We start from the raw sequence: 115,343 nt of genomic DNA, 5'->3' as shown, positions 1-115,343 counted from the left end.
CAGGAAGTGAAGGACGAGCACAAGCAGAACGACGGCGATCCCAAGATCAAGGCCAAGATCCGCCAGATCCAGATGCAGCGCTCGCGCAAGCGGATGATGTCGGCAGTGCCGACCGCCAGCGTAATCGTGACCAACCCGACGCACTACGCGGTCGCGCTCAAGTACGAGCATGGCGTGACCGCCGCGCCGACCGTGGTGGCGAAAGGCGTGGACGCGGTGGCGCTGCGCATCCGCGAGGTCGCGGCCGAGGCCGGGGTGCCGATCCTGGAGAACCCGCCGCTGGCCCGCGCTCTCTTCGCGGCGGTGGAGATCGATCACCCCATCCCGATCGAGCACTATCAGGCGGTGGCGGAGATCATCGGCTATGTGCTGAAGCTGGCGAAGAAGGCGGGGAAATGATCCTCCCCCTCCCCCGTCGGGGGAGGAATTGCGCGCCTGCGGCCCGCCCCTCCCAACTTCATCCTATAATGCACACGATGCCCCGGCTGCCCGTCCTCCTCGCGCTTCTCGCTCTGTTGTCGCCCTCGGTGGCACAGGCAGGACCGCAGCCGCGCATCAAGGACATCGTCGACGTCGAGAACGTGCGCACCAACCAGCTGGTCGGCTACGGTCTGGTCGTCGGCCTGCAGGGCACCGGCGACCGCATCCGCAACGTCCCCTTCACCGAGGAGACCTTGCAGGCGATGCTGGAGCGCATGGGCGTCAACATCCGGGGCACCCAGATGCTCACCCAGAACGTCGCCGCCGTGACCGTCACCGCGACGATGCCGCCGTTCGCGCGCTCGGGATCGACCGTGGACGTGCAAGTCTCGGCCCTTGGCGACGCCAGCAGCCTGCAGGGCGGCATCCTCCTCGTCTCCTCGCTGCGGGCGCTGGACGGGGAGATCTACGCCGTGGCGCAAGGCCCCGTAGCGGTCTCCGGCTTCAAGGCGCAAGGCGCGGGCGCGAAGCTCAGCCGGGGTGTGATGACCACTGCGCGCATCGCCGGCGGCGCCATCATCGAGCGCGAGGTGCCTTATGACCTGCGCAATGCCCACTCGCTGAAACTGGCGCTGAAGAACCCCGATTTCACCACCGCGCGCCAGATCGCCCAGACCATCAACCGGCAGGCTCCCGGCTCGGCCGAAGTGCTCGACCCCGGCACGGTGGAGCTGCGCCCCTACGGCAGCGGGTCGCTGATCGACCTTGTCACACAGGTCGAGAACCTGACCGTCGCGGTCGACCAGCCCGCGCGGATCGTCATCAACGAGGCGGCGGGCACCGTGGTCATGGGCGCGGACGTGCGCGTCAGTCCGGTGGCCATCGCGCAAGGGGGGCTGACGATCAGCGTCACCGAGACCCCGGTGGCCTCGCAGCCCGCGCCGTTCTCGGGCGGGCAGACGGCGGTATTGCCGCGCACCACCATCCAGGCGAACGACGGCAACGGTGCGGCGCTGGCGATGCTGACCAGCGGCACTTCGCTGCAGACGCTGGTGGGCGGCCTCAATGCGCTGGGCGTCAGCCCGCGCGATCTCATCACCATCCTGCAGGCGCTCAAGACGGCGGGCGCGCTGCAGGCCGAAATAGCGGTGCAGTAGGATGAGCGATCCGATCAATACCTATCCGACGCAGGCGCGCGTCATCTCGCAGGATCGCAGCCCGGCGGCGGTGGCGCGCCAGTTCGAGGGCGTCTTCGCAGGGCAAATCACCAAGATCATGATGGAAACCGTGGAGCAGGACGAGCAGTTCTCCGGCGGCCACGGCGAGGAGATGTTTCGCGGCATCCTGGCCGAGCAGATCGGCAACTCCATCGCGTCCGGCAAGGGCCTCGGCATCGCCTCTGCGGTCGAGGCGCAGATCATCCGCCTGCAGGGCGCGACCAATGCCGAGTGACAACGAGACCGCCGCCGCCATCATCGAAGTCATGACCTCGCTTTCGTCAGTGATGCGCGAGGAGACGCGCGCGCTGGAGAGCGGCATCCGCGCGCTCGACCTGGCCGAGCTGGCCTCGGCCAAGGCGCGGCTCGTGGGCACGCTGGAGGAACGCCTCGCCCGCGTGACGCGGCAGGAGCCGGGCTGGACCGCGCAGCTGGACGCCCCCTTGCGCGAGAGCTTCACCGAAGCGCTGGGCGAGCTGCGCGCCGCCTCGATGGTCAACGCCGCGCTGCTGGAACGCCACATCGAGCTGTCGGCCGACCTGATGGGCGCGATTGCGTCCGAGGCCAAGCGCCTGACCGGCAATCGCGCCTACGCCTACGGGGCGAGCGGCACCCTTGCCCGCGCGGACCTGACGACGCCGATTTCGCTCAATGGGGAGTTTTGAGCGGGTAAATTTCGGGAGCCCCGCCGCCCTCCGGCGTGCTAAGGCCGCAGTCTGTTTCGGGAAGGAGCGGCCTGATGGGCGGTATCTGCGGGAAACCGGTTCTGCTGCTGGCGGCGGCCATGGCATTCACCGCTTCGACGGCGCGGGCGCAGCCTGCGGGCACGCTGATCGCGGCCGATCCGGTCGCCACCGCGCCTGCCGGCATGAAGGCCTGGCGCATCCGCTACTGGACCCGTGACGACAAAGACCGGCCCCTCGCGGTGACCGGCATGGTCGTCGCCCCCGCTGCCCCCGCTCCCGCTGCTCCCGCCCGGCCGGTCATCGCCTGGACGCACGGGCTGGTCGGCATCGCGCGCCGCTGCGCGCCGTCGCTGGGGGACGACAACTTCACCGTGATCCCCGGCCTGAAGGACGCCCTCGCCCGCGGTTATACCGTGGTCGCGCCCGACTATCCGGGGCTGGGGTCGGAAGGCGTGCATCCGGTGCTGATCGGCGTGAGCGAGGGCCGTTCCACCCTCGATGCGGTGCGCGCGGCGCGTCGCATCCCGGCGGCGGCGAGCGGCACCCGCTTCGCGCTCTGGGGGGAATCGCAAGGCGGCCACGCAGCCTTGTGGTCCGGCCAGATCCAGGCACGCTACGCGCCCGAGCTGCAGCTGGCGGGGATCGTCGCGGTGGTGCCGCCGACCGACCTTGCCCGCAACTTGACGGAAGGCAGCGACCCGCGCGTGCGCGCCCTGTTGATCGCCTATACGGCGACCAGCTGGTCGCGGCTCTACGGCGCGCCCATGGCGACGTTCGGGTCGGCCTCGGTCCAGCGCGTGATGATGCGGCTCGCCGACAACAACTGCGTGCGCTTCGACGCCCGGCCCAAGCTGGGCACCATCGTCGGCATCGCCATTGCCCAGCGGGCGATCGCCAGGCTCGATTTATCCCGGCAGCAGCCGTGGGGCCGCATGATGCGCGCAAACAGTCCCTCGGCAGCGGCGATCCCGGTCCCCGCCCTGATCGCGACCGGAACGGCGGACACGATCGTCGCCCCGGCCGTGGTGCGCGACTTCGCCCGCCTCGCCTGCAGGCGGGGCAGGACCGTGCGCTTCATGTCGATACAGGGGGGCCGGCACGAGACCGTCGCGCGCAGCGATGCGGCGGCGATGCTGGACTGGATCGACGCCCGCTTCGCCGGCCGCAAGGCACCGGGCAACTGCGGCACGTTCTGAAAGACGATCCCCGGTCAGCCCTTCCCGGCCTGAATTCCGAGCCATTGCTCGGTGTGTTTGCGCAAGTCGATCCCCGCGTTGTGGTCATATGCGATCCACGCGCTCGTCACCAGCATCGTCCACAAGATGCTGAACAGCGATCCGACCAGGAAGTATTCGGCGAAATTGCGCTCGTCCATGTCCTTGAAGCGCGCGACGGTCTTGAGCGCGATCACGGCGGCAAGGATCTCCCAGCTATGGACGATGATCCCCGTGGCCAGGATCAGCCGTTCGAATACGCCGATCCAGCGGCCCGCGTTGTGCGCCGGGGTAGAAAGATGCGCGATGGAATCCTTCAGGCCGCTGAGGTGGAAGATCCCCCGGCAGATCAGGTTGCCCACCCAAGTCAGCAGTATCAGGGCTACTGCGGTGTAAAGGAATGCGCACCCCATTTGTCGGCCCCCGGCAATCGGTATCGATGGTCAAGTTCGGCGAGCGCCTTGTGAATGGCGGCCCACTGGATAACATACAGCTCGAAGTCGCCTGCGCTTCGCACTTTGTAGACGTTGTGTACGCTGACATTGCGGGCGTGCGCCACTTCGGCGACCGAGGCCCCGGCCAGCAGCTTGACGATATCGCCGCGCTGGGCCTGCGACCACCTGCGTTCGATGGCGGTCAGGCTTGCGCCGCTTGCTTCCAGCAGGGTTTCGAGAAGCTCGTACTGCGGGAAGGAGAAGCGATAACGGCTCGCAGAGCGCTTTTCCCCCAGACGTTCCCGCGCGTCGGCGAAGCCCGGCCCCATCATGTTCCAGGCGCGCCGGGAATTGACCGGTGTTCTAAGATCGATGCTGCCGATCACGAAACGGCAGTCGATGTCCTTGCCCAGCAACTCGAAGCGGATCTCGCGCGCGGCTTGCGCGGCAGCTACCAGCGAGGTGAACAGGCCCTGGAATTCGTCGCCGAGCGTTATCGTCAATGGCGAGGCCATGTCGGCGGCAAGGGCCTTGTTCTGGCGGTCGATCGCGGCATTGAACCGGGCATGCAGGTCCCGGGGGTCCGCATGCCGCTCGCTCCCCACGAGATCGCCCATGAGGACGGCATGGAAGGAGGGGGAGGAAGCCATGAACGCGGTGATGGCATTAACCCAAAAAAGGGTCAATTAAGTTTTTAACCCAAACTCGGTATAATTGAGGAATTACCCCAAAAACGGGTTACGAATCGCGAGCGCCGTGAATGCGTCGCCCTTACTCGAACACCGCCGAGAGCACCGCCGCGACGTCGGCCGGGGCGAGGGTGTCGAGGATCACTTCCAGATCGGGGCTTTGCGAATAGCCGAGCATGCGGCCGTTCCGGTCGGCGGCGACGGAGAGGACGCGCAGCGCCTCACCCTCGCGCACGACGGCGAGGCCGCCGGTGGCGGGGTAGCGGTCGGGGTCCACCACCAAGGTAGCGCGGCCGGGTAGTCCCGCGCCCAGCGTCGGGCGGCCGAGGCGCAGGCCATAGGCGCGCGGACCCGCGCTGCGCGGCGCCTCGACCTCGGCGCCGGTCGGGGTTGGCGCGATCAGGCCGCCGGGCAGGGGGGTGCCGAGGACGGGAAGCAGGCGCAGGGTCGCGGCGTGGTCGGGAGCCATAGGCTCGATCTTCGGCGCCGGAGTTGGAATCGTTGCCCGTGCTGCTACAGGAGCAGCAACCTCAGGCGCGCCGCCGCTCAGTTCGTCCTTCAGCGCTGCGATGCGCGTGCGCGACTTGGTGAGGCGGATCTCGGGGTTGGCGACCATCGGCAGCACCGCGTCGAGGTCCCCGGCGGCGTGGAGCGCCTCGACCTCGGCCATTAGCGCCTTGTCGTCGGGCGCGCCGAACAGGCGGCGCAGGGCGGCCCGCACGTCCTCGTTCCAGCGTTCCAGCGGCTTGAGCGCATTCTCGATCCGCGACAGTACCACCGGGGCAATGCCATATTCGCTTTCGAGCACCGCGATCGTCAGCGCCGGATCGCCGCCGCGCCGCGCGCGCAGGGCGGCGGCGAGCAGCACCGCGCGCAGTTCGCCCTCAGGGTCGGCAGGGGCGGGGCCGTGGAGAGGTTCCGCCCATGCGGCGACGTCGAAACCTGGGGCATCGACGTCGATCAGCAGTTCCACCGGGTCCACGCCAAGCGCGCGGCCGAGATCACGCAGTTCGTCGGCCCGGGCGAAAATCTCTCCCCGCTCGATTTTGGAGAGGCGGATATAGGTTATTCCCGAAAGCCGCTCCGACAATTCCAGAAGGCTGCCGATATTGAGTTGCTTGCGGAACTTGCGGATGCGGTTCGGGAACACGAGCGTGCGATGGTAATCGATTGTCGTCATCGCCGCCTCCGTTACTTGCCGTGGACCGGCCCGATCGCTTAATTCGGGCAACTTGTCGTTCATCGCAGATCTTGTTCCATTCTGGGGATGGCCGGGACTTTTCATGTCCGACCTTCCCGGTCAATGCGCCCATTCGGAGGGTTCTGCCGAATCGGGTCTTTTTCGCGACCGCCGCTTGATTGGCGGAACTTGGGAATTGGCGCTTACTGCCTTGCGATATCCTTAAAATTTCGCATTTCTTGCGCAATCCGGGCACTTGCCCTCCGCAAAACCGGGGTGTGGATGCTCAAAACGGCGGAATCTGTGGGTTTGCAGGGTAACGCTGCAAGGTCCGAAATGGATGCGAAATTGGGGATGAGAGGGCGAATTTTCTGCTCGCCAAGGCACATCCTTTAAGTGTCGGCTCATTCCTCCCTGTCGCGAAGCGATGCGGAGGCGGCAGTCGCGCAGCGACTCACGGAGGGGGCTTCGAGCGCGCTGCCCCTCCACCACCGACTGCGTCGGCGGTCCCCCTCCCCATTGCTGCGCAACGGGGAGGATGCAGGTCATCCCTTGCCCACCGCCGTCGTCATCAGCGCCATCTGCTTGCGATAGAGGTTGGTCATCGCCGCATAGTCCTGCTGGACCTGCCCCAGCGACAGGAGCTGGTCTTCCAGCGTCACGTTGTTGCCGTCCGGCTTGGTCTCGCTGGTATTGCCGTCGAGGACGATCCGCCCGCCCGCCTGCGGGGCCCTGGCGCCCAGCGCGGTCATGCTGCCCGAGAGTTCAACATGCGGGCGCACCACATGCGGCGTGCCGCTCGAGCCCAGTTGGCCGTCCACCAGCGATGAGAAGTCCGGCGCCTCGACCGTGCGGGCCTTGTAGCCGGGCGTCTCGGAGTTGGCGACGTTCTCGGCGATGACACGCTGGCGTTCGGCCATGGACTTCATGGCGCGGCCCATGCCGTCGAACAGGGGGGGGAGGGTGGACATCGGGTGCCTCCTTAGGAACCGGTGAGGCGCGAGAGCGCCGCCTGATAGCTGGCGAGCTTGGCCTGCTGGTAGGCACTGCCGCCGCTGCCGGAAATGGTGCCGTCGACGATCGCCGCCTTGCCCGAATCCCAGTAGAGCGAGCGATAGGCCGACTGGATCATCGACAGCGCGCTCTTGACCCGGGAAAGCGCGGTGCCTGCTGTGGTGGCGTCGGTCAGCGTCAGCGCGCTGGACAAGTTCAGGTTGAAGCGCCCCCCCGGCGTCACCTTGGCGGCTTTCGGATCGAGCACCTTGGAGGGCACGAGGCGGATCGGATCGAGGCCCAGCTTGCCCAGCGCGTCCTTGCCGTCCGCGCCCGCGATCAGTTCCAGCGTGTGGCCGGATTTCACGTCGATCTTGAGGCTGGAGGCGCCGTCGGTGAAGGGCGTGGTGATAGTCGCGTCGGTGCCGGTGATCTTGCGGATCTTGGCGGCGAGGCTGGTCATCGTCTCGCCCTTCTCGATGGTGACGGTGCGCGCGGTCTCGCCGTCGACGCTGATCTTGAAGCTGTCGCCCACCCGCAGCGAGGTCTCGGCCACGAGGTCGCCGGTGCTCTGCTGGTTGAGCACGCCGCGGTGCAGGCCAAGCGCGCCGAGGCCGCTGGTCGCCCCGCCCGCGACGGCGGTGATGCGCACCGGCTCCACGGCGCTGCTGCGCTGGCCCCATTGCGAGACCGTCTGCACCGAGCCGTCGGCGGGATCGATCCGCGCGACGAAGCCGTCCACGCTGCCCGACCTGGTCCCGCCCAGCGTCCCCGCCGTGCGCCCGCCGACATAGAGCGCGCCGTTCAGATAGGCGACGCTGTCCGCCTGATCGGCGCTGTCGGTGCCGATGTAGCTGGTGAGGGTGGTGGAGAAATCCGGCTCGATCAGGGTGACGAAGGCGTCGGTTCCGCCGGAGAGGCCGTTGACCTGCGCGCCGTTCAGCGCCGCGCTGGTGGTGCCGACGACGGCGATCTGGCCGCTGTCCGACACCGCGATCGCCTTGGCCGAGGCGTTGCCCAGCGCCACCGAGCCGAGGTCCGTGCCCAGCGATCCGGCGGCGATCTTGCGCAAGGTGGCGACGCCTTTCTCGTTGGTCAGCGCCAGCAGATTGCCGTCCCCATCGATGGCGAGGGCCGAGATCGAGTCCGACCCGCCGCTGTCGATGGTGCGCCGCTCCTGCATCTTGCCCGCCGCGTCGAGCCGGACGATCACCGCGTCGCCGCCCCCGGTAGAGGCGCGCCCGGCGATGTAGATCGAGCCGTCATTGCCGACCGTAACCGCGCTGGCGGTCTCGTTGCCGACCTGACGGATCGCGGTGCTCGAAAGCTCCTCGCCCTTGGTGCTGAAGCGGCTGACGAGGAGGTCGGTCTGGGTATCGTCGCTGCCGTTGAATGCGCCCGAGACGGTGCCCGCAACGACGATCTCTCCGTTGGGCGCGATCGTCACCGCCGCGCCCGAGGCGGTGCCTGCCGCGCCGAGATTGCGCTGCCAGACCACCGTGCCCTCGCTGTCCACTTTGGTGAGGAACAGGTCGTCGGTGCCGTCGCCGGTCTGCGTGCCCATGTCGCCGGCGGTGGTGCCGACGATGTAGCTATAGCCGTCCGCGTCGGTGGCGATGGCATTGGCGGCGGTCGCCGAAACGACGGTGTAGTCGGCGTTCTTGGCCAGTTCGGTCTTGGTGGACTTGGCGGTGGCGGCCGCGCTCGCGGCGGTGCGGGCGGTGGCGTCGGTATCCACGGCGTTGATCTTGCTCAGCCGCTCCCAGGTCAGCGATCCGGCCAGATCCTCGATGCGGTAGACATTGGCCGAGGTGGGCGACTTGGTGCCCGAGATCGTCGCCGTCTCGCCGCTCGCCACCATCAGCGCATCGCCCGCCGCGACCTGATCGATCGAGACTTTCTCGATGCCTGCGGGGTTGAAGGTGAGGCCCCACTTGCCGTCGGTCTTCTCGACCGTGAAATGCGACTTCCACTGCGAGGTCGTATTGCCCTCGGCGTCGAGAATAGGCGTGCCGCTGGCGTTCGTGGCGATCTTCGCGCCGATCGCGGCATTGAGCGCGGCGGCGACCGAATCAAGCGTCGGGGGCTGTGTGCTCGTCTGGGAAAGATCGACGCTGACGACCTCGCTGGTGGTGCCGCGGGTCAGGGTCACCTGAAAAATTTCACTGCCCGTCATACCCTCGACCGGGGCCGCGCGGGTGGTCGAAACGCCGGTGCCGGCAACCGCGCCGGTGGCGTAGCGGGCCTCGACGCCGAGGGTGCGGGTGCTACTCGTCACCGATCCGAAACCGAGTTCGAGAAGGTCGGTATCGGCGCTCGAAAGGTAGCCCTGAAGGTCCGCCAGACCTTGCGCGAAGCTCTTCTGCAAGGCCGCGCGCTCGGTCGCGGAGATCGTCTTGGAGGTTCCCGCCTGTGTCAGAATACGCAGGTTTTCCAACGCCTTGTAAGCGGTAAAGGCGGTCTGGACGTCGGGCAGGTCCTCCAGCGAACTGTCGCCATTGGCATCGATGATCGAGGCGAGCCGCTTGACCGCCGCGACTTGCGCGCTGGTCGCAGTATCGGTGCCCAGGGCATCGAGCCACGGCGCCGTCGTCGTGGGTGTGGTGAACGCCTTCTTGGCCGCCGTCACCGCCACGCTGTCGGACGAGGCGAGGCTGCTTTGATAGGATGAATAGGCCGAGGTTCCTCCCAGAACCGACAGGCCGATCAACCCATTATTCAGACTTATCGTCAATTGTGCCTCGTGAGCCGGTTGCGTGGGTGTCCCTCCTATAAATAGAAGGAAGACCTTGCGATCGGATGAAATTGCGCATTTTTCAAGGAATCTCGCAGTGAACATGATGACCGCGGTGGGCGAGCCGCCGGAGCTCAAGAAATATTCGGGCACCCAGCGGGCGGCTGCGCTGCTGCTGGCGCTCGGCCAGGAGCACGGAATCCCCATCTGGCAGCAGCTGAACGACGACGAGATCAAGGAGCTTTCCTCCTCGATCGCGTCGCTCGGCCGCGTGCCTGCCGTCGTCGTCGAATACCTGCTCGGCCAGTTTTCGGGCGAGGTCTCCTCGATCACCACGCTGCACGGTTCCTACGAGACGACCGAACGGCTGCTCGAAGGCGTGCTCGCGCCCGAGCGCGTCAAGGACATCATGGAGGACATTCGCGGTCCTTCGGGCCGGACGATGTGGGACAAGCTCTCGAACGTCAGCGAAGGCGTGCTGGCGGGCTACCTCAAGAGCGAGCACCCGCAGACCGTCGCGGTGATCCTGCAGAAGCTCAAGCCCGACCACGCCGCGCGGGTGCTGGCGGCGCTGCCGCGCGACTTCGGCACCGAAGTCGTCATGCGCATGCTCAAGACCGAGACCGTCCAGAAGGACGTGATCGTGCAGGTCGAGCAGACGCTCAAGACCGAGTTCATGACCAACCTCTCGCGCGCGCAGCGCCGCGATCCGCACGAGACCATGGCCGAACTGTTCAACGCGCTCGACCGCTCGACCGAGGAGGCGATGCTCGGCGCGCTCGACGAGAAGGCGCCCGAGGAAGCCGAGCGCATCCGCGCGCTCATGTTCACCTTCGAGGATCTGTCGAACCTGCTGCCGAGCGCGATCCAGGTCATCGTGCGCAACTGCAACAAGCGCGAACTGGCGCTGGCGCTCAAGGGCGCTCCGGAAGAGATGCGCCGCCTGTTCTTCGGCGCCATGACCGAGCGCGCCGCCAAGCTGCTGCGCGACGACATGGCCGCGATGGGGCCGGTGCGTGCCCGCGAATGCGAGGCCGCGCAGGGCAACCTCGTCACGCTCGCCAAGGATCTGGGCGAGCGCGGCGAAATCGTCCTCGCCGACCCCAAGAGCGACGATGCGATGATCTATTGATGACGACTGATGGCGACTAACCCGAAGGCACCCGCCGACGGCGCGGGAACGATACAACCTTTCGGCTTCGACCGGGTGTTCTTCCACCCCGTCGATACGCCGCTGGTCCCCGTGCCCGGCGAGCCCGAGCCTGCGTCCGCCGCGGAAACCCTGCCCGAATCCTTGCGTGACCGGATCGAGGACCTTGAATCCCGCATCGAGCGCATGCAGGCCGAGCACCGCGTCGAACTCGCTCGCGCCCGCGCGGACGGCTTCGAGGCGGGCGCCGCGCAGGCCCGTTCGGAACGCGGCGAGGCGCTGCTGGCGGCGACCGACGCGCTTCACGCCGCGCTCGACGGGATCGAGGGGCAGGTCGAGGCCGTCGCCCGCCGCATGATCGGCGAGGCGGGCGCGGTCGCCCTCCACGCCGCCGAGATGCTGGCCGGCCACGCCATCGAAACATCCCCCGCCCGCGCCGTGGACGAGGCACTGGCCCGCGCGCTGGAGCAAGTGGCGCAAGGCACCGCGCTGGTGGTCCGCGTGAACCCGGAAATGCGCGACGAAGTGGACGTCCTCGTCGAGGCGCGCGAGGCGAAATGTGGCCGCCCGCTGGCGATCACCGTGATCGACGACGAGGCCGTGCCGCAAGGCGACGCGCGCATAGAATGGACCTCGGGCGGCCTCAACGTAGACGCCGAAGCCCGCCGCGCCGCGGTGATGGCGGAACTCGCGGGGGTTTTGCTGTAACGCCAAATCCTCCCCGTCGCGCAGCGATGGGGAGGGGGACCGCCGACACAGCCGGTGGTGGAGGGGGTAGAAACCCCTCCGTCAGCCCTGAGGGCTGCCACCTCCCCATTGCTTCGCAACAGGGAGGATAAGGAAACCGCACATTTTTGCGCATCCCGGCAAGTCTTGCCTAGTCTCATCCTATAATGCCCTCGGGGCGCGCGACAGGGGCGGCGCCGGGATCTCGGAAGGCCGGACTTGGAAGCGTTGCGCAATTTCATCGGGCAGATTGGCGTGCGCCGCGCCGCGATGATGGGCGGCGTCGCGCTGGCGCTGCTGCTCGGCCTTGGCTGGATGGCCACGCGTACGCCCGACAGCGCGATGGGCTATCTCTATACCGACCTCGATCCCTCGGCCGCATCGACCATCACCGAAAAGCTCAAGGGGCAGGGCGTGCCCTTCCAGCTTTCGGCCGACGGAACCGCGATCCTCGCGCCTGCCGACAAGCTGCCCGAACTGCGCATGGCGATGGCCTCCGAGCAGCTGGGCGGCAAGATCGGCTACGAAGTGCTCGACCAGGAGGAGCCCTTCGGTATCTCCTCCTCGCGCGCGAAGCTGAACGAGACGCGCGCGATCGAGGGTGAACTGACCCGTTCGATCGAAAGCCTCGACCGTGTCAGCAGCGCCCGCGTCCACGTCGTCATGCCCGAGCGGGCGATGTTCGAAACTGAGCCGCGCAAGGCCAGCGCCTCGGTCACGGTCAAGACCACCGGGCGGCTTCCGGCCGAGGCGGTTCAGGCGATCCGCTATCTGGTGTCCTCGGCGGTGCCCGACCTCTCGCCCGAGGCGGTGTCGGTGGTGGACCAGACCGGCGCGCTGCTGGCGCGGGCGGGCGAAGGGCAGGGCAGTTCCGGCGACATCGAGGAGCGGCAGGCCGCCGTCGAAGCGCGTCTGCGCGACCAGATCGAGACCATGGTGGAGCCGATCGTCGGCCACGGCAAAGTCCGCGCCGAAGTGTCCGCCGTTCTCGAACGCGACCAGGTGCGTGAGGAATCCGAGACCTTCGACCCCGACAAGCAGGTTATCCAACACCAGGTCAGCGTCGAATCCAGCAACCAGAGCACCGAAAAGACCCCCGGCGCGCAAGGCGCGAGTGTCGCCACCCAGCTGCCCGAGAACGCGGCCGCCGCGCAGAACGGCGCCAATGGCGACAGCCGCAACGCCGCGCAGAACGAGACCTCCGAGGACACCACGTACCAGAACAGCCGCGTCCAGAAGGTCGCCGTGCGCACGCCGGGGCAGGTCAAGCGCCTGACCGTGGCGGTCATGGTGGACGGCGGCGAGAAGGGCATGCCGCAGCCGCAGCTCGACCGCCTGCAGCGCCTCGTCGAGAACGCCGTCGGCTTCGACAGCGATCGCGGCGACAGCGTGGTGGTGGAGAACATGCCCTTCGCCGCGCAGGACGTGGACGGCATCGACGGCGGCCTGCCGTTCGGCCTGACCGTCGATCGCATCCTAGACGTGCTGAAGATCGTGCTGGTGGGCGGGATCGTCCTCTTCGCCATCCGCATGCTGCGCCGCCAGAACGCGCCCGCGCTGCTGCCGCCTCCCTCGGGGGACTTGCCCGAGGGCGAGGACCGCCGCCAGCCCGCGGGCAGCGTCTCGATGGCGCAGCTTGAACCGATGGGCGGGGCTGCGGACGATACCCCGCTGCTCGATCAGGAAGTGGCGCTCGCCCATGTCGATGGGCGAGTGAAGCTCTCCGCGATCAAGCGCATCGGCGACACCATCGCTTCCAACCCGGCGGAATCCGCCTCCGTCATCCGCCAGTGGATGAACACCTGAAAGGTATCCGATGAGCGACGAGCTCGACACCCGGCACCAGCTGACCCCGGCGCATCTGCCTGAGGAACCGGCCCCGGTCCTGAGCGGCGAAACCGCGCTGCCGCCGCGTCCCTCCACGCCGCCGACGCCCGACGACCTGCACGCCGTGTTCGACGTGCCGGTGAAAGTGCAGGCGGTGCTCGGCCGATCGAAGATGGACATCGGCGACCTGCTGCGGCTCAAGCCCGGCATGGTCGTGGAGCTGGACCGCCGCGTCGGCGAGCCGGTCGACATCTTCGTCAACAACCGCATCATCGCGCGCGGCGAAGTCGTGCTGATCGACGCCACGCTGGGCGTCACGCTGACCGAAATCGTCCGCAAGGAAGCATGATGGGATCGCGCGATCATGATGCCACCCGGCTGATGCTGGTCGGCGAACTGGGCGACGCGGTGGGTCTTGCCAACGAGATGGTGCGCGGCTCGGCCACCCGCATCGGCGTGGAATCCGCGCCTGCGGCCTTTGAAGGCTGGACCTCCGGGGGCTGGACCGGGTCGGAAGCCGACATGGTGGTGGTGGACCTTGCGGTGAACCTCAAGGACGTGCTGGCGCGGCTGCGCGGCGGGCGGTCTGAGGGTTCGGTGACGGCCTCGGTTTCCGGCCTCGTCGGACAGAACATCGCCGACGTCGAGCGCGAGCTGATCCTCCAGACCCTGCGCCACTGCGGCGGCAACCGCAGCGCGGCGGCGGCGATGCTGGGCATTTCGGTGCGGACCATGCGCAACAAGCTGCGCACGTTCCAGGCGGACGGGATGGCGGTGCCACCTGCACTTGCAGGCGTGGTGCGGGCCGAGATGGCGGCGGGCGCGTGATGGCTCTCTCCTTCGTCATTGCGAGCGTAGCGAAGCAATCCAGCGCGGTTTCATGCTGCCCTGGATTGCTTCGCTACGCTCGCAATGACGGGGGAAGGATAAATGCTTCGTCGCCGGGCCGCGGCAATCTGGAGCGTACCGGACTTCACTCTCACCCCCGTCATTCCCGCGAAGGCGGGAACCCATCTGATGCCGGTGCCTGTCGCACGAACATCAGCTGGGTCCCCGCCTTCGCGGGGATGACGGAAAATGGTTACAGCACCCTCGTTTCCCGCCCATGCAGCGGGCTCGCGATAGAGCACCGGTAATGGCCACCGCGCCCACCAAGTCCGCGCTTCCCCCGCAGGTCACGCAGTTCCTAGTCCGCCTCGGACCGGGGCGCGATCTTGCGCTGGCGCTGGGCGTGGGCGCGATCATCGCGATGCTCATCCTGCCGATGCCGGCGTGGATGCTCGACATGGGCCTCGCGCTCTCGATCACGGCTTCTGTCCTCATCCTGATGACGGCGCTGTTCATCGAGAAGCCGCTGCAGCTTTCCAGCTTCCCGACGATCCTGCTCATCACGACGATGCTGCGGCTCGGCCTGAACCTTGCCTCCACCCGCCTGATCCTCGGCCACGGGCATGAGGGGCATCAGGCGGCGGGCGGGGTGATCGCGGCCTTCGGCGAGTTCCTGATGGGCGGCGAGACCGTCATCGGCCTCACCATCTTCGCGATCCTGATCGTCATCAACTTCGTGGTCATCACCAAGGGCGCGGGCCGCATCGCCGAAGTGGCGGCGCGCTTCAGCCTCGATGCGATGCCGGGCAAGCAGATGGCGATCGACGCCGACCTCAACGCCGGCACCATCACCGAGGACGTCGCCCGCGAACGCCGTTCCGAGATCGAGCAGGAGAGCGGCTTCTACGGCGCCATGGACGGTGCCTCGAAGTTCGTGAAGGGCGATGCGGTCGCCGCTCTGCTGATCACCGCGATCAACATCGTCGTCGGGCTGATCGTCGGCGTCGCGATCCACGGCGTGCCGTTCGGGCAGGCGTTCACGACCTACACCATCCTCACGGTGGGCGACGGCCTCGTCAGCCAGATTCCGGCGCTGATCGTCTCGACGGCGGCGGGCCTGCTGGTGTCCAAGGGCGGCGTCGTCGGCAAGACGGGCGCGGCGCTGGGCGACCAGCTGGGCCGTTATCCCAAGGCGTTCGGCATCGCGGGCGCGCTGATGGGCATGCTGGCGCTGATGCCCGGCCTGCCGTTCCTGCCCTTCGCGATCCTCGGCGGGCTATGCGGATGGCTCGCGTGGACGATGACCAAGAAGGCGGAAGGGGCGGTGGCCGCCGCCCGCGTCGAGGAGGCCGCCGCTCAGGCCCGCCAGAAGGCCGCGCAGGCCGAGGAGCCGATCGCCCGAACCCTTGCGATCGACGCGCTGCGCATCGAGCTCGGCTATGGCCTGCTCCCGCTGATCAACGACGCCAGCGCCGAGCCGCGCCTCGACGATCAGGTCCGCGCGCTGCGCCGCCAGATGGCGACCGACTACGGCTTCGTCCTGCCCTCGGTCCGCATCATCGACAACATGGCGCTGCAGGCGAACGAATACGTCGTCTACGTCAAGGAAACCGAGACCGCGCGCGGCGAACTGCGCATCGGCAAGCTGCTCGTCATCAATGCCGGGGGCGGCGAGACCGGCCTCTCGGGCGAGGCCACGCAAGAACCGGTGTTCAAGCTGCCCGCCCAATGGATCGACCGCGAACTGCGGCAGGAGGCGGGCTTCCGCGGCCTGACGGTGGTGGACTGCGGCACTGTCGTCACCACCCACCTGACCGAGATCGTCAAGGACAACATCGCCGATCTTCTTTCCTATGCCGAGACGCAGAAGCTGCTCGACGAGGTCCACAAGGATTCGGCCAAGCTGATCGCCGACATCGTGCCCTCGCGCATCTCGGTCTCGGGCGTGCAGCGGGTGCTGCAGAACCTGCTGGCCGAGGGCGTCTCGATCCGCGACATGCCCACGATCCTCGAAGGCGTGGCCGAGGCGAGCGCCATCACCGCCAACCTCACGCAAGTCACCGAGCATGTTCGCGCGCGGCTTGCCCGGCAGATCTCGGCGCAGCACACGCTGGACGGCACGATCCCCATCGTCGCGCTCGGCGCGGTGTGGGACGAGGCATTCTCCGAGGCGATCATCGGGCAGGGCGACGACCGCCACCTCGCCATGGCGCCCTCGCAGCTGCAGGCCTTCATCGCCTCGGTGCGCGAAACGTACGACCGCCTCGCCGGGCAGGGAGAAATCCCGTGCCTGCTGACGAGCCCGAGCCTGCGGCCTTTCGTGCGCTCGATCATCGAGCGGGTGCGGCCGGCGACGGTGGTGCTCTCGCAGAACGAGATCCACCCGAGGGCGCGCCTGCGCAGTCTGGGCGCGATCGGGTAGGGGCTGACACGGATGGGGCAAATCAACCCCGTCATCCCAGCGAAGGCTGGGACCGCTATCGGTCTTTAGACGCGAACTCTCGTGAAAGCGCGCCGCCGCGAGGTGGGCTGTTCACGGCCAGCGGTCCCAGCCTTCACTGGGATGACGGGGTTGTGTGCGATCACAGCCCGCCGTGCTTGGCGCCCCCTTCGTCATTGCGAGCGCAGCGAAGCAATCCAGGGCAGTCTCAAGCCGCCCTGGATTGCTTCGCTGCGCTCGCAATGACGAGGGTGGAGTGATTGATCCGATCACACTCCTCCATCGCCGTCGCCGCTCGCAATCTTCAGATGATAGCGCGCATAGCGCCGCTCCCCCACCCGCTCCAGCGCGCCCAGTTCGACCAGCTCGGCCAGATCGCGCGTCGCGGTGGCGGAGGCGGCGTCGGTGATCGTGCGATAGTTGTGCGCGCTCAGGCCCCCCGCGAAACCGTCCGGCCCCTCGGCCATCATGCGGATCAGCGCCTTTTCCTGACGCGGGTTGATCGCGCCCTTCAGGCGGTCGAGCAGACGGGTTTTCTCGATCAGGAAGCGGATGCTGGCGATCGTGCGGCCTTGCGCTTCCAGCACGGTATCGGCAAACCAGTCCATCCACGCATCGATCCGGTTGCTCTGGCTGGCGCGCTGCAGCTCCGCGTAATAGGCTTTTCGGCGCCGGTTGATGGTGGCGGCAAGCGCGCTCAGCGTCGGTGCCTCCAGGCTCTGCGCCAGTGCCTTTTCCGCGATCGCGCGGCCGAGGCGGCCGTTGCCATCCTCGAACGGATGGATCGTCTCGAACCACAAGTGCGCGACGGCTGCGCGGGTGATGGCGGGCAGCGGCGTGCCCCCTTTCGGCCCGCTCGCGTTGAACCAGGCGATGAAGCGCGCCATCTCTGCGGGCACGCGGTCCGACGGCGGCGCCTCGAAGTGGACGCGCGGCGCGTGCAGGGCGCCCGAGACGATCTGCATCGGATCGGCATGGGTGCGATAGCCGCCGATCTCAGCCAGATCGCGGCGGCCGTTCATCAGCATCCGGTGCCAGTCGAACAGCACCGCGTCGTCCAGCGGGTCGGCATAGCGGCGGTAGAGGTCGGCCATCAACTCGGCCGCGCCCGCCTCGGCCGGGCTGGAGCGGCGCCGGTCGGCGACGAAGCCGAGTTGCCGCGCGATCGACGACTGGACGCTGGCGCGGTCCAGCACTTCGCCCTCGATGGCGGAGCTTTCCACCATCTCCTGCGCGATCAGTTCGATCACGACGCCTTGACGGGCCTCGCCGTCGAGGTGATGCATGGCCCCGACGACGACGCCCGATCCCTTGAGGAACCGCGCCTCGACCGCGCTCAGGGACGCCGGGTCGAAGGTGAAGTCGGGCCAGTCGGGAAGCTGCCAGTTCCAGCGCATGATCGATGGGATACCTTTCTATCGATCATTATATGGCATTATTTTGATTTATTGAAGGGCCACTCATCGATCAGCCCCGCGCATAAGATCGCACCCGCGACCGTCCGGTGCGCGAGCGTCCTATGATGAACCGATGCCCGTTCCCGTGACGACTTTCTTCCCGACCCTTGCCGCTCCGGGCACGCCTGTGCCGAGCGTCGGGCATGCGGAAACCGGCGCTTTCCTCGCCGCGCTTGAAAGCGTGGGGGCGAGTGCCGGGGCGAAGATCGACGAAGCTGCGCAGGCGGGCGAGGGGCCGCCGGTCGCGGAGCAGGCCCTCCCGCTTTCCGGCCGGATCGCGCCGCAAGTCGCGGCGGTGACTGTCGCGACGCAGCAGGTCCCGGCCGAGCCGGTCGTCACACCTGCCCCCCCGGCGGCGACCGAAACACCCGTCGCTCCCGCCGAGCCGGTTCCGCCGCGCGCCGGGACCGAGGCACCAGCCATTCCTGCGACCGCGTCAACTCCGGTGGCGACGCCGCCGCTTCCGATCGCATCGTCACCGGCAGACCCGACATCCGAGACGGCGGTGGATACCTCCAAGGCGCAGGCACCCGCGACCACTCCCGCAGAGGTCATGGTGGTGGCCGCCGAACCGGGCCTCGCAGACCCGGAAACTCTCGCGCCGGTCACACTGGCCGAGGCGACGCAGGCCGAAGAGGCTGCGCAGCCGGAGGCCGCCATCGACGCGGCCCGTCCGGCAAAGCGCAAGACCACCGCGACGGCCAGTCCGGCGCCGTCCTCTGCCTCTGCCTCTGCCTCTGCCTCTGCCCCGGCGCCCGGAACGCCCGTCATCGCGGCGATGGCCCCCGCTCCGACGACGCCCGCCGACCCGGCGCCGACAACCGCCGCGCCCCAACCCGAAGGGCCGCGTCCCGCCGCGCCCGTCGCCCACGCCGCGCCGCAAGCCGCTGAGGACACCGCGACGCCCGTGTCCGAGGCTCGCGTCTCCGCCCCGCTGTTCACCCAGACGCTGGACGCCGCGACCACGCGCCATCCGGCCGCGCTCCCTTACGACACCGCGCGCCCGGCAGCCGCCGAGGCCAGCGTGACCGTGCGTGAGGGCCGCTTAGGCGCGGACGTCGGCGTCGCCATCGCGCGGGCTCTCGATGGCGGGCCGGACGGCCTGCGCGACGCGCTGCTGATCCGCCTCGACCCGCGCGAGATGGGCCGTATCGACGTGCGCATGGGCTTCGACGAGGACGGCACCCTGCGCGCCGTGGTCTCCGCCGACCAGCCCGCCGCGCTCGACCTGCTGCGCCGCGAGAGCACTCACCTCGACCGTGCGCTCAGCGATGCGGGCGTACGCGCCGATGCCCAGTCGCTGCGCTTCGACACTTCGGCCAACGGCGGCGGCGGCTTCGGCAACGGGACGGGCCAGCATCGCCCGTCCACCCGTCCGCAAGGCGCGGCCGCCGAGTTCACCGGCGCGCAGGAAGAGGCCGCCCCCATCCTGCGGTCGCTGCGCGGCAGCGGCAATCTCGATCTCATGGCATAAGGCAGCACGACAATGACGACCGTTACCGACACTGCCTCCGCCTCCGCCTCCTCGGGCACTTCCGGCACCACCAGCAAGACCGCCGCCGCCTCGACCAGCCTGCTGGCCGACTACAACCTGTTCCTCAAGCTGCTGACCACGCAGATGACGAACCAGGACCCGCTCGATCCGATGAACACCTCGGAGTACACGCAACAGCTGGTGCAGTATTCGCAGGTGGAACAGTCGATCCAGCAGACCGGCAAGCTCGACGACATCCTCGGCCAGCTCCTGTCGCAGCAGATGGCGCAGGCATCGAGCTACATCGGCCGCGAGGCGCGCTTCGACAGCGCGGTGGCGGGGCTGGGCGACAATCCCGCCAAGTGGACCTACTATGTCGACGGCACTCCCTCCACCGTCACCGCGACGATCAAGGACGCGCTGGGCGGCACCGTGGCCACCGTTACCCTCGACCCCAGCGAGACCCAGGGCACCTACAAGTGGGACGGCACTCAGACCGACGGCACCAAGGCCGCGGCGGGCGCCTATACCCTTTCGATCAACGCGCAGGCCGCGAACGGATCGACATTGCCGACCACGATCAACTCGGTGGGCGTGGTGGACGACGTGGTGACCGACGGGACCAGCATCATGCTGGGTGTCAACGGCATCCGCCTGTCCGCGACGGGGCTGGTGGCGCTGACGGCGCCTTCGACCTCGACGAAGGAGTGAGGGCATCCTCCCTGTTCCGCAGGAATGGGGAGGTGGCAGCCCGCAGGGCTGACGGAGGGGTTCTTCCCCCTCCGCCACCGACTGTGTCGGCGGTCCCCCTCCCCATCGCTTCGTGACAGGGAGGACTATCTCAATCCATCGCGTCGCTGCGTTCGCGCACGGCTGCAGGCTCTCCCGCCGCGCTCTGCTGCAGGGTAGTGTCGAGCCGAGTGCAGCCGGGAATGCGCTCGGGCAAGGCGAGCATCATCAGACAGTCGGCGATAGAGGGGTCCTCGATCGGGCCGATCAGGTCCTCGACCTCGTCCTGCGTCAGGTCGGACTGGCTGAGGCAGCGCAAGGCGGCCGCCTGCCATAGCTGCGCGGGTGCATCGACCCGGAGCCTGAGCGAAAACCAGTATTCCTGCTGCGCCGCGGAAGTCCGGGTGCTGCCGTCACCCAGGCCCCAACTTGAATTATCCGCCATCCGCGCTCTCAAAGTACCGCACCGAATTGCTTCGGCCCGCTGCCCCTGACCCGAGAAGTAAGGTCGCCCCTGCTTGCCGATGGTAAACGCAATATTCACCAGTGACCCGCAATCTCCGACACTATACTATGCAATCGATCTTAAAAGCCGCGCCTCGGCAATAAGGCGTTGATAAATCCTCCGTCCGGCTTGCTCCGCAGGGTGGAGATTCACGCTCCCCGCTGCGGCGCGGGATCGATGTCGAGCGAGGCGGGCCGCGTCGTCGGCGCCTTGTGCGGGGTGAGGTGGACGGTGCTGGTGGGGAAGGCGATGCCGACCTCGGCCTGCTCCAGCGCGGCAAAGATCAGCAGCAGCAGGTCCTGCCGGATCACCAGGCTCTCGTCGAAGGTAGCCGCCTCGATGTACGAGAATACCTCGATGTCCAGCGAACTGGCGCCGAAGGCCTTGAACCGCGCGCGGGCGCCGGGCTTGATGATCCGGTCGTGCGCGTTCAGGACTTCCTCGATCAGCTCCACCGCCTCCAGCAGCTTGGCCGAGCCGATGCCGTATTCCACCCCGATCGTCGGATTGAACAGAAAGCGGTCGCGCTGCGCGTAGTTCTCGATCTGGCGCGAGGAGAAATCGCCATTGGGGATGGTGACGACGGTGCGCTCCAGCGTGCGGATGCGGGTGGAGCGGATGCCGATGTCCTCGACCGTGCCGGTGACGTCGCCGACCTTGCAGAAGTCGCCCACCTGCACCGGCTTGTCGGCGATCAGGGTGACCGAGCCGACGAGGTTCTCGACCGTCTTCTGTGCACCCAGCGCCAGCGCGATGCCGCCGATGCCCAGCGCCGCCACGCCCGTCGTCACGTCGATCCCGAAGGTATCGAGCACCGCGACCATGGCGATGAACAGCAGCAGGATCTTGGCCGCGCGCCGGATCAGCGTGACGACCGAAACCGCCTGCCGCCGCTCCTGCCCGGCCATGCGGCTGATCAGCAGGGCCGAGACGGAATCGACCATGCGGAACAGGAACCAGGCCAGCGCCACCCAGGCGAAGATTCCGATATAGCGCAGCAGCAGTTGCCGCGCGACGATCGAGACCGGCATCGACCCGGCCCAGAAGGTGAAGACCACGGTGGCGAAGAACAGGCTGAGCGGCGGCATCGCCGCCTGGGTCAGGCGGTAGACGCGGCTGTTCTCCTTGTCGGCGATGATTCGCCCCATCGTGAAGAGCAGCCCTGCGTTGACCAGCTGGAAGCCGAGAAACACCAGCGCGGCGATACCCAGCAGGCGCACCCAGTCCTCCAGCGAAGCGCCGGCGATCTCCGGCCCGGCATCCACGGCCTGCTTCGTTTTAGGTTGCAGCGTATGGGCGGCCGCGCTCGTCTCGCGGGCGATGCGCCAGATTCGCGCGCCGGAGCGGTTGGTGCCGTGCGTCAGCAGGATCGGTGTCTTGGCCGCATCGCCAAGGTCGCCTACGCGCTCCTGCGCGGGCTTGAGCCCGTCGTCGAGGACGCCCGCCGGATCGTTCGACAGCGCCCCGAACGGCAACAGCGATCCGCCCGCGTCGAGCACCGCCTGCATCTCCTTCGCGAGTTGCTCCCCGTTGGAGCGGGCCTCGAAATAGTTGGCGGCCAAAGGATAGTCTCGCTCTGCCAACGCCGCGAGCAGCCCCGACACGGCATCGCGCGGCGTCTCGCGCCCTAACGGATCGGTCGGGGGCGCGGCGGCGGGTGCCGGAGTGGCTGTGGCCGCGTCCGTCCCTGTCGTCTTGGATTCCTCGGCCTTGGGCGTCGGCAGCAGCTGCGCCTGGGCCTGCGAGGCGATCAGGGCGAGAAGGAATAACGCCCAAAGCCGGGCCAGTTTGCGCAACATTGGGAAACGGTCTCCTGAAGCTCGGTGTGAGCGGGCGCTCCAGACGCGAAAGCTCCGCGCATTTCCAGCGAATATGCGCAGACGAGAGCCTCACGCGCGGCAACCCGTGCTTATGCCCTCGCAATGCCGGTGGAATGCGACAGTCGCAAGACGGGAGGACTGGGCTGCCAACGCGCGAGGATTGGCAGCCTCATTACGCGAGCCGTCAGGCATGCATCAGAAACGGATATACCCCCACAGCGCCGCGCCGCAGGCACCTCATGCGCTGGCAACGAGTGCAAGGTCGGAAAAAATCCCTGTGTTTCAGATTGCTGCTTGTGCCAGAACCGCTTTCCAGCGTGCATCGAGCAGGCTCTTTCCTGCAGACTTGCGGGTGCGGGCCACCAGTGAGACGCCGCGCAGCGTGATGCTGTGGCCGCCCAGCCAGCGACCCGCGATGCTGTAACCGATGTCGTAGATCGCCAACTCCTCACGGAGTTTGCCGTCAGCCAGGAAACGGGTAGTGACGAGGACTGGCAGCTTCTCGTCACCGCGGCTGCTGTCAGGCAGTCTGGCTCGGCTGCGGGCCTTCTTGAGCGCGTTTTCAAACCATCGCGCCTCAATCCTAGGTTCTCCCGTGGTTTCCGCGGCAGCAAGAGCGAGTGCGCTGGGAAAGGCGATACTCTGGCTCTGAACCGATTGCTCGGGCGATGCGGGCTTCAGGACCAGTTCGTCCTCATTCGTCCGGGCTGCCACAAGAGTGAGCATCGCCGCCTTGGTGGAAGCGCGCCGGGCATCGGCGTTCTTTCCGGCTTCAGTCTCGCTGCGCTGGCTCCAGCTGTTCCACAAGGTCAAGCCGGAGATGGTGACCGCGATCACCGTAAGTACTTCGCCCAGCGTAATCCAGCGGCGGCGGATAGCCGCCGCTTCATCCGCGCGGGCCTCTGCCCTGGTTACTGGCGGAGGGGACTTGGCGGCGGAATTGGGGGAATCGTCAGTCACGAGCAGGTTCGAACATCTGTCGCTCCAGGCGTCAAGGTACAGATGTCCCTTCGTGATTTCTTACGTGAACCCTTTGTGGTCGAGTGCGCCCTGTGCGTTTTCGCAAGTCGGAGGCAGCCGATATCTGTCGAGGGCCAAGGTCACCACCGATCCCTGCCGATTCGCGAGGTCAGCGGTGACAACACGCGGGCCGGCTGGCTCAATTGCTGACTAGGCTGCTGCTGCTTAGGCTGCGATCTGCCCGCTGAGCGCGCTGGCCGCAGCCTTGAGGACCTCCTTCAGCCGCGGCAGTTCGATGCGTAAGGCTGCGCCGATCCCTATCGCCACAAGCGCATGGCTGGGTCTGCCCCCCTTCCATACAGGCGCGGCTACCACCGTGACCCCTGACAGGTAGTGCCCTGCATCCACCGCGACACCTGAAACGCGCGCGTCGTCTACCTGCGCAAGCCAGTCTTCCCAGCTTGGTGGCTCGTCCCAGCGCAGCTGATCAAATCGCGGTTTCAGTTCGCTTTGCGGGTACCCTCCGAAAGCGGCGATGCATCGTCCGGTTGCTGACACCAACGCCGGGAAACGGCTGCCGACTTGCGTCGAGAGCTGGAAGTTCTGGCCCGATTGCGACATCGCTGTGACGATGATGTGGTCCAGGCCGAAGACCTGGACCCCCATGGCTGTCGTACCGAACTCGCGGGCGATGCGGTCCAGAGCGGGCTGGGCAAGGTCGTTGAACTGATCCTTGCGCAACCAGGCACGAGCCAGTGTCAGCACGCCGGCATCGAGAGAATAGCGTTTGGTGTCGGCATCGAAGGCCACCAGATCCTCTGTCACCAGGGCGCGCAGCACATACAGACACGTGCTGGGTACGAGGCCGAGTTCACGGGCGATCGCCTGAACGCCGAGAGGCGCACCATGCTTGCCCAGCAGGCGCAGCACCGCTGCCGCCCGGGCGATGGCTGGGGCCTTGCTGGTATTAGCTGTATCAATACCGCTTTTCATTCAATATATAGAATAACATTCAATATTTACAAAAACAAGGCCGTTGTGGCAGCAGTGCTGAACACAAGGACAACCTTCGTCGCGGCGATTCGACCCGGCGGAAATGAGCCAGGGGACAGGACGGTTGATGGCCAAAATGATTTCAGGGCTGACCGACTACACGCGCTATGCTGATGCACAGGCCCATGCTTCGTCGGCGGCGCTGTGGGAGTTGTTCGACGGCGACCGAGAGTACTTCAACATCGCGCATGAATGCGTGACCCGCCATGCCGACGGTTCGGAGCGCGACGCGGTGCGGATCGCCCATGCCGATGGCGCGGACGAAGTCCTGAGCTTCGACACGATCGCGAAGGGCGCGGCGCAGTTCGCGCACTGGCTCGATGCGCAAGGCGTGCGGCCCGGCGAGCGGATCGCCTTCATGCTCGAGCCCTCGCTCCCCTTCTACGTGTGCCTGTTCGGGGCGATGCAGACCGGGGCGATCTCGGTTCCGCTGTTCACCCTGTTCGGGCCCGACGCGCTGCGTTTGCGCATCGGCGACTGCGAGCCCGAGATTCTGGTCACGAATGCCGAAAAAGCGGAGCTTGCACGCTCGGTCGCGGCAGACGGAAAGCCAAAGGTGATCGTGGCGGACGAGGCTTTTCTCGCCTCGCTTGGGGATCTTCCAACCAGCTACGAGCCCAGAACACGCGCCAATGACATGGCCGTGTTCCAGTACACCAGCGGTACGACGCGCGAATTGCCCGAGGCGGTGAAGCACTCGCACCGCACGCTGGTGACGCTGATGTTCGCCGCGCTCTACGGCACCGGCATCCGGCCCGGGGACGCATTCTTCTGTCCCTCGAGCCCGGCTTGGGGGCATGGCCTGTGGCACGGAACACTCGCCCCGCTGGCGCTGGGGGTGACGACGGGGACGTTCGCCGGCCGCTTCGACCCGGTGCGGCTGATGCGAGCACTGGACGACTTTGGTATCACCAACATGTCGGCGGCCGCGACGCACTACCGCATGATGAAGAACAGCGGCCGGGCGGCGGACTTCACGTTCCGCTTCGACAAGCTGTCGTTCACCGGAGAGCCGATCGATCCGGCGACGCTGGAGTGGATCGACCAGTGGTTCAAGGTGCCGGCCTGCTCGATGTACGGCACCACCGAGATCGGCGTGGTGCTGGTGAACTACCCCGGCGCGGAAGACTTCCCGGTCAAGCCCGGCGCGCTCGGCAAGGCGGTGCCGGGGCAGCGGCTGGAAGTCCAGCGCCCGGACGGCTCGGTCTGCGATCCCGGTGAGATCGGCGAGCTGATGCTGTGGCGAGCCGGCACCTGGATGACCACCAAGGACCGCGCGAAGACCGACGCGGACGGCTATTTCTACCATTGCGGCCGCGCCGACGACGTCATCATTTCGGCCGGCTGGACGATGAGCGCAGTCGAGATCGAGAACACCATGCTGCGCCACGACGACGTCCTCGAATGCGGCGTAATCGGCGTGCCCGACGAGCAGCGCGGGCAGGTGGTGAAGGCCTTCGTCGTCTCGAACCGCGCCGCCGACGACGCCTTTGTGCGCGAGCTTCAGGACTTCACCCGCGAACGCCTCGCCCAGCATGAATTTCCGCGTCTCGTCGAGTTCGTCGACGAGCTTCCCAAGAACCCCGCAGGCAAGGTCCACCGCAAGATGCTGCGCGACCGTGAAGCCGCGAAAGACGCCGAAGCGGTCGGCTGAGACATCCAGGAGAGCAGAGAAATGGCCACCACAGCAGAACCGAAGAACAAGTTCCCCAAGATCACCGAGGAGGGGCTCGACGACCTGCGCCAGCGCATCGGCGTAAAAATCGAGAACACCGTCGAGCCATGGAACTACGAGGCCACTCGCGACGCCATCCGCCACTATGCCCACGGCATCGGCGACGACAATCCGTTGTGGTGCGACCCGGAATACGCCGCGAAGACCAAGTACGGCTCGCTCGTCGCGCTGCCTTCGTTCCTCTTCACCACCAGCCGTATCATATCGGGCTATTGCGGTGGTCTCTCGGGTGTCCACGCGATGTGGGCGGGGGCCGACTGGACCTGGCACAAGCCGGTGCTGCGCAACGACACCATCAGGGTCGAGGCGTACCTGAAGGATCTGGTCGAGCACCAGACCAAGTTCGCGGGCCGCTCGTTCCAGCAGATCTACCACGTCGACTTCTACAACCAGCACGGCGACCACGTCGCGGGCGCGGACAGCTGGGTGTTCCGCACCGACCGTGACGAGGCGCGCGAGCGCGGCACCAAGTACACCGAGGCGCGCGGCCGCGTGGAGCCCTTCACCCAGGAACAGCTCGACGAGTTCTACGAGATCTACGACCAGGAAGAGCAGCGCGGCGCGGTGCCCCGCTACTTCGAGGACGTGAATGTCGGCGACAAGCTGCCGCCGATGATGAAGGGCCCGATGACCGTCACCGGCTTCATCTGCTACGCACAAGGCTGGGGCGGCCTCTACATCCGCGCCAACAAGCTGGCCTACAAGATGCAGAAGGCGCATCCCGGCCTCGGCATCCGCAACCGCTTCAACGTGCCCGACTGCCCCGAGCGCGTACACTGGGACGAAGCCTTCGCGCTCGAGGTCGGGGCGCCGGGCGCCTACGACTACGGCCCGGAGCGCTGCTCGTGGCTGACCCACCACATGACCGACTGGATCGGCGACGACGGCTTCCTGCACAAGTCGAGCTGCCAGATCCGCCGCCACAACCCGGACGGCGACGCGATGGTCATCACCGGCGAAGTGACCCGCAAGTTCGAGGAGAACGGCAAGAAGTACGTCGAAGTGGCGCAGAAGGCGACGACCCACCGCGGCGAACTGTCGGCCTTCGGCACCGCCGTGGCGGAATTGCCCTCCAAGGCGTGATGGAGGGGTGATCTTGTCCGCCGCCGGGCCTAGTCTCGGCGGCGGACATCCCGCGAAGGCGAAACGCCGGCGGAACTGGAGAGGCCATGGATACCACGACGCGCGCGATGCCGGCGTTTCTTCCCGACGGCAGCGTCGAGGTGCCGGGCTTCACCCTGCCGGTCTCCGATCTCGTCAGCGCGCAGGCGGCGGCGATGCAGCGGCTGCGGGCCGAGATGCCTGCCTTCGACGCCGCCGGGGAGGATGGTGACATCGCGGCCCGGCGCGCGCAGATCAATGCCTATATGGCGCCGCAGATCGAACGACTTCGCGCTGCGTTCCCGGTCAGCATCGTACGTTCGGTGATAGGCGGCGTGGAAGTGCTCGACGTGACGCCCGCCGAGGGCGGGCACGACCCGCACCGCGTTCTCATCAACCTTCACGGCGGTGCCTTCTGCGTCGGCTGGGACGGCGTCGCGCTTGTCGAGGCCATCCCGATTGCCTCGCTCGGCCGCATCCGTGTCATCAGCGTCAATTACCGTATGGCGCCCGAGCATCGCCATCCGGCGGGCGTCGAGGATGTCGCTGCCGTCTACCGGGCGCTGCTGGAGGACTATGCCCCGGGCCGCATCGGCATCTACGGCGGATCGGCAGGCGGGGCGCTCACCGCGCAGGCCGCTGCCTGGCTTGTCGCCCACGACCTGCCGCAAGTCGGCGCGATCGGGGTGTTCGGGGCGGGCGGGGTTCCCTTCGGTACCGGGGAATCGGCTTACGTCACCGGTTATACCGATGCCTCGTTTCCGCCGCCTCCGGCCGACGGAAGCGCGCCCGTGGACATCACATATGGTTACTTCGCGGGCTGCGATGCGCGTGATCCGAGCGCCTGGCCGGGCTGGCATCCCGATATCCTGGCGCACTTCCCGCCGGCACTGATCATCACCGGCACCCGGGCAATGGACCTCAGCCCCGCGATCTTCACGCATTCGCAGCTGCTCAAGGCCGGCGTGCGCTCCAGCCTGATCGTCGGCGAGGGCATGGGGCACTGCTACCACTACCAGCTCGATCTGCCCGAGGGGCGTGATGCGGTCGAGGCGATCGTGCGCTTCTTCCGGGAAAACCTGACGTGAGCGCGGACGCAGGCCCTTCCTGGCCCGGTCCGCTGGCGGGCGTGCGGGTGATCGACTTCACCCGTGTCCTGGCCGGTCCCGCGGCGAGCCTCGCGCTGGCCGACCTCGGCGCCGAAGTGTTCAAGATCGAGCCGCCCGGAACCGGCGACGAGACCCGCACCTTTCCGCCGATGCGCGAGGGCGAGAGCCATTATTACCTCGCGGTCAATCGCGGCAAGAAATCGATCGTGGTCGATCTCAAGACCGAGGAGGGCCTAGCCCTGGTCAAGGACCTCGCCATGCGCTGCGACGTGCTGGTGGAGAACTACCGGCCGGGCGTGATGGAGCGGCTGGGGCTCGGGTGGGAGGAACTGCATGCGATCAACCCGCGCCTGATTTACTGCTCGATCTCGGGCTATGGTCAAACCGGGCCGCTGCGGGACCGGCCCAGCTTCGATATCGTGCTTCAGGCGATGTCCGGCGCACTGTCGATGAATGGCGAGGCGGGTGGGCTGCCGACCAAGATGGGCATTCCGCTCGGCGATCTCGTTGGCGGGATCAACGGGCCGATCGGCGTACTGTCCGCGCTCTATGAGCGGGAACGCACCGGGCTGGGGCGTCATATCGACATCAGCCTGATGGATGGCCTGATGGGCATGCTCGGCTACATTGCGCAGCTCGCCTTCTTCACCGGGTCGGACCCGCAGCGGGTGGGCTCGCAGCATCCCAACCTCGTGCCGTACGGGATATTCCCGGCGCGGGAGGGCTCTATCGTGATCGCCTGCCTGACCTCCGGCTTCTGGGCACGCATCTGCCGCGCGATCGGACGCGAGGAACTGGCCGAGGACCCGCGCTATGACACGCTGGAAAAGCGCCGCGACTCCCGCGAGGAGGTCAACGCGATCGTCGCGGATTTCACCTCGTGCCACTCCGTCGATGAACTGGGGGCGATCTTCACCGCGCACGAGGTGCCGCACGCCCCGATCCTGGGCGTGAGCGAGGCTCTGGCGCAGCCCCAGGCGCAGGCGCGCGGCATGGTCGTCGAGACCGAGCACGCCGTCCTGGGGGCCATTCCCATCGTCAATCGGTCCATCCGATTCACTGACGCCGAGCAGCCGGTGCCCGAGGCACCTCCGGTGCTGGGCCAGCATACCGATGCGATCCTGGCCGAAGTGCTCGATCTATCGCCCGAGCGGATCGCGATGCTGCGCGGTGCCGGAGTCGTTGCCTGACGGCAGCGCGCCGGTAAGCTTGGCGCAATTGAGGAGAGGACAGGCCATGGCCGAATTGCGTTTCGACGATCGCGTCGCAGTGATAACCGGAGGTGGCCGGGGTCTCGGCCGCGCTCATGCACTGCTGCTGGCGAGCCGGGGATGCAAGGTCGTCGTCAACGATCCGGGTGTCTCGATGGCAGGCGACGCCACCGGCGAAGGGCCTGCGGAGGCGCTCGTCGCGGAAATCCGCGCGGCTGGCGGAGAAGCCGTGGCCAGCCTCGACAGCGTCGCGACGCGTGAAGGGGGCAAGGCGATCATCGATACCGCGCTGGATGCCTTCGGGCGGATCGACATCCTGATCCACTCGGCGGGCAACGTGCGGCGCGGCTCGCTCTCGAGCCTCGCCTACGAGGATTTCAGCGCGGTGCTCGATGTGCACCTGAAGGGCGCCTACCACGTCATGCGCGAGGCATTTCCGCGCATGATGGCGCAGGGCTACGGCCGGATCGTCCTCACCAGTTCGATCAATGGACTTTACGGCAAGGCCGACAATGTCACGTATTCGGCGTGCAAGGCGGCTCTCATGGGCTTGTCGAACACGGCCGCGATCGAGGGGCAGCGCCACAACGTGCGCTCCAATCTCATCGTGCCGGCGGCAGTCACCCGCATGTCCGATGGGATCGACACGAGCAGGTTCCCGCCGATGGAGCCCGAGATGGTGGCGCCGATGGTCGCTTACCTGTGTCATGAGCAATGCGAGGCGACCGGCGAGATGTACGTCGCCATGGGAGGCCGTCTGGCGCGCGCCTGGATCGCGGAGAATGCGGGAATATTCCGACAGGAATGGAGTCTGGAGGACGTAGCCGGGCAGATCGCGGCAATCAGGCAGGGCGGCGCGGCGCTGGCGTTTCCGCCGGTGCCGGACGGTCAACTCGACCACCTGCTGCATGGCTTCGCGATGATCCGCGAGAGCGCGGGAACCTGAACCTGGTGTTAAATTGCAGGAACTTCGTAGGCAGGTCGCAGTTTCAATCCTGAGAGGTTGCCACATGCGACGCTGAACAACAGGTCTGCGATGATCAACAGTCACAATACATATATCGAAGTGCCGCCGTTCGATTTGCCCGTGATAATGGCTTTTAATGCAGGATTGTGGCTGCTGATCGCGGCTGCCTTATCGATCATCTGGTGAGCATCCGGTTCGCAAGATGATGGCCGGGCCTGTGTATGCGAGCGCCGGCCATCATCCTCGACCAGTCTATCAGGGGCGCCCGATCGACGTGTAGGCGAAGCCTGCGCTGCGCATCTCGTGTGCCTTGTAGATGTTCCTCAGATCGACGAGCACCGGAGCCTTGGCAAGAGCCTTGACACGATCGAGGTCGAGTGCGCGGAAGGCATCCCATTCGGTGACGATCACGATCGCATCAGCGCCCTCGATGGCGGCGTAGGGATCGCCAACCATATCTACTTTCGGCATTAGCGGACGGGCCAGTTCCATGCCTTCCGGATCGAAGGCGGAGACGCTAATACCGGCATCGTCAAGGGTCTGCGCGATGGCGATGGCAGGGGAATCGCGCATGTCATCGGTGTTGGGCTTGAACGTCAGGCCGAGCATGGCGACGCGCTTGCCGCGCGCTGCATCCGACCCGCCCAGAGCTTCTACGACCTTGCGACCCATCGCGCGCTTGCGACTGTCGTTCACCTTGGACACGGCTTCGACGATTCGCAGCGGGCTTTCATGGTCCTCGGCGGTCTTGAGCAGCGCAAGCGTGTCCTTGGGGAAGCACGAGCCGCCATAGCCCGGACCGGCGTGGAGGAACTTCTTGCCGATGCGACCATCGAGGCCGATGCCGCGCGCTACATCCTGCACGTCACCCCCGACCTTTTCGCACAAATCGGCAATCTCGTTGATGAACGTGATCTTCGTCGCAAGGAAGGCGTTGGCGGCATATTTAATGATCTCGGCCGAGCGGCGCGAGGTGAACAGGATCGGCGATTCGTTGAGGAACAGCGGACGATAGACCTGCTGCATGATTTGTCGGCCGAACTCGTCTTCAGCGCCGATGACGATGCGGTCGGGGCGCTTGAAGTCGCCGATGGCGGCGCCTTCGCGGAGAAATTCGGGATTGGAGACTACGGCGAAGCGATGCTGCGTACCGCTGTCTGCCAGGATGCGCTCGACTTCGTCGCCAGTGCCGACCGGCACGGTCGACTTGGTCACGACCACCGCGTCGTTGGAAAGATGCTCCCCGATTTCACGCGCAACGGTGTGAACGAACGAGAGGTCGGCATGGCCGTCCCCCCGGCGCGAAGGCGTGCCGACCGCGATGAAGATCGCGCTTGCACCGCGAATACCTTCGGCAAGGTCGGTGGTGAAGGAGAGGCGGCCTGCCTTGACGTTGCCGCCGACGAGTGCGCCGAGGCCGGGTTCGTAGATTGGCATCACGCCGTCGTTGAGGCGGTCGATCTTTGACTGATCCTTGTCGATGCAGACGACGTCGTGGCCGAAATCGGCGAAGCAGGCGCCAGACACGAGGCCGACATAGCCTGAACCCACCATTGCAATCTTCATATGAACCTCATTGGGAGGGGAATTGGAGCGCCTTTTAGATGGTGCGCCCGCCAAGGGGAAGCGAAAGCCCCCGTCTCAAAATCCAGTATATCCCCGGAACCAGTCGACAAAACGCGGCACGCCTGTCTCAATCGGCGTACTCGGCGCATAGCCGGTATCGCGGGTCAGCGCGGTGATGTCGGCATAAGTCGCGGGGACGTCGCCGGGCTGCATCGGCAGCAGGTTGCGCTGTGCCTTGCGGCCACAGGCGTCCTCCAGCACTTCGATGAGGCGCAACAGATGCTCGGACTTGTTGTTGCCGATGTTGTAGAGCGCGTGCGGCTTGACGCTGCCGCCTGCCTTTTGCGCGCCGTCGTCGACCGGCGGGCGATCGAGGCAGGCGAGGACGCCGCCGACGATGTCGTCGATGTAGGTAAAGTCGCGGCTCATCTCGCCATGATTGTAGACGTCGATCGGGCGGTCCGTGAGGATCCGTTCGGCGAACTTCCACATGGCCATGTCGGGTCTGCCCCAGGGACCGTAGACGGTGAAAAACCTCAGGCCGGTAAGGGGCAGGCGGAAAAGATGGGCGTATGTCTCGCTCATCAGTTCGTCGGCCTTCTTGGTCGCCGCGTAGAGCGAGACGGGATGGTCCGCGCGGTCTTCCACGGCGAAGGGGAGCTTCGTGTTGCCGCCGTAGACCGAGCTTGAACTGGCGTAGACCATGTGAACGACCTGCCGGGCGCGGGCGATCTCCAGCATGTTGACGTGCCCGGCAAGGTTGGAGGCGACGTAAGCCTGCGGGTTTTCCAGGGAGTACCGGACACCGGCCTGTGCACCGAGGTGGACGATGGTGTCGAACGTGAAGGGCGCCAGTGTCTCGGTCAGCGCGGACATATCCGCAAAGTCGAGTTCGTGGAAATGGAACAGGTTGCCATGACGCGCGGCGAGCCCGTCGAGGCGCGCGCGCTTGAGAGAGACCGGGTAATAGGTGTTGAGGTTGTCGATGCCGATCACCGGCTGGCCCCGGCTTATCAGCGCCTCGGCAACGGCGCTGCCGATGAAGCCGGCGGCTCCGGTCACCAGCACGCTTGATGCTGCCACCTTCGAAACTTGTCCTGTCATCATTTCGCGCGCTCTGCCGCCTGTCCGTTTCAGTCCGATTGCAATCGCTTAGCTAAGGCAAAATAGTGGATCAGAAGATAACCTGTGGCCACTTTTTGAGCGGTTCGATCAGAACGAGCGGCGCAAGGTCGCTCCTGCGGACGTGACGTTCCCGGCTTTCACGCCGAAGCTGCGCGTGGCGAACAGGTCGAGGTAGAGATTGCGCCCCAGTTTCATGTTGGTGGTGGCGCCCACCTCGAACCAGCTGTCGGCATAGTGCTTGCTGTCGAGCCGGAACGGCAGTTCCGCGTCAGGGTCGGGATTGTGTCGAACCCTCAATGCGGACAGGCCGTTGCTGGTCCAGTTCCGCGAAAAGGAAAGGCCGGCGTAGTGCTCCCGGCTGCTGCCGAATGCATAGTCGACGCGCATCGTGGCATTGGCCGACCAGGTCGGTTCGTCGGTTTCCTGATCGCGCAGACCAAGGGCATCGGGCGCCGGGCGCAGCAGCTTTCCGTCCGCGAACGACGCGGCCAGGGTCGGAGTGAGAAAGAAGCGCGACCCAAGCGGCAGCACGCGGCCGAAATCGCCGCCGATGGCATAATAGTCGCTGCCCTTTGCGCCGGTACTGGCGCGGCTGCCCAGCGAGGTGCTGATCCGGCCGTAATCCTGCCTGCCGAAGCTGACCCAGCCGTCGACCACCCAGTTGTCGAAGTTTCCCCCCGCTCCGAGTGTCCCGACGTAATAGTCCGAGGGCAGCGCGAGGTCCGACTGTTGCAGCGTGCCGTGGTAGCGCATGGCGCTGGCGCGCAGGTAGCCGCGGCCGACGGTGCGCGTCAGGCTGAGCGACTGCCAGCTTCCATCCGGTCCATCGTCACGGGCGCTGATGCCGCCGGAGGCTGTCGCCGTCCATCGCAGCGGAGCGACTTGCACGGGGCCGGTCGCGGTTGCGGTGCCGGCCCCCGCCCCCGCCGCCGCATCGCTGGAAGAAGGGGCGATCGTAGTCGCTTCGGCTGCGGCTGCCTCTTCGGCTTCTTGCGCGGCGGCAGGCTGAAGAGGCAGCGAAAGCAGCAGTGACGCACCAAGGGAGTGGAAATGCCTGCGCATGGTTCGGGCGTCCGCTCAGGCGGCTTTGCGCAGGGTCGGGACGAACGCGGCTGGCACGCTCACACGCGCCACGAAGCCATCCTGACCGTGCGCGAAGGAGACGTCGCCGCCGTGTGCCCGCGCGATCGAGCGGCAGACCGCGAGGCCGAGCCCGCTGCCGTTCCGACCCGACTTGCGCGCGGCTTCACTGCGGTAGAACGGTTCGAAGGCGCGATCGAACTCATCCTCGGGGATACCCGGGCCGCCATCGACGATCTCCGCGACGGCCTCGTTGCCGCTGAGGGAGACACGCACGCGGGCGCTGTCGCCATACTTGACCGCGTTTTCCAGCAGATTGCCGAGCAGGCGGCGGATGCCGACCGGATCGACCTCGACTGGGATGTGGGCATTGCGCTCGATCTCGACCTTTGCGCCGACCAACTGCCAGTCGGCGACACTCCCGGCGATGAGTTCGGCGAAGTCGAGCCGGTGGCGCGGGCCGGGCGTCGAGGCGTCGCGGATGAAGGCAATGACCTGGCTGATCATCGCTTCCATCTCGGTCACTTCCTTCAGCAGGCCCTCGCGCTGGTCATCGGGCACGTCCTCGATGCGGAAGCGCAGCCGGGTGAGGGGGGTGCGCAAGTCATGGCTGATCGCGCCGACCATGGCGGTGCGATCGTCGACGAAGGCTCGAAGGCGGTGGCGCATCTGGTTGAAGGCATTCGCCGCGCGTCCGATCTCGGCCGGGCCGGACAGCGGCAGGATGGTCGCCGAAGGATCGCGGCCGAGCTGCTCGGCGGCTTGGGCAAAATCACGCAGCGGCACGACGATACGGCGCACGAACAGCCAGGCCAGCGGGCTGACGATCGCCAGCGACAGTGCGAACCACAGCATCACCCGGGTCTGCCAGGCATTGGGGAAGGGCTCGGCGCGCGGTGCCACGGCCAGCCAAGTCCCGTCGGACTGCCGTGCGGCCGCTACGAAGTCCCCCTCGATGAACGGGGGCGAGGCGACATCGAACAGCGTGCTCGTCGCACGGCGGAAGGGGATGGGCTGCGGCGCGGGGATCGGCTGTGCCTGCATGCCGGGCTTGGGCGAGGGGGCGGCTGCCGCGACAGGGGGCGTGGAAGCGGCAGGCTGGGGTTGAATGGCCGGAGTGGAGGCCGGTGCGGTCGCTGTGGGCCTCGCGGCCGGGCGGCCTGGCGCGCGCCGGATCTCCTCGGTCGGCTCGGCTGCCGGACTCGGCTGGGCGACCGGCGGCGCGATGGCAATGACGGGACTGGGCGGAGCGGAGCCGATACCGGGTGTCAGGCCGGGCTGGGCGAAGGGGCCGGCTCCGCGTGCGGCGCCCGGACTGCCGATCGGGCGTCCGCCTTCACCCGTTCCATTTCCCGGGACATTTCCTGCACCGGGGCGGGTGCCGCCGGTCTGCCCGGGGGCCATGCCGCCCTTGCCGCCGCCGATTTGCCCGCCGGGCAGATTGGGGCGGGGCATGGATGAGCCGGGCTGTGCAGGCACGCGCGGGCCAGCCCCGCCCGGAAAGCCGCCGCCGGGGAAGTTGCCGCCCGGCATCCGGCCACCGGGAAAACCGCCGCCCGGAAGGCCTGCGGGACCGGCCGAGCCACCCGCAGGCGGCCCGCCCGGGATCGCCTGGGCATGGGCCTCATCGATCAGCAGCGAGGACAGGCTGCCCGAACCGGGAGATTTCACGGCAAGGGGCGATCGGCCGCCCGTCGGCACGGCGACGCCGCCGACCGGAAGCTGGGTGTAGAAAGCGAGCACCACATCGTTCGCGGGCTGGCCGATGCGCCGGGCCAGTGCATCGCGCGAGGATTCCGAGACCAGCCAACCTTGCCCGCTGACATCAGGCGGACCGCTCATGGCTTTGCGTTCGAGGCGCTTGGGGGCGGGGCCGCCGCCGAGCGCGCCCGCGACTTCGTCCATATTCCAGCGCTCGGCCGGGCGCGGCGGCAGGATGACCGTGAGCGCCAGGGTCACCGCCTGCGCCGCGAGCAATGCGCATACCAGGATCGCGACCATCTGCATGGCAAGCGGCATGCCGAGTCGGCGGGGGATCTCGGGAAGGGTCATGGCTTTTGCTTTGCCATGCGCGGCGCGCGAATTCGAGATGAAGGATTGTCGCAGCAATAGAGTCGAGACGCGATATGCGAAGCGGGGACAGGAGAGAGGGACACGTCCCTCCTGTCCCCGCTTCGCGTTCCCGCAGCCCACCAAAGCGGTTTGCGGGAACGGTCACCCCGGATCGGGCCGGACGTACTCCGTGAAAAACGGAGGATCCGGCTGGAAACTTTTCGGCCGCTAGCACGTTTGGGGCGCTCGGCGGCCTGCGCCAAGTACCACGCGCTTGTGTCGTTTTGCGGACTCCGAATCAAGAAATTATCCGACGCGTGGAGAGCGTTTTGAGTAATTTCGTTTCGAATAGTTCCGGGGCCACCGGCGAACGGGACGGGTGCGACTACAGAACCCGCTCGGTCGACGGCCCCGGCACCGCGGGACCCCTTGGCGGTGGGATCCCGGACGGTGGCCTCGAACGCAGCGGAACCGCATGTCGCGGGAAAGGGCGCGGGGGGCGCACTAAGATCCGCGAACACGGCTGGCCGATACGTATCGCGGCAAGCTTGACTGTCCATGGCGCAGCTTGTCGGGGGCGGAAGTTGCGGGTGGATTTCATCGCTTTGCAGCCACATTTCAGGGCTGTCGCAACGTGTAACCTTGGCTGAAATCCGCCCGGAACACGCACTATTCATCAGCGCACAATGATCCTAGAACCGCATGCAATGGACCTGCACACCCGTATTCTCATCGTCGACGACGACGAGGGCATTCGCTCGCTGATCGGCGACTTCCTCGCGAAGCACGGCTACGACACGACGACGGCCGCCGATCCGCTGGAGATGCGCAAGCTGCTGGCGGCAAAGAGCTTCGACCTGATCGTGCTCGACGTCATGATGCCGCGCGAGGATGGGCTGACCGCCCTGCGCCAGATGGGGCCGGACGCGCCGCCCGTGATCATGTTGTCCGCGGTTGGCAGCGACGTCGACCGGATCGTCGGGCTGGAGATGGGCGCGGACGACTATCTCGCCAAGCCGTGCAACCCGCGCGAACTGTTGGCGCGCATCCGCACGGTGCTGCGCCGCCAGGCCGCAGCCGCGCCTTCCGCCGGGCCGGCGGAGGCGGCCCCGGCCCCGGCCCGCGCGGTCGAGGTCGATTCGGGCGATTGCCTGCATTTTTCGGGCTGGCGCATGGATCTTGGCCTGCGGCTGCTGTTCGATCCGACCAATGCCCTGATTTCACTGTCCGATGGCGAATTCCGGTTGCTGCGCGCCTTTGCCGAGCATCCGCGCCGGGTGCTCACCCGCGATCAGCTCCTGGACTGGTCGCGCGGCGAGGATTCGGATCATTACGACCGTGCCATCGATGTCCAGCTCTCGCGTCTTCGGCGCAAGCTCTCCGATGGCGAGGGCGGCAGCGACATCATCCGCACGGTTCGTAATGAAGGCTACCTGTTCGTTCCGGCGGTCATGGATGATCGTCCGGCCGCCTGACCGGCAGCCTCACGCCGACAACCTGATAACGGCAAACTGATCGCAATTCTCGTGCAATCCATCTGAAATCCCCGGGCAACGCCCGGCGCACAGTCCTCGCCTGTGAGGTTCGGCCATCATGCCGGGCGCGAAGGAGGACGGCGATGGGATTTCGGGAGCGGGGCGATTCGCACGGGGAGCCGCACGGCCATGGCCTGGCCGAAGATCTTCAGGCGATAGGGCGCGAGATGTTCGCCCGGCGCCGTGCACTGGCCTTCATGGCAAGTGCGGGAACCGCAGCGGCGCTGAGCGCATGCGGCGGGGACGATTCCTCCGGCTCTTCGAATTCGGGATCGACGAGTTCCCCATCGACCTCGTCATCTTCCACCTCGAGTTCCACGACCTCGAGTACGTCCTCGTCGTCCACTTCGGGCGGGAGCTCGGATGCGAGCTGCATTGCCGATCCCACCGAGACCAACGGCCCTTACCCGGCCGATGGCACCAACACCGCCAGCGGGTCGACCTCGAACGTGCTCACCCAAAGCGGTGTCGTGCGCTCGGACATCCGTTCCAGCTTCATCGGCTCGACCAATACGGCGGGCGGCGTGCAACTCGAGATCGAGCTGCAACTCGTCGATGTCAGCAATGGCTGCGCGCCAATTGAGGGGGCTGCGATCTACGTGTGGCACTGCGACGCCTCCGGCCTCTACTCGCTCTATTCCAGCGGGGTCACCACCGAGAGCTATCTGCGCGGGGTGCAGGTGACGGACAGCGACGGCAAGGTCACCTTCACTACCATTTACCCCGCCTGCTATTCGGGGCGCTGGCCGCACATCCATTTCGAGGTGTTCACCGGCGGGCTGACTTCGGCCAGCACCGGACGCACGGCGGCGCTCATCTCGCAGCTGGCCATGCCGGCGGCCAACAACACCGCCGTGTTCACCGGCGACAGCCGCTACACGGCCAGCATCGCCAATTACAACGCGATCTCGCTCTCGTCGGACAATGTGTTCGGCGACAACACCTCGGCCCAGAGCGCCCAGCAGACGCCGACCCTGAGCGGCAGCCTGACCGCCGGGTACACCGGCACGGCGGTCATCGGCATCGCTACCTGAGGCGCAACCGGCATCTCACCCAGATCACGCATATTCATCCTTTCGGGACACCTGACATGCATTCGCTCAAGAATACCGCCGGCCTCGGCGCGCTGGCGCTCGCTCTCGCCGCCACCCCGTCGCTGGCCGACACCTCGATCACCAAGGACACCACGAGCGCGCTTTCGACCTCGAGCGCGGGTAATGTCACGGTGGGCGAGAATGGCACGATCACGCTGGCCAGCGGCAGCGCCATCACGCTCGATAGCAATTCGACAGTGACCATGGGTGGCACTCTCGCGATGGGCGGCTCCAGCAATGCCTCGGGCATCACCATCAATGCCGGGACGACCTCGAGTCTCGATATCGGCGAGGACGGCACGATCACGGTGCTGGAGGACTACGTTGTCGACGATACCGATTCGGACGGCATCGTCACCGACAACATCGCCTCGGCCGGCAACCGCTACGGCGTTCACGTGACCGGCGATGCGGCGGGTACGATCCTCAATGAGGGCGCGATCACTGTCGAGGGCCAGAACTCCGGCGGGATCGTCCTTGACGGCGACTGGACCGGCTCGATCACCAACACCGGCACGATCAAGGTGATCGGCGACAACGCGGTTGGCATCTCCACCCAGGGCATCGACGGCGACCTGACTGTCGAGGGCTCGGTCTCGGTCGTTGGTTCGGGATCGAGCGCACTCAATGTGGCGGGCGACGTCAGCGGCACGGTCACGATCCAGGGCGCGGTGACCAAGGGCTATTCCTATACCGACGACAATGGAACCACCGAGGTGCTCTCCCGCGCGGCGCTGCGGACCGGCACGGCGGCCGTCTCGATTACCGGGAATGTCGATGGCGGCGTCTACATCGCTGCCCCTCCCGTCGACCGCGACGATGACAACGACGACGAGGACGGCGACGGTGTCGATGACAGTGAAGAGGGCACCGGCGTCATCACCACTTACGGCAATGGTCCGGCGCTGCAGGTGGGTGGCAGCAGCGACATCACCGTCGGGGCGGTCACCGGGAACATGGGCACGTACTCGATCGTCATCGACGGCTCGGTGACCGCCAATTCCTACTACAGCAACACCGATGCCTATGGCCTGGTGATCGGCGGGCAGGGCGGCAACGTGACCCTGACCGACGGCATCGGCGTGTCGGGTACGCTCAACGCGACATCCTACGATCAGTCGGCGACAGCGCTGCTGATCAACGAGGGCAGCACCGTGACCAAGCTCTACAACAGCGGCACGATCTCGGCCTCGCTGACCTCCAGCGGCGAGGGATCGACGACCGCGATCCGGGACCTGTCCGGCACGCTGACGTCGATCGAGAACACCGGCTTCATCACGGCGGGCGGTTCGAGCACCGACACCCGCACCGCGCTTGATCTTTCCGCCAATACCACCGGCGTCACCATCATTCAGTACCTCAATGATGACGACGCCGAGACGAGCGCCGAATATGTCGAGGACAACGACGAGGAAGATCCCACGGTCTACGCCGGGATCAGCGGCAACATCCTGCTGGGATCGGGCAACGACAGCCTTTCGGCGTCGACCGGCCAGATCGTGGGTGACACGTACTTCGGTGCGGGCGACGATACTCTGAGCCTGTCAGGCAAAGCAGTCTACGAGGGCGACGTTTACTTCGGCAGCGGGCTGGCGACGGCGACGCTGTCAGGCCAATCGAGCTACACGGGCACGATGGACTTCGCGGGCGAGACCGGTACGGTCACCATCAACGACACCGCCACCTACTCGGGCCAGTTCGCCAACGCCGACAATGTCGCGGTCACCGTCAACGGCGGCACCCTGATCCCCGACAAGGCCACCACGGTCAACTTCGGCACTCTCACGGTCGGTTCGGGCGGCACGATCGGTGTCTATGTCGATGGGGACGAGAGTTCCACGATCGAGGTCAACAGCGCCACGCTGGCGGACGGCGCCAGTGTTTCGGCCACGGTGAACAGCCTGGCGACCGCCGAGGGCACTTACACCGTACTCACCTCGGACAATCTGACGATCGAGGGCGCCCTCAACTCGTCGGTCGATACGCCCTTCATCTACAATGGCGCGGTTACCAGCGACGAGGACAACGTCTACTTGACCCTTTCGCGCAAGACCACGAAGGAACTGGGCCTCACGAAGTCGCAAGGTTCGGCCTGGGATGCGGTCTACGCGACCGCGCAGAACGACGACGACATGACCGACAGCCTGCTCCAGGTCGAGGATTCGGCGAGCTTGCGCGATCAGATCGGCGGCCTGCTGCCCGACCACGCCGGCGGCGTTTTCAAGGCGGTGACCACTGCTGACCGCCTCGCCGCGCGCCATATCAGTGACGACACCAGCCTGTTCGACATTTCCGACATCGGGGGCTGGTTCGAGCCGATCTACTGGCGCGCCAGCAAGGATGCGACCGGCACCGCCGGATACAAGGCCAATGGCTGGGGCCTGTCGGGCGGCGTCGAACGCCATACCGATCTCGGCAATTTCGGCGTCTCCTATGCCTGGATGCAGGGCACGGTGAAGAACAACGGGGGAACCGGAAAGCTCGACGTCGGCCAGCATGACCTTGACCTGTTCTGGCGGACCCAGAACGGCCCGCTGCTTGCCTGGGCGCGCGTCGGCGCCTCGCGCATCTCGATCGATTCGACCCGCACTTATACCGGCACGATCGATGATACCGACTTCTCGTATTCGGCCGACGGCAGCTGGAAGGGCTGGCTGTTCTCGGGCCTGGCCGGTGCCTCGTACCGCTTCGACATGTCACGCCGCTTCAGCCTCAAGCCCAAGCTCGAGCTGGAGCAGATGTGGCTCAAGGAAGACGGCTATGCCGAAACCGCCGACAGCGACGCGATGGCGCTCACCGTCGCGAGCCGCACCAGCAAGATGCTGACCGCCACTCCGACGGTCACGGCCTCCTACTCGCTGGGCACGATCTCGCCCGACTGGCGTCCGCTGACCTTCCAACTTGAAGCCGGGCGGCGCGAGGTCCTGACCGGAAAGCTCGGCAGCACGACGGCCTACTTCAACGGCGGTGACAGCTACGATGCGGGCGATGCCTTCACGATCGCCGGCGACAGCCTTAAAGGCGCATGGATCGGCGAAGTGAGCATGCTGGCAGGCGGCTATGACTTCACCTGGAAAATCTCGGCACGAAGCGAGCAGACCAGCTCAGGCACGGACTTTTCGGCGCGCGCGGGGCTGAGCGTGGCGTTCTGAAATCTGCCGCCGCATGATGACCGCTCCCGACATGCACGCTTGGCGCGGGGACACTCCACGCGCCAAGCGTTGCCGCCTGGCCACGCGGGCGGACAGCCTTTTGATCCGGACTGGATCTATTTTCATGCGACAGGCATCGTAGCGCCAGTTACATCGCTGCGATGTCCCTCCTACTGGCGATCGCCGCAGCGTCTGCCTCCGCTTCCGGCATTTGCGTCTCGTCGATCCATGATGGCGATACCATCCGTCTCTGCAGCGGGGAGCGGGTGCGGCTGGCGGGAATCGATGCCCCAGAACTTGATGGCTCTGCGCGCTGCGAGAAGGCGCAGCGCAAGAAGCTGGCGGCTTCCAAAAACCCGCCATGGTGCGACTTCCAGCTTGGGAACGAGAGCCGCGATGCCCTGAAGAACCTGATCGGTCAGGGGCATGTGACGATCGAACGCTTCGGCAAGGATGCCTATGGCCGCACGCTCGCCCACATCTATGTCAATGAGCGTGATGCGGGAAAATATCTGATCACATGGGGGCTTGCCCGGCAGTGGGTCAAGTAGCCGGGACCATTCCGTGGGTCGGCCGGCTGAACGTTTGACCTTCACCGGCTACACCGCGCCAGCAAGATGGCGGCCTGCTGGCAGTTCACCGATCGATCGTGAGAGGGCCCGAACACGGGGCGCTAGCGCCGCTGGCGGGCTTCTCGGGTTGGGGCATGATGAATGCGGCCCACGCTTCCATCAGTGTTCGCCGCATGGCGGTGAGGTCGCTTCGCAGATAAGCTCTCTCGGTTTGCGAAAGCACGCTGTGCGAGAGTATCAATTCGGCGACCATTGCGGGTATGGCAGGCATCTCTTCTGCGGCCCAATCCCGAAAACTTGAACGAAGTCCGTGGACCGTCGCATGGCCCCATCCTTGTGCGAGCATTGAGTTGCGAAGGGCTCCGTTATTGAGCAAAGCACCGCTGCGCCCTGGGAATACCACGTGCGATTTGCCTCTCAGCACTGCGGCCCGGCGCAAGATGACGAGCGCTGCTTCACTTAGCGGTATGCTGCTTGCTCGACGCGATTTCATGATGTGCGCAGGCTTAGACCAAATTTTAGTGTCGAGGTCGATCTGGTCCCAGGTTGCCTGACGCACTTCCCCGCTGCGTGAAGCGGTCAGCGCTGCAAAGGCAAGTGCGAGCCGTCCGGAGCTTTCGGTTCCGCCAAGCAGGTCATGCATGAACAAGGGCACCTGTCGGAATGGGACAGCCGGATGGTGCTGACTTTGTGATTGGCGCGCGAGGCCCCGGCGAACGACCTGTTTTTGCGGGACGTCCTGCGTGCGCAAGCCGGTCGCATGGCAATAGGCCAGCACCTGATTGATGCGGGTGAACACCTTCTTTGCGGTAGACGGTTTGTCTGTCCATACCGGAGCCAGAGTGGCCCGGATCATGGCGTGGTCGATAATGTCGACGCTGTGGCTGCCAAGTGTGGGTATAGCATAGCTGAGCATGGTCGATTTGAAATCGGCCGCATGCTTGGCGGTCCACCCCCTCGAGAGCTCCGCGTGCGCCAGATCGACGGCTTGTACGAAAGTGGGAATGCGCCGCACCTCGCGGTCGCGCTCGGCCACCGGATCGAGTCCAGCGAGCGTCAGCCGGCGCAGGATTGCGGCTTTGTCGCGAGCCTCGGCAAGGGTGAGCACTTTCCTGCGCAAGATTTCTACCGCATGGACCGGATCATCCTGGCGGCGGCGACCAAGATCGACTGACCCCAGGCCGATATCGCGCCGCCGTCCCTGATGCTGAATGCGCAGCACCCACGAGCGTGCGCGATTTCCATTGACCATAAGGTAGAGGCCGTCGCCATCGCAGTGACGCCCGTTCTTGGCTGCGCGGACGTGAAAAACGGTCAATTTTCCCATCTCGATGTTCCCTTCGTTGTTCCCTCACAAAGCAGCCCTTGCTGAGGACTGCGGGCTGCAGCCGGAAAAGCCGCCGCCGTGAGGGCCTCGGACACTGCACTTCGCCTGGTGATGAACAGTGCAAGCAGCCGCTTGCCGGAGCGGAATGGTGCAAATCCCTGCGAACTCGCCGCCCCATCACGGTTCTCCCAGTAGAAGCCGGGGTATTGTCGCGCAGTGCGCAGAATTCAGCGAGATCCTGTTTGGTGACAGGAGGGGCCATCCCTCACGCGTTCCTGCGACAGGCAAGCGGCCGGCCATAGTAGCGGTTCCGTAAATCAGGCGTGGCGGCACCGCAAATGGAAGCACAATGGCTTTCGCAATTGTAACTTCAGATAGATATGCATTCGCCCCTACGCTGAAGGCCGATGATATCCGGAGGCGGTTTGCAAATGGACAATGACAGCGATTGCGTGGGAATCGCGCAGGTCAATCGTGCGCTAGACAATGCATTCTTCAGCGGCTGGCCGCAGGATGAATTCGAGCTGCTGGAGTTCTTCGTCCAGCTTAGAAAATTGACCATGGCAGACGCTTTGGCGCAGGAGCCGATCGAACTCCCGTTGACCCGGCAGTAAGTGCCGTCCGTGTGAGCCCGCCTGCTTCGGGGCAGACACTACACCGCGTCATCAGGCAAGAATGCCGATGCAGGTGCTTTCCTTCTCCCATCCGCAGCGCTGAAGCTTAGCAGGGGCGCCCCCGGCCCCAGGGCCGGGCCGGGCTCTGCTTTCGCTGACGCTCCAGTCGAGCCGCCTGGCGGCGTCTCGCCGGCAAGGCCGCAACGATCCCTGGCGCGAAAGTCTCGTCCCGCATCGCGGTTCGCTCGGGATGCCCTGGGCATCCCGGATGCGGGCGCCGCGCGGGCGCGCGGCGGTGCTGGGCCTTGTCGGCTTCAAAGTGGCGGGGGGCGTCGCTGCCCTGTAGCCCCGCCTCGCCGGGCCGCAACCCGTCCGCTTCGCGCCCGGCTCCTCCATTTCATTTCGGCCTTTGCAGGTGCGCCCCGCCTTAAACCGGCGGGGCTGTCGAGCATGCTCCTGCCGCCCCCCGCCACCCTGGCGCCGGTCAATGGCGGTTGAGAAAGGAGCAGAGAAGATGAGCCATCACAGCCTCTATGGTGAGGTCACCGCGCGGATCATCGCCGAGCTGGAAGACGGGCGCCTGCCTTGGGTGAAGCCGTGGGATCCTTCGCGTTGTCCCTGCATGATGCCGAGAAATGCGGCGTCGGGCCGCTACTATTCCGGGATAAATGTGCTCATTTTATGGGCAGCGGGAGCGGGTAACGGGTTCTCCTCGCAGCGCTGGCTTACATACCGGCAGGCCGAGGCGGCTGGTGGCAACGTCCGGCGCGGCGAGAAGGGCACCACTGTGTGCTACGCTGACAGGTTCGTCCCCAGGAATGAGGCAGCACGGGCCCAGAGCGAGGGCGCACAGGCGAAAACGATTGCGTTTCTGAAAAGGTTTGTGGTTTTCAATCTGGACCAGTGCGAAGGTCTTTGCGATGATCTGACGGCGCCGGTTGAACTGCCCGATCCGGTTCTGGCGATCGGGCAGGCGGACCGGCTCATTGCCGACACGGGCGCGGATTTCCGGGTGGGCGGCGTAGACGCTTTCTATGCGCCGGGCTTCGATTATGTGCAGGTGCCTCCTCAGGCAGCCTTTCCCGAGCCCGCCGACTGGTACCGGACGGCACTGCACGAACTGGGCCACTGGGTCGGCGGCAAGGGACGCCTGGAGCGCGATCAGACTGGTCACTTCGGATCTGAGGCTTACGCCCGGGAGGAATTAACGGCCGAACTCACATCAGCGTTCACTTGCGCAGCGCTGGGTATCGAGCCCAGCGTCCGGCATTCCGATTACATTGCGACGTGGCTTCACCTGATTCGCGCTGACGAAAAGGCGATTTTTCGCGCCGCGAGCGCAGCAAGCAAGGCTGCGGACTGGCTGCTCTCATGCGGGCAGCGGCTGGACTAGCTTTCCTGCCCACTTCGGCTCGCAAAGGCGGTCCCGCTGCGCCGCATGCGGCGGGACCGGCCGCGGATTGCGGACGTCTGCCGGCGCTCCCCATTGCGTCATCGAACGCCCCGCGATGGGTGTGCAGCAGGTCTCGCCATGCCCTTATCCAGGGCGTGGCAATGTCCGACGCTGGCATGGCGATCAGCGTCTTTGTTGTGGGCAGGACACGGTGACTATGAGCATGACGATGACGAAGAAGGCCGGGCGGACAGGCAGTGAAGTGGTTCACGACATGCTCGAAGAGGGCGGCTGTTCAGCGCGCTCCCATGAGGTGCGCCTGCAGTTTCCAGGGAACATCAGGACGCTTGCCACCGGCCCTCGCCGTGCCACGTCATCAAGGGCCTTTGGCGCGGCGAATTGCCGACTTTTCGCTGCATCGAGGAACTCGGCGCGGTGCTGAAAGCGCCAGTGCAGCGACTTTGCAGCGACCTGACCCGGCGCCAGAAGAAGCGAAGCCAGGCCTTCCGGCCGGCTCGCCTCGGCAGCGGATCGAACGCTGCGGATTTCGGCCGAAATGGCAAAGCTCCCTGCCAGGAATTACGCGAATTTGGGAGGGTGACTTAATCAATGGCGCGTACCAAATCGATGTTCCCGAGCGGGCCTGCAAGCCCGCTGACCGGGCGCCGAGATGCGCGCGATGATGGCCTGCACGTGCGTGCAGATATCGTGCCAAGGTCTGGTCGCTGCGACCCTCCGCTCGACACGACTTTCAGGCGCGTAGGTGATCATACCCGGGTCAATGGACACTCAAAATGATGCGGCCATGCTGTCGGACAAGTGCCGGGCCCATTGCCAGGTTTCGATAGGCCCATCGGCGAAATCCCGTACAGGCCAGCAAGTGGCAGGCATCGATAATAGCGGTTCCAGCCTCTGCCTAGGCGACAAAGCGAAACCGACGAATGTTTGGGGAGCGCACCGACCACCGCGCTGGTCGCTCTGGACTACGCCGGCGCTTTGCCGGTGGCGGTATGGCTCCTTCGCGATGGGCACTGCTGCGGACCAGTCCTTGTCACCGGATTTTGGCCGCACCACCTCTTCGGGCGATGCACGGCGCGGACGGCGTCGCTGCGCCCAATTTTCACACCCAGATACCGATTATCTGATGCGCCCTGCGCCCGCCGGCATTGAACGGCCCGGCGTGGTCGAATTTACCCCCCGGACGTTTTCGACCCTGCCGGCGGACTGGCGTTTGTTTCAGATCGAGGGTCCTCAACAGGGCGGCGGCGGGCCGCCCCGGGGCGAAGAGGACCTTACCGATGAACATCCCCGATGACGTCGAAAGGGCGCAGCGTGCCCGGCGCGGCTCCCCCTTCCTCAACACCGATCAGGCAGCGGCTTATCTCAAGGTTTAGCCGCGTCTCCTCAAGCGACTGCGCCGGCGCGGTGACGGACCGACATATCGGCGCCACAGCCAGCTGGTGCATTACCACATCGACGATCTGGAGGCTTGGAGCGAGGCCAACGCCGAACGTGAGCTGAAGCGATGAGTGCGCCCGACCTGCGTGCGCACAGCGCCGCGATCGGTGCCGGGCCACAACCGCGGCGCATGTCTGCGCCGCCCCAATGCCGGCCAAGACGCCACACTATCGCAGCGGGAATACTCGCGGCAGGTCTTGCCCTGACGAGCGCGTTTCCTCCCACACCGCGCCTGGTGTGGAATGCGAGTTCGAGTGCCCCGCGCGGGCTCTATGCGGTCTCGCCCGGCGCCAATATTAGCACCGTGCAGAGGCACGGCGTCCGTGACCAGCACCGCCAGCGTCAATTCCTGCTCGTGGACGGTGTCGATGGGCAAATGCACTACCTTGATCTTGGAGTGATGAGATCCGGCCGCGAGATTGCAGAGCAGGCTGTTATCCGGGCGGTGTCGGCAAAGGAGAGCGGGACCGTCGGCATCGATCGCATGATCGGGGTGGTAGCAGCGGCCAATTCGGGCCAGTATTCGCAGCGCCTCCATCTTCGTCACGATCCGCACGCGAGCTTGGCTCAGACCCTTGCTCATCAGCAGCGTCTGGAGGCCTTTCGCCGTGCAGGTCTGATCAGGCAACGAGATGCTGCGCGCACATGGACGATTCCGGGAGATTTTCTGGAGCGGGTCGGCGGCTTGAGGAACGACGATTGCGTGACTGCCCGGTGGCGATCGAGGTCCTGGCGAAGCGACCGCTCGCGCAGCTGGCGACCTTTGACGACGTGACGTGGCTCGATCACGAACTTTCCGATTCCCATGCATCCGGCGCGCGTGACCAGGGCTTCGGGCGCGAGCTGCGCGGTGCTCTCGCCGTCCGGCGGCAATGGCTGGTGGAGGAGGATCTCGCGCACGAAGATGCGCACGGATTCAGGCTGCGCCGCGGTGCGCTCGCACAGCTGCAGCGCCGTGAGCTGTTGCGTCTGGCTGAGGAAGTATCCCGCGACCTTGGCAAGACTTATGTTGAGGCCGCATCCGAGGTGCGCATAGAAGGGCGCATCGCGCGCAGGATCGAAGCGGAGGCGGGCGGTTATGCGGTGATCGAGAACGCGCGTGACTTTACGCTCGTCCCCTGGAGCCGTGATTTCGCGAGGCAGGTCGGCAAAGCGGGGGCGGGGATCGTTCGAGATGACACCATGCCACACTGGACCTTGCAGCGGGGTCGGCAGGGGCCGGAGATCGGCTAGCGTCTTCGTACTCCCGATGCCGAGACTTATTGGCTTGGCCACGAGGCAGCAGGCACTGCTGCGAAAATCGTGAACCCGCACGGCTCATCAGCTGCGTGGTTGCACCGCACCATAGGGCCATCGTACATGGGTCCATCGCACGCGTGACAATCTCTCTTTCTTGCTCATTAGGTTGTGGTGGAAAATCATTGCAACCTTACATGTCTACAATATGCCGAGTGGGCATGTATGCTATCTGCCGACAACCGTAATGCGGTATAGGCAACGCTGAAGGAAAACCCGGGTGGATCGAATGGATCGAATGGATCGAATGGATCGAATGGCATCGTGAGGCCTATCGCGCGCTCATCCGCGATCTGTTCAATTCGATAGAAGTTCGTAACAGGATCGAGACATTGCGCATCTAGTGCGTTAGCTCTGGGTCTTCCGCCACACTCTCAACGACCCCGCTTTATCAAGGACATTCATGACCACCAAGCATCCCGTCCTCGTTACCGGCGGCGCCGGTTATATCGGCAGCCATGCAGTGCTGGCGTTAAAGGACGCAGGGTGGTCCGTGGCGGTTATCGACAATCTGGTCACCGGTTTCCGCTTCGCCATTCCCGAAGGCGTCGCCTTCTATGAAGGCGATATCGAAGACGCAGACCTGCTCGCCCGCATCTTCGCTGACCAGGGCATGGGTGACGGCAAAGGTGCGATCATGCACTTCGCCGGTTCGGTGGTGGTGCCGGAATCGGTCGAGAATCCCCTCAAATACTATCACAACAACACAGCCAAGAGCCGCGCCCTGATCGAAGCGGCAATAACGGCGGGCGTACCGCACTTCATCTTCAGCTCGACAGCAGCGACTTATGGTATCCCCAAGGTGTCGCCCGTGACCGAGGATGCGCCGAAGGAGCCGATCAACCCCTACGGCATGTCCAAGTTGATGACCGAAGCGATGCTGGGTGACGTCAGCCGCGCTCACCCGTTCAACTATTGCGTGCTACGCTATTTCAATGTGGCCGGAGCCGACCCGCAGGGCCGCACCGGTCAGTCGACCGCAGGTGCCACGCATTTGATCAAGGTGGCGGTGGAAGCGGCGCTGGGCAAACGCAGTCATGTCGGCGTATTCGGCACCGATTTCGACACACCCGATGGCACCGGTGTACGCGACTACATCCACGTCTCGGATCTCGCCAGTGCGCACGTTCTGGCGCTCGAGGCGATCATTGCCCAGCCGTTGCAGTCGCTGACCATGAACTGCGGGTATGGTCGCGGCTTCTCGGTGCTTGAAGTGCTGGATGCAGTAGACCGCGTGACCAACCTCACCATCGACCGCCGCTTCGAGGGGCGCCGCGCGGGCGATCCCGATGCGCTCATCTCCAACAACGAGCGCATCAAGTCGAGGCTTCCGTGGACGCCCCAGTACGACGACCTAGGCATGATCGTGGAACATGCGTTGGCGTGGGAACGCAAACTGAGCGAAATCCGCCCGGTGTAAGGGGGCGCATTGCCTTGAGCAGAATGTTACCGGTAGGATCGGCGTCCCGACGGAGATGGAGACTGTTCTATCGTCCGGATTCGGGGAAGTCGATGGTCGGGCGGATCAGCATGGCGACACGATCGGAGTTGGTTGGAGCGATCATCGAACGGTATCGGTCATGCTCCCAGTCGAACAAACGGCAGATCCTGGACGAGTTCGTCGCGGTTACCGGTTATCATCGCAAGCACGCGATCCGAGTGCTGGGTCGCCGGGAGACGAAGCCGCCTCGCAATCGCCGACAAGCGATTCGGTACGGTGCCGATGTCCGGCAGGCGCTGGTGGTGCTGTGGGAGGCATCCGATCGCCTCTGCTCGAAGCGCCTGAAGCCGCTGATCCCGGTGCTGCTACCAGCGCTCGAGCGGCATGGCCGGCTTGACGTCGGCGCCGAGCTACGCGACAAGTTGCTCACGGTCAGCGCGGCGACGATGGACCGGCTACTGTCGGAGGTGCGTGTGGTAGCGCGCGGCGGACAGCGCCGCCGAGCCGGTATGAGTTCCGCGGTGCGGGGTTCGGTCCCGATCCGCACCTTTGGGGACTGGGACGATCCTCTGCCAGGTTTTGTCGAGGTCGACTTCGTTGCCCATTCCGGCACCTCGTCATCCGGCAGCTTCGTGCAAACGATGGTGTTGACCGACATCGCGACGGGCTGGACCGAATGCGTGCCGGTCCGCAGTCGCGACAGCAGCCTTGTGGTTGGGGCGATCCGGCAAGCGCATCAGCTCTTTCCGTTCCCGCTCCTAGGCGTCGACTTCGACAACGACAGCGCGTTCATGAAAGAGCTGGTGGTATGCTGGTGCCGCAGTCAGGGCCTGGAAGTGACGCGGTCGCGGGCATGCCGCAAGAACGATCAGGCATGGGTTGAGCAGAAAAACGGCGCCATCGTGCGGCGCCTGGTGGGCTACGGCAGGTTCGTTGGCGCGGAAGCAACGGCGTCGTTGGCGCGTCTTTACGACGTGGTGCGGTTACACGGCAATCTGTTCCAGCCCTCGTTCAAGCTGCGGGAGAGGACCCGGATCGGCGCGCGTGTCATCAAGCGATATCATCCGCCGGTTCCGCCGGCCGCGCGCGTGCTGGCGCATCCCAATGTCGCCATGGCCGACAAGGAGCGGCTGAGCCGGGTGCTGGATTCAGAGGATCCCGTGATGTTGTTCGCCGCAATCCGGGCGGCCTAGGACGATCTGGGAAAGCGCGTCGATCGCAGAGGGCTGAATGCGAAGCTTGAGGAGCCGGCCGTGATCGACCTGCAGCGCTTCGCCGCAAATCTGGAGACCGCCTGGCAGGCAGGTGAGAAGCGCGCGACACATCGACACCCCTACCGGCGGACCAAGCCCTACCCGAAAAGGGGGGCACATGCTCGATCCGTTCGAGGCTCAAATCCGCGTCTGGCTCGAGGCTGATCCGGCAATCTCGGCCGCTGCGGTGTTGGAGCGGCTCATGAACGCGGATCCATCGCGCTTCACGCTGAAAAGCGCGAGGACGGTGCAAAAGGCAGTGAAGGTATGGCGTGCGGAAATAACCGGACAGATCATCCTTGGCGGGGACTGGATGAAGAGCCTCGCCACATCACCACCCGCCGCGGCGGGTGGTGATGTGGCGCATCTTGCAGTCGCTCAACTCGGTAACAATCTTCGGTGAGGCAACACGGGGGGTCAGTTTCTCAGTTCGCCTGACAACCGCGATTACCCGAGGTCCACACATGAGTCACTTCACCCCCTCAGACGCCACGAGTTTTTCGAGGTGTCCAGCTTGCGGATTCGGGCCAGGCGTCCGCGGGGAAAGACTGGGTTCATGTGTGGTGCCGCAGAATCGCCTCTGGCGGTCTTGCATCGACGGGCCGCCCCTAAGGATCAGGAGTTAGGCAGCCGCTGATGTTTAAACGTCTCAAAACCGCATTCGCAGGGTCTTCCCTTTCGTGGCTGGCCGTTCTAGGCGCGACAGCCTGGGTGGCAGAACCTGTGGAAGCCGCTCCTCCCGCACCTGCGAGGCAGGCCGGCTATGCCCAGCGGACATTCTCCGTCGCCCGGTTCGACAACTCTGCGGTGGATGTCGGCCGGACATACGCCAGCGGGTACGAATTCTACGTTTCGAACCTGTTCTTCAGGCGCGAGATTCCATCCATATCGATCGAAAACGGCATTGCGATCGCAAGCGGCAACAACGGCGCCATGACGTCCGCTGCATGCGCCAATGCAAAATGTACGCAATTCGTCGGCACGGCGTTCGGCGGCGGGGCCTATATCGAGGTCGAAGTCGCGTACGATGCTGATAAGGTGGAGCAGTCCACCGGCTGGCCATCGGTATGGGCGCTGGGGGCGGAGGGCGTGTTCAAAATGCCGGGCTATCAGTGGTCAGGCCAACCAGCAGGTTTCCACCATAGTATCGAGGTCGACATGCTGGAGCATCACCTTGCATCCGGCGATCATGCCTATGGCGCGGCCGTGCACGATTGGTTCGGTCACTACGACAAGTCATGCCCCAAGGCGCACTATTGCCAGGTCGTGAAGGGCGGGCGTGTTCCGCTGCGGCCGGACGAGCGGACGACCGATTTCCACAAGATCGGCATGTTGTGGGTTCCGGCGAGCGACGCCAGAAGTGGCTCGATCCGGTTCTATTATGACGGGCGACAAGTTGGTCCATCGCCGACATGGGAACGTTTCGTTCCCAAGCGGACCACTCCATTAACGCTGGCCAAGTCGCCATTCGCCTTCGGCGTGATCGACCAGTCGCACTTGGTGCTGCTGGTCGGGGCGGGCAAATCCACCCCGATCAAAGTACGCTCGGTCAATGTCTGGCAGAAGAGTTCCGCCAGCAATCTGGTGCATTAGGCACTTTCCGTAAATCCTGACGCTGGCGGAGGACATTGTCCTCTCCGCCAGAGTCGGATATCAACGGCTTGCCAAAACGAATGCGTTGACGAACGGCGCCGCCTTCAACACGCCTTGCCAGAACCCTGCGGCGGAAGAATAGCCGACCGTGACGATATCGCCGTCACGCAGCAGCGGATTGGGAGCTGCCCCGCCACGGATGTCGCGAAGATCGAAGCGCGCCGCCATCTGTTGGCCATTCACGGTGCGAAGCACGATGACCTGATCGATCTTGGCGACGTCGGTCGTGCTGCGCGCCATGGCGATCGCGGACAACAAGGTGAGATCGCGGTTCATCTCGAATATGCCGGGCTGCTCGACTTGGCCTTCGACGGTAACGTACCGCGGTGCCTGTTCCACCACTGAAAGGTTAACCTTCGGGTCCTTGAGGAAGCGATTGCCGAGCTTGTTCTTGATCTCGGCCGTCACGTCGGGAACGGTACGGTCTGCAACCTTGATTTGCCCGATCAGCGGAACCTGTAGGTTCCCGAGCTGGTCGACCCTGATCTTTTCGAAACTCAACTCCGGCTCGCCGAAGACGCGCATCTGGAGCTCATCGGCAGGGGCCAGTAGGTACTGGTCCGGCGGCGGCACGTCGGCGAGTCTGATGGCCTCGTAAGCCGCGCTACCGGCAGGAATCGCTGCTTCCTTGGTGGAAAACGACGCGCAGCCACCCAGTACCAGGACTGCACCGAAAGTTAGAAGTCCAGCGAAGGTTTGCGTTCGATGCACTGCGTAAAATCTCCAACCGGGCACGGATTTTTCCGTAGCCTGTCAATAAAGTGTTTGACCGTTAGGCTTGCGCAGATCAACCCTCGACTTGAATTTCCGCGGCATTGCCAAAGCCCCGCCCCCGGCCCCGCCTCTGTGGCAACCGCAGCGGCGGCGTTACCACCGGCATGGCGGCGACCAGCAGGATGGGAACCCAGACGCTGCGCCGGGAAAGGCCCGGCCCCGTCAGGTAACCTGTCGCAAACACTATCAAAATACCAAAGAATGTCCCCTTGAGGGCAAGCCACCTTTGATGCGTCGCGCGTCTTATGGAAAAGACAATCAGCATCAACTGACTGATAAATCCAAGCAGACCAAAATAGTAAAGTGCCGCAACGAATCCATTATGGATTTCCATCCCCATTGGGGTTGTCTGCATGTCAAAGCTCTTGCCTATAAGAGCCGACGGAGCATCAATTTTCGAGATCGCCAAAACTATCTGTTTGGATCGCGACTGCACAGTACCATAATTGCCGCCGGTCTGCGCCAAAGTAGACAGGCGATTACCGAGCTGGCTATCGCTAATGTACGGAAGCACAACGCTCAGTACCAGCAGCAGGGCCGGCACAACCCCAAAAAGCCAATGCGCGCGTCGTGCCACAAGAGCTTGGATAAGAAGCGCCGTCAACAGTCCGAACCCGGCGGTCAACGATGCGCTGTACGTCAAAGAAATCAGGCATATTGCCGTGGCAGCGACCAGCAGCAGAAAGCGCCTTGCCGTGCCGGGGTTGTCGAACAGCAAGTGTACCGCGCAGAGGATTCCAACAGCCGTGCTCATCCCTGCCTCAATGGGATGCTCCGCCAAGCCAGTCGCGCGCGACCATCCCTGCCACTCCTGGGAAGACAATTGCAGGAAAAGACCGAACTGACCCTGTGCGATCACACACAGGCTGTGCAGCGTGGCAGACAGGACAAGGGCTTCAAAGGCCAGCTTCGGAGCAATGATTCGCCCGGCAAAGATAAAATAGATGTTCAGGGCCGTGAGCGCCAGCGTGATGCCGACGAAGAAACCCTTGAAGAGATTCGACTCCAGGTCCGTTGCCACCAAGGACGACAGCAAGGTCGCCATCATCATCAGCAACGAACTGACGATTGCGACCACAGGCATTCTGTTCCCGCGCGTTCCACCTTGGTGCAGATATTGCAAATATGAATATCCCATCACAGGAAAGAGTACGATCGACAGGCTGTCGAACAACGTAGCCGGGCCGATTCGAAGCGCACTCCAAGCGAAAGTCGCAAGATACAGGAATGCAAGTTTTCGCAAATTCATCTCAGGAACCAATACTTAAAGGCGAGGCGACATCAGCCTCTTGCAAGGCCGAAGACGCGGTCTTGTCGAAGCGGAAAGCTTGCGACGCTCTGAGCGACCAGGCCTCGATAGTGCGGCAAAGTATCAGCGCCGCAATCAAAGCAATCGCGCACCCTGCCAAAACCGACACATACAGCGGCGTCCAGTCAGCCAGCTTTACGACGCAATAGATAATCGGGAAGTGGCATGAATACAAAGAGTAGGATACGTAGCCGAGCCAATCATTCTTTCTGCTCTCAAGAAAATTGAACGCCTTGTGGCCGGATATGGCGAGAACGACAGCCAATATCGCGCCGCCTCGCGTAGTGAAATAGGACACATAAAACGGAGACGGTGTGATAAATCCTGCTGTCAGAAGCAATATTGTCACCAGGATCAATAAAAATGCTGGCGCAGCGCTAACATATTCGAAAGCCGATTCGATTCGCTCTCTGCTTTCCGCGATCCATGCGCCGGCCATGAACAACCAGACCACCGAAACGGTATCGGAAAGATTCGCGATATCCGACCCTGCGTTCGGGAACTTAAGCCTAAATATGATAGCGCAAGCGCTAATGGCAAGAGATCCGGAAAGAGTGAGGAAGCGATTACGGCGATAAGCGAACATGAGCGCCGGGAACAGGATCGAAATCCGCGCTTCATGTATGATGCTCCACAGAGGCGAATTCAACTGAAGGAAATCACTTTTCATAAACAGAAGCGCACGAGCCCAATCGCGTGTGTCGATATCGACATGCCAATTGCGCTGGAACCATGCGCTTGTCTGTGGATCATTGGTGTCTCCGACGATCTGATAGAGGATGTACGCGCTGAGTAGGCCCACGAAATAGACCGGATAAAGTCGAACCATTCGCTTTAAGGCGTATTTGCCTATGCCGATGGTCTTGCCGCCATGGAACGGCAAGCTAAGCACGGCGCCGCTCAGGACGAAGAAGATAGAAACCGCTGCGCCCCCGGACCAGAATATCTTTAAGGGCGTGAAGGCCACAACCCCCACCCATGTCGGGCCATCGAACGCCCCCCAGGAGCGTGCTGCAAATGCGGCCCAGAAAACCGGGAAAACGAGCATCGCATGCTCGCCGACAACTGACATGGCCGCCAGCCCCCGCAGACCATCCAATGAAGCTATGCGCTTACCGCTTCCCGTTGGTATGCCCACAATCTCTCTCTGTCTAAGATAGCGAAAATCGCAAAAACCGGACGCCTGCGGCGTGCGGCGGTGACATTTGGTGGCCCAGTCCCTTCAGCCCGTTTGGACGCCTTTTCCAGCTTCATGCGTCCACACATCAGCGGCAAGCGCCTCGTCCAGTGTTCGGCACCAGGAGGCGCTAGCCTCATCAAAACGGGAATGGCGCGTCGTGTCGGACAGCAGGTAACCTCCGTCCATTTTACTAAGTTGACTTCTGGTGGATGCCGATCGTCAAATCTTGGCCGCTCGACTGCGGCGGGGCCAAGAGCCTCAGGTATTGGTGGTCGCATCCGCTCGGCACGGTGAACGAAATCGGCGCGCCGCGCGAAAGGCCATAGCTGCCGATGACGGCCGTCTTGCCGCCATCGCCCGTTGGGCAAGCTACTTCGGCGATCAGAATGGCGTCAGTCCGCCCTTCCCGGAGCCACACCGTGAGGGTGCCTGGGCGGGCATCGAACAGCTTCGTTCCCAATGTCCGTGCCCGCGCGCTCGGATTTTGAAACGAAAGGCTCCAGCCGGAAGCAGTTCGGGACACGTCGGTGATGCTATCGTATCGCCAGTTGTAAAGGTTCACACTGGCCGGATCGGTGAAGGCGATCTTGTCCCGCTCGGCATGAGAGTTCCCGTCGCGGCAGGTCGCGTCCCACAGAGCGGTCGCTGCGCCAAGGTCAGGGCGGGCAAGTCGTTCCTCGGCGATATTCAGCACCGCGGCACAATCAAGATGGCCGCCGGCGCGGCGATAGCCTGCCAGAACGGTCCGATAAGTCACTTCCGACAGTTCACCATCGGCATAGGCCATGAAGCTTTCGGCCTCGGCCGGAACGGCGGCGAGCTGTGCACCGTATAGGTCCGCAACTCCCGGAGCAGCCATGAGCTGCCTGACGCTGTCGCTCTGATAAGGCAGCCGGCTTTGCTTGGCCGAGGCGATCGCGAACAGCCGCTGCGCGGCAATCGTTGGCTCCTCACCGGCGATCGCCGCCTGCGCCGTCAATGTCTGTACCGGCGTGTCGCGCCAGCCCCTTGAGGCTGCGACCTGCAACACCGAGGGCACCGCCTCGGTGTCGCCGTCCCTTATCAATGCGCGCAGCAGGGCGGAATGGTTTTCGATCGGGATCGGCCCTTTGCGCAGCCTTTTGCGCGCGAATGCTACGGCATCATCCGTTCGTCCCTGCGCGATTGCCATGTCTTCCAATGGTCCCAAGGCAAAGTAGCGAAACGGCTCAGGCACCAGAGCGGCGAAAGCGGGGCTGTTCCGGGCCGCCCGATCGAATTCGACCACGCAGACCGGAATGGCTGCGACCAGGCAAAACGCCATCCATGCGGACCGGTGCCATCGAGGAGCTGTGTTGGCGCTCATGCCATTCAGCTCTCTGAGTGCGATCCGTAGCTGTAGTACTGGTAGCCGTAGTATGCATACTCGCCATCGGCGGACTGGGGATCGAACTTGGTGAGCACCATTCCCGCTACCTTGGCGCGAACTAGGTTGAGCCGGCGCAAGGCGCCCTTGACGGCACCGCGGCGGAAGCCGTCGGATGACACGACCATCAGCACAGCATCGACGTGGTTCGCGATCATCGCGCTATCCGAAAGCCCGAGCATCGGCGGACAATCGACGATCACACAATCGTACTTCGCCCTTACCTCTTCCATCAGCAAATGCAGTCGGGGGCCGGCCAGCAACTGGCTGGGCTGCTGATTCATCGGCAGCGCCGTGAGCACGTCGAGGTGTTCGACGCCGGAGCGCTGAACGACTTGGTCGAACGATGCCACGTTTGCCAGGATCGCGGTAAGGCCCTGCTCGTTTGCGTCAATGATGCGCTTGTGCGCGGTCGGCCGGCGCAAGTCGGCATCGATGAGCAGAACTCTTTTGCCAAGGCTGGCGATGTCGGATGCGACAACCTGGCAGGTCGTGGACTTGCCCACCGATTCCGTCGCGCTGGTGACCGCCAAAACCTGCGGCAGGCCGCCAGGAAGCGAGTACATCATGTTGGTGACAAGGCTTCGGTAGGATTCGACCAGCGAAGACCGCGAGTTCGACATCGCATTGTCGATATCCGCCTCGCGCGGGATCAGGCCCAGCAACGGCAGCCCAAACTTCGCTTCCACGTCGTCAGGCGACCGGATCGTATCGTCGAAGTAATCCCGTACAATGACGTAGATCGCGGCAATGCCAAGTCCGGCCAGCAGCGAAACAAGGATGTTCAGCGGCAGGTTGGGAGAACTCGGCTGCGTCGGGATTTTTGCACGATCGATGATGGAAATGTTGTTGGACAGCGAGCCGGCCGAGACGCTTAGTTCATTGTAGCGCTGGAGGAGCGCGTCATAAGTCGCGCGGTTGGTGTCGGCTACGCGCTTGAGGAGCTGGTACTGAACGCCTCGATCCTGCTCGTGGATGGCAGCACCCTGCAGTTCGGCGACTTGCGCCTTGAGCGTGTCCTCTTTCTGCTTGGCTACTTCGAAATTGAGACCCACGGAGCGCTTGATGGAGTTGCCGACGGCCTGAATGCGCCCGTTAAGCTCCCGGACCTGGGCGGAGAGTGCCTGAACGCTCGGGTAATCCTCAAGGTGCTTGGCGCGTTCCTGCGCGAGCTGTGCTTCCAGCGAGGCGGAATCGCGCAGCAGCTGTGCGACCGTCGTGTTGCCGAGAACTTCAGGAATGTTGGTGATCTTCTCGTTCGCGATCGATTCCCAGCGATTCTGCGCGGCGATCCGTTCAACGGTGGCGGTCGCCAGGGCGGTATTCAGCTGGACCAGGGTTTCATTGGTAATCGACAATGCGGATTCGCTCGCGTTACCATCCACCACGCCCGACTGACGGATCAGGCCCGCTGCGCTGGCATAGCGATTGAGATCCTGTTCCGACTGCTGAAGGCGCACACGTGCGTCCTGAAGCTGATCACGCAGGAACGTGCGTGCATATGCCGAACTCTGGAACTTGCGATCCAGCCCGGACTGCATGAACGCTTCGGCGAAAGCATCTGCAACTTCGGCCGAAAATGCCGGAGACCGGCTGGTGAAGCTGATGTTGATCACGCGGGTGTCGGCGGGCGACATGACGACGAGGCTCTTGCTTAGCAACGTCGCGGCGGCTTCCCTGCGATGCTTACTCAGCGCCTTCTTGTCGGGACGGCCCGGTAAGTCGTCGAGCTGTGGCATGCCCGCTCCGACGTTCTCGTAAAGACCTTCGTTGTCCGCTAGCTTGAGGCGATCGACGACCTGAAGGGCGAGCTGGCGGCTGCTGATGACTTCAATCTGCGTCTGGATGAAGCGCTCGGTGTCGGAGGCGCTGTTCACCGGTTGCAGATCGGAATTCTGGATGATCGGTGCAGCACTGTCTTCGACAAGCACCGAACTGTTCGTGGTATAGAGCGGTGAGCGCAGCAAGGTCGCGATGATGCCAAGGATCAGGCAGCCCACAACGATCGCGCCGATGACAACGATATTGCGACGAATCAGAACGACGACGCGCTGCAGGTCGATACCCAAAATGCCGTTTTCCTCGACGACAGCTGTGCCCTGTCGAGTGTGACCTTCACCCTCCCACTGGCTTTCTTCTGCCGGGTGTACAGTCGCCATATTCGTTCATTCCCATCTGGTTGACCTTGGGCGTCCGATACCCCAGCGCGGCATTTTTGGACTAACCTAGGCCGAAATTTCTCGTTCCACACTCGTGTTAGCAAGTCGCCTCACTAAGGCAAGGTGCGTAATGTAGGACGTCGAGCGCTGTCTTGATCCGTGTTCGTGAGGGGACGCCGGACTATATTTCGATCAGGCACAGCTCCCCAAAAGAGCGCCAAAAGTAATCCGGCGACGGGGAGCATCGCCGCTGACCTCATCGGATAGTCCAAGACGCTTTGTGCTGCAATGCACAAGAGGCCTGCAAATGCAGCAACCGCGTATATTGCGTTTCGGTGACGAATAGCCTTGATGCAGGCGATGAGATGTAGCGCCGCGAAGTACAAAATTGCTCCGATGCCGATAACACCAGTTTCGATCGCGATTTCCAGATACTCGTTGTGCGCGCGGCCGGCGCGGCCTGCGCGCACTCTTTCAAGCGATTCATCGACTTGGAAGACCTCGTCGAAGGTTCCCATCCCGGCGCCGACCGGCCAGAAGTGGCTTGCGCTCGTCAGGGCGTCTGCCCAGATTCCCGCCCGCCCGTCTTGCAGATCGGCAAAGCGCACGAGCGACCTTTCGATTCTGCCCTGACCCATTCCGGCTGTCACGACCAGACCCCCGATCGTGCACGCCAGCACGACTCCTCCAATCAGCGCCTTCAAGCGCCCGGCGGAAATTCCGCCGGGCTCGGTCTTGCGTGCCGCCCTGACGAAAGCCAGCCCAAGTCCTGCAACCGCGACGACCGCCAGCAGAACCATCGCCGAGCGCGATACCGTAAGAATGATTGCCACGGGGAAAATGATAACGCTGACCCAGGCGGCGTAGCCCCAGGAATGACGAGCCCCCGCCTTTGCGAACAACAGGCCCATCGCGCCGATCAGTGCGACATCCAAGAACAGGCCGGTCGAGTTCTTGTTCGCGAAGAGCCCGCGCAACATTCCGGAGGCATGATCCGATTCGAAAAGGGTGGTGTTGGCGCCGGTGGCGAGGCTGATCGCGCCGAAGGCAAGCTGCACCCAGCCCATCACGACCAGAAGCTGAAGCAGGCGGTCCCGGCTTTCGCGCTGAAACGAATAGCCCACTACCAAGGCGGCCATCAGCGGGATCAGTCCGATCAAGCTGAGCGATGTGCGGGCGACTGACACAGTGATCGGACGAAAATCATCTTCATGCCCGACAAGTTCGAGCGAAGTAATCAACAGGTCGCGACCGGGCAACTGCTTCCAGATGGATGGCGGCAGCGGTATGAGCTGGATCAGAGGAACGGCAAGAAGGCATATCGCCAAGACACGCAATGTGTGCGGCGCCTGAAGGGCAAAGCGGCGAACTGCCGCGAAATTGATGGCAAGAAGAGCAAGGCCGGCAAGTTGGACCAGCAGATTCTGCCATGCGGCATTTACGCCGCCACCGCCGAAAAGGATCGAAATAAGCAAAAATACAAGAAGCTGCGCACCCATGCCATGCGATCGGCTCAATCTGCTCACGCATCCCTCATATTCGGCATCCTGCTTCACGCCTCTTCAACGAGCGCCCAGCTGCAATAGAAAGGGGCCCGGCCTACAAGTAGATCCGGACCCCAAATTGTACCATCCTGCGACGTTAGTCAGCAGTCCGTACCGGCCGAGGCGCAATCGTTTCCTTTGTCGGCGATGGCCCAGATGCCGAGACCCAGCGCACCAATGGCGAGGATCGGAAGCACGACGCTTCCTGCAGCCTTGTTCGACTTCGCCACCGGGGGCGAAGCGTACTGCGCCTTGCCGGTGAACACCGGAATCGACTTCGCCGCCGAAGTACCAGCCGAAGCCGCGATCGGCGAGATCGCCATGCCAGCGGCAGCGAGGCTCACCAACGCCTTTCCAATTTTCATGCCGTCAATCCTTTCATCCTAGTGGACTACGTATTCTTATCGTTATAACGCAGTGCACAATGAGACACAACACTTTAAGTGTTTGCACGCATTTCGGAATGAAGCGCGCAATTCTGCCGACAATCATTGCGGTATGCGTCGGGTTCAACTCGGCTGCGCTGTCAGCCGTCGCACCAACTCCTTGGCCAAAAGCCCTTAGAGAGGCTCGAAATCATGTCGGAGCAGTGGATTGGCGAATCAGGCAGGCGGCGGCAGCGCTTTGCCGGGCTCCGGTCGCCGGATTCGGTCTTAGCTTCGACGATATCGAAGCTTACCCCGAGGGCGAGCGCGCCATGGTGACCCGCGTGCTGCGGTTGCGAGATGTGCCGCAGATATCCTTCGTCGCGACGGGGTCGCCAGCGGATCGGGCCGGCTTGAAGCCGGGTGACGAGGTTCTCGCTATGGGTGGCATTACCATTGATCGCATCGCCCAGGACGCGCCCAAAGGTTCGCCGCTTTATGACTGGCTTGCCGTCTGGATGGCGCGCGCTCCACTCGGCCCGGCCATGAAGGTCACCGTGCGACGCGGATCTGCGGAGATATCTTACATACTGACGGCGCAGCCGCTTTGCGGCTTGCCGGTGGTCATGGAGGTCAATCCGGGCTTCCAAGGCTGGTCCGACGGTACGCGCGCCGTCGTCACATCCGGCGTGATCGAGCGGTCGCAATCTGATGACGAAATTGCGATGTTTGCCGGTCACGAATTGGCTCATGTCCTCAACGGCGACGTTAAGGCCAGTGGTCTGCGCGAACGCCTGCAATGGGAAAACGACGCCGATCTGCTCGGCATGAATCTGGCGATTTGCGCGGGATACGATCGCAAGGCGGTGCTTGCCGGATGGCGCCGCTCCGACGACAAGAATTTCTTCAGATGGCTCGGCGACCCTACTCATGGCTCGCTGAAGACGCGTATCCGCACGCTTGAGGCGATGCCCGCCCCCCCTTGCCCTCTTGCCCCTGCATCTAGGCCAGCAGGGCTGCGTAGCGCTAGCTGACACGCTCGGACGCCTGTTGGCGCGGCGAAGGCTGCCAGCCAGTTCGCGGTTGGTTCTGGCTGGCTGTTCGCATGTGCGGCAGCGCGTAAAGTCACGGATTCTCAAGTTTTATGGCGATACGGCGTCTATTCGCTGCTGCTTTGCAAAATATGTTGAATGACCTGCGGTTTATACTTACGGGAATATCGACGATCGGGATAATCGAAAGCCAGCTTGGCTTTTCTCTTACAGTGCAGGAGGCAATCATGAGCGGCGCGCCGCGTATCGGCATTCTCACCTATCAATTCAGTGAGAACGTCGGCGCCCTGATGCAAGCTTACGGGTTGCGAACTTGGCTGCGCCAGCAGGGCGCGGACGCAAAATTCGTCAACTATCGCCCTGATTACGTGGAAGGCGGTGGCGCCCTGCGCAATATCCTTTCTCCCGCCAACGCCAAGGCCAACGCCAAGGTGATGTTCCTGAAGCTGATGGCGGCGAAGCAGGCGCTGTTTGAGGACAAGGCGCAGTACCGCATGTTTCAGCGGTTTCAGGCCGAGAAGCTGGGCGTTGACGGCCCGGTGCTCAAGACGCTGGCCGATGTCGATGCCTTTCTGCGCACGCCGGCCGGCAAGTTCGACATCCTGATCTGCGGCAGCGATCAGGTGTGGGCGCCGTCGCTGCAGTTCGGTATCGATCCTGTCTACTATCTCGCCTTCCCTGGCGGGGCGCAAGGCGCCCGGATTGTTTCCTATGCCCCCAGCTTCGGCAAGGCTCAACTGGATGAGGGTTATCGCGACGAGGCGGCGCGTTACCTCGCGCGCTTCGACAGCATTTCGGTGCGTGAACGCAGCGGTGCGGCCATCGTCGAGCGGATTTCGGGCCGCAGCGCGAGCGTGGTGCCTGACCCGACGATCCTGCTGGGCGATTACGGCGCGCTTGCCCATGATCCGGCTGAGCCGGTGTCGCAGGGCCACATATTCTGCTATGCCCTGCGATCGAGCGAGGGCATCCGCGACGTGGCATCGATGGTATCCCGACGCTTCGGCACCGAAGTGCTCTCTCCTTACAATCCGCACCGGCGCTGGGCCGAAATCGGCAGGACGATCAAGCCTTCTCCGGGGGGATGGGTGGCGCACATCGCACAGGCTGGATTCGTGGTGACGAACTCCTTCCACGGCACGGTGTTCAGCATCCTGCTGCGCAAGCCTTTCCTGACCGTCGGCCTAACTGGCAAGCGCGCGGGAATGAACGAGCGTGCGAGGAATCTGCTCGAAACCGTCGGGCTGTCGCATCGCTTCGTACCTGGTGAAGAGCCGGCAATGGCCACAAGGCTGATGGACGAGCCGATCGATTGGGACGCGGTGGCCCCGCTACTGCAGAAGCTTCAGGACGACGGACGCAACTTCCTGAAAGCCGAGTTGATGCGGACGAACCGACAGGATTCGTTCGTGTGACCTCGAGCATATGCGAAAACCCTTTGAGCGCAGGTGGCGCGTTGTCTTTGGGCAATGCCTTGCCGGACCAGCATGGCTCGCTGGCGCTAGGTAACGGCGGCCAATTAGCCCGTCCAAGCCGCAAACGGAGACTTCGATGAAAGATACGATGGCGACGGTCACTGAGGCCCTTCGGAGCGCCGGCATAGAATATTGCGAGAATCTGGATCTCTCGACTCACACCTATCTGCGTACAGGTGGTCGCGCGCGGCTGGTTGCCTATCCCCGGTCGACCGAGGACGTCGTCGCGATCTTCGCCATGATTGCGCACTCCGGTCTCCCTTACAAGGTCATCGGCAATACCTCGAACCTCCTGTTCGAAGACGGCCAGGACTACACTTTCTTGATCAGTATCATGAAGATGGACGCGGTCAGCCATGATCCGCAGTCTGGAGTATTCGCCGCACAGGCCGGCGTGATGATGCCCGAATTGGCGCGTCAAGCTTTATACGCCAGCACTTCCGGGTTTGAAGGTCTCGAAGGTATTCCCGGCACCGTGGCTGGCGGCCTGTTTATGAATGCCGGAGCCTATGGTTACGAGTTGAAGGACGTGCTGACTCATGCCGAACTGGTCCATCCCGACGGTTCTATCGAGCAGTTCACTACCCAGCAGCTGGCTCTGGCGCACCGCACTTCGGTGCTGCGCCAGGAAAAGGCGGGGAGCATCGTGACGCGGCTGTTCTTCAAGGGCAAGCCCGGCGATCGCGACAAGATTTTTTCGCGCATGGAACTGTACCACGCCAAGCGGCACAAGTATCAGGACTTCATGTACCCCAATCTTGGTAGCATCTTCTCCGGATCGCCTTACCGCGTGCTGGGCCGCAGGGACAATATCTATCGCATCAGGTCGGCGATCTACTTTCTGTTCCGCTACAAGCTGAAGGTCTTCCACAAGGAATCGCCGATCAATCGCCGCTGGCTGAATAATCTGGCGATGGCCCGCTTTCCGGTGCTGCGCTACGAGATCCAGCCATTCTCGGACAAGACGCTCAACTGCCTTGTGAACCGCGGGCAGGGTACCGATGCCATGATCAAGTTCATTCGGGATCTAGAGCATATGGCGCAGGGTGAAATTCCGCTTGAGAACGAGATTGTTGAGCCGTTCTGATCGGATGAATGGAATTAGCATAATGCCAAACCAGCCCCAGGTCGCCCGGTCCGGTCAGCGTGTCTATGTAGACACCATGCCCAAAAAGCTGCGCGCAAAGCGGCTGATATGGGGTTGTGTCTACACCTTCCTGTTCCGCCCCACACCGCGCTTCGCCTGTGAGGGGTGGCGCCGCTTCCTGCTGCGCTGCTTCGGCGCGAAGATCGGGTATGGATCGCGCATCGCACCGACTTGCTTCATATGGGCGCCCTGGAACCTCACTATGGGCGCCTATGCTTGCCTTGGCGACGGAGTCGACTGCTACACGCAAAGCCCGATCAGCATGGGTGACTATTCAACCGTCAGCCAGCGCAGCTTCCTGTGCACCGCATCACACGATATCCGCACGCTGGCCCGGCCACTGATCTCTCAGCCGATCCGCATCGAGAACCACGCCTGGGTTTGCGCCGAAGCCTTCGTGGGTCCCGGTGTCACCATCGGGGAAGGCGCGATCATCGCCGCTCGGGCAGTCGCCATTCGTGACGTTGCCCCCTGGGCCATCGTCGGTGGCAATCCTGCGCGGCATATCAGCCAGCGCACGCTGGACCCGCAGGCATAACCCCGTCCGTCAGGCCATGAACCTGAGCCCTGTCAGATCCTGAAGGCGGGCGATACGCGCGGCATTGTCCGGGCAGTCTTTCAGGGAAAGCTCGAATTCATAGACCTTGCTTTCGACTAGAAGCCGATACCACAGTCCCTGCATGAAATGGTATATAAACCCGGATCGGCCATCCAGGAACCCCAGCTGGACGATATAACGGAAAAGGAAATAGAAAATCGGCCCGATCCCGAACGGAATTCGGGAATAGATGTTCTTCTTGATGAAACGCTTCATCTTCGCCTGCCGAGATAGCTTGTCCGAATCTTCGGCGCCGAGGGTTATCAGCCCGTAGTTTGTGTTCAGTACCTCGAACGCCTCGCGGGTCGCATATCCGTTGTGCTTGGTCACGAAGAAGGTGATGTCACGTTCGCAGGCATCGGCAAATTCGCCCTGCATATGAACCGTGCGACCACCTTCGACGATGACGTGTTCATCCATCCAGCGGTTCTCCACCCGACCCTGTCCGTTGCGCCAGATGCGCAGCATGTGCAGCGGGTAGCGTCCGCCATGGCGGACCCAGCGACCCATCCAGATATGCCGCCGACTGAGGAGCACGCCAGCCACATCCGATGGCATCGCGGCAAGCTCGTCGCGCATCCTTGAGGCAAGATCCGCGCCGATATATTCGTCGGCGTCGAGGCGGAAGATCCAGCTTGTGCGGATATCGCCGTTGTCTAGGCCCCAGTTGAACTGGGCCGCATGATTGACGAAGGCATGCTGCAGCACCCGGGCGCCTGCGGCTTGGGCCAACGTAACGGTCCGGTCGGTTGAGAAGGAATCGATCACAAGGATATCGTCGGCGACGCCCCGCACGCTCGCGATCGCCCGTTCGATATGGGTTTCTTCGTTATATGTGAGGATGACGCAGGTGATCCCGAACGCTTGTCCGTGGCCTTCGGCAGTCACTGGTTACCTGCCGGATCGGCTGAGACCAAGGCAGATTCGACCATGCCGATGTGGCTTGCTTCGCCACGCTCATCCAGCCGCCTGCGGATCAGCTTTGCCGGAACGCCGCCCACGATCGTGTAAGGTTCGACATCGCGCGTCACAAGCGAGCCGGAACCGACCACCGCCCCGGCACCGATCCTGACGCCTTCCATGATCGTGACACGCGAACCGATCCACGCGTCCAGGCCGAAAACGGTCACGGGCCTTGCCGCCGAAGGAAAACCCAACCGCGTCGGCGTTCCGACGATGTCGTATAAATGATCGGCCCCGACGATCTCTATGCCGGATGCAAGCATCGCCAAGTCGCCAACGACGATCGGGCCCTGGGATCTGAAACCCATGCCAATATAGGCATAGCGCCCTATTCGGCTGCCTGCGCCAAGGATCATGTCGCTGTGCCTGGGGTTGTGGAAGCCTTCGCCAAGTTCAGCGAGCCGGTACTTGCGCTTCCAGTATGGCAGCAACATCGCGCGTACCTTCGCCTTGAGGCGACCTTCGATTTCCTGACGGCAGCGCGCGATTATGACATCGTTGGCGCGTTCCGGCTCGGGCAGGGTCATCGCCTGCGCTTCATTGCGGCGCTTACCCACGATCGGCTACCGCCAGAACGGCCTTCTCGATCAGCCGCGCCTGATTTTCAGGGTTCCACTTTTCCCTGATCACTGAGCGGCATTCTTCGCGCACGGATGCGCGGCTGCGTTCCGAACCCAGCCATTCCTGAATGGCCTTGGCAAGACCCGTTGGGTCATTGCGTCGAAACAGCAGCCCCGTGCGGCCGTCCTCGATAGCCTCCACTTCAGGCATCTGCTCATCAAGGTCGTTGTGGGTGATGGCGGGGGTGCCGTACATCAGGCTGTGCATCGCCGTCAGACCGATCTTGCCGGGCGAAACGGTGACGTCGGCGTGGTAGATCAGTTGGCCGGTGATATCTTCGTCGTAACAGGCGCCGACGAAATGCGTTGCCACGCCCAGACGTTTGGCCTGATCTTCAAGTGCCTGGCGCTGCGGACCATCACCCACCAGTACGACGTTGACCGGCATGCCGTTTTCCGACAGCAGTGCGGCCGCATCGATCAGCAGATCGAACCGGCACTTTTCGGTGAGCCGGGCCGAGCAGATCAGGACCGGCCGGTGCGGATGGGCGAAGAAGGACTGCGGCCTGAGCGAGGCTAGTTCGCCTGCTTCGATACGGCCTACGACTGCATCGGCCTTCACGACATCGAGGCTGTTATAGATGACCGAGAGCTTCTTTTCCGGGTAACCGGCCTGGATACCCAGCGCCATGCCTCGCTCGGAATACGTCATGAAACGGTCGGCAAGCTGGAAGAAGGCGCGGCGGCTATACGACTTTAGCCTGCTTTCCCTCTTCAGCCAGCCATGCCCCCAGAACAGCACCGGAATCCCCTTGAGGCGCGCCAGCAGAGACGCGATCCAGGTCGAGGCGAAATTCGGATCGGCCAGAAAGATCACGGCATCGTAGTCGCCCTTGCGCACGGCGGCGATGGCACCGGATTGCCAGGTAATGCCGCGCTTGACGCGGAACGGGGCAACTACGAAATTGCGCACCGCCTTCACATTCGAATGCTTGATCCCGGCCATGGGCGTACCGCTGCCGTAAAAATCGTACTCGATGCTGCGAGTGCGATCCATGGCCGTCATTACTGCCTCGCGGTAGTGCGGCCAAAAGTGATAAATAACCGCAACCTTAAGCGGACTGACATGCGATGGCATAGAGGAGCTTTGCTTTCTCATCTGCTTGTGCGGATACCAGACATCGGTACGTCCGCATTTTATCCATTCTCGAAGTGTTTTAACGCCCGCCTAGGAAAAGGTGAAGCGTATTGTGCAGTGCGAAATGACGCTATGCTGCGGCAAAGGGATTAGGCTGAGGCGCGATACTGGCACGGTTTGAAAAACGCCGACGCAGCCCCCGCGCTGTTTTCGCGACCTTTGCTTTCATGCCGAACAACACGGTCCGCGCGCATAACACGGATATCGACGCATGATGGACACCAGCTGGAGACCCGCAAAAACCGGGTAATTTCTGGCGAAGCGGGCTGGCTTGATGACGTCGAGGCTTCGGGGCGCACCAAGGGGCATCGTTCGGACCGATTTCCATGATGCCCGGCGTTGATTTCGCCGGTTTGGCCGGCTTGCAGACAGAGTCAGCCTGCGGTTCCCCGACGCTCGTGGAAGATCAGGCGGTTGAAGTTGTAGGCCAGGTTGCAAAGGGTCAGTTTCGCCTCAGCGCGGGCCAGGCCGATGGTGCGGATGAACAGATTGAACCGGTTCTTCTGATGCGCGAAGACATGCTCGACATGCGCACGGATCGAGGATTTGGCGGCATTGGCGCGCGCGGTTGCCCTCGACATCGGCTTGCCCGTGGGTTTGCGCCGATGAATGCGGGACGTGAGCATCTGATCCGACAACCACTTCTCGTTGCGCCTGGATCGATAGGCACTGTCAGCATAGACCTCGGAACTGGTATTGTCCGTGCTGACGACCTGCCGGAGAAGGCGCCCGTCCGCCGCTGACGCCGAAGTCACCGCCATGCCTCGGATGAAGCCGAAGCGTCGGTCGATGCTGATGTGGGATTTGTAGCCGAAGACGGGCAGGGCGATCATGGGGAGCGGCGTTCCATCCGCCCGATACCAGATGGGGTGGATGGCTCCCGCTCACGGCATCGAGGTGCCAAGATGTGATTGCTGTCAGGCGATCACGAGCAAATAGGAGCCACCCACATGGAGATTACCACCATCGGCCTCGATTTGGCCAAGAGCATTTTCCAGGTTCATGCAGTTGATGCTGCGGGCACCGTCGTCGTCCGCAAGGCATTGCGTCGATCGCAGGTGGTGCCGTTCTTCACGAAGTTGCCGCGGTGCCTGGTCGGCATCGAAGCGTGCGGCACCTCTCATCATTGGGCACGCGCTCTGGCAAAACTCGGGCACGAGGTTCGATTGATGCCGCCTGCGTACGTTAAGCCGTATGTGAAGCGCGGCAAGACGGACGCGAATGACGCAGAGGCGATCTGCGAGGCAGTGACGCGCCCAACGATGCGGTTCGTGCCCGCGAAGTCGCCGGAACAGCAGGCGGCGCTGGCGCTGCACCGGACGCGCGACCTGTTGGTCAAGCAGCGTACTCAGCTCGTGAACATGATCCGTGGCCTGCTCGCAGAGTTTGGCATCGAGATCGTACGTGGGCTGCATCACGCGATCGAACTGGCCGCGCGGATCGCCAAGGGCGATGCGCCCGAGGTTCCTGATCTCGCCGTGCGCGTGATCACTGGCTTGGCCGGACAGATCGGCGACGTGCAGGTTCGGCTTGCGGCGTTGGAAAAGGAGTTGCTCACTTGGCACCGGTCCAACGAACTGTCGCAGCGCCTCGGTACGATCCCGGGTGTCGGCTTGATCTCCGCGACTGCGCTTGCCGCGTCGGTAACCGACCCAGGGCGGTTTCGCTCGGGTCGGCAGTTTGCCGCCTCGCTTGGCCTGACACCGCTTCAGAACTCGAGTGGCGGCAAGGAACGGATGGGTCGGATCTCGCGCATGGGCGATCGATACCTGCGGCGCCTGCTGGTTATCGGCATGACCTCACTGGTGCGCCGCGCCCGGGCCAAACCGGACTCGGTCGATCCGCGCATCGCTGCCATGCTGGCGCGCAAACCCGCGCGGGTCGTAACCGTTGCCGCTGCCAATCGCACGGCGAGGGTCGCCTGGGCGATCATGGCGCGTGGCGGCACGTACCGTGCGCCGATCGGCGTGGCAGCATGACGGATTAGCAGCTCGACACCGAGCGGCTTCAGGAGGTTGTGAGAGCGAAGAGAAGTGATGGCGTTACCGGTCGACCGGGAGCCGGGACACCCCGCCGAAAGTCCAAGGCATCATAGCCTGCATAGCAGAGTGGGACCTAGCTCGCGGATACCATCAGGGCCAGCAGTCACGAAACGGCTGCACCAACAGGCCGGACACAAGACTGCACCCGACCAATACGCCAGATCGTCAAATCGCCACTTGCAACGCGGGAGCCATCCACACAGGACTTTCCCGCCGATCTTGAGGGTCCAGCGGGCGTCGGTATTTTTCTGTGCTGCCTTGTTCGGCTCGTCCGGCCAGATATCTCTGGCGCCCTTGCCCGATTTTATCGCTTCGCGTTCGCCCTCGGTGTTCCGCTGTCTTGGTGCAGGCACCAGCGAGGCGTCCACGAGTTGCCCGGACATTGGAATGTAGCCTTTCTTCTGGAGTTGCCAGTCAAAGGCCTTCATCACCCGCTTGAGCGTTCCCGTCTCGGTCAGGCGACTGCGAAAATGCCGGATCGTGTTCTCATCCAGCGTCCGGTCCCCAAGCGACAGTACCAGAAACCGCAGCCAACTCAGCCGATCGCGGATCATGAACTCCATCTGGGCGTCTGACAGATGATGCTGCGCCTGCAGGATCAGGGCCTTGAACATCATCACCGGATCGGAGGGTGGGCGCCCGCCTTTGGCTCCAGCGCCATAACCAAACCCTTCGACCAGCCACACCCGGAAATACTCGAAATCCACCGCCTCCTGCAAAACCTCAAGCGGATCGCCCTCCTCGCTCAATGCCTCAAGGTGATCGCTCAAACTGAACAGGGACTTGGGATCCATAGCTGGCCTCCGTGATCGCGCGCCCTCTATGAATCATCATCGCCGTCCAAACGCTATCGGTTTTTGCGGGTCTCCAGCTGCAGTTTACAAGAAGCATGTATCGTCGATCGCGAAGTGGTCTACGACGGTTGGTATCGGCTTGAACGCCTGCGCATCCTGATGCCGGACGGCGCTGCCGTCGAGCGGCATCTGCTGGCAACGGGTCGGCCGCCGCCGCCCTCCTTTACGATCGCGAACGCCGCACTGTGATCCTGATCACCCAGCCCAGAGCGAGACCGCTTGCGGGGCGGGAGCCTCCCCTGCTCGAAGCCGTGGCCGAAAACCTCGACGCGGCGTCGGCGAAAGACCGCATCCGGGAAGAGGCGATGAAAGAACGCCGGATACGGATCGGCGAATTGATTCCAGTCGCCAACATCTGGTCTCTGCCGCCTGTATCTACTGAAAGGATCGCGCTGTTCCTTGCCCCTTGTGCAGCCGACGATATGCTTGGCGAAAGCTACAGCACGGCCGGCGAGCATGAAAATATCACGATATGCGAGATTTTCTGCCGTGCTCTGGCGGGCCTGGTGCACAAAAAGGGGGGGTTGACCGACGCCAAGACCCTTATTCTCGCTCAGGCGCTGATGCTACTCGAACCCGGACTGTTCGACACCTGACGCTGCCGAATAATTTGGGGGGGAAGGGTGCCTGGCCTAACTGGCCGCGTCCCTGCGAATTCGCCAAGCGCGCCTTGGAATCAGCCCGCCGCCGGCGAGGCCGTCGGGTCGTGCATCAGTTTCTCGATGGAGATCATGTTCGCCAGCGCCAGAGTCAGAGTCAGGCAGATCGCCACGCTGGCCAGTGCAGCGAGAGGCGTTGCGAACATCTGGACCAGGGCGCCGAATCCGATGGCGACCAGAGCCGCGATCGACACTCGCCAAGCCAGCCGTGGTCCCCGGTAAATGACGAAATAGATCGAGGAAAACGCCCTGTAGCCGATGATGGCTCCGAACTGGACGTACAGCGGAATCGCGTAAACCGGCTCGATCCGGAACTCGAAGGACATCGTGGGGCGAATGAAGGCCACGTCGAGGACGTAAAGTGCTAGGGCCGCGAGCAGCCCGTAACCCAGAGCGCCCAGACGAATGGCGCGCATCATGAACTGGCGCCGCCTGGTCTCCCAGTTGGCCCATTTCAACGCGACGAAGCTAGCCACGGGAAGTACGACCAGCAGCACCGGTGCAAGCAGTGTCTGGAAGAAGCGCACCAGCGTTCCATACCATGCCGCAAATTCTGCGCGTGCCGTCGCTTCCATCAACACCACCGAGGAGTTCAGCACAGCCAGCAGCAGCCCATCGGAAATCGACAGCAGCAGGCCGTCCTTGATCGTGGTCGCGATTTCCTCGGACCTGCCACGCAGAAGATAGGGGCGGGCGCGGATCATCTGGAAGCCGGTCGCAAGACTGGCCAGCGGCATGTGCAGTTGCAGACACAGTGACGCCAGCACGATGTTGGTCCGGGTAGCCGGCACCAGCAGGGCAACCCCGACCGCCAGGGTCTGGAAGATGATCTGCAGCGTCGCGGTCCAGTAATGTTCGTTATAGGCGGCGCGGGCGTTATCGAACGTGGCGGCAAGAGCGCTCACGACCCCGACCGCGGGCAGGATGACTAGCTCGGTCGGCATCCCTCTGTAAAAGATGTAGGCGACGGCGATCGCGCACGCACCGAAAGCGAACAGGCCCTTGGTCACCAGTGCGTCCGCCAGGGCATTGGCCTCGGCCCGCTCATCGCCGGTTGCATGCGCGCGGCCGATGCGGCGCCGCACGATCGTATTGGCGCCGCCCTGTGGTAGCGAAAGCAATGCGCCCAGCGACATGAGCGCCAGCAGCGTTGCATAGTCCGCGTTGCCCAGGCCCTTCTGAATCATCGGCAGCAGGACGACGAGGCTGAGCGCTCCGGGGGCCCGCGACGCCAGATTCAGGATCAGCGACAGAACGAGCTTAGCGCGGCCGTCGAAACGGATTCGCTTCATTTCAGGAGATTCGCGACCGCTGCCAGTGCGCTGACGTTATCACCGATAACGATCTGCTTGCTGGGGTCGGAGTTGAGCGGCTCGACCCGGCTGGCCGTCTCGTACCAAATCGAGGGCTGATCGCCGAGATAGGCACCCCAATAGGAGAACGTCGACAGGGAACCGACGAGCAGGCGACATTTGGCCAGTCCCAGCATGTCTTCGAGATCGCTGCCGCCGCGCTTTAGCGCCACGCCTTCGATGTTCAGCAGTTCGGCAAGTTCGGCTTCCCGACCGTCCGAAAAGACATCGATACGGTACTGCGGGGCCAGCCGGCGCAGTTCGAGAATCATCCGACGATACCAGTTCAAAGGTATCCGCAGGTTGTTTCGGACGCCCTTTTGCAGATCCGCTTCAGACACCGCCTGGAAATCACCCAGACGGACATGCACGGCGATGTAATCGCCGTTGCCCCAATCGCCGCTGGCGATCGGAGCGCACGACATCTTCTGTAGCCTTTCGCGAACCACGTCCTTGTGGGGATAAATGTTCTCGAAGATGTATTTGCGGGTCTTAACGACGTCTATCTTGCCATTGCTTTCCAGATCGGCGCTCGACGACAACCGATGGCGTGTCCAGGGGCCGGTCAATTTGTGGCGCAGGGCAAACATCTTCGCCAACCCCTGCAATTCGTCAGCAGGGACTTGGAAAAGGCCGTTGTACAATCTGTATGACTGTTCGCGGCGGATGATCGGACCGATCTTCACCGACAGCCATGCCGGTGCGATCAACTGCGCCCCGATCGCCCGTGCATGAAGATAGGCTTCGAAGTAGTTCAGCATGGAGTTGCCAAGCCCCGCCCCGGCGATTCGGACCGCGCCGAGATCCAGCTGCGAACTGAGGCGCGGGTATACATACGCGGGTTTCGCGTTATCGGGCATCGGACGCTCCTGCGCGCATATATTCTGAATGGTGGAAGCGAAACATGCTAGCTGCAATTGACCGCAATTCCACTGCCCCCAACCGATTTGCCGCGAAACTTCGGCCATTACGAACGGAATCCCGCTTCATGAACAGCACTCACCTTATTGGGCCTGACGCAGTGTTACAACAATCGACACTCCACGAGTGGGGGCGCAGCGAACACCACGTTAGGCGCCACAGAATTGACGCACTGCAACATTTGCCCGGTTACGGGATTTTCCGGTATTGGGTCAAGCTGCGAATGTTGGCGGCAGCGCAATCGAAGTGTTTTTCGATCCGTCGGTAATGCACGCGGCCAGCATAGGGCGCCGTAAGTCGCAATAGTTGACGCGGTGAACTCGATGTCGCGATTTGCCGGCAGGGTGAAGGGCGATCGCAGTGCGTCGGATTTGCTTTGTGTCGTCGGCCGTCAGGGTCCGTTGCGGGCTGTCGAAAGGGGGGAGCGATTCGGCGCATACCCGCCTCGCGTCAGCGCGCCGCTGTATTGCACGGCGGCTCGACCTGGCAAGCGTGTCCCGCTTGTCAGGAGACGGGTCGAATTGGCCGACGCATCGGAAAATCGGTTGGTTCCGGGCAGAAACGCTACCTCTGAGGCTGTGGGAAAACGCGAAGGAAAGGTCGGCTTGGCTAGAGGCGAAAAGCGCGAGCAGGCGATGATCAGGCCCGGATCATATGGATAAGTACTGGGTTCCGAAAATCTACTGAATCCTGTCGGTTCGCGCTTCTGGGATTTCGCTATCCTCACGTGATGCTTCCGTCATATCAGCCAGCTTTGGAAACTTCTCACGCAGGGCATCAGCAATACGCTCCCACTGCTGATGTGCCGCCTCGACCGTTTCCTGCGCGAAGGTGGTCTTGATCATGGCAATGACAGCGGGCCTTTGTTCGGCCGCGGCATGGGCAAACGCGTTGCGCATCCAGTGCATCCGGCAGCGCTGCTGGGTTGCGGCAAGTATCTTGCTGGCGGCGGCGCGCAGCCTTTTGTGATCGTCGGCGATCCCAGCTTCACACCGCGCAACCCCGGGCCGCGAGAGAGCGTAGGAAAGCTTTCCAGAAGGGTTCGGCTTCCGGTGGGCCGGTGGCGACACCCAGAACCTCGCGCCGGCCATCGGTATTGACGCCCACCGCGATTATCGCCGCAGTCGAGACAATCCGTCCGCCATCGCGCTCTTTGAGCGCCAGCGCTGCCGGAGATGTCGGCAGTGGTCAGATTGACCATGAGCAATCGGCCATCGGTATCGACGGCAATGTGCCGTTTACGACCGAGGACCTTCTTGCCTGCATCAAAGCCCCGTTTTTCTGCCGCTGGCGCCTTGATCGACTGGCTATCCACGACGGCCGCCGTCGGGCTTTGCTCACGCCCTTCGCGTTCACGGTCCAGCATGAGGGTAACGTCGTGGATCGTGCGGAACAGCAGTCGGCGCACGAAACGGCGAAACCACCAATACACCGTCTGCCAGGGCGGGAAGTCGTTCGGCAACATTCGCCATCCACCACCTGTTCGGGCCAGATAGCGCAACGCATCGAGGACATCACGCAGGTCCGTTTCTGGCTTGCGACCGCGCTTGGCCACGGGCGGCAGAAACGGCTGAATGAACAGCCATTCTTCGTCCGTCAGATCGGTCGGGTAGCGCTTCGATCGCTTTTCAAATCCTGCCATCCGGCTACGGCTCGCTCGGCTCCACATGCCAAGCTTGAATCACGCCCGCGTTGCCGCATCAACCCATTCTCAAACGGGCTCTTAGGGAAACCTTCCTGCACCCCCCGGGGGAAACGACCGAAATCAATGTGCAGTTGCAGCATAATCGGATTGACTATCGCCTCGTACATCTTGATAGCAGGCAAAAGGAAGTTCCGTCCTGGATCATTTTTCGATGATTTCTGTTCGAGGGCAATTTCCGCAAAACCAAGCTGAAAAGCTGTGAAAGCGAGTTGAGATGAAGATTGCCGTGTTCGGCCTGGGCTATGTTGGGTTGTCCAACGCCGTTCTTCTGGGCCAACGCAATCAGGTCGTCGCGGTCGACGTATCCCAGGAGCGCGTCGATCTCCTCAACGCGAGGCGGTCGCCCATCATTGATGCCGAGCTTGAACACTACCTCGCGGACAAGACGCTTGACCTGACGGCGACCACCGATGCAACGCACGCGCTGGCGGATGCGTCCTTTGTGATCATCGCGACACCGACGAACTACGATGTCGATACCGACAAGTTCGATACATCCTCGGTCGAATCAGTAATCCGCACGACGATCGCCGTAAACAAGGACGCCATGATCGTCGTTAAATCGACCATTCCGGTCGGATTCGTCGATGACGTACGAGCCCGCCTCGAAACCGACCAAGTCGTTTTCAGCCCCGAATTTCTGCGCGAAGGCAGCGCGCTGTACGACAATTTGCATCCATCGCGTATCGTCGTCGGCGAACATTCGGACCGGGCTAAGCAGTTCGCCGACCTGCTTGTCCAGGGCGCAGTGTCGAAGGACGTCCCCGTCCTGTTCACGGATTCGCGAGAAGCCGAGGCGATCAAGCTTTTTGCGAACACCTACCTCGCCATGCGCGTGGCGTTCTTCAACGAACTGGACAGCTACGCCATCGCCGGCGGGATGGACACGCGGCAGATCATCGATGGGGTTTGCCTCGATCCGCGGATCGGCAGCCATTACAACAATCCCAGTTTCGGCTATGGTGGCTATTGTCTGCCCAAGGATACCAAACAGTTGCTGGCGAACTACTCCGACGTGCCGCAAAACCTGATCCGCGCCATCGTCGATGCGAACCGGACCCGGAAGGATTTCCTTGCCGCCAGGATCATCGCACGCAAGCCAAAGAGGGTTGGCGTGTTTCGCCTGGTGATGAAGTCCGGATCGGACAATTTCAGGCAATCCTCGATCCAGGGGATCATGAAACGGATTAAGGCCAAGGGCATCGAAGTCGAAATCTACGAGCCGGCTATGAAGGAAGATGAATTTTTCGGGTCGAAAGTTGTGCGCAGTCTGGAGAAGTTCCGGGAAAATTGCGACGTCATCGTCGCGAACCGCATGACGTCGGAACTGGAATGTGTTCAGGAAAAAGTATTTACGCGCGATATTTTTGGATCAAACTGAAGCGTAACTCCGCAATCATTACGCCGATTGTGAAAGGAAGCGAAATTGAGTAAGAAAAAAGTAGCGCTAATCACTGGCGTTACCGGGCAAGATGGCTCCTACCTTGCGGAATTCCTGCTAGAAAAGGGCTACGAGGTCCACGGTATCAAGCGTCGCGCCTCCTTGTTCAACACGCAGCGCATCGACCATATCTATCAGGATCCGCATGCGCCCTCGCCGGATCTCAAGCTGCACTACGGCGACTTGTCGGACACGTCGAACCTGACGCGCATCATTCAGGAGATCCGGCCGGACGAGGTCTACAATCTGGGCGCCCAGAGCCACGTCGCTGTAAGCTTCGAGGCGCCGGAATATACCGCGGATGTCGACGCCATCGGCACCCTGCGCCTGCTTGAGGCCATTCGTTTCCTTGGCTTGGAAAAAAAGACCAAATTCTACCAGGCATCGACCTCCGAGCTTTACGGTCTGGTCCAGGAAATCCCGCAGCGGGAGACGACGCCGTTCTATCCGCGTTCGCCCTATGCCGTGGCCAAGCTCTACGCGTACTGGATCACGGTCAACTACCGTGAATCCTACGGTATGTATGCCTGCAACGGCGTCCTCTTCAACCACGAGAGCCCGCGCCGCGGCGAGACTTTCGTAACGCGCAAGATCACGCGCGGTCTTGCCAACATCGCGCAGGGGCTGGAGCCCTGCCTTTACATGGGCAATATTGACTCGCTGCGCGACTGGGGTCACGCTAAGGATTATATCCGCATGCAGTGGATGATGCTGCAGCAGGACAATCCCGAGGATTTCGTGATTGCGACCGGCGTTCAGTATTCGGTGCGCGAGTTCATCACGTGGTCGGCCGCCCACCTAGGCATCACCCTGCGCTTTGAAGGCGAAGGTGTCGACGAAGTTGGCATCGTTGACGCCGTCACCGGTGCGAACGCCCCCTCTGTCGCGGAAGGCGACGTGATCGTGCGTATCGATCCGCGTTACTTCCGTCCCGCCGAAGTCGAGACCCTGTTGGGCGATCCTGCAAAGGCGAAGGAAAAGCTGGGCTGGGTGCCGGAAATCACTGTGCAGGAAATGTGCGAGGAAATGGTCGCGGAAGACCTCAAGGTCGCGAAGCGCCACGCCCTGCTCAAGGAGCACGGGTTTGAATTGCCGGTGTCGCTCGAATCCTGAGCAGGAGAGCCCAGATTATGCGTGTCTATGTAGCAGGTCATCGTGGCATGGTCGGCGGAGCCATCAGCCGCAAGCTGGCGGAGCGCGGTGATGAAGTCGTGACCCGCACGCACGCACAGCTGGATCTCACCGATCAGGCCGCAGTGCGGAACTTCTTCGCGTCTGAAAAAGTCGACGCGGTAGTTCTGGCTGCGGCCAAGGTCGGCGGCATTCATGCCAACAATACGTATCCGGCCCAATTCATCTACGAAAACATGATGATCGAGGCCAATGTCGTGCACCAGGCCTATGCCGTGGGCGTCACCAAGCTGCTGTTCCTCGGCTCCTCGTGCATCTACCCGCGGGCCGTGGCACAGCCGATGCGCGAGGATGCGCTGCTGACCGGCGTCCTTGAGCCTACGAACGAACCGTATGCGATCGCCAAGATCGCCGGCATCAAGTTGTGCGAGAGCTACAATCGCCAGTACGGTACTGACTATCGCAGCGTCATGCCCACCAACCTTTACGGCCCGGGCGACAATTTTCATCTGGAAAACTCGCATGTCATGCCGGCCCTGATCCGCCGCTTCCACGAGTCGGTTCGCGACGGCATCGATACGGTCGCGATATGGGGATCGGGCACGCCGATGCGCGAATTCCTTCACGTCGATGACATGGCGGATGCGTCGATCTTCGTGCTAGACCTGCCGTCTGCGCAGTACGAGGCAAATACCCAGCCCATGCTCAGCCACATTAACGTTGGTTACGGCGAGGATGTCTCGATTGCGGAACTGGCGCATCTCGTCGCAAAGGTAACCGGCTTTACCGGCGAGATCGTATTCGACGCCTCGAAGCCCGACGGCACTATGCGCAAGCTCATGGATTCCAGCCGCCTGAACGCAATGGGATGGAGGCCTTCGGTCGCCCTCGAAGAAGGTATTGCGGAAACCTATCAATGGTTCTGCGCCAACGTGGTGCAAGCCGCAGAGGTCTGAAACCAACCGTCCATTCTCGACTTGCAGCCCGATCTCGGTTTGCAGGCCGATTGGCCGCGCGAATTGTTATGTCGGGAATCCGAACAGCATGAATATCCTCGTCTTCGGAATCAACTATGCTCCCGAAATGGTGGGCATCGGTCCCTATACGGCGGGAATGGCGGAACATCTGGCAAGCGCGGGCCATCATGTGACGGTGATATGCGGTAAGCCTTACTATCCCCAGTGGAAGGTGGAGCCTGCGTTCCGGGGCGGGGGTGTACGAATAGACACGGAACGCGGCGTGCGGGTGGTTCGGGTGCCAATCTACACGCCCGAAGTGCCCGATGCAAAACGGCGCATCCTGCATCACATGAGTTTCGCGGCGCGCGCGGAACTTGCGATGCGGGCCGAGATCCGGCGAATGCGGCCCAATGTGGTCATCGGCATTGCCCCTTCGCTCATCTCGATGGTGGCGGCCCGCCGTGCCGCGCAAAAGACCGGGGCGAAATTCTGGCTGCACATCCAGGATTTCGAAGTCGAGGCCGCATTCGCGACAGGGCTGCTGAAGGATGGCGGCAAGCTAGCAACGGCAGCCCTGAACTTCGAGAAATGGGCGATCCAGGCTGATGTAGTCAGCACTATTTCTCCCCAGATGTGCGCGAAACTGCAGGAAAAGGGCATAACCGAAGCGCGTGTCGTGGAGTTCCGCAACTGGGCGAACATCGACGAAATCCAGCCGTTGGAGGAACCTTCCCCATACTTGGCCGAGTGGCAGATCGACCGCCCCCATGTAGCCCTGTATTCCGGCAACATCGCCAACAAGCAGGGCATCGAACTGGTGGTCGAAGCAGCCCGGCGGCTGGCGCATCGCATGGATCTGATGTTCGTGGTCTGCGGCAACGGGCCGAATCGTGAAAGACTGCTGCGCCAGGCCGGGGACCTCGACAACATCCGGTTTCACGATCTCCAGCCGCGCGAGCGGCTGTCGGAACTGCTGGGCATCGCAACGGTCCACTTGTTGCCCCAAATCGCCGAGGCGGCTGACCTGTTGCTTCCCTCCAAGCTCACCAACATGCTGGCATCCGGGCGACCAGTTCTGGCCACAGCCTTGCCTGGCACCGGACTTGCCGATGAAGTCAAAGGGTGTGGCTGCATCGCGCCTCCCGGCGATGCCGCCACTTTCAGCGACACGCTTGTCGCTATGCTGGATGACCCGGCCATGCGGGTCGCGGCGGGATCGGCTGCCAGGCAGCGAGCGGTCACGCGCTGGAGCCGGTCGGCCATCCTCGAAGCTTTCGAAGCGAGCCTTCGGGCTGTCGTCGCACCATCTTGAACGAATTTACATGGCGCGGTGTGTTGGTTCAATCGACTTGCGGCAAAAGCTAGTCGGGGCTTGAATGCCCCGGCATCGCCGCAGTGCTCCGGCGTCAGGATGTCAGGCCGATTGTGGAAAGCGCGGTTCGGATCGCATCGATCACCGCTTTTAGGGCTGCCGTATCGGCGGCTGGTGACACAATCTCCGGCTGCCTGGTCGTCGGCTGGACCTCTGTCCATGCCCTCGCGCGGTTGGTGAGCAGCAGGCAGCCCCCTGGGCCATCAAAGGTGGACGCCTTCTGTGGTTGCCGCCCGTAGTGCAAGATGATTCTGTTCTGCGAAGGGAGTGATCGAGCGCGCGCTTCTGTCAGACCTTTTCGTGCGGCGTGCTGCGGATTCCGAACGTCTTCCACGACGCCAAGATGACCACCGCGCTTCTCGATCGCATCACCCACCATTGCGACATCATCGAGACAGGCAACGACAGCTGGCGGTTCAAAAACCGAAACTGAGCCCCAAACCCCTTCCTGCGGATTCCGGGGTCATCCCGGCCACCATTCCGATTTGATCCCGGCCGGGATTCCGAGATGATGCCGGCCACCATTCCGAGCAATTCCCGGCCACCCGGGAGGGAGTGAGAAGTCCGATCGTTGGGTCCATCCCATCGGCGCAGCAGCCGGAGGATGGAGATGCCGACGAGGAGGCCAAAGATGCGCCATGTGCGCGAAGTACTGAGAATGCATCGGGAGGCTTGCGTCCCGATGCGCGAGATCGCCCGACTGACCGGCCTTGCTCGATCTACAGTGCGCGACATGATCGTAACCGCTGCTTCGACCCCACGTGGGATGTGGAGAGGCTTCAGTGTACGGTCAAAGTTCTTGCAAAGGCACACTGGTCATGGATGAAGGAGATGATCTGGGGGATCATCCGCCAGGTATCTGCAAGAGCCTGATTTGCGAGAGGATCCTGGAGCTGGTCGATCCATGATATGCCATCGATGATCGTGCTTTGGCCAAGGATAGCTGCAAGCGGCAGGCCGAAGTCTCGATCAGACACGAAGGGCTTCCATGCGTCCATGTCCAGATGCATTGCGGTGAAGAAGCCATTGGCAAAGTCTTCCAGCAGGACCTCGCCGTCCTCGGTCCGCATATAGATCGGCGCATAGACCTCAGGGCACTCGGCAAGCTCGATGCAGATCTGGTTGTAGCGCTTAAGGATCGTTCGGCGCGCGGGTGCCGATCGGGCGCTTTGGACGTGTTCGCGCAGGATGCTCTTGAGCCATATGTCCGGATTGATGATGGACGGGCCGGCAGCCAACGCCGCGAGGAAGCCATCGATCGAGGAGACACCGGCGACCGGCGGATCAAGCGTATCGAGCCAGATTTCGAGCTGCTCTAATGAGAGCGTTCTGCCGGATGCGGTTTGACGTTTGAAGCTCATGCTGCCAGCGCTTCTAGCCGATCAGTCGCAGGGCGCCAGTTCCATGCCAACAGGCTGTGCAGATCGTTGATCATCACCTCCTCATTCACGATCCGCTCGAGCACATCGTTGAGCCAGGTGTAGGGATCGAGGCCATTGAGGCGAGCAGTCTGGAGAAGCGAGGCAAGCACCGCCCAGGTCCGGGCTCCTTCCTCGCTCCCCGCAAAAAGGCTCGACTTTCTACCTTGGGCAACATTTCTCATCCCTCGCTCGACGGTGTTGGTATCGACCTCGACACGCCCGTCTTCCAGGAATAGCGTCAGGCCCTTCCAGTGGTTGAGGGTGTAGCGCATCGCCTTTGCCAGATCGGATTTGGGTGAGAGCCTGGGCAGCATGTCGTCGATCTGCGTTTTGATCGTAGCCATCACCTTACAGGTTTCCGCCTGGCGGGCCGCTAACCGATCTGCGGCATTGCTGGCGCGCACCCGGGCCTCGATCGCGTAGACCTCGCCGATCAGGCCGATGATCGCGGCGGCCACCGGCGACGGGGATTTACGGTAGGCGTCCACGAACTTGCGACGGGCATGGGCAAGACAAAAGACCAGCACGATCCCTTCCGCCCCCTTGCGGACCAGCGCCTTGTAGGCGCCATAGCCGTCGACCTGGAGGATGCCCCGATAGCCGGCTAGCTGCTGGCGCGCTTCGGCATGCCCGCGGCCGCGCGCGTGAATGTATGCCACCGCCGGTCGCGCCGGGCCTGACCAGGGACCATCATCGCAGGCATGTGCCCAGAACTGCGTGATCCGGGTTCGTTTTCTTCCTTTCTCAAGGACCGGCATTCGCGTCCCGTCACAGAAAATCCGCGATTGCGCGTGGATGTACGCGAGTTGCAATTCATACAGAGATCTCAGCCACCATGCGATCTTGCGCATCCAGCGGCTTGGTAGGGCGCGATCGAGGATGGCGCCCTGTCCGGCCAGCATCTGAAGCTGCCGGTTGAGAGGGATTGACCATGCAAATCGCGCTGTGGCCATCCAGGCCAGCGTCGAGGTGGTAACCATCGAGCCCGGGATCGCACGCCGGGGCGCTGGTGCCTGAATAACCCCCTCACGGCAATTGCGGCAGGCATAGCGAGGGCGAACGGTACGAATGACGCGTACGATGGCCGGAACCCAGTCGAGGGCCTCACTGGCATCCTCTCCGATTTTGTGGAGTTTGCCTGCGCAGCAAGGGCAATCCAATGTCTGCGGATCGATCACCTGCTCTACCCGCTCAAGATGGGCGGGCAGCGCCATTATGCCGCGCTTCGCGCGCGGGCGCTTGATCACAGGCTTGTCTTCTGGCGCTTCATCGTCATTGGCCGCGACCGTCGGCGTGCTCACAAGATCGCCCAGATCCAGTTGCCCCTGATCTCCCAGAATGACGCTGGCGCGTTCCGATCGATTGCCGAATGCTTGTTGGGCCATGCCTTTGAGGAGCGAGCGCAGTTGAGCGTTTTCAGCCCGGAGTTCCCGCACAAGGGCGGCCATCTGCTCGAGATTGTCAGGAAGATTATCGGCTTCGGCAGGCATGCGTGACTATACCACACAGCCCTCATTATACTACAAAAAACCGCAGAATTCAGCCAAAAATAGCGGGCCGCCGCGCCGCCTGGAATGGCAGTTTGTGCCAATCCAGGCCTGACAGAAGGGCCACACATTGAGCTCCGGTCAGAGCAAGAGTGCCGCCTTGCACTGCAGGCCAATAAAACTTCCCATGGTCGAGCCATTTTGTCGCCATAACCGCGCCGGAGCCGTCATGACGGACCAACTTGATTTTGTCAGCAGCCTTATTGCGGAAGACAAACACATCACCGGCGCAGGCATCATGGCCTAGAACATGTGTCACCAGTCCCATCAGCCGGTTGATCCCGGCCCTGAAGTCGATGGGCTGCGTCGCCACATAAATCCGCACGCTTCCATCGATCGGGATCATTCCCGGATCGCCGCCAGAACGGTGCGCAAGTGCTCCGACTCGACCGCGCCGCAAATACGAACTGTCACATCGCGCACCGTCAATTCCATGCTGGGTGGCGATGCCGGGATGGCCGGCATTTGCGCTTGCTCCTCACGAACCACCGTGACTGGCACAAGCCGCAGTTCTTCAACGGTCCCCGCCGCTCGCGCCTGCCGGCGCCAATAATGCAGCAGGCCAAGGCCGACGCCGTTATCCCGCGAAACCTGCGCTACCGTTTTTCCGGAGGTGAAGCTTTCCGCAAGAATACGATCGCGCTCATCATCCGGCCATCGCTCGTGCCGACGCCGGACTGCCTCCAAACTAACCGTCAAACGCGAACTTGCACTGTGCGACGCACACGTCAAACCAACGTTTGGCACCCCATCAATTTCCTCAACCACTGCCCGAGCTCCTCAACGTCTCGCGCAGATCTACCCCTCAAAAATCAACCAGAATACGTGGGGTCGAAGCAGCGGTTACACATGATCGTGCGCTTCCACCGGTCGGGGTTGGAGTGGCCGGTTCCATCCGAGCTTGGCGACATAGATCTGGAGGGACGTCTGTATGGCGCCTCTGGGGTCAAACCTGGGCGGCGTAAGCTGCCCGAGCCGGACTGGCCGGTGGTGGCGCGCGAACTGAAGCGCAAACACGTGACGCTGCAGGTGCTCTGGGAGGAATACCGCGCCGAGCATCCGGACGGGTATCGATACTCGAGATTCTGTGATCTGTTCCGCCGGTGGGAAGGCCGCCTGCCGCTGGTCCTGCGCCAGAACCATGCCGGAGGCGAAAAGCTGTTCCTCGACTACGCTGGCGACACGGTGCCGGTCGTGGTGGACCGCAGGACCGGGGAAGTCCGCGGTGCCCACATCTTCGTTGCCGTAATGGGCGGATCGAGCCTGTCGTTTGCGCTGGCGACATGGACCGAGCAGTTTCCCGATTGGATCGCGGGCAACAACGCCGCCTTCGCCTTCTTCCGCGGCGTTCCCCAGTTGCTGGTGCCCGACAACGCCAAGGTGGCGGTGATCAAGGCCTGTCACTTCGATCCTCAGGTGAACCGAAGCTACACCGACATGGCGCGGCATTACGGTACGGCGATCCTGCCGACGCGGCCGCGCAAGCCGCGGGACAAGGCCAAGGTCGAAGCCTGCGTCGTGGACCACTGCTGCCACGCTTGGAACCGCCTCATCGATCAGCCATGGTGCATCATGTCCATCGGGTTACGCAAATGGGCGCATGGGTCATGATCAGAGAGTCTTGGTATTATACGTCGCCAGCAGCGGGACTCTCCCGCCGCTACCGTGGTGGAATATTGCTCCACCGTTCTCAGCCTGCTCATCTCCAGTGAGATGTAAAAAGCGTCGCATTCCGGGCAAAGCCGTTTGGACCGTGTCCAGCCCATTGACTATTCCCAGCGCTTTAACGACACCTGCGCTCACCAGTGTCGCCCGGCGTACCAATCGCTCAGTCACATCCTTCGCCGATTGACCGTACCCCGTCGAGCTCTGGTTAATGACTTCCTGCTATCTCGGTGGCACCTAACTTGGCCGATTCCTCCTGCGCGGCGAGTTCTGGGTCAGCGGCACTCGGTCCGCCGTCCGACTTAAGCGCACTGCTGCCCTTTTCCACGCCGGACAATGCAAGAACGTACTGCTTCAGCCAGTGCAGGACGTCCATTTCCTTCACGGAAGCGAGCAGCGCAGCATGCCGGCGCTTACGTTCCTTCAGCGGCATATCCAGGGCGCGGCTGATCGTCTCGGCGACATGTTCCACCGAGTGCGGGTTGACCAGCAGGGCGTCCTTGAGTTGGGTGGCCGCGCCGGCAAACTGTGAAAGGATCAGCACGCCGGGATCCTCCGGATCCTGGGCGGCCACGTATTCCTTTGCCACAAGGTTCATGCCGTCGCGCAGTGGGGTCACCAACCCGACATTTGCCGCGCGATAGAACCCTGCAAGTTCAGCCCGGGGATAGCCCCGGTTAACGTACCGGATGGGTACGAAATCGACATTGGCATGAGCGCCGTTGATGTGCCCTGTCTTTCGCTCGAGGTCCTCGCGAATCTGCTGATAGCTTTCAACGTCGCCCCGACTTGGCGGCGCGATCTGGAGCAGGACTGCCTTTCCCGCCATATCGGGGTGATCGGAAAGAAAACGGCTGAAACTCTCGAAGCGCTCACCCAGCCCCTTGGAATAGTCCAGTCTATCCACGCCGATGAGAATTTTCCGGCCTCTGACGCTATCCCTGAGCCGCTGGTGCGCTTCCTTGGCAACCTCGCTCTTCGCGGCTTGCGAGAATTCGGCGTAGTCGATCCCGATGGGAAAGGCGCGGGCGATCACGCGCCGGCCCTGGTATTCGATCGAATTGTCGAGGTTGACCGTCAGGCCCATCTCCTTCTGGACATAATGAAGGAAGCTTTCCAGCCATTCGGTCGTTTGCAGGCCAATCACGTCGTATTCGAGCATCGATGCGACGAGGCGCTCATGGAAGGGCAGCGACGCCAAAAGCCGGGTTGGCGGCCACGGGGTGTGCAGGAACAGGCCGATGCGGTTCTTGATGCCCTTGCGGCGCAAGATTGAGCCCAGCGGAAGCAGATGGTAGTCATGCACCCAGACGAGATCATCGTCTGCGATCAAAGGGTAGACCGAATCCGCAAATCGCTCATTGACGCGCTCATAACCTTCACCGAAATTGCGATCATATTCTGTTAGATCAATTCGGTAGTGAAATAACGGCCAAAGAGTTCTGTTGGCGTAGCCATTGTAGTACTCTTCCACATCTTGTGCTTCGAGGTCGATTGTCGCGGTTGTCACGCCCTCATTGCGTTGCATATCGAGGTGGCCCGTAAATTCCTCTGTTTCCTGACCGGACCAGCCAAACCAGATGCCGCCATGTTCGCGAAGCGCCGAATTCAAGGCGACAGCAAGACCACCTTGCGCCCCCGCCGCGCCCGCGGCGCTTGGCACGCTTACGCGGTTCGAGATGACGATCAATCGGCCCATGTTCTGTCCTTCGTATTACGCGTCGCACCTTTCACACGTTCCCATCGAACGCTTGAGGGCTCGCAGCAGCTGCGGGTAGTTTGTGCGCGTTAACGCCAGTCCCGCCACGACCGGGACAATTGCCCGGCGCAATTTATGATACCTACCAGCGAGTAGGTTTGGGGAAAGTTCCCCCAAAGCTCTGAGGTTTCGAAATCCATATCCTCGGACAAGAGGCCGGAGCGCGTGCGGTGAGCCAGCATCGCTTCGAAGAGGCGCCGGGCCTCCTCATCCTCTCCGCTGCGGTGAAGCGCCTCGATCAACCAGAAGGTGCAGATGTTGAAAGCTGTCTCGGGAAGCCCGAAATCGTCTTCGCTGTCATAGCGAAGCATGTGCTCGCCTCGGCGCAAGGCCTTCTGAACGGCTTTCAGGGTTGCGCGGAACCGTGGATCTTCGGGAGGCAGATAGCGAAGTTCCACCATCTGCAGCAGGCTCGCGTCGAGTTGCGACCCGCCGAAACTGGCCGCGTAATGACCGCCTGCGTCATGACCTTCCACTTCGTGCCACGCACCCGCGTCAATGTTGGCACGTATGGTGTCCGCCCGGTCGCGCCAGAAGGCAGCGCGATCGTCCAGACCGAGATACTGCGCGGCGTTGGACAAGCGGTCGCACGCGGCCCAGCTCATGACGCTGGAATAGGTGTGGACCGCAGTTCGGGTGCGCAATTCCCACAGGCCGGCGTCGGGCATATCGTGAGTCTTCCATGCCATTTCGCCGACCTGCTCGAGGCTGCGAAAATCGTCCTCGTTGGCGATGCGCAGCAGGCGCTGGTCGAGGAAGCTTTGGATCGAAGGCAGCACGATCTGGCCGTAGCAGTCGTTCTGCACCTGGTAATAGGCCGCGTTGCCGACGCGGACGGGCCCGGTGTTGCGGTAGCCCGGTAGGTCGGCGGCCTCCCACTCGATGATCTCCTTGCCGCCGCTGACCGCATAGAGGGGCTGGATGACCCCGTCAGGTGCATCGGCAACGATGTTGCGCAGATAGGCAAGGTACTTCTCAAGGACGTCCAGGGCACCAAGATGGTTGAGGGCCTGAACGGTGTAGTAGGCATCGCGTATCCAGCAATACCGGTAGTCCCAGTTCCGCTGGCTGCCCGGCGCTTCGGGGATGGAGGTCGTCAAGGCCGCGACGATCGCGCCGGTTTCCTCGTGCTGGCACAGCTTAAGCGTGATGGCTGCCCGGATTACCGCATCCTGCCAGTCGAGCGGAGTGGCAAGGCCGCGCACCCACAGGCGCCAGTAATTGCCGGTCCGCTGGAGCATCGTCTCAAGATCATGCTCGACGTTTCCGGCAAATGGCTCATCCGGGCCAAGGAAGAAGTGCAGCGGCTTTTCTAGGCGGAACCAGCGCTCGTCGAGCACGTAGCCGACCGGCGCATCGGTAGTCAGGCGCAGGGAATTGCGCTCCACCAGATAACGAATGTGGTTCGAACCCTGTGTGATCGGGGCGAGTTTCGCGCCATATCCGCTCATCGGCGTGAGGATAGTGCGAATGCGCGGGGCTCCGGATACGGGCCGGACGATGCGCGCGAAGGCCACCGGGCGGTACATGCGGCCAGATCGTTCGAAGCGGGGCGCGAAATCGTAGATTTCCACCGCCCCTCCGCTCGCGTCTTCAAGCCGGGTCACGAGGATGGGTGTATTGCGCAGATAGTGTTGCTGGACGGAGACTTGGTTCTCCAGTTCAAAGCGCCAAGTGCCAGCATCCTGCCCCCCGTCTCCGCGAAGCAGGGCACAGAAAGTGGGATCTCCGTCGACGCGCGGAACGCAGCCCCAGACGATGGCGCCGGACACGTCGATGAGAGCGCTGACCTGGCAGTTGCCGATCGGCCAGAGTTCCAGCGAAGTCGGTACGGGCGACGTCATGGGCGGAAATCTCCTTTATGAACGGCCTCGAGGCCGGCTTCCAGCCATCTGTGCACTTCGGCGACGCCGTCGAGGCGAGAAGTAGCTGCGGTGGGTCGAGGGGCGCCAACCAGCACGCCCTCGCCATCGTACCGGCGCACGGCCGCAAATGCGTCCTCGTCGGTCACGTCGTCTCCTATGAAGATCGGGATGGCGCCATCGAACGCCGGAAGGGCCATGAAGCGCTCTACGGCCGAACCTTTGTCCGACCCGGGCATCGTCACTTCGATCACCTTTTTGCCGTGCTTGATGGCCAGGCCGAATTCGGCAGCCAGGCTTTCTGTGCAGGCACGAAGATTAGGCAGCACTTCAGGATGATGGCGGTAATGGATTGCCGCGCTGAATGGCTTGGGTTCAACCAGAAGCCCGCCGCTTGCCCGGGCGAAGCGGTTGAGCTCGTCAACAACTGCGCCGGGCAGCGGGGCGGCGAGGGGCTCGATCTCGGCATCTGCGGCGGGCCGGAATTCGCCGCCGTGCGATCCTGCGATAGCTAAGCTGATCGGCCCCAGCAAAGCCTCGAGCGCAGCGATAGACCGGCCGGTGACGATCGCCAGACGGCCGTCGAGCTTACGGGAAAGCTGCACGAGAAGCGGAGGCAGGAATTCCGAAACGACGACGTCGTGCGGGTGATCGGCGATTTCGACCAGGGTTCCGTCGAAATCGAGGAAAAGGGCCGTCGATTGCGAAAGGCACAGGCATGGAGGCCGGCCGAGGACAGTATCTGTGGTGAAAAAACAGTCTCGATGCGCCGCCTGTGACGGACCGTCGCTCGAATTGGTCATTTATATTTCAGCCTTGCACCAAGTTCATGCCCTTCTCAAAGGGCTGCCAGATGGTTCAATCACATGCTGCGCCGCAATTGCTCACCGGTCAACGGACAACAAGCCGTTCTGTTCCAGTCCGACATGGCGGCGCAGGAGTTATTTAGCACGTTCCTGTTGCATCGCAGCACGTGACAGGTATTACCGGTTTTCCCAAAGTACCCCGCATCCGTGAGTGACCTTTCGGCCATGTCTATAATCGTACCGGTGATCCTTTGCGGCGGTAGCGGCACGCGGCTGTGGCCGCGCAGCCGGGCCGCGATGCCCAAGCCGTTCCTGCCGCTGGTCGGCGACAGCACCCTGTTCGAAGCGGCGCTGGCCCGCTGCCCGGGCGCCGGAGGCTTTGCAGCCCCGGTCGTGGTGACCGGCCACAAGCACCTCGCCCATGTCGAGGCGCAGCTCGGCGCGGTCGAGGGGGCGCAGGTGATCGTCGAGCCCTCGGCGCGCAATACCGCTGCCGCCATCGCACTCGCCGCCTGCCGCCTGCCCGAAGATGCGGTGATGCTCGTGTGTCCGAGCGACCACCACATCGGCAATACCGAGGCTTTCGCCGTCGCTGCGGCCGCCGCCGCGAAGCTGGCGCAGCAGGGCTGGCTGGTGTCCTTCGGCATCGAGGCGACCCGGCCCGAGACCGGCTTTGGCTACCTCAAGCGCGGCGATGCGATCCCCGAGCACGGCGGTTTTCGCACCGCGCAGTTCGTCGAGAAGCCGGATCTGGAGCGCGCCAAGGCTTTCCTTGCCGAGGGAATCTACGCCTGGAACGGCGGCATCTTCGCGTTCCGGGTGAAGGATTTCCTGGCCGAACTGACCGCGCATCGGCCGGACGTTGCCGCCAGCGTCGCCGATGCGGTGGCGAAGGGCGCCGAGGATGGCCAGCGCTTCCATCCGGACGCGGCAACCTTCGCCGAGGTGCCCGGCGTCTCGGTCGACTACGCGGTGATGGAGAACACCACCCGCGCGGCGATGGTGCCCGCCGACATGGATTGGTCCGACATCGGCAACTGGCAGGCGCTGCACGAGGCGCTTGAGACCGATGCGGACGGCAATTCGGTGCGCGGTTCGGGCACGGTCGAGATGGTCGATTGCCGGGGTGTGCTGGTCGACAGCGACGGTCCGCGCGTCTCGGTGATCGGGCTGGAAGACGTCATCGTCGTCGTCGACGGCGACGATATCATGATCACCACGGTTGCGGGCGTGCAGAAGGTCGGCACGCTCGCCGGTGCGGTCAACCAGTAGACGTTGACCGAAAGGCGCTTGTGCCTGACGTAAATCTTTCCCAATGGCCGGGCATGTGAGTGTACGGGCGATTGGTCATCACAAGGTCGGCTTCTTCGCTAACACGGGAACCGATTTATGGACTTTCTGATCATCGGGTTTCTCGCCGATTCTTGAAGGATGTGGAATGAAGAAAATCGTTGCGTTCGATCTCGACGGTACGCTGGCGCTGAGCAAGCAGCCGCTGACGGAGGAGATGGCGGAGCTTCTCGCGCAGTTGCTCACGGTCGCGCAGGTGGCCGTCATTTCGGGCGGTGACTGGCCGCAGTTCGACAAGCAGGTCGCCAGTCGTCTCCCCGCGCATGCCGATCTCTCGCGCTTGTGGATGATGCCGACCAGCGGCGCCAAGCTCTACCTGCATGGCGAAGGCGCGTGGTCGCCGGTCTATGCGGAACTGTTCACCGAGGAGCAGAAGCAGGAAATCCTCGACGCGTTCGACGCCTCGCTCGCCGCCACCGGGTTCACGCCCGAGGAGACCTGGGGTGAGCGCATCGAGGATCGCGGCAGCCAGATCACCTTCTCGGCGCTCGGCCAGCAGGCGCCGCTCGAGGCCAAGGAGCACTGGGATCCGGACTTCGCCAAGCGCAAGGTTATCCAGGCCGATCTCGTCAAGCGCCTTCCGGGCGTTTCGATCAACCTCGGCGGCGCGACTTCGGTGGACGTCACGCAGCCGGGCGTCGACAAGGCTTGGGGCCTTCGCCGACTGGCCGAGCGCAGCGGGGTGGCGGAAGCGGACATGCTGTTCATCGGCGATGCGATCTTTCCGGGCGGCAACGACTATCCGGCCAAGGCCATGGGCCTCGACACCGTCTGCGTGCGCGATCCTGCCGATACCGCCAATGTGATCACCGCGATCGTCGCCTGCCAGAAGGCGAGCTGAGAGGGCGCGCCCGGAGTGCCGGAAGCGGACATGGTGCAGGCCTGATGCCCGCTTTCTACCTCACCTTTCTGGCCGTCCTGCTGGCGGGGCTCGGCGCGCGTGATCAAGTCACGATCGCCGGGCTCGCGCTCGGTCAGGGACGGCGTCCGGCCGTGCTGGTCGTGGCAATCCTCACCAGCATCGCGACAGCGACGCTGGCGGCCTATGCAGCTGCGCTTATGCTCGTCCAGTTGCCGCCGCCCGCGCGCACCATTTTCGCGGCCATCGCCCTCGGCATGGCCGGGCTAGAATCCATGGTGCTGGCGCCCCGCCGCGATCCGCGCGAGCCGACCAGCTCGCTTGGTGCACTCGCACTGGTATTGCTGGCGCACCAGGTCACGGATGCGCCGCGTTTTCTCGTTTTTGGCATGGGTGTGGGACTTGCCGGTCCATGGCCGGCAGGAGCCGCCGGAGCTATAGGAGGTACGGTGCTTGTCGCTTTTGCTTGGGCGAGGCCCGAGCTTCTGGCGACGCCGGTGGAGCGCTGGATGCGCCGGGTGGTCGGCGTCGTACTGCTGGTCACGGCGATCACCGTGTTCCTCCGGCAAATCGGCATTCTGTGATCGATTTTTGCAATCGAACCTATGCTTTCCAATCGCGTTGCTTGGGCTTAGTTATGTTCACAACACGACAAATCGAGGGAATCCGCTCATGACTTCCAAGGACAACTCGCAGGCCGCGCTCATCGATAGCCTCAACGGGCTTTTGGCGGACACTTTCGCGCTCTACGTGAAGACCAAGAACTTCCACTGGCACGTCCGGGGGCCGCAGTTCCATGACCTGCACCTGCTGTTCGACGCGCATGCGACCGAGATCTTCGGCCTGACCGACCTCATCGCCGAGCGTGTGCGCAAGCTGGGCGGCAAGACCCTGACCTCGATCGGTGCGATCGGCGCGAAGACCAGCATCAAGGACGAAGACGACACCAGCCTCGACGCGATGGCAATGGTCAAGGCCCTGTTCGAGGACAACACCGCCTATGTCGCGACCCTGAAGGCGACCAAGGAACTGGCCGGTGAAGCTGGCGACAACGCCACGGACGGGATCATCGACGACTGGACTGACCAGGCCGAGCAGCGCGCCTGGTTCCTGCGCGAGATTCTCGCCTGACTCATTCCGCAGTGGGCACCGAGACTAGCTCTATCGGATCATCAATGACAGAGGTGGCCTGGGGAATCTGCGCACTGAGATAATTGGATTTTCTGCCTGAGAGCAGCCAGTAAGGCTGCGAGACAGGAGCAGAGAATGAGCAGACGACCCCGGCGCAACCACAGCCCGGCATTCAAGGCGAAGGTAGCACTTGCCGCGATCAAGGGCGAGAAGACGCTGGGAGAGCGGGCGCAGGACTATGACTTGCATCCCAACCAGATCACGACGGGGCGCACGCAGTTGCTCGAAGGAGCGGCCGGCGTATTCGGGTCGGAGAAGTCCTCGGACGAGCCCGCCGTCGACGTGAAGACGCTGCATGCCAAGATAGGCGAGTTGACGTTGGCGAATGATTTTTTGGAAGGCGCGCTCGGCAAGGCAAGACTGTTGCCGAGCGCAAAGCGATGATCGACCGAACGCACACCTTACCGGTGAAGCGTCAGGCGAAGGAACTCGGGATCAGCCGGGGCAGTGTCTATTATCTGCCCCGGCCGGTTTCGTCGAAGAATCTCGCGATCATGCGGCGCATCGATGCGTTGCACCTGGAGTTTCCGTTCGCGGGAAGCCGAATGCTACGTGATTTCCTGCGCCAGGAAAGTATCGAGATTGGCCGCTGCCATGTCGCGAGCCTGATGAAGAAGATGGCGATCGAGGCGGTCTATCGACGTCCCAGCACCTCGAAGCCGGCGCCAGGGCACAAGATCTACCCCTATCTCCTGCGCAAGCTTCCGATCGTGAGGCCCAATCAAGTCTGGGCGACAGACATCAGTTACATCCCCATGGCGCGGGGCTTCGTTTATCTCGTGGCCATCGTCGACTGGTTCAGCCGCAAGGTTCTCAGCCATCGGATTTCGATCACGCTGGAGGCCGACTTCTGCGTGGAAGCGCTCGAGGAAGCCCTGGCGCGCTATGGCAAGCCGGAGATTTCCAATACAGATCGAGGGAGCCAATTCACGAGCCAAGCCTTCACCGGCGTGCTCCGGCGCGAGGGTATCGAGATTAGCATGGACGGCCGCGGCGCCTGGCGCGACAATGTCGTGGTCGAGCGGCTGTGGCGCTCGGTGAAGTACGAAGAAGTCTACCTGCACGCCTACGCTTCGGTCAGCGAAGCGCGCAACGCGATCGGCCGATATCTGGGTTTCTATAACGCCCGGAGACCTCACTCGAGCCTCGGTGGGCGTCCGCCCGATCAGACCTACTTTGACAATCTGCCACAGGCCGTGGCAGCGTGAATTGGCCGCGACTTGCGGGGCGTCACTCCGGCCGGGCTACGCTCGACCTCCATGACGCCCCGCAGGCGGCAGCTTGAACAACCAACCCGCAGACGATCCACTTATCAAACGTCAAAGGCTGTTCTGACGAGCCGGGCCACTTCTGATCTACGCGCACCCACTGGTCAGCGAGGATCACCGACAGGATATGGTTGAGCTGCTGGGCGCCAAGTGCACAACTGTTCCAGTCTTACTGCCGCAAGAGAGTCGATTTTCGGCATAACTGTTTGATTTTAAACAGACCATAATACTGCCATCAGGAATAGCATCTCGGCGGATTTTTCGGAACGCACCCAAGTGTAACGTGTCCGACACTAACGTTTCGCAGCTCTTCGCCGGGACCTTTCGTGTTATCCGTTCTTGCTTTGCGCCGATTCCAATCGCGAGACCTCGCGTTCAAGAACATCCCGAATGAAGGCAGCACGCCTCTGCCGACCGACTAGCTTGTCGATCCGTTCTCCCAATCCGACAGGCAAACGGAGATTGGTTGATTTCAAGTTGAGCGGCGGTCTTCCCATGCAGTCGTCGTAACTCGGCATGACGCCGGTTCAACTGGAAGTGCAATAACCGGCACCGCTTATTGCACTTTTCCTTCTGCAGTGCTATAAGCGGTGCCGGTTATGCTGCGGCGCAGCCCGCGGCTCTTTCCGGGTGGCTCAAGGAAGGCAGCCTGATGACACGCTTGGTCTCCTATGATTCGCAGTTCAGCACATCGCGCTGCGCATTGGTCTCTGTCCCCATGCATGGCGTCTATAGGGTAAGCTTAGTACCTACCGCGATCACTCCACCTGATCGTGCCCCGCTGGACCGCGTGGATGAAGCGATTAGTTCTTCGTGCCTAACGTGGCCCCAGCGCAGCCGTTAGGGGAAATTGGCATGATGTTGCGCGCCGACGCCGATCACATACCCGCTCCGGTCCACAAGGAGCTTCTTCGCGTCGCCACGATCCTGTTTGAGGAATTCGAGGAAACAACTAAAGGCCGATGCTCCAAACATCTCAGGGCGGGCCGCGTCCTCGCGCTGGTCCTCCACCGCCCCCATGCCGGGACGGATTGGGGTGAGGTCGCGCCGGGAGAAGCATTCCGCTTGCTGGTGATCGTCAATTACCCTCGGCTGGCGCGCAGCGATCGCGACTGGCGGCACGTGCGCGACCGACTGCGTCGCGCTTGGGAGCTCGGCGAGATCACCCACCAAGTACGCCTCGACGTCGAAAGTCTGGAGCGGATCAACGCTGCTCTTGCCGAGGGCGTGCCGCATTTCGTTAGCATCGCCAGTCAGGGCATCGCGCTGTATCAGTCAGAGGGATTGCGCTTGCAGTCGCCGCACAGAATGCCCGCCCCGGATCGCATTGCCGCTGGACGCGCGGAATATGCCCATTGGTACGCGCGTGCCACCGACTTCCTGAACGGCGCAGCTTTCTATCAATGGCAGGGGAATGCGCCGATGGCTGCGCTGCTCCTGCATCAGGCGTGCGAGCATTCCTATCAGTGTATACTATGGTCGCTCACTCTGCACGGGCCACGCACCCACGCGCTGGACGAACTGCGCGAGAGCGCGGAGATGCTGGTCGGCCGATTGCGCGAAGCATGGCCCCGCGAAACGCCGTTCGAGCGGCGCGCTTTCGGCTGCATCCGCCGGGCCTATGTCGAGGTGCGCTATGGGCGCCGCTACCGCATCAGTCGGGAGGAACTGGCATGGGCGATGGATCGTACCAGAACCCTTCACGCGCTGGTGGCCGCACACTGCGGCGCGGAGCTGGAGCTTCCGACGCCCGCCAGTGACGAGCTATGCCGTGCGTCGTAAGCGAACCGCCGACGCAGAAATCTGCACCGAGTGCAGAGCCGTGTACACAGAGGCGGTATATCGGCTCCCGCCCTTGAAGCGGAGCGTGTTCCTGCTGCATCGGGTGGACGAGCTTGGCTACGACGAGATTGGCAGGCAACTGAAGATACCCGTCGCGGAGGTGCAGAACTGTCTGCGCGATACCTTGCTCGCCATCGACGCGGCACTCGACGCAATGCTCCCCACCTGCCTAGAACACGAACTTATCATTGGGGCTGGCACGACCTTGTCCAAGCGCCACTGGTGCTGTCGGGCAAGCTGCATACGGCGTTCTCATAATTATTCGTAGGACAGCGGCGCCATGCCGAAGGCGGGCGCGACGACGCTGTTCCAGACCGTCATTCCGGTGCGACCTTCCGCATCCAGTTCAATATGGGCGAGGCTCTGAGCAGGTTGCCGGATGGCGACCGGAACGAAGCGCATCCGCAACCCGGACGCGGTGAACTCCCGTGGCGGGAATGTTCGCCAGAGACCCGCCAGCCCCGGGTCCAGTCGATGATGAAGACAGGGATCTCTCCAGCCCTCCGCCGAAGCGAAAAGGGCCCTGACCGGTTCGCTGACGCAGTCCTCCACGGAGGGATAAAATCGGCGAGCAGAGGCTTCGGCCAGAACAGTCTCGGGTAGGAGGCGGGCGAACGCCGGATCGCAGTGCTGAAACGCCAGGGATGGATCGACGATGAGAAAAGGCGGCGCACAGGTCCAGGCATGGCCTGTAATCTTGAGTGGACCGGGCTTCAGAGCGATGGTCTGCATCTCCCGCCGCAATCCGAGCGCGGGGGCCTCAAGGATCACCGACCCACAGACACCGAAACTCCAGACCCCGAGGCGATCGAGCATGCGCGTCATCATGCAGGATGCGGAAACGCACCGGCCCCGTGCATCGTAACGGGCGAACGCCTTCGCGAGCAGACGCGTCAGCTTCGGGACTGTCGGCCTGACATGGGCCTCGTACTCCGCGGAGATCGGGCGCGTCATGACCCATTCCCCGTATTGGGCGAGATAGGAAGGGTTGGCACTCTCCCGAGCGAGGAATGCCGACTGGTCGTAGAATCCGAACCGGCGCGTATCAATGCCGGATGCCGCGAAGTCGGCGGTCAGCAGGTCATGCTGTCGTTCGCCGGGCGACGGTTGCTCCCGGACGCCCGGCATCGCCCGATCTTCATCGCGGGTCATGACGGGTTTCGTTCCCCCGCGCCCTTCCGATGAGCGCGCGCAGGCTGCTGACGGGTATAAGGGTCATGGAGCCGATCTTCACGATTTCGAGGTCTCCGGAAGCGATGAGCTCGTAGAGACGAGAGCGTCCGATGCCGGTGAGCTTTACCGCGGTGGGGATGCGGACCGTGAGCGGCTCCATCGGCAATTCGTGCGCCGGGGTCCCCGGATCTTTCGCCTGCGTGTGGGAGCTGGCGTTGTCCCGGGGCGGGCTCGGCCTATGCGCCATGACGATGCTCCAATCCCGCAAGGATATGGCTGACCAGTTCCTCGGGAAGCCCCCAACCGCGGAAGAGATCGCGGGCGGCTTGGGTACCCGGCTCGAGGAGGTGCGGTGCGCGTGCCTCTATGTCTAGCAGGAGGAGCGAAAGCGTGCAGGCCATGATGCCGAGCTGGGCCTGCTGGCTGGCGGCATCGGAAACACGGCCGGGGTACGCCAGACGCTCGAGCGTGGGGCGGACGAGATCGGAAAGGGTGATGTTGTAGCGGCGAGCCTGCCGGAGCAACTGATCGTGCAGGCCGTCTTCGAGACGCAGGGATATTCGTGCCATAGAAAGTCCTAATTCGGACGCCAGCACGTGGTGAAGCGACGCTGTTCTACGCTGTCCGCCAGCCTGCGTAAATCGCTGGCTGACATGTCCGACGGCCGACCGCCGCGAACTGCCACCGGCAGCCGGAAAATGCCAAACGAAGACAGCGGCTTGATGTGATCGACGCGACGCTCTGGCTGCCGCGGCAGACGATCTGTGCCAGCTCGGCAGCCGCTCTGTGCCGCGACATAACCTCGCGATATCAGCCTGTTATGCGAAGCAGCACCCGTGCGTGGGGTGCATTACAAAACGCCCTCGGGCGTGCGTCCGGCCTTCGCGTGAGCGTGCGAATGCGCCCCCCGAATTCTCGATTCGGCGGGCACCATCGATGTTCTCTGAGAACGCCGATTCGATCTGAAGCGCCGGAAGCGCGAAAAGGGCCAGCGAGTACGCTGGCCCCCTTCCTGTTGATGCAGGGCTTCACGATGGATGATAGGGGGAAGAAAGCTTCCGTCCGGGGCACCCGGATCGATGAAGCTTCAGGCACGACCCGCCAGTTCCGCAACCGCCGCGCACGTCGCGGGATGCCACATGCCGGTGATGGGCACGCTTGTCCCAGTTCCTCGAGGCAGGCAACAAGCGAGGTCAGCTCCTCTTCGCCGAGCGCATGATGTGTCGCGCGGCGTGCGATGACAAAGGTGACTTTGGGCTTGACGCGCCTCGCCCGGTTCCGGCGTTTATAGGTGCGGAGAGGACTTAGGCAGACCGGCGCTCCACGGGGAGCCCACCAGCGACGCCACGGTCCGCGCCTGCATCGTTGCAAAGGGATCAGGCTTGCCCCTGCTCGCCTCCCTCGGCGCCTTTGAGGAGATAGTCGGCGCCCTTGCTCGCGGCGCTTGCCGCGCGGAAGATCGCCTTGTCGTCGGCGCGTAGCACCTCCAACCATGCCCCGATGTAATCGGCGTGGCGAACGGTGGGCTGGATACCAAGCGCAGCGCAGGCGAAAGCCGCCGTCATCTCGGCATTGGGTCGGGACGGTCGTGCCTCGATGAGGACACGCCTCTCCCGCCCACCGAACCGGACGTGATAGTTTCCCATCATCCGGCTCTCCGTGCTTGCATGTCGCCGCTGTCGAGCGGTTTGAGTTGTCCGGCGTGGAGTGCCTTGTGGCAACCGATCTCTGCGCGGTGCGGTGTTGCAACCATCGCTGCGCCGCTGTCGAGGATAAAACCCTGAGGACTGGAGTTCAGGCAGTGTAGCTTTCGCCGTACGCACCTTGCGATGACCCGCCCGACCTACGATGGTTTCGGCAGTTTGGGCCTTTTCCCGACATGCTATGGTCCCGTTTCCCTTTCGGGATTTCAGCCGGCTCATCACCGGCACCGGTAAGTCGGGGACGCATGGATTTTCCCAGCTATCCAGAAGACATGTCTTCACTCCTTTATTCGCGCCGACACGGCGCACAACCAGTTCTTCCCGGGCGTACGAAGCCGAACCGAACCGCCCGGTCTGATCCCGTTCCAGCCGCCCTTTGCCTCCGGCGAAATGCCCCAGTTCGTGGAGCGCGGTGCGATACCAGTTCACCGGATGATGGAACGCCGCCTGCGGCGGCACCTGCACATAGTGCTGCGTCGGCGAATAGAAGGCCTTGCTCCCGCCGATCCGAAAATCCGCCCCCGATGCGGCAATGACGCGGTCGGCGTCGGCGATGGCCATGACCGGATCGGGGAGGATCGCGGCGGCGGTTAGGTCTTCCGCTAGCCCCTCGCATTGATCGACGTTGAACACCACGAAGCGCTTGAGGAAGGCGACGGTCCTTGCGTCCCGATCCTTGCCCGCTACCCGCTCGGCTTCGGCCTTGGGAATGAAGCGGTCGGCATAGCATACAACCGTTCCCTTCTCCCCGCGCCGGACATTGCCGCCCGCTGCCGCCGCCTGCCGATAGGTAAGCCAGCGCTGGGAACTGTAGCCCCCGCCCACACCTTCGGCCCACAGGATCAGCACGTTTATTCCGGAATACGGCCTTCCGGTCACCCCGTTGTGCGGCATGGCGCAGGGACACCGCGAGGCATCCCATGGCTGCGCCCATGGCAACCGGCCCTCTTTCAGTTCGGCGATGATCTTGGCGGTGACTTGCGCATAGAGGCTTCCGCGTTCGGTCCTGCTCATCTTGGTCTTCCTTTCCTCAACCGCCATCGACCGGCGCCAGGGTGGCGGGGGGCGGCAGGAGCGGACCGACAGCCCCGCCGGGTGAGGCGGGGGGCACCCGAAGGGCTGCAACGAAGTGGAAGACGCGGTCGCGCAGCGGACGGGTTGCGGCCCGCCGAGGCGGGGCTACAGGGCAGCGACGCCCCCCGTCACCCTGGAGCCGATCAGGCCCAACGCCGCCGCGCGCCAGCGCGGCGACCGCCGGAGGGATGCCCCGCATCCCGACCTCGCGACGCGCAGCGGAAGCGACGTGCGACAGCACAACGAAGAACCGGCGACACGCCTCATGCCGCCGGTCCAGCAATCGGAGTTACGCCGCCTGTAGCATCCCATTCTCACCCTCGACGACGGGAGTATCCTCCGCATCGGTATTGACAGGGTCATCCGGCTCGACCTCCTCCGGCTCTTGCCCCATCGCCAGCTGCGCCGCCAGCCGCTGTGCGCGCTCGGCGCTGCCGACTCCGCCCCGGTCCGTGTAGCTCGATGCCGGGAAAGCCATCCAGCGCGGCACCCAGCTATCGCGCTTTACCCGTCCGTTAGTCCCGGAAAGACAATCGCGCACGATGCCGCGCTGCACCTTGGTGGTGGCCTTGGCGTTCTCGGCGGCAACCTGTTCACCCACCACTTCGGCCAGCAGATGCCTGGTGATCTCGCGGGTGCTCATGCCGCGCGCGTACATCGACACGATCTTGTCGTCGAAGCCAGGAAAGCGGCGTTGATACTTGGCGATCAACTGTGGGTCGAAGCTCGACTGGCGGTCGCGCGGCACGTCGATCGCCAACTTGCCAGTGTCGGTCATCACCGTCTTCCGACCGTAGCCGTTGCGCATGTCGCCGGCGCCGTCTTCGCCAGCGAGGTAGTGTTCCATCTCCGCATTCAGGGCACACTCTGTCAGCGCCTTCTTCAGCGAATCGAGCAGACCGCCCTGCTCGAAGGCGGCGCTGGCAGCGCCGCCCGCCAAAAGCTGATCGAGAAGCTCATTCGGTATGGCAGGCTCTTTGCGTCGTGACATAGTGGGACTCCCTTTTTACCCGTTATGCCCGCCCAGACACGGAAATCATGACACTCCCGGTATTGGGGACAGCGCTTCAGGCAAAGGGGCTATTTCTCGACCACCTCCGGCAACATCACCGATGACATCATCATGCGGTATCTCGATGAACATGCCCACAAGGATGGCTTCAGCCCCGCCCCATGATCCTACCGTCGTCAGCCGGTCAGTCATTTAGGTTATAATCTATGGTAAACCTCTTAGTCATGTCAGTCCGCGCTTGGACGCTTCCGTGCTGCAAAGTGGGGCTCGAGGATGTTGGCTCCAACGCGAAGACGTTCTAGCTCGTCAGACCAAAACTGCATCAGCGCGACTCGCTCGTTCCAATATTCACCGCGCGTGTACGCGCGGCGCACTCCATTGTTTTCCATGTGTGCAAGCTGACGTTCAATCGCATCGGGATTGAATTGCCCGGTCTCGTTGAGGAGCGTGGCGGCCATCGCCCGAAACCCATGCGCAGTCATCTCCTCCTGACCAAAGCCAAGAGCCCTGAGCGCCGCATTGACGGTATTCTCAGACATAGGGCGCTGGCCTGTCCGGAAGGAAGGGAAGCAATAGCGTCCGCTCCCTGTGAGGTCCCATAGCTCTTCGAATAGCCCCACGACCTGAGCCGAGAGGGGCACGCGATGCGGCCGCCGCATCTTCATCTTCTCAGCAGGAATGTTCCAGACGCTGCGATCGAAGTTGAACTCCGCCCACTCAGCCTGTCGCAGTTCACCGGGACGCACGAACAGATGGGCTGACAGTTTCAAGGCGAAAAGCGTGATGGCATGACCGGAATAGCCTTCGATCGCTCGCATGAGGTGTCCCGCCCGATCCTCGGTGGTGATCGCGGCGAGGTGCTTGGCCTTTGGAACGGTCAATGCGCCGCGAAGGTCGCTCGCTGGATCTCGCTCGGCCCGCGTCGTTGCAATGGCGTAACGGAAGACCCGGCTGAGTACGCTGCGCATGCGCCGCGCGCTCTCATGCCGACCCGTTGCCTCGACGGCGCGCAGAACGGCCAGAACCTCCTGCGCAGTGATCTTTGCCACCGGGCGATCACCGATCCGGGCGTAGGCCTTGTCCAGGAGCCAGCGCAGTTTTCTAAGCGTGACCTCGGCCAAACCTTCCCGCTCGTTCTTCGCCACCCACTCCTCGGCCACGAGCTTGAATGTGTCGTTCTCCTCGACGCGGGCACGAGCGGCATCAACTTTCTGTTGATGCGAAGGGTCGGTCCCGGCAGCGAGCAGGCGTCGGGCATCGTCTCGCCGATCCCGCGCATCAGCGAGGCTGACCTCGGGCCACGCCCCGAATGCAAGCGTACGGTGCTTTTCAAGATAGCGGTAATTGAGACGCCAGAGTTTCGTGCCATTGGGACGGACAAGAAGATAGAGACCACCGCCATCAGACAGCTTATAGTCCCGCTCGCGCGGTTTGGCGCTGGCGACGGTAGTGGCAAAAAGGGTGGCCATGGGGGTATCGTCCTAGCAAAGGACGAAGATCGATACCCTCGGATATACCCGCATTGTTCCCGATTGGTGCCGAATTCGCCCGGATTTGAGCGGACGATCATAACACAAAAAGTGAGGTTTTTCAGCCTCTCCGCGGACGTCTGTGGACGTCCGCGGGAGAACAAATGGTGCCCAGGAGAACACTCGAACCTCCACGCCCTCGACCCTCTGCGAATTCCAATTGAAGCCGGCCATGGATTCCGACGCGAAGCCGGCGACCATTCCGGGCTGAGGCCGGCCACCAGAGTGCGTACGAGCATGCTGTCAAAGGCCTTTACCAAAAGGCGGCCTCGGCAAGATGAGCTAGACCGTCAGCAACGATCGCGTCGGTCTTGTTGCGCGCCCTATCCAGCCTCTTTTGGCTTGACGCATATCGATACAGATCGCCGGAATGCCGACCGCTGTGCGCTCCTGATAGTACCAGGTCGATAGGGGCCGGTCTCAAATGCGACCCTCGCGGCATCGGGTGCGCGTTTGCGGATCACATCCGCCAACAGCTTAGGATCTGATGGGCTTCCCGGCCAGTGACGCGCCTCTGCCTGACGGCCCCCGCGCCGCTATGGTAAAGGAGCTGGACATCAACATCGCCGCGCAGGCAATATCCGCCCAATGGGGTACGCCAAGATCAGTTGGGGCGAGGCGCACTTTGCCTCCCAGACGATCCCCGCCGCACCTTTCAATGCCCGACGCCGGGGCAGCAAGTCTGATCCGCACGCTCGACGGAGTTGGCTCGGCCCGCGGCGCTTCACGAACGCGAGCGTAAGGATCTGAGAAAGCCCATCAGCCTGTGCTTGCGTCGATGCGTCGTCATCAACTCGTCGAGATAGTGATGCCACTCGGCGGTTCTGCCGAGCGTTATGAACCCGCACGCAGCCCGCTCGAGCCAGAAAGCGGCAAGGTCGTATCGGCTCGAGCGCCCGCTCTCGATGATGGGGGACGCCATCTTCACCGCAAAACCGGCAGCCCATTCAGGGCGGGCCTTGAGCGCGGCATTGGTTAGCCTGACGAGCGCCTCGTCGCGGGCATAATGCAATCGTGGATGGGCGTGTTCGATGCTTGCGATCGCGTCATCGAGCCTACCTTCATCAAGCAGGATGTCGATGCGGTCGACGGCGTAAGCGGCGGCGATCAGGCGACCGAGCAGTTCTTCTCGCACTATGTCCCACTGATGGGGCTCGCAGATTTTCGCAGCCGCTCTAAAATCCTCGCGGGCCAGGCTCGTTTCAAACGCGCCGATGGCGGCTGACAGCGCCTTTGCGGGCTGACCTGCGAACGCCGCCCGATCTCGCACCCAGCGACACAGCGTCAGCCATGCGTGAGCGCTTGTGTGGACCGCCGTATCGGGATCAGGCGGCATCGATATGCCCCAGCCGCCAAGATCGAGCGCGACGTCACACCGCCCGGTGTCCCACACGGCCTTGGCAAGTCCGAGAACATCTTCGGGCGCGCGCAAATGGGTTCTGGCAACGTCCATGGCGTCCTCGATCCGGTCAAGGCGTACCAGCATTCCTGCATGCGCTGGGAAATGCTTCGCGGCGAATGAAAAACGCAGGAACTCCTGATGGCGATCCATCACGTCCAGCGCCGACAGCCGGGCTGCGGTAAGCCGCTCCTCATCGGCATCGCTGCTGCCGATCAGCGGCCAGGTCGAGCCACGACCGGCCAGGAGATCCTCGAGGCCGGGGTCATCCCATCGGCGCGAAGCGGCGGCGATGGCCAGTTCGAATGCACCGCTATCGCTGTATTTGGCAATTTCGTGCTGGCAGCGGCTGAGCGAGTCGCAGGCATCGTCGCAGGACTCCCGGGTGACGCTCTCGAGAAGAACGGCAACCGCAATCCGCTCGTTGAGAATCGCCAGCAGGTCCTCGAAGCAGCCATCGCGCTCGTCGCAATTGCCTGCAACCTCGGCAAGCCCTCGCGCCAGAGGGATCAGGATCGCCAGCGCACTGACACCGTCTTTCGCGGTAAGCAATGTGTTCGCCTGCGCAACCAGTTCATCGAGTGCTTCGTAGTCGACTTCGAACAGGGTATCGTGCCGATAGCCTCCTCGGAACCCTACAAACGGTGGCGCGAGCAATGCGGCAATCCGCGCTTCGAATGGTGCCGGATCCAGCCCGGCACCGTCATTCAGCGCGTTCTGGATAGCCAGTTGCGTCGCGAGCCAGGTCTTGAACCGGTCGTCGTCGCGTGCATGGCCGTCAATGAGGTCAATCAGTGCTGCGTGGCTGAGCCTCTCGAGCTCGGTCCTGATATCGCTGCTCAAGCGGGTTCACCTGTCGTTGGCGTTCTTATTGTCGGCCTGCCCACCGGTGCGCCGCGAAGGGAAGACCGGTGCCAGGGATTTCATCGCCGCGTCGAAATCCTCTTCCATGTCGATGCCCATCGCGATGGCGGAGATCATGGGTTCAACGGCGCGCATGACCAGATCCTCACCCATCAGGTGCGACTGGTAAATCAGTTCATGCAGATCGTGACGCTTCTCCTCGATCTCGTCGGGACCGCCATCACTTGCGGAAAGTGCGAGCATGATCGCAAGGCTTTCACTTTTGCGCAAAGGAACGACGATCCCGAAGCCGACATACCAGGGGCCAAGGTCCACGAAGCGACCCGCTATCAGCACTTCGCCAATCACTTGTACCTGCTGGGCTAGCGCATGATCCATGATATGGATGGGGCGCTGGCGATCCAGCAAATCCAGTGCGTGTACACCCCCGTCCTTGTGACGACCGATCACGCGAAAGATCGAGAAAATGGCTGCAGGCAGGCGCGCAGCGATCGCGGATTTGAGCGGATCGCGCTTGACCGGCAGCTTGCCGGCGATCCTGTCGATAGCGCGGCGCGCGCGTAGCGGGTCGCGCCGCGAGAACAGAGCGGTGTCGCTCAGCATTTCTATGGCCGCCGTGTCATCTTCATCGAGGCCGGCGAGATCGAGGACCTCCCACGCGAACCTGCGATCAGCCTGCGTCAGTTTGACGACACACAAGTCAAGAACATCGTTGAAAGCCTCCCGCACTGCCGCATAGCCGGTCACTGCGATGACCTCGCTCTCGGTCTCCAAAGCCGCCACTGGGTGCCTTTCCTCGACTACGGCGTCGTTTCTGACCCGGAAGTTTCGTCATTTCCAGAGCTGAACAGCGATCTGAACGCTTTTTCCGCAGCGGCATCACCCTCCTCGGTGAACCACACCGACTTGCGTCGCCGTGCGGGGTCGGAAATGAGCCCGCGCTCGTGAAGGCGGTTCATCGTTGCCCAGTCGAAGCCTTTCCACGCCACGCCCGTTACGTGCTGGTTGAGCCAAAGCAATGCGAGTATGGCTTCATCCACCTTGTCCTTGGCAATCTCCATGCTTTTCGTCCTGGCGCGCGTACGGCTAAAGGCCGCATTGCCGCTCGTGCCTGATCGCGCGAACTTGGCGGCCACAAAAACTCCGTCGTCTGGCAATGAGACGATAGCATGACGACGTCAGGAGGGGAAACCTTGGTCCTGACGATTGCCGGAGCATCACGTGGCGCGGGAGCTCGTAGCTGGGGCGGCGAGGCGATGCATGATCCCTACGGGTAAGCGATACAACGAACTGTGCCAGGCCGGATCCGATCAAGCCGCACAGGCAACCAGATGTCGGGAGCTTCGCAAGGGTGCCGCGCGGCTTGCAAGGGATTCAGGAAGGGCGGGAGAAGCCAATCGGCCGGAGAAGCCGGCGATAACGCCACTGACGGTATTATCGACGACCGGGCCGACCAAGCCGAGCAGCGCGCCCGGTTCGTGCGCGAGAATCTCGCTTGGCCCATTCCGCAGCGAGCGGCGGAGTGCTAGGGCGCTCCCTATGCTCAACGTCGAAATGATCGAAGGCGCCGACGACGCTGCCATCGCCACCTGGTTCGCCGCGCGCCTGCGCAGTGCGCTGGCTATATCTACCGAGATCGCCGTGACCGCGCCGGGCGGCTCCACGCCTTTCCCGATCTTCGAGCGGCTTGCGGCCGAGGATCTCCCGTGGCCGCGCATTGCGGTGTGGCCGGGCGACGACCGCATCGTTGCCGAGGACCATCCCGCCAGCAACGTTGGCAAGATCCGCGCCCGGCTCGAGCCCGCCGGCGCGAGGATCGTCCCGCTGACCGAGGATGCGACGCCGCCGCATTTCGCCATCGCATGGCTGGGGATGGGCGGCGATGGTCATATCGCCTCGCTGTTCCCTAATACCGACCCCCAGGTCGATGATGTGCTGCCGGTTCGTCGGCTAACCCCCGATCCGCTCCCTCCCGAGGCGCCGTTTGATCGGGTGAGCCTCACCATCCCCTCGCTCATCGATAGCGACGAGATCGTGTTCGTCATCCGGGGTGCCGACAAGCGCGCGGTATTCGACGCGGCGATTGCCGGGGAGCATGACCTGCCCGTCGCCCGCCTGCTGCGTACGACTAGCGCGAAAGTCACTTGCTTCTGCTGATCCGTTTGCCCGCGCCGCTGCACCGGGCGCTCTACCGGGCGGCGCATGCGATACGCGTGAAGGTCTGGCGCGTATGGCGTCCGCGCCTCGACGGGGTGCGCATACTGGCGCTCGATGCGGATGAGCGCATCCTGCTGGTACGCCATTCCTATGGCTCAGACAAATGGATGCCGCCTGGAGGCGGCCTCAAATCCGGCGAGGACCCGGTCGCCGCTGCGGTGCGTGAAACTCTGGAGGAGACCGGCTGCGCACTCGTTGGCGCGCGCTTGCTGACAGTGAGCACCGAGGAACTGCACGGCAGCCGCAATGTTGTGCGGGTCGTGCGCGGGGCCGCCCGCGGCGAGCCGCGCGCCGATGGGCGCGAAATCGTTGAGGCGTGCTTCTTCGCCCTGGATGACTTGCCGCAGCACATGCCGCGTGGGCTGGCGGAGGAGATCAGGCACTGGGCGGCAGCTTGACAAGGCGTGCTGGCGACGCGCTCTTGCGCAAGGGAGGCTGCTGTCCCGGAGCTTCGCAACGCGCAGGCGCCGCAGTGCGAAGCCGCTGACTGGATGACATTCGATTTACGACAACGGTCATCATCGTCAGTTATCATGTCACCAATATACACACTGGTGATAATGCGATGAGCCCGCGCTACGGTCGCAAAACGGCAGTAACAGCGCGGTTGATTGTCCCAGTACCCGGTCATTTTCAGGGCTGGTATCCAGCGGGCCGGATGAACAATTTCCCGGCATCAGAGCTGATGAAGTTGCAAAGCTTGCGTTTTCATTTTGCGCGCCTTGCTCGGGAACTCGGCAGTCCGGTTTCCATCGGTACCCGTCGCTACCGCGTGAAGGGCTACCTTCCAAGCCAGTTTGCCGTCGACATGGGGCACGAGCCGTACCTTGCCAAGCCCTGGGCGCCGCGATGGCTTCGCAGGCTGGACCGATCGTTGATGTCGGAGTGAACGAGGGGCAGACGTTGCTGCGCATCCTGTCGATCGACGCGGACAGAGAGAATGTCGGATTCGAGCCGCAGTCTGCATGTTGCGCGCTCGCTCAGCTTTTCATCAAGGACAACGCCCTTCGTGACGCGACGGTGGTCGGCGTTGCGCTCAGCGACAGTGATTGCCTCCTGCCGTTCTACGCGGAGGGTTCTTACGATGAAATGGGGACGCTCGATGTGCAATCGAGGGCGCGGTATGTTGACACTGTGCCGCCCCAGTTCGTTCCGGCGCGCAAAGGGGACGGGGCGTTGCAGGATCTGAACATGCTCGCGCCGGCCATTATCAAGGTCGATGTCGAAGGTGCCCAACTGAGCGTATTCCGGGGCTTGTCCGAAACGATCGCACGCGCCCGGCCGATCTGCTTCGTTGAGGTATTGCCGAATTATATGGGCGACGATCGGGAAGCCATCGATAAGGATGTTGCCGCGGCCAATCGCGAGAAGGCGGCAGCAATTTTCCAGTTCTTTCGGGATTCAGGATACCGGATTTACCAGATCGACCTTGCGGGCGAGGAATCGCCGATCGATGCTTTCGATCTCGACAATCCGGACGCTTTTCTCGGAAGCGACTGTGTTACCCATCCTGTGTAACTGAAGCGAGGATGCGTGCCTTGTGATCGGCGCGAGCGGCCGCTTCGTGCACCTCTGACCCCGAATGCCGGACGGGAATGACTTGCGACGAACCGCCCGTGGCCAAGCGTGCAAGCGCAAGGTCTTCCATGTCGGCGCTGAGCCCCGTAATGTCACGCGATGCGTATTCGCTCCCTTCTGCTCGCCGGCCTGCTGATCCCGCTCGGTCCGTCCATTTCCGCCCAAAGTACGCCGCAGCCCACCCGCATCCTCGACGCGAAGAGCGCGCAGCGGTTAGCGGCGAACAAGGGACTGGCGCTGCAGTGGATCGACTGGAACACGCGCGGCACGGCAGTGGTGCGGCAGGACGATGGCGTCTGGAAGCTGCGCGGTGCACAGGCCGAAGCGGGCGGGGCGGGGCGTCTGTTCCTCGACGGCACCATCTCCGAGATTGGCGCAGACTATTTCACTTTCGAGGGCCGCATCGCCATCACCGATACGCCCGATGCCGGACGCCAGTGCGATAAGGCGAAAATCTGGCATTTTGCGATAACACAGAATCGCAGGTATTACCGGCTGCGCGAATTCGAATGGTGTGACAGCCTGACGGATTACATCGATATCTATTTTTGAGGTGCTGCGAGGCAGCATAGAAAACCCCGCCTGGATCGCGCCAGGCGGGGTTTTCGTTTCGGCATCCGACGCGCCGCGTCGGATCAACTCGCGGCGAGGTTGCGCAGCACGTACTGCAGGATGCCGCCGTTGTTGAAGTATTCGACCTCGTTGGCGGTATCGATGCGGCACAGCGCCGTGAAGGTGAACTGCGTGCCATCCGGACGGGTCACCTCGACTTCCACGTCCTGACCCGGCTTCAGGGTGGCCACGCCCTTGATGGTGAAGGCGCAGTCGCCATTCAGCGCCAGCGAGTGGCGGCTGTCGCCCTCCTTGAACTGCAGCGGCAGCACGCCCATGCCGACGAGGTTGGAGCGGTGGATGCGCTCGAAGCTTTCGACGATGACCGCGCGCACGCCCAGCAGGTTGGTGCCCTTGGCCGCCCAGTCGCGCGAGGAGCCGGTGCCGTACTCCTTGCCGGCGATCACCACCAGCGGGGTGCCTTGCGCCTTGTACTTCTGCGCGACGTCGTAGACCGCGCCGGGCTCCTCGCCAAAGCGGCTCATGCCGCCTTCGATGCCGGGGACCATCTCGTTGCGGATGCGGATGTTGGCAAACGTGCCGCGCATCATCACTTCGTGGTGGCCGCGGCGCGAGCCGTAGGAGTTGAAGTCCGCCTTGGCGACCTGGTGCTCCATCAGCCACTTACCCGCCGGGCTGTCGGCCTTGATCGAGCCGGCCGGAGAGATGTGGTCGGTGGTGATCGAATCGCCCAGGATCAGCAGCGGCTTGGCCTCGATGATATCGGTCACCGGGGCCGGGGTCATCTCCATGCCCTCGAAGTAGGGCGGGTTGGCGACGTAGGTGGACCCGGCGCGCCACTTGTAGGTTTCCGAGCCGACCACATTGATCGCCTGCCAGTGCTTGTCGCCCTTGTAGACGTCGGCGTAGCGGGCCTGGAACATCTGGCGGTCGACGGCGGCGGTCATCGTCTCGGCGACTTCGAGGTTGGTCGGCCAGATGTCCCTGAGGAACACGTCCACGCCGTCCTTGCTCTTGCCGATGGGGGTGGTGAGGAAGTCCTCCACCACGGTGCCCTTGAGCGCATAGGCGACGACGAGCGGCGGCGAGGCGAGGAAGTTGGCGCGCACGTCGGGCGAGACGCGGCCCTCGAAGTTGCGGTTGCCCGAGATCACGGCGCTGGCGACGAGGCCGTTGTCGTTGATCGCCTTGCTGATCGGCTCGGCCAGCGGGCCGGAGTTGCCGATGCAGGTGGTGCAGCCGTAGCCGACGAGGTTGAAGCCGATGTTGTCGAGGTGCGCCTGCAGGCCCGCCTTGTTGAGATAGTCGGTGACGACCTGCGATCCCGGCGCGAGGCTGGTCTTGACCCAGGGCTTGGGCTTCAGACCCAGCTCGTCCGCTTTCTTGGCGACGAGACCGGCGGCCACAAGAACGCTCGGGTTCGAGGTGTTGGTGCAGCTGGTGATCGCCGCGATCATGACGTCGCCGTCACCGATGTCGAAGTCCTTGCCTTCGACGGGGACGCGCTGCGGGGTCTTCTTGTACGTCGCGGCCATATCGGCGTTGAACACGTCGTCCACTTCGGGAAGGGCGACCCAGTCCTGCGGGCGCTTGGGACCGGCGAGCGAAGGCACGACGGTCGACAGGTCCAGCTCCAGCGTGCTGGAGAAGATCGGATCGGGCGCGCCCGGCTCCATCCAGAAACCCTGCTCCTTGGCATAAGCCTCGACGAGGGCGATCTGCTCTTCCTCGCGGCCGGTCAGGCGCAGGTAGTCCAGCGTCTTGCCGTCGATGCCGAAGAAGCCGCAGGTCGCGCCGTATTCGGGGGCCATGTTGGCGAGCGTCGCGCGGTCGGCGAGGCTGAGCGAGGCGAGGCCGGGGCCGAAGTACTCGACGAAGCGGCCGACGACGCCGTGCTTGCGCAGCATCGAGGTGCAGGTGAGCACGAGGTCGGTGGCGGTGACGCCTTCCTTCAGCTCGCCCACGAACTTGAAGCCGACGACTTCGGGGATCAGCATCGACACCGGCTGGCCGAGCATTGCGGCCTCGGCCTCGATCCCGCCGACGCCCCAGCCCAGTACGCCGAGCCCGTTGACCATCGTGGTGTGGCTGTCGGTGCCGACGCAGGTATCGGGATAGGCGACCAGTTCACCGTTCTGGTCCTCGCTCGACCACACGGTCTTCGCGATGTTCTCCAGATTGACCTGGTGGCAGATGCCGGTGCCCGGCGGCACCGCATAGAAGTTGGAGAGCGACTTGGAGCCCCACTTGAGGAAGTCGTAGCGCTCCATGTTGCGGGCGTACTCGATCTCCATGTTCTCTTCGAAGGCCTTGGGGTGGCCGAATTCATCGACCATGACCGAGTGGTCGATGACGAGGTTCACCGGGACCAGCGGGTTGATCTTGCTGGTGTCGCCGCCGAGCTTGGCGATCGCATCGCGCATGGCGGCAAGATCGACCACGCAGGGGACGCCAGTGAAGTCCTGGAGGAGAACGCGGGCCGGGCGGTACTGGATTTCCTCGCCGGTGACGGGGTTCTTCTGCCAGTCCACCACGGCCTGGATATGCTCGGTGCCGACGGTGAAGCCGCCGTCCTCGAAGCGCAGCAGGTTCTCGAGCAGCACTTTCATCGAGAAGGGGAGGCGGGAAACATCGCCCAGTTTCTCGGATGCCTTGGCTAGCGAGTAGTAAGCGACGGTCTTGCCGCCGACGGTCATGGTGCTGCGGGTGCCGAGCGAGTCCTGTCCGACCTGTGTCATGGTGGGCTTTATCCCCTTTTGTGTAGAGCCTGCCTCGGGGACAACACGATTTGCTGCGTCGTGTTGCAGTGCGACAGGCGGAAATCTCTAGTCCCGGACGTGGGCTCTCGGCGGCCCAAGGTCAAGGGTGCGCGAGGCTAGACTTAGGTGTTGTTTTGGGCGGGGCGCGTGCCGATCCAGCAACCCGTCACGATCAATGCCGCACCTGCGACGATCCCGAGCCCGGGGCGTTCGCCGAACACCATCCAGCCCATGAGCGTGGCCCAGAGAAACCCGGTGTACTCGACCGGCACGAGCACCTGCGCCTCGGCCCGCGCATAGCCCCAGGACAGGAACAGCAGCGCGATGGTGGCGAGCACGGCGCCGAGCAGCGTCCATGCAAGGCTCGCGGCATCGGGCATGGTCCAGTAGAACGGGGCGAACAGGGCGAACAGCACCGTGACATTGAGATTCTGGAACAGCGCGATCTCCACGGGCCCTGCGAGCAGGGCCTGCTTGCGCTGCATGACGAGGTTGAGTGCATAGAATACCGCGGAGAGCACGATGGCGGCGGTGCCCTTGACCGCTTCGGCCCCGTACTGCCCGGCTCCGAAGCGGTCAGCACCGATCACCACCATGCCGACAAGGCCGAGCAGGGCGGCGAAGATAGCGCGCGGCCGGATCGTCTCGCCCAGCAGCAGCGCCGCGAAATAGAGCGCGATGATCGGCGCGAAGAACGAAATCGCCATGCCCTCGGCCATCGGGATGCGCACGAGGCCGTAGAAGAACAGCGCCGCCATCACCGAGGTGACGCAAGAGCGCTGGAAGTGGAACAGTGCGACCTTGCGGGTCGGCGTCGGGCGGCCCTTGGCCAGCCACAGCGGGATCGTCAGCAGCGTTCCGAACAGGTTGCGCAGGAGCAGCGCCGTGCCGACGCCGAGAACCAGCGAGGCGGCCTTCATCGCGGCATCCATGACGCTGAATGCGGCGATCCCGGCGACCACGGCCAGGACCGGGGCAAGCACGGGCAAAGCAGGCGGGTTGGGGGTGAAAGCGGCACGCATAAGGCCTGCGCCTCTCGCCCGGCGCAAGGTTGTGCGCAAGCAATTCATCGCCGGGACATGTCGCATCCTTGAAGAATGGCGCGTAAACGGGCACATCTATGCGGCGTGGCGGCAACCTTGGAGAGCGCCGCGCGTCTTCCCCCCAAGGTCTCCATCGGGCAGGTTTCAAGGCAATATGGTGAGTTTCAAGCGCTTCGGTTCCAGCGTCGTGTCGGCGCTGACGCTTCTGGCTGTCGGCGTGCAGCCGGTTCAGGCGCAGAAGATCAAGACCGAGAAGTTGCCCGAGGACCTGCTCCCGCCGACCGTCGCGATGCCGACACCGACGGCTCCTGCGACCGCGAGGCCGGTGCGTCCTGCAGCGGTCCCGACCGCGCAGCCCTCCTCTGCCCCGGGCGCCGTGCCGGTACAGGCGCCGACTGTCTCCTCTCCCATCGTGCAGGAAGTGACGCTGGCCGAGCCCGTCATGCCCTGGACTGTGTCGGATGCGCAGGCGCTGCTCTCCACGATCGGCTACATCGGCAAGGAAGGCCTGATCCCGGCCGACTACCAGCCCGCGGCGCTCAAGGCCGCCATCGCCAAGGGTGAGGGCGATGCGCTCGACGCGCTCGCGAGCCGCGTCTTCGCCTGGCTGATCGAGGACCTGCGCGACGGCCGCACGCCGATGCCTGCGCGCGTCCAGTGGTTCGCGGTCGATCCCGACCAGGACACCATGCCCACCCAGCAGATCATGGCGCAGGCGCTGTCCGACCATGACGTTGCCGGTGTCGTCGCCAAGCTCGCGCCGACCAACCCGGATTATGCCGCGCTCAAGGATGCGCTCAACGCCACGCCGATGGCGCAGAAGGATCGCCGCGCGCTGATCCAGGCCAACATGGACCGCTGGCGCTGGCTCGCCCGCGATCTCGGGACCGTCTACCTGATGACCAACGTGCCGGAATTCCAGCTGCGCCTGGTGGTCAAGAACAAGATCCTGCGCACTTACAAGACGGTGGTGGGCAAGCCTGGTCGTACCGCCACCCCGCAGCTGGCCGAGACGGTCAGCGCGGTCGTGTTCAACCCGACCTGGACGGTGCCGCAGTCGATCGTCAAGGGCGAAGGGCTGGGCGCCAAGGTCATGAACAACCCGAAGTGGGCCGCCAACAACGGTTACAAGGGCTACAAGGCCGAGAACGGGATGATCACCGTCGTCCAGCAGCCCGGTCCCAGCAATGCGCTTGGCCTCATGAAGATCGACATGCCTAACCCGCATGCGATCTACCTGCACGACACGCCCGCGAAGTCCTACTTCAACTCCGACGTGCGTGCCTTCAGCCACGGCTGCATCCGCACCGAGCGCGCGGTGGAACTGGGCATGACGATGGCAATCCTGGGCGCCGGCATGTCCGGCACCGATGCCGCCGAACTGTCGCGCGCGGGCGAGTACAAGAAAGTGGCG

At 63.4% G+C, this 115,343-nt stretch carries 97 protein-coding genes and 11 pseudogenes (2 of these 108 only partly in view); 56 read left to right on the top strand and 52 right to left on the bottom strand.

All coding sequences use genetic code 11. The features are described from left to right. The 5 genes from flhB to BES08_RS12165 form a co-directional block, all read left to right on the top strand. Positions 1-399, top strand: partial view of a flagellar biosynthesis protein FlhB gene (gene flhB / locus BES08_RS12185; RefSeq protein ID WP_069708451.1) — the 3' end only. 678 nt of this gene lie to the left of the window's left edge; 399 of the gene's 1,077 nt are visible here — the last part of the coding sequence; its start codon lies beyond the left edge, outside the window; the stop codon is at positions 397-399. A 77-nt stretch (positions 400-476) separates the two neighbouring features. Further along, positions 477-1,577 (top strand): flagellar basal body P-ring protein FlgI, encoded by a 1,101-nt coding sequence (locus BES08_RS12180; protein WP_420873446.1) that lies wholly within the window; start codon positions 477-479, stop codon positions 1,575-1,577. A gap of 1 nt (position 1,578) precedes the next feature. Next, positions 1,579-1,872: a rod-binding protein gene (locus tag BES08_RS12175; RefSeq protein WP_008830099.1), complete on the top strand. Its 294-nt coding sequence runs from the start codon at positions 1,579-1,581 to the stop codon at positions 1,870-1,872. Next, complete coding sequence (locus BES08_RS12170; RefSeq protein WP_008830098.1) at positions 1,862-2,302, top strand: hypothetical protein; 441 nt, start codon at positions 1,862-1,864, stop codon at positions 2,300-2,302. The genes BES08_RS12175 and BES08_RS12170 overlap by 11 nt, the downstream gene beginning before the upstream one ends. Before the next feature lie 74 nt (positions 2,303-2,376). Continuing rightward, positions 2,377-3,519 (top strand): alpha/beta fold hydrolase, encoded by a 1,143-nt coding sequence (locus tag BES08_RS12165; protein ID WP_069708449.1) that lies wholly within the window; start codon positions 2,377-2,379, stop codon positions 3,517-3,519. 14 nt (positions 3,520-3,533) lie between these two features. Here BES08_RS12165 and BES08_RS12160 read toward each other — a convergent pair whose 3' ends face one another. The 5 genes from BES08_RS12160 to BES08_RS12140 all read right to left on the bottom strand — a co-directional run bounded on the left by BES08_RS12160 (position 3,534) and on the right by BES08_RS12140 (position 9,567). Continuing rightward, complete coding sequence (locus BES08_RS12160) at positions 3,534-3,950, bottom strand: hypothetical protein (RefSeq protein ID WP_008830096.1); 417 nt, start codon at positions 3,948-3,950, stop codon at positions 3,534-3,536. Next, entirely contained in the window at positions 3,920-4,621 is a 702-nt protein-coding gene (locus BES08_RS12155) for a SatD family protein (RefSeq protein ID WP_069708448.1), read from the bottom strand. Before BES08_RS12155 ends, BES08_RS12160 begins: the two co-directional genes overlap by 31 nt. 121 nt (positions 4,622-4,742) lie before the next feature. Beyond that, positions 4,743-5,840: a helix-turn-helix domain-containing protein gene (locus BES08_RS12150; protein ID WP_069708447.1), complete on the bottom strand. Its 1,098-nt coding sequence runs from the start codon at positions 5,838-5,840 to the stop codon at positions 4,743-4,745. Between the two features lie 545 nt (positions 5,841-6,385). Continuing rightward, the gene (locus BES08_RS12145) at positions 6,386-6,811 is read right to left on the bottom strand and encodes a flagellar basal body protein (protein WP_069708446.1); all 426 of its coding nucleotides are present in this window, start codon (positions 6,809-6,811) and stop codon (positions 6,386-6,388) included. Between the two features lie 11 nt (positions 6,812-6,822). After that, positions 6,823-9,567 (bottom strand): NHL repeat-containing protein, encoded by a 2,745-nt coding sequence (locus tag BES08_RS12140; RefSeq protein WP_069708445.1) that lies wholly within the window; start codon positions 9,565-9,567, stop codon positions 6,823-6,825. Between the two features lie 103 nt (positions 9,568-9,670). Between BES08_RS12140 and BES08_RS12135 the strand changes: the two genes are divergently transcribed. From BES08_RS12135 to flhA, 6 genes are all read left to right on the top strand, one after another. Then, entirely contained in the window at positions 9,671-10,699 is a 1,029-nt protein-coding gene (locus BES08_RS12135) for a flagellar motor switch protein FliG (protein ID WP_036527424.1), read from the top strand. Positions 10,700-10,708: 9 nt separating this feature from the next. Further along, positions 10,709-11,425, top strand: coding sequence for a FliH/SctL family protein (locus BES08_RS12130; protein ID WP_069708444.1), 717 nt, complete (start codon positions 10,709-10,711; stop codon positions 11,423-11,425). 237 nt (positions 11,426-11,662) lie between these two features. Next, on the top strand, positions 11,663-13,249 hold the full coding sequence (fliF, locus tag BES08_RS12125) for a flagellar basal-body MS-ring/collar protein FliF (protein WP_069708443.1): 1,587 nt from the start codon (positions 11,663-11,665) through the stop codon (positions 13,247-13,249). Between the two features lie 10 nt (positions 13,250-13,259). Beyond that, positions 13,260-13,619 (top strand): flagellar motor switch protein FliN, encoded by a 360-nt coding sequence (gene fliN, locus BES08_RS12120; protein WP_008831931.1) that lies wholly within the window; start codon positions 13,260-13,262, stop codon positions 13,617-13,619. Further along, complete coding sequence (locus BES08_RS12115; RefSeq protein WP_069708442.1) at positions 13,619-14,098, top strand: helix-turn-helix domain-containing protein; 480 nt, start codon at positions 13,619-13,621, stop codon at positions 14,096-14,098. Before fliN ends, BES08_RS12115 begins: the two co-directional genes overlap by 1 nt. A gap of 307 nt (positions 14,099-14,405) precedes the next feature. Further along, positions 14,406-16,520 (top strand): flagellar biosynthesis protein FlhA, encoded by a 2,115-nt coding sequence (gene flhA / locus BES08_RS12110; protein ID WP_069708441.1) that lies wholly within the window; start codon positions 14,406-14,408, stop codon positions 16,518-16,520. Positions 16,521-16,807: 287 nt separating this feature from the next. Here the strand turns inward: flhA and BES08_RS12105 are convergent, their stop codons facing one another. Continuing rightward, entirely contained in the window at positions 16,808-17,935 is a 1,128-nt protein-coding gene (locus BES08_RS12105) for a Fic family protein (protein WP_069708440.1), read from the bottom strand. 133 nt (positions 17,936-18,068) lie between these two features. On the opposite strand from BES08_RS12105, the gene BES08_RS12100 reads away from it, so the two are divergent. Both BES08_RS12100 and BES08_RS12095 read left to right on the top strand, forming a co-directional pair. After that, positions 18,069-19,469 carry a flagellar hook-length control protein FliK gene (locus BES08_RS12100; protein ID WP_069708439.1) on the top strand — a complete coding sequence of 467 codons (1,401 nt, stop codon included), beginning with the start codon at positions 18,069-18,071 and terminating at the stop codon, positions 19,467-19,469. A 12-nt stretch (positions 19,470-19,481) separates the two neighbouring features. Beyond that, the gene (locus tag BES08_RS12095; RefSeq protein WP_008831926.1) at positions 19,482-20,180 is read left to right on the top strand and encodes a flagellar hook assembly protein FlgD; all 699 of its coding nucleotides are present in this window, start codon (positions 19,482-19,484) and stop codon (positions 20,178-20,180) included. 130 nt (positions 20,181-20,310) lie between these two features. Here BES08_RS12095 and BES08_RS12090 read toward each other — a convergent pair whose 3' ends face one another. The 4 genes from BES08_RS12090 to BES08_RS12075 all read right to left on the bottom strand — a co-directional run bounded on the left by BES08_RS12090 (position 20,311) and on the right by BES08_RS12075 (position 24,476). Then, positions 20,311-20,643, bottom strand: coding sequence for a hypothetical protein (locus tag BES08_RS12090; protein ID WP_156799856.1), 333 nt, complete (start codon positions 20,641-20,643; stop codon positions 20,311-20,313). Positions 20,644-20,852: 209 nt separating this feature from the next. After that, a complete protein-coding gene (locus tag BES08_RS12085) occupies positions 20,853-22,502 on the bottom strand; it encodes a mechanosensitive ion channel family protein (RefSeq protein WP_069708437.1) in 1,650 nt (549 codons plus the stop codon). A gap of 303 nt (positions 22,503-22,805) precedes the next feature. Next, positions 22,806-23,483: a hypothetical protein gene (locus tag BES08_RS12080; protein ID WP_069708436.1), complete on the bottom strand. Its 678-nt coding sequence runs from the start codon at positions 23,481-23,483 to the stop codon at positions 22,806-22,808. Between the two features lie 225 nt (positions 23,484-23,708). Beyond that, entirely contained in the window at positions 23,709-24,476 is a 768-nt protein-coding gene (locus BES08_RS12075; protein WP_069708435.1) for an IclR family transcriptional regulator, read from the bottom strand. A gap of 127 nt (positions 24,477-24,603) precedes the next feature. Between BES08_RS12075 and BES08_RS12070 the strand changes: the two genes are divergently transcribed. From BES08_RS12070 to BES08_RS12050, 5 genes are all read left to right on the top strand, one after another. Then, a complete protein-coding gene (locus tag BES08_RS12070) occupies positions 24,604-26,190 on the top strand; it encodes an acetate--CoA ligase (RefSeq protein WP_083274664.1) in 1,587 nt (528 codons plus the stop codon). A 21-nt stretch (positions 26,191-26,211) separates the two neighbouring features. Continuing rightward, positions 26,212-27,354, top strand: coding sequence for an FAS1-like dehydratase domain-containing protein (locus tag BES08_RS12065; RefSeq protein ID WP_069708434.1), 1,143 nt, complete (start codon positions 26,212-26,214; stop codon positions 27,352-27,354). Between the two features lie 86 nt (positions 27,355-27,440). Continuing rightward, positions 27,441-28,460, top strand: a complete 1,020-nt coding sequence (locus BES08_RS12060) for an alpha/beta hydrolase (RefSeq protein ID WP_069708433.1) — start codon at positions 27,441-27,443, stop codon at positions 28,458-28,460. Beyond that, positions 28,457-29,671, top strand: a complete 1,215-nt coding sequence (locus BES08_RS12055) for a CaiB/BaiF CoA transferase family protein (protein WP_069708432.1) — start codon at positions 28,457-28,459, stop codon at positions 29,669-29,671. The genes BES08_RS12060 and BES08_RS12055 overlap by 4 nt, the downstream gene beginning before the upstream one ends. Positions 29,672-29,717: 46 nt before the next feature. Beyond that, positions 29,718-30,638 carry an SDR family NAD(P)-dependent oxidoreductase gene (locus BES08_RS12050; protein ID WP_069708431.1) on the top strand — a complete coding sequence of 307 codons (921 nt, stop codon included), beginning with the start codon at positions 29,718-29,720 and terminating at the stop codon, positions 30,636-30,638. A 276-nt stretch (positions 30,639-30,914) separates the two neighbouring features. Here BES08_RS12050 and BES08_RS12045 read toward each other — a convergent pair whose 3' ends face one another. The 4 genes from BES08_RS12045 to BES08_RS34495 all read right to left on the bottom strand — a co-directional run bounded on the left by BES08_RS12045 (position 30,915) and on the right by BES08_RS34495 (position 36,482). Beyond that, positions 30,915-32,225 (bottom strand): UDP-glucose dehydrogenase family protein, encoded by a 1,311-nt coding sequence (locus tag BES08_RS12045; protein ID WP_069708430.1) that lies wholly within the window; start codon positions 32,223-32,225, stop codon positions 30,915-30,917. A gap of 75 nt (positions 32,226-32,300) precedes the next feature. Then, positions 32,301-33,332, bottom strand: coding sequence for an NAD-dependent epimerase/dehydratase family protein (locus tag BES08_RS12040; RefSeq protein ID WP_069708429.1), 1,032 nt, complete (start codon positions 33,330-33,332; stop codon positions 32,301-32,303). Between the two features lie 105 nt (positions 33,333-33,437). After that, on the bottom strand, positions 33,438-34,412 hold the full coding sequence (locus BES08_RS12035; protein ID WP_069708428.1) for an autotransporter outer membrane beta-barrel domain-containing protein: 975 nt from the start codon (positions 34,410-34,412) through the stop codon (positions 33,438-33,440). 15 nt (positions 34,413-34,427) lie between these two features. Beyond that, entirely contained in the window at positions 34,428-36,482 is a 2,055-nt protein-coding gene (locus tag BES08_RS34495; RefSeq protein WP_069709235.1) for an ATP-binding protein, read from the bottom strand. A 707-nt stretch (positions 36,483-37,189) separates the two neighbouring features. Between BES08_RS34495 and BES08_RS12025 the strand changes: the two genes are divergently transcribed. After that, positions 37,190-37,957 (top strand): response regulator, encoded by a 768-nt coding sequence (locus BES08_RS12025; RefSeq protein WP_069708427.1) that lies wholly within the window; start codon positions 37,190-37,192, stop codon positions 37,955-37,957. A gap of 208 nt (positions 37,958-38,165) precedes the next feature. Here the strand turns inward: BES08_RS12025 and BES08_RS33990 are convergent, their stop codons facing one another. Continuing rightward, a complete protein-coding gene (locus BES08_RS33990; protein WP_231957988.1) occupies positions 38,166-38,393 on the bottom strand; it encodes a hypothetical protein in 228 nt (75 codons plus the stop codon). Between the two features lie 73 nt (positions 38,394-38,466). On the opposite strand from BES08_RS33990, the gene BES08_RS33985 reads away from it, so the two are divergent. From BES08_RS33985 to BES08_RS12010, 3 genes are all read left to right on the top strand, one after another. Then, positions 38,467-39,051, top strand: coding sequence for a dioxygenase family protein (locus BES08_RS33985; RefSeq protein ID WP_231957987.1), 585 nt, complete (start codon positions 38,467-38,469; stop codon positions 39,049-39,051). A gap of 56 nt (positions 39,052-39,107) precedes the next feature. Further along, the gene (locus BES08_RS12015) at positions 39,108-42,263 is read left to right on the top strand and encodes an autotransporter outer membrane beta-barrel domain-containing protein (protein ID WP_069708425.1); all 3,156 of its coding nucleotides are present in this window, start codon (positions 39,108-39,110) and stop codon (positions 42,261-42,263) included. Between the two features lie 161 nt (positions 42,264-42,424). Next, the gene (locus BES08_RS12010; RefSeq protein ID WP_069708424.1) at positions 42,425-42,814 is read left to right on the top strand and encodes a thermonuclease family protein; all 390 of its coding nucleotides are present in this window, start codon (positions 42,425-42,427) and stop codon (positions 42,812-42,814) included. A gap of 85 nt (positions 42,815-42,899) precedes the next feature. On the opposite strand, the gene BES08_RS12005 is transcribed toward BES08_RS12010, so the two are convergent. Further along, positions 42,900-44,162: a tyrosine-type recombinase/integrase gene (locus BES08_RS12005; RefSeq protein WP_069708423.1), complete on the bottom strand. Its 1,263-nt coding sequence runs from the start codon at positions 44,160-44,162 to the stop codon at positions 42,900-42,902. Between the two features lie 431 nt (positions 44,163-44,593). Between BES08_RS12005 and BES08_RS12000 the strand changes: the two genes are divergently transcribed. From BES08_RS12000 to BES08_RS11965, 7 genes and pseudogenes are all read left to right on the top strand, one after another. After that, positions 44,594-44,776, top strand: a complete 183-nt coding sequence (locus BES08_RS12000) for a hypothetical protein (protein WP_069708422.1) — start codon at positions 44,594-44,596, stop codon at positions 44,774-44,776. A gap of 514 nt (positions 44,777-45,290) precedes the next feature. Then, positions 45,291-46,169 (top strand): ArdC family protein, encoded by an 879-nt coding sequence (locus tag BES08_RS11995; protein WP_069709234.1) that lies wholly within the window; start codon positions 45,291-45,293, stop codon positions 46,167-46,169. A 1,525-nt stretch (positions 46,170-47,694) separates the two neighbouring features. After that, positions 47,695-48,860 (top strand): annotated as a pseudogene (locus tag BES08_RS34695) (DUF3363 domain-containing protein). A 466-nt stretch (positions 48,861-49,326) separates the two neighbouring features. Then, positions 49,327-50,343 carry a UDP-glucose 4-epimerase GalE gene (gene galE / locus BES08_RS11980; protein ID WP_069708419.1) on the top strand — a complete coding sequence of 339 codons (1,017 nt, stop codon included), beginning with the start codon at positions 49,327-49,329 and terminating at the stop codon, positions 50,341-50,343. 92 nt (positions 50,344-50,435) lie between these two features. Then, on the top strand, positions 50,436-51,557 hold the full coding sequence (locus BES08_RS31825; RefSeq protein WP_231957986.1) for an integrase catalytic domain-containing protein: 1,122 nt from the start codon (positions 50,436-50,438) through the stop codon (positions 51,555-51,557). Positions 51,558-51,735: 178 nt separating this feature from the next. Next, positions 51,736-52,020, top strand: coding sequence for a hypothetical protein (locus BES08_RS33975; RefSeq protein WP_069708418.1), 285 nt, complete (start codon positions 51,736-51,738; stop codon positions 52,018-52,020). Positions 52,021-52,424: 404 nt separating this feature from the next. After that, on the top strand, positions 52,425-53,210 hold the full coding sequence (locus BES08_RS11965) for a LamG domain-containing protein (RefSeq protein ID WP_069708417.1): 786 nt from the start codon (positions 52,425-52,427) through the stop codon (positions 53,208-53,210). A gap of 60 nt (positions 53,211-53,270) precedes the next feature. Here BES08_RS11965 and BES08_RS11960 read toward each other — a convergent pair whose 3' ends face one another. The 7 genes from BES08_RS11960 to BES08_RS11930 form a co-directional block, all read right to left on the bottom strand. Beyond that, positions 53,271-53,981 carry a polysaccharide biosynthesis/export family protein gene (locus BES08_RS11960; protein WP_083274661.1) on the bottom strand — a complete coding sequence of 237 codons (711 nt, stop codon included), beginning with the start codon at positions 53,979-53,981 and terminating at the stop codon, positions 53,271-53,273. Between the two features lie 76 nt (positions 53,982-54,057). Then, the gene (locus BES08_RS11955; protein WP_156799855.1) at positions 54,058-55,218 is read right to left on the bottom strand and encodes a hypothetical protein; all 1,161 of its coding nucleotides are present in this window, start codon (positions 55,216-55,218) and stop codon (positions 54,058-54,060) included. Between the two features lie 76 nt (positions 55,219-55,294). Then, positions 55,295-56,491: an acyltransferase family protein gene (locus BES08_RS11950; RefSeq protein WP_197524367.1), complete on the bottom strand. Its 1,197-nt coding sequence runs from the start codon at positions 56,489-56,491 to the stop codon at positions 55,295-55,297. A gap of 232 nt (positions 56,492-56,723) precedes the next feature. Next, positions 56,724-57,878 (bottom strand): hypothetical protein, encoded by a 1,155-nt coding sequence (locus BES08_RS11945; protein WP_156799854.1) that lies wholly within the window; start codon positions 57,876-57,878, stop codon positions 56,724-56,726. Between the two features lie 5 nt (positions 57,879-57,883). Beyond that, positions 57,884-60,097, bottom strand: coding sequence for a GumC family protein (locus tag BES08_RS11940; protein ID WP_069708413.1), 2,214 nt, complete (start codon positions 60,095-60,097; stop codon positions 57,884-57,886). A 113-nt stretch (positions 60,098-60,210) separates the two neighbouring features. Then, positions 60,211-61,653 carry an O-antigen ligase family protein gene (locus tag BES08_RS11935; protein WP_156799853.1) on the bottom strand — a complete coding sequence of 481 codons (1,443 nt, stop codon included), beginning with the start codon at positions 61,651-61,653 and terminating at the stop codon, positions 60,211-60,213. Positions 61,654-61,742: 89 nt separating this feature from the next. Further along, the gene (locus BES08_RS11930; protein WP_156799852.1) at positions 61,743-62,006 is read right to left on the bottom strand and encodes a hypothetical protein; all 264 of its coding nucleotides are present in this window, start codon (positions 62,004-62,006) and stop codon (positions 61,743-61,745) included. Positions 62,007-62,104: 98 nt separating this feature from the next. Between BES08_RS11930 and BES08_RS11925 the strand changes: the two genes are divergently transcribed. The 4 genes from BES08_RS11925 to BES08_RS11910 all read left to right on the top strand — a co-directional run bounded on the left by BES08_RS11925 (position 62,105) and on the right by BES08_RS11910 (position 66,218). Continuing rightward, positions 62,105-63,040, top strand: coding sequence for a M48 family metalloprotease (locus BES08_RS11925; protein WP_156799851.1), 936 nt, complete (start codon positions 62,105-62,107; stop codon positions 63,038-63,040). 245 nt (positions 63,041-63,285) lie between these two features. Further along, on the top strand, positions 63,286-64,473 hold the full coding sequence (locus BES08_RS11920; protein ID WP_069708409.1) for a polysaccharide pyruvyl transferase family protein: 1,188 nt from the start codon (positions 63,286-63,288) through the stop codon (positions 64,471-64,473). A 136-nt stretch (positions 64,474-64,609) separates the two neighbouring features. Then, on the top strand, positions 64,610-65,620 hold the full coding sequence (locus BES08_RS11915) for a UDP-N-acetylmuramate dehydrogenase (RefSeq protein ID WP_069708408.1): 1,011 nt from the start codon (positions 64,610-64,612) through the stop codon (positions 65,618-65,620). A gap of 22 nt (positions 65,621-65,642) precedes the next feature. Next, entirely contained in the window at positions 65,643-66,218 is a 576-nt protein-coding gene (locus BES08_RS11910) for an LbetaH domain-containing protein (RefSeq protein WP_197524366.1), read from the top strand. A 9-nt stretch (positions 66,219-66,227) separates the two neighbouring features. On the opposite strand, the gene BES08_RS11905 is transcribed toward BES08_RS11910, so the two are convergent. The 4 genes and pseudogenes from BES08_RS11905 to BES08_RS11890 all read right to left on the bottom strand — a co-directional run bounded on the left by BES08_RS11905 (position 66,228) and on the right by BES08_RS11890 (position 69,832). Next, positions 66,228-67,166 carry a glycosyltransferase family 2 protein gene (locus tag BES08_RS11905; RefSeq protein ID WP_231957985.1) on the bottom strand — a complete coding sequence of 313 codons (939 nt, stop codon included), beginning with the start codon at positions 67,164-67,166 and terminating at the stop codon, positions 66,228-66,230. 68 nt (positions 67,167-67,234) lie between these two features. After that, positions 67,235-67,405: pseudogene (locus BES08_RS33970) on the bottom strand (LbetaH domain-containing protein); the annotation flags it as partial. Positions 67,406-67,790: 385 nt separating this feature from the next. Continuing rightward, positions 67,791-68,939: a glycosyltransferase family 4 protein gene (locus tag BES08_RS11895; RefSeq protein WP_197524365.1), complete on the bottom strand. Its 1,149-nt coding sequence runs from the start codon at positions 68,937-68,939 to the stop codon at positions 67,791-67,793. A gap of 434 nt (positions 68,940-69,373) precedes the next feature. Further along, positions 69,374-69,832 (bottom strand): transposase, encoded by a 459-nt coding sequence (locus BES08_RS11890; RefSeq protein ID WP_197524364.1) that lies wholly within the window; start codon positions 69,830-69,832, stop codon positions 69,374-69,376. 117 nt (positions 69,833-69,949) lie between these two features. Between BES08_RS11890 and BES08_RS11885 the strand changes: the two genes are divergently transcribed. Further along, the gene (locus tag BES08_RS11885) at positions 69,950-70,978 is read left to right on the top strand and encodes an IS110 family RNA-guided transposase (protein ID WP_008829587.1); all 1,029 of its coding nucleotides are present in this window, start codon (positions 69,950-69,952) and stop codon (positions 70,976-70,978) included. A 110-nt stretch (positions 70,979-71,088) separates the two neighbouring features. Here the strand turns inward: BES08_RS11885 and BES08_RS11880 are convergent, their stop codons facing one another. Continuing rightward, the gene (locus BES08_RS11880) at positions 71,089-71,835 is read right to left on the bottom strand and encodes a transposase (protein ID WP_197524363.1); all 747 of its coding nucleotides are present in this window, start codon (positions 71,833-71,835) and stop codon (positions 71,089-71,091) included. A 114-nt stretch (positions 71,836-71,949) separates the two neighbouring features. Here BES08_RS11880 and BES08_RS34485 point away from each other — a divergent pair, with 114 nt between their 5' ends. Both BES08_RS34485 and BES08_RS11875 read left to right on the top strand, forming a co-directional pair. Beyond that, positions 71,950-72,084 (top strand): hypothetical protein, encoded by a 135-nt coding sequence (locus tag BES08_RS34485; RefSeq protein ID WP_268957448.1) that lies wholly within the window; start codon positions 71,950-71,952, stop codon positions 72,082-72,084. Continuing rightward, complete coding sequence (locus BES08_RS11875; protein WP_231957984.1) at positions 72,081-72,491, top strand: NUDIX hydrolase; 411 nt, start codon at positions 72,081-72,083, stop codon at positions 72,489-72,491. Before BES08_RS34485 ends, BES08_RS11875 begins: the two co-directional genes overlap by 4 nt. 80 nt (positions 72,492-72,571) lie before the next feature. Here BES08_RS11875 and BES08_RS11870 read toward each other — a convergent pair whose 3' ends face one another. The 4 genes and pseudogenes from BES08_RS11870 to BES08_RS31820 all read right to left on the bottom strand — a co-directional run. Beyond that, positions 72,572-73,846: a hypothetical protein gene (locus BES08_RS11870; RefSeq protein ID WP_069708404.1), complete on the bottom strand. Its 1,275-nt coding sequence runs from the start codon at positions 73,844-73,846 to the stop codon at positions 72,572-72,574. Continuing rightward, entirely contained in the window at positions 73,843-74,766 is a 924-nt protein-coding gene (locus tag BES08_RS11865; protein WP_069708403.1) for an alpha-1,2-fucosyltransferase, read from the bottom strand. Before BES08_RS11865 ends, BES08_RS11870 begins: the two co-directional genes overlap by 4 nt. A gap of 780 nt (positions 74,767-75,546) precedes the next feature. Beyond that, positions 75,547-75,994, bottom strand: a pseudogene (locus BES08_RS11860) (transposase); the annotation flags it as partial. Further along, a pseudogene (locus BES08_RS31820) lies at positions 75,984-76,496 on the bottom strand (IS5 family transposase); the annotation flags it as partial. The pseudogenes BES08_RS31820 and BES08_RS11860, both read right to left, overlap by 11 nt. A gap of 250 nt (positions 76,497-76,746) precedes the next feature. Between BES08_RS31820 and BES08_RS11855 the strand changes: the two are divergent. The 5 genes and pseudogenes from BES08_RS11855 to BES08_RS31815 all read left to right on the top strand — a co-directional run. Then, a complete protein-coding gene (locus BES08_RS11855) occupies positions 76,747-77,913 on the top strand; it encodes a nucleotide sugar dehydrogenase (RefSeq protein ID WP_069708402.1) in 1,167 nt (388 codons plus the stop codon). Between the two features lie 45 nt (positions 77,914-77,958). Next, entirely contained in the window at positions 77,959-79,086 is a 1,128-nt protein-coding gene (gmd, locus tag BES08_RS11850) for a GDP-mannose 4,6-dehydratase (protein WP_069708401.1), read from the top strand. A 17-nt stretch (positions 79,087-79,103) separates the two neighbouring features. Next, positions 79,104-80,060 (top strand): GDP-L-fucose synthase, encoded by a 957-nt coding sequence (fcl, locus tag BES08_RS11845; RefSeq protein ID WP_069708400.1) that lies wholly within the window; start codon positions 79,104-79,106, stop codon positions 80,058-80,060. Positions 80,061-80,148: 88 nt separating this feature from the next. Further along, positions 80,149-81,375: a WcaI family glycosyltransferase gene (locus tag BES08_RS11840; RefSeq protein WP_069708399.1), complete on the top strand. Its 1,227-nt coding sequence runs from the start codon at positions 80,149-80,151 to the stop codon at positions 81,373-81,375. Between the two features lie 379 nt (positions 81,376-81,754). Then, positions 81,755-81,868: pseudogene (locus BES08_RS31815) on the top strand (ATP-binding protein); the annotation flags it as partial. A gap of 346 nt (positions 81,869-82,214) precedes the next feature. Here the strand turns inward: BES08_RS31815 and BES08_RS11835 are convergent. Genes BES08_RS11835 through BES08_RS11820 form a run of 4 tightly spaced genes read right to left on the bottom strand, consistent with a single transcriptional unit; the run spans position 82,215 to position 85,171 of the window. Continuing rightward, a complete protein-coding gene (locus BES08_RS11835) occupies positions 82,215-82,796 on the bottom strand; it encodes a UPF0149 family protein (protein ID WP_069708398.1) in 582 nt (193 codons plus the stop codon). Continuing rightward, positions 82,793-84,346, bottom strand: coding sequence for an IS66 family transposase (gene tnpC / locus BES08_RS11830; protein WP_069708397.1), 1,554 nt, complete (start codon positions 84,344-84,346; stop codon positions 82,793-82,795). Before tnpC ends, BES08_RS11835 begins: the two co-directional genes overlap by 4 nt. A 49-nt stretch (positions 84,347-84,395) precedes the next feature. After that, positions 84,396-84,749, bottom strand: coding sequence for an IS66 family insertion sequence element accessory protein TnpB (tnpB, locus tag BES08_RS11825; protein WP_008827841.1), 354 nt, complete (start codon positions 84,747-84,749; stop codon positions 84,396-84,398). Further along, positions 84,746-85,171: a transposase gene (locus BES08_RS11820; RefSeq protein ID WP_083274657.1), complete on the bottom strand. Its 426-nt coding sequence runs from the start codon at positions 85,169-85,171 to the stop codon at positions 84,746-84,748. The genes tnpB and BES08_RS11820 overlap by 4 nt, the downstream gene beginning before the upstream one ends. Before the next feature lie 90 nt (positions 85,172-85,261). On the opposite strand from BES08_RS11820, the pseudogene istA reads away from it, so the two are divergent. Continuing rightward, positions 85,262-85,921, top strand: a pseudogene (gene istA / locus BES08_RS11815) (IS21 family transposase); the annotation flags it as partial. A gap of 355 nt (positions 85,922-86,276) precedes the next feature. Here the strand turns inward: istA and otsA are convergent. The 3 genes from otsA to otsB all read right to left on the bottom strand — a co-directional run bounded on the left by otsA (position 86,277) and on the right by otsB (position 90,492). Then, positions 86,277-87,767 carry an alpha,alpha-trehalose-phosphate synthase (UDP-forming) gene (gene otsA, locus BES08_RS11810; RefSeq protein WP_069708395.1) on the bottom strand — a complete coding sequence of 497 codons (1,491 nt, stop codon included), beginning with the start codon at positions 87,765-87,767 and terminating at the stop codon, positions 86,277-86,279. A gap of 89 nt (positions 87,768-87,856) precedes the next feature. Further along, positions 87,857-89,671, bottom strand: a complete 1,815-nt coding sequence (locus BES08_RS11805; protein WP_069708394.1) for a glycoside hydrolase family 15 protein — start codon at positions 89,669-89,671, stop codon at positions 87,857-87,859. Continuing rightward, positions 89,668-90,492, bottom strand: a complete 825-nt coding sequence (gene otsB, locus BES08_RS11800; protein WP_036526825.1) for a trehalose-phosphatase — start codon at positions 90,490-90,492, stop codon at positions 89,668-89,670. Before otsB ends, BES08_RS11805 begins: the two co-directional genes overlap by 4 nt. 228 nt (positions 90,493-90,720) lie before the next feature. Here otsB and BES08_RS11795 point away from each other — a divergent pair, with 228 nt between their 5' ends. The 7 genes from BES08_RS11795 to BES08_RS34690 all read left to right on the top strand — a co-directional run bounded on the left by BES08_RS11795 (position 90,721) and on the right by BES08_RS34690 (position 97,273). Beyond that, a complete protein-coding gene (locus tag BES08_RS11795; RefSeq protein WP_069708393.1) occupies positions 90,721-91,767 on the top strand; it encodes a mannose-1-phosphate guanylyltransferase in 1,047 nt (348 codons plus the stop codon). Between the two features lie 166 nt (positions 91,768-91,933). After that, a complete protein-coding gene (locus BES08_RS11790) occupies positions 91,934-92,686 on the top strand; it encodes an HAD-IIB family hydrolase (protein WP_069708392.1) in 753 nt (250 codons plus the stop codon). Between the two features lie 44 nt (positions 92,687-92,730). Further along, complete coding sequence (locus BES08_RS11785; protein WP_069708391.1) at positions 92,731-93,288, top strand: hypothetical protein; 558 nt, start codon at positions 92,731-92,733, stop codon at positions 93,286-93,288. A gap of 88 nt (positions 93,289-93,376) precedes the next feature. After that, positions 93,377-93,835 carry a Dps family protein gene (locus BES08_RS11780; RefSeq protein WP_069708390.1) on the top strand — a complete coding sequence of 153 codons (459 nt, stop codon included), beginning with the start codon at positions 93,377-93,379 and terminating at the stop codon, positions 93,833-93,835. 135 nt (positions 93,836-93,970) lie between these two features. Then, a protein-coding gene (locus BES08_RS11770) for an IS3 family transposase (RefSeq protein WP_156799850.1) occupies positions 93,971-95,103 on the top strand; the annotation gives its coding sequence in 2 pieces (ribosomal slippage) (positions 93,971-94,232 and positions 94,232-95,103; 1,134 coding nt in all). Positions 95,104-96,018: 915 nt separating this feature from the next. After that, positions 96,019-96,945 carry a HEPN domain-containing protein gene (locus tag BES08_RS11765; protein WP_069708387.1) on the top strand — a complete coding sequence of 309 codons (927 nt, stop codon included), beginning with the start codon at positions 96,019-96,021 and terminating at the stop codon, positions 96,943-96,945. Further along, positions 96,920-97,273: an RNA polymerase sigma factor gene (locus BES08_RS34690; RefSeq protein ID WP_420873439.1), complete on the top strand. Its 354-nt coding sequence runs from the start codon at positions 96,920-96,922 to the stop codon at positions 97,271-97,273. Before BES08_RS11765 ends, BES08_RS34690 begins: the two co-directional genes overlap by 26 nt. Here BES08_RS34690 and BES08_RS11755 read toward each other — a convergent pair. From BES08_RS11755 to BES08_RS11735, 6 genes and pseudogenes are all read right to left on the bottom strand, one after another. After that, complete coding sequence (locus BES08_RS11755) at positions 97,264-98,157, bottom strand: hypothetical protein (protein WP_083274654.1); 894 nt, start codon at positions 98,155-98,157, stop codon at positions 97,264-97,266. The genes BES08_RS34690 and BES08_RS11755 overlap by 10 nt on opposite strands. Then, on the bottom strand, positions 98,144-98,338 hold the full coding sequence (locus tag BES08_RS11750) for a helix-turn-helix domain-containing protein (protein WP_069708385.1): 195 nt from the start codon (positions 98,336-98,338) through the stop codon (positions 98,144-98,146). The genes BES08_RS11755 and BES08_RS11750 overlap by 14 nt, the downstream gene beginning before the upstream one ends. A 76-nt stretch (positions 98,339-98,414) precedes the next feature. Beyond that, a complete protein-coding gene (locus BES08_RS11745) occupies positions 98,415-98,747 on the bottom strand; it encodes a hypothetical protein (RefSeq protein WP_069708384.1) in 333 nt (110 codons plus the stop codon). Between the two features lie 807 nt (positions 98,748-99,554). Beyond that, a pseudogene (locus tag BES08_RS31800) lies at positions 99,555-99,749 on the bottom strand (zincin-like metallopeptidase domain-containing protein); the annotation flags it as partial. Between the two features lie 450 nt (positions 99,750-100,199). Beyond that, a pseudogene (locus tag BES08_RS11740) lies at positions 100,200-100,895 on the bottom strand (ArdC family protein); the annotation flags it as partial. A 619-nt stretch (positions 100,896-101,514) separates the two neighbouring features. Then, positions 101,515-101,946: pseudogene (locus tag BES08_RS11735) on the bottom strand (transposase); the annotation flags it as partial. Positions 101,947-102,003: 57 nt separating this feature from the next. Between BES08_RS11735 and BES08_RS34685 the strand changes: the two are divergent. Continuing rightward, positions 102,004-102,132, top strand: a pseudogene (locus BES08_RS34685) (IS200/IS605 family transposase); the annotation flags it as partial. Between the two features lie 62 nt (positions 102,133-102,194). Here BES08_RS34685 and BES08_RS11730 read toward each other — a convergent pair. The 5 genes and pseudogenes from BES08_RS11730 to BES08_RS11715 form a co-directional block, all read right to left on the bottom strand. Continuing rightward, positions 102,195-103,436, bottom strand: coding sequence for a tyrosine-type recombinase/integrase (locus BES08_RS11730; RefSeq protein ID WP_069708383.1), 1,242 nt, complete (start codon positions 103,434-103,436; stop codon positions 102,195-102,197). A gap of 266 nt (positions 103,437-103,702) precedes the next feature. Continuing rightward, a pseudogene (locus BES08_RS33965) lies at positions 103,703-104,032 on the bottom strand (IS110 family transposase); the annotation flags it as partial. Positions 104,033-104,220: 188 nt separating this feature from the next. Next, positions 104,221-105,738 carry a hypothetical protein gene (locus tag BES08_RS11725; RefSeq protein ID WP_069708382.1) on the bottom strand — a complete coding sequence of 506 codons (1,518 nt, stop codon included), beginning with the start codon at positions 105,736-105,738 and terminating at the stop codon, positions 104,221-104,223. Between the two features lie 6 nt (positions 105,739-105,744). Next, a complete protein-coding gene (locus BES08_RS11720) occupies positions 105,745-106,542 on the bottom strand; it encodes a hypothetical protein (RefSeq protein ID WP_156799848.1) in 798 nt (265 codons plus the stop codon). A 17-nt stretch (positions 106,543-106,559) separates the two neighbouring features. Then, positions 106,560-106,820 carry a DUF6429 family protein gene (locus BES08_RS11715; protein ID WP_069709229.1) on the bottom strand — a complete coding sequence of 87 codons (261 nt, stop codon included), beginning with the start codon at positions 106,818-106,820 and terminating at the stop codon, positions 106,560-106,562. Positions 106,821-107,298: 478 nt separating this feature from the next. On the opposite strand from BES08_RS11715, the gene BES08_RS11710 reads away from it, so the two are divergent. From BES08_RS11710 to BES08_RS11690, 5 genes are all read left to right on the top strand, one after another. Continuing rightward, positions 107,299-107,916 (top strand): 6-phosphogluconolactonase, encoded by a 618-nt coding sequence (locus BES08_RS11710; RefSeq protein WP_069708380.1) that lies wholly within the window; start codon positions 107,299-107,301, stop codon positions 107,914-107,916. Continuing rightward, positions 107,904-108,374 (top strand): NUDIX domain-containing protein, encoded by a 471-nt coding sequence (locus BES08_RS11705; protein ID WP_069708379.1) that lies wholly within the window; start codon positions 107,904-107,906, stop codon positions 108,372-108,374. The genes BES08_RS11710 and BES08_RS11705 overlap by 13 nt, the downstream gene beginning before the upstream one ends. A 167-nt stretch (positions 108,375-108,541) precedes the next feature. Beyond that, positions 108,542-108,865 carry a hypothetical protein gene (locus BES08_RS32845; protein WP_156799846.1) on the top strand — a complete coding sequence of 108 codons (324 nt, stop codon included), beginning with the start codon at positions 108,542-108,544 and terminating at the stop codon, positions 108,863-108,865. Then, entirely contained in the window at positions 108,826-109,494 is a 669-nt protein-coding gene (locus BES08_RS11695; RefSeq protein ID WP_083274653.1) for an FkbM family methyltransferase, read from the top strand. Before BES08_RS32845 ends, BES08_RS11695 begins: the two co-directional genes overlap by 40 nt. A 159-nt stretch (positions 109,495-109,653) precedes the next feature. After that, positions 109,654-110,106, top strand: coding sequence for a hypothetical protein (locus tag BES08_RS11690; protein WP_069708376.1), 453 nt, complete (start codon positions 109,654-109,656; stop codon positions 110,104-110,106). Positions 110,107-110,189: 83 nt separating this feature from the next. Here BES08_RS11690 and acnA read toward each other — a convergent pair whose 3' ends face one another. Both acnA and BES08_RS11680 read right to left on the bottom strand, forming a co-directional pair. Further along, positions 110,190-112,865, bottom strand: a complete 2,676-nt coding sequence (acnA, locus tag BES08_RS11685) for an aconitate hydratase AcnA (protein WP_069708375.1) — start codon at positions 112,863-112,865, stop codon at positions 110,190-110,192. Between the two features lie 143 nt (positions 112,866-113,008). Beyond that, positions 113,009-113,908, bottom strand: coding sequence for a DMT family transporter (locus BES08_RS11680; RefSeq protein ID WP_069708374.1), 900 nt, complete (start codon positions 113,906-113,908; stop codon positions 113,009-113,011). Between the two features lie 175 nt (positions 113,909-114,083). Here BES08_RS11680 and BES08_RS11675 point away from each other — a divergent pair, with 175 nt between their 5' ends. Further along, positions 114,084-115,343, top strand: the 5' portion of a protein-coding gene (locus BES08_RS11675; RefSeq protein WP_036526845.1) for a L,D-transpeptidase family protein. The gene runs 192 nt beyond the window's last position; 1,260 of the gene's 1,452 nt are visible here — the first part of the coding sequence; the start codon lies at positions 114,084-114,086; the stop codon falls past the right edge of the window.

It is taken from the genome of Novosphingobium resinovorum (assembly GCF_001742225.1).
Classification (GTDB): Bacteria; Pseudomonadota; Alphaproteobacteria; order Sphingomonadales; family Sphingomonadaceae; genus Novosphingobium; species Novosphingobium resinovorum_A.
The sequence above is the reverse complement of the archived record's forward strand: the minus strand, read 5'-3'. Positions and strand labels throughout refer to the sequence as shown.

Excerpts from the sequence above, each read along its gene's own strand:
- BES08_RS31825 (WP_231957986.1), top strand. The coding sequence starts at position 50,436 with ATGGTCGGGCGGATCAGCATGGCGACACGATCGGAGTTGGTTGGAGCG.
- BES08_RS12175 (WP_008830099.1), top strand. The coding sequence starts at position 1,579 with ATGAGCGATCCGATCAATACCTATCCGACGCAGGCGCGCGTCATCTCG.
- BES08_RS11870 (WP_069708404.1), bottom strand. The coding sequence starts at position 73,846 with ATGAAGCGAATCCGTTTCGACGGCCGCGCTAAGCTCGTTCTGTCGCTG.
- BES08_RS11855 (WP_069708402.1), top strand. The coding sequence starts at position 76,747 with ATGAAGATTGCCGTGTTCGGCCTGGGCTATGTTGGGTTGTCCAACGCC.
- BES08_RS11840 (WP_069708399.1), top strand. The coding sequence starts at position 80,149 with ATGAATATCCTCGTCTTCGGAATCAACTATGCTCCCGAAATGGTGGGC.
- BES08_RS11920 (WP_069708409.1), top strand. The coding sequence starts at position 63,286 with ATGAGCGGCGCGCCGCGTATCGGCATTCTCACCTATCAATTCAGTGAG.
- otsA (WP_069708395.1), bottom strand. The coding sequence starts at position 87,767 with ATGGGCCGATTGATCGTCATCTCGAACCGCGTAAGCGTGCCAAGCGCC.
- BES08_RS11995 (WP_069709234.1), top strand. The coding sequence starts at position 45,291 with ATGAGCCATCACAGCCTCTATGGTGAGGTCACCGCGCGGATCATCGCC.
- BES08_RS12015 (WP_069708425.1), top strand. The coding sequence starts at position 39,108 with ATGCATTCGCTCAAGAATACCGCCGGCCTCGGCGCGCTGGCGCTCGCT.
- BES08_RS11710 (WP_069708380.1), top strand. The coding sequence starts at position 107,299 with ATGCTCAACGTCGAAATGATCGAAGGCGCCGACGACGCTGCCATCGCC.
- BES08_RS11915 (WP_069708408.1), top strand. The coding sequence starts at position 64,610 with ATGAAAGATACGATGGCGACGGTCACTGAGGCCCTTCGGAGCGCCGGC.
- BES08_RS12035 (WP_069708428.1), bottom strand. The coding sequence starts at position 34,412 with ATGCGCAGGCATTTCCACTCCCTTGGTGCGTCACTGCTGCTTTCGCTG.
- BES08_RS33990 (WP_231957988.1), bottom strand. The coding sequence starts at position 38,393 with ATGCAGCTCGCATCCGAGCTCCCGCCCGAAGTGGACGACGAGGACGTA.
- BES08_RS11745 (WP_069708384.1), bottom strand. The coding sequence starts at position 98,747 with ATGGCACGAATATCCCTGCGTCTCGAAGACGGCCTGCACGATCAGTTG.
- BES08_RS12130 (WP_069708444.1), top strand. The coding sequence starts at position 10,709 with ATGGCGACTAACCCGAAGGCACCCGCCGACGGCGCGGGAACGATACAA.
- otsB (WP_036526825.1), bottom strand. The coding sequence starts at position 90,492 with ATGACCAATTCGAGCGACGGTCCGTCACAGGCGGCGCATCGAGACTGT.
- BES08_RS11755 (WP_083274654.1), bottom strand. The coding sequence starts at position 98,157 with ATGACCCGCGATGAAGATCGGGCGATGCCGGGCGTCCGGGAGCAACCG.
- BES08_RS11885 (WP_008829587.1), top strand. The coding sequence starts at position 69,950 with ATGGAGATTACCACCATCGGCCTCGATTTGGCCAAGAGCATTTTCCAG.
- fcl (WP_069708400.1), top strand. The coding sequence starts at position 79,104 with ATGCGTGTCTATGTAGCAGGTCATCGTGGCATGGTCGGCGGAGCCATC.
- BES08_RS33975 (WP_069708418.1), top strand. The coding sequence starts at position 51,736 with ATGCTCGATCCGTTCGAGGCTCAAATCCGCGTCTGGCTCGAGGCTGAT.
- acnA (WP_069708375.1), bottom strand. The coding sequence starts at position 112,865 with ATGACACAGGTCGGACAGGACTCGCTCGGCACCCGCAGCACCATGACC.
- BES08_RS12065 (WP_069708434.1), top strand. The coding sequence starts at position 26,212 with ATGGCCACCACAGCAGAACCGAAGAACAAGTTCCCCAAGATCACCGAG.
- BES08_RS11680 (WP_069708374.1), bottom strand. The coding sequence starts at position 113,908 with ATGCGTGCCGCTTTCACCCCCAACCCGCCTGCTTTGCCCGTGCTTGCC.
- BES08_RS32845 (WP_156799846.1), top strand. The coding sequence starts at position 108,542 with ATGAGCCCGCGCTACGGTCGCAAAACGGCAGTAACAGCGCGGTTGATT.
- BES08_RS11910 (WP_197524366.1), top strand. The coding sequence starts at position 65,643 with ATGCCAAACCAGCCCCAGGTCGCCCGGTCCGGTCAGCGTGTCTATGTA.
- BES08_RS11940 (WP_069708413.1), bottom strand. The coding sequence starts at position 60,097 with ATGGCGACTGTACACCCGGCAGAAGAAAGCCAGTGGGAGGGTGAAGGT.
- BES08_RS12000 (WP_069708422.1), top strand. The coding sequence starts at position 44,594 with ATGGACAATGACAGCGATTGCGTGGGAATCGCGCAGGTCAATCGTGCG.
- BES08_RS12070 (WP_083274664.1), top strand. The coding sequence starts at position 24,604 with ATGGCCAAAATGATTTCAGGGCTGACCGACTACACGCGCTATGCTGAT.
- tnpC (WP_069708397.1), bottom strand. The coding sequence starts at position 84,346 with ATGCCTGCCGAAGCCGATAATCTTCCTGACAATCTCGAGCAGATGGCC.
- BES08_RS11945 (WP_156799854.1), bottom strand. The coding sequence starts at position 57,878 with ATGAGCGCCAACACAGCTCCTCGATGGCACCGGTCCGCATGGATGGCG.
- BES08_RS11730 (WP_069708383.1), bottom strand. The coding sequence starts at position 103,436 with ATGGCCACCCTTTTTGCCACTACCGTCGCCAGCGCCAAACCGCGCGAG.
- BES08_RS11795 (WP_069708393.1), top strand. The coding sequence starts at position 90,721 with ATGTCTATAATCGTACCGGTGATCCTTTGCGGCGGTAGCGGCACGCGG.
- BES08_RS12075 (WP_069708435.1), bottom strand. The coding sequence starts at position 24,476 with ATGAAAAGCGGTATTGATACAGCTAATACCAGCAAGGCCCCAGCCATC.
- BES08_RS12010 (WP_069708424.1), top strand. The coding sequence starts at position 42,425 with ATGTCCCTCCTACTGGCGATCGCCGCAGCGTCTGCCTCCGCTTCCGGC.
- tnpB (WP_008827841.1), bottom strand. The coding sequence starts at position 84,749 with ATGATCCCGATCGATGGAAGCGTGCGGATTTATGTGGCGACGCAGCCC.
- BES08_RS11785 (WP_069708391.1), top strand. The coding sequence starts at position 92,731 with ATGCCCGCTTTCTACCTCACCTTTCTGGCCGTCCTGCTGGCGGGGCTC.
- BES08_RS12150 (WP_069708447.1), bottom strand. The coding sequence starts at position 5,840 with ATGACGACAATCGATTACCATCGCACGCTCGTGTTCCCGAACCGCATC.
- BES08_RS11780 (WP_069708390.1), top strand. The coding sequence starts at position 93,377 with ATGACTTCCAAGGACAACTCGCAGGCCGCGCTCATCGATAGCCTCAAC.
- BES08_RS12090 (WP_156799856.1), bottom strand. The coding sequence starts at position 20,643 with ATGGCGGATAATTCAAGTTGGGGCCTGGGTGACGGCAGCACCCGGACT.
- BES08_RS12060 (WP_069708433.1), top strand. The coding sequence starts at position 27,441 with ATGGATACCACGACGCGCGCGATGCCGGCGTTTCTTCCCGACGGCAGC.
- BES08_RS11865 (WP_069708403.1), bottom strand. The coding sequence starts at position 74,766 with ATGCCCGATAACGCGAAACCCGCGTATGTATACCCGCGCCTCAGTTCG.
- BES08_RS12050 (WP_069708431.1), top strand. The coding sequence starts at position 29,718 with ATGGCCGAATTGCGTTTCGACGATCGCGTCGCAGTGATAACCGGAGGT.
- BES08_RS12095 (WP_008831926.1), top strand. The coding sequence starts at position 19,482 with ATGACGACCGTTACCGACACTGCCTCCGCCTCCGCCTCCTCGGGCACT.
- BES08_RS11750 (WP_069708385.1), bottom strand. The coding sequence starts at position 98,338 with ATGGAGCCGCTCACGGTCCGCATCCCCACCGCGGTAAAGCTCACCGGC.
- BES08_RS12165 (WP_069708449.1), top strand. The coding sequence starts at position 2,377 with ATGGGCGGTATCTGCGGGAAACCGGTTCTGCTGCTGGCGGCGGCCATG.
- BES08_RS11790 (WP_069708392.1), top strand. The coding sequence starts at position 91,934 with ATGAAGAAAATCGTTGCGTTCGATCTCGACGGTACGCTGGCGCTGAGC.
- BES08_RS12155 (WP_069708448.1), bottom strand. The coding sequence starts at position 4,621 with ATGGCTTCCTCCCCCTCCTTCCATGCCGTCCTCATGGGCGATCTCGTG.
- BES08_RS11930 (WP_156799852.1), bottom strand. The coding sequence starts at position 62,006 with ATGAAAATTGGAAAGGCGTTGGTGAGCCTCGCTGCCGCTGGCATGGCG.
- BES08_RS12135 (WP_036527424.1), top strand. The coding sequence starts at position 9,671 with ATGATGACCGCGGTGGGCGAGCCGCCGGAGCTCAAGAAATATTCGGGC.
- BES08_RS11765 (WP_069708387.1), top strand. The coding sequence starts at position 96,019 with ATGATGTTGCGCGCCGACGCCGATCACATACCCGCTCCGGTCCACAAG.
- BES08_RS12100 (WP_069708439.1), top strand. The coding sequence starts at position 18,069 with ATGCCCGTTCCCGTGACGACTTTCTTCCCGACCCTTGCCGCTCCGGGC.
- BES08_RS12085 (WP_069708437.1), bottom strand. The coding sequence starts at position 22,502 with ATGTTGCGCAAACTGGCCCGGCTTTGGGCGTTATTCCTTCTCGCCCTG.
- BES08_RS12115 (WP_069708442.1), top strand. The coding sequence starts at position 13,619 with ATGGGATCGCGCGATCATGATGCCACCCGGCTGATGCTGGTCGGCGAA.
- flhA (WP_069708441.1), top strand. The coding sequence starts at position 14,406 with ATGGCCACCGCGCCCACCAAGTCCGCGCTTCCCCCGCAGGTCACGCAG.
- BES08_RS12005 (WP_069708423.1), bottom strand. The coding sequence starts at position 44,162 with ATGGGAAAATTGACCGTTTTTCACGTCCGCGCAGCCAAGAACGGGCGT.
- BES08_RS12040 (WP_069708429.1), bottom strand. The coding sequence starts at position 33,332 with ATGATGACAGGACAAGTTTCGAAGGTGGCAGCATCAAGCGTGCTGGTG.
- fliN (WP_008831931.1), top strand. The coding sequence starts at position 13,260 with ATGAGCGACGAGCTCGACACCCGGCACCAGCTGACCCCGGCGCATCTG.
- BES08_RS12145 (WP_069708446.1), bottom strand. The coding sequence starts at position 6,811 with ATGTCCACCCTCCCCCCCCTGTTCGACGGCATGGGCCGCGCCATGAAG.
- BES08_RS11890 (WP_197524364.1), bottom strand. The coding sequence starts at position 69,832 with ATGATCGCCCTGCCCGTCTTCGGCTACAAATCCCACATCAGCATCGAC.
- BES08_RS11690 (WP_069708376.1), top strand. The coding sequence starts at position 109,654 with ATGCGTATTCGCTCCCTTCTGCTCGCCGGCCTGCTGATCCCGCTCGGT.
- BES08_RS12045 (WP_069708430.1), bottom strand. The coding sequence starts at position 32,225 with ATGAAGATTGCAATGGTGGGTTCAGGCTATGTCGGCCTCGTGTCTGGC.
- BES08_RS11805 (WP_069708394.1), bottom strand. The coding sequence starts at position 89,671 with ATGACGTCGCCCGTACCGACTTCGCTGGAACTCTGGCCGATCGGCAAC.
- BES08_RS12170 (WP_008830098.1), top strand. The coding sequence starts at position 1,862 with ATGCCGAGTGACAACGAGACCGCCGCCGCCATCATCGAAGTCATGACC.
- BES08_RS11895 (WP_197524365.1), bottom strand. The coding sequence starts at position 68,939 with ATGCCATCGCATGTCAGTCCGCTTAAGGTTGCGGTTATTTATCACTTT.
- BES08_RS12180 (WP_420873446.1), top strand. The coding sequence starts at position 477 with ATGCCCCGGCTGCCCGTCCTCCTCGCGCTTCTCGCTCTGTTGTCGCCC.
- BES08_RS11835 (WP_069708398.1), bottom strand. The coding sequence starts at position 82,796 with ATGAGCTTCAAACGTCAAACCGCATCCGGCAGAACGCTCTCATTAGAG.
- BES08_RS12160 (WP_008830096.1), bottom strand. The coding sequence starts at position 3,950 with ATGGGGTGCGCATTCCTTTACACCGCAGTAGCCCTGATACTGCTGACT.
- BES08_RS11880 (WP_197524363.1), bottom strand. The coding sequence starts at position 71,835 with ATGGATCCCAAGTCCCTGTTCAGTTTGAGCGATCACCTTGAGGCATTG.
- BES08_RS11925 (WP_156799851.1), top strand. The coding sequence starts at position 62,105 with ATGAAGCGCGCAATTCTGCCGACAATCATTGCGGTATGCGTCGGGTTC.
- galE (WP_069708419.1), top strand. The coding sequence starts at position 49,327 with ATGACCACCAAGCATCCCGTCCTCGTTACCGGCGGCGCCGGTTATATC.
- BES08_RS34495 (WP_069709235.1), bottom strand. The coding sequence starts at position 36,482 with ATGACCCTTCCCGAGATCCCCCGCCGACTCGGCATGCCGCTTGCCATG.
- BES08_RS11715 (WP_069709229.1), bottom strand. The coding sequence starts at position 106,820 with ATGGAGATTGCCAAGGACAAGGTGGATGAAGCCATACTCGCATTGCTT.
- BES08_RS11695 (WP_083274653.1), top strand. The coding sequence starts at position 108,826 with ATGGCTTCGCAGGCTGGACCGATCGTTGATGTCGGAGTGAACGAGGGG.
- BES08_RS12105 (WP_069708440.1), bottom strand. The coding sequence starts at position 17,935 with ATGCGCTGGAACTGGCAGCTTCCCGACTGGCCCGACTTCACCTTCGAC.
- BES08_RS12025 (WP_069708427.1), top strand. The coding sequence starts at position 37,190 with ATGGACCTGCACACCCGTATTCTCATCGTCGACGACGACGAGGGCATT.